A 115343-nucleotide genomic window follows, 5' to 3' on the forward strand; every position below is an offset into this window, starting at 1 on the left:
TGCCGCAGCCTTTATCAGAAAAGCCGCTGTCTTTTCCGAAAGCCCCTCTCCCGCTTGTTTGATGGGGAGCTGACGATCAGAGGATGTTTGCGGTACGTTTGATTGGCGCTTTTGCGCGGTGTAAGCTTCCCTGCTCTGCCTGATGACTCCGTTGCTTTTCGCCGTGATAATCTGCTGGGTGTGCAGACGTTCGTTTTCAGCCGGAAATTGAATGGAATGAAAACCTTCAGCCATTAAAACGGATTTCCATGTTTCCGGATAAAGACCGGGGCACCCCGGAATCCGCAGCGCCTCGTCTTCGTACAGCCACCAGCCCTCTAATAAGCCGAATGTAACATGTGTAAACGGCGTATGCCCGCCCAGTTCATTAACGAGCAGCAAACCGTCCTTTTTCAATACGGCTTTTGCCGTCCGTAAGGTTTTCCGGATATTTTTGGTGGCATGCAGCACGTTTGCGGCAATAGCGATATCGTAGGTTCGCAGATGTAATCCCTGGCCCGCCGCAGGCTGCTCCACATTAAACAGCTGATACGTCAAATACGGATTGTCCGCGCCGTATTCCTTTTCGGCATGCATTAAAAAAGCTTTTGACAAGTCGGTATAACAGTATTCCTGAATATGGTTTTGATAGGGGCGGAGCTTTTTAAACAGTGTGCTGCTCGTTCCGCCGGTGCCCGCTCCGATCTCCAGCAGACGGATGTTTGCATCAGGATTGTTTTTCATTACATTTTCCACATACATACACGCTTCATTTGCCAGCACATCGTTGTAATAATCAGCGAGAATGTTATGCTTATAGATTCCTTCAACAAGCTCCATTGAAGAATCGGGAAACATCACGTCAGTGGCTTTTATTTTGCCTGTTAAAATGTCAGGCAAAGCTTGAATGACGGTATCCGCCAGCAGAACCTGCGCTTTCATATCCGAATCTTTCAGCCATTCGTTTTTCTTCTTATGCCACTCTTCCCAAACCGCGGCCGTTTCACCGCTTTTAAAATCGCTGTCTAAAAGACGGATGCTTTCTTCCAGCCAGCGTTCATATAAAGGCAGACAGGAAGCCGCCGGCGCTTCGCCGGTCAGACCCATTGAACGCAGCGTCACCCGCAGCACTTGCAGCAAAAGCCGATTCAATTCTTTCATTTGATTGCTTATTTCTGTTCTTAAGGATAACTGTGTACGGTCTTTTAGTTTGTCTCCCTTACCCAAAACCTTATCCTCCTAAGAAAATTAAATTTGCTCCGTCATTTTGACAGGCAATCAGATAGTCACAAATTCATGAGGGTTCATTCCCTCGATCGGAATCGGCTTGGTCAGCTTCATCAGCCCCATGCGGGAGATCGGCTGCGTCAGCAGAGTTTCCAGCGCCTGCATCCCTTCCGCCCGGCTGATCAGCCCGAGACCGATTGCACTCAGTCTGTCAAACTCTTCAGAAATGTGATTGTCAGCCCGCTCCCAATAACCCCAGTTCATCACTTTGACCCGGCATGACAGCCGTCCGGAAAGCTCATGGGCAAATGCGTCTTTAAATGCGCATCCCGCCGCATAATGGCTTTGATTCGGATTCTTAATATATGAAATAACCGAAGAGAAAAAGAGAATAAAGTCCAAAGACTCTTTCGCAAATACTTCGGCAATGTTGACGGAAATATCCACTTTCGCCGCAAGGCCGGCGTGAAACTGTGATTCTTCCATATCTTTTACGCTTTCATTCGCAAATACCATCGCTGAATGAACGACGCCGCTGATGGTGCCGTATGTGTTTTTAATCTGTTCATAGGCGCGCTGAAGCGATGGAAGATCAGAAGCATCTGCGGCTATATATTCGGGAGCCGGGCCTGATGGCCGGTACCGGTCTATTTTTTGGCGTATCCGGCTGTCCAGCGGCCGCCTCCCGATCCAGACGACTCGGGCTTTATACGTCGTCACCATATAATCTGTCCAAACCTCGCCGATGCCTCCCGCACCGCCGATGATGACATATACGCCTCCATAGCGGTAAGGAACACTTTCAGACGGCCCGCTTTGGACCGGAAGCAATTGAGGCCGGTACCATTCCTGATGTCTGCGCACCCATGCTTTACCCGTACGGTCGCGGGGCAGGCTGAATATGTCTTCTGCGGGGAAATCCCCCCCGTCTTCAAGATCGGCGAGACGGATGTGCCAGCTCGGATGTTCTTTAGCGAGAGACCCGACGAAACCGTGCACACTGGAATGAGCGGGACGCACCTCATCATATTGGGTGATAGGCTGTGCTTGGTGCGTAATCACCGTCATCCCTAGCTGCTCTTTTCCATACCCGAGACCGATAAGAGCTTTGGCCGCTCTGAAAATTTGCAGCGCCCCGCTTTTTTGATCATAGCTGTCAGAATCAGCCGGCTGAGGGGCAAACCAGATCATATGCTGAATCTCACCGAGACGGCGGAGCCGATCAGATATCACTTCAACGGAAGCACTTTGGCCGATATCAAATCGCACAGCTTTAGGAAACAATCGTAAAACCGCGTCCGCCTGCCCGTCTGTACCGCCTATGATGACCGCTTTTGCTTCAGAAATGGGGAAGCGGGTTTGGTTGTCTATCGGTTCCGCGTCCCATACCTGCATCAGTTTGACGGCTCCGGTAAGGTTACCCGGCAGATCGTATTGCTTATTATCGGTTACGGCCGGCGCACTTTCGGCCATCCGGGCAGAAAATCCTTTTATCCTTACACACACATTGCCGCGTTCATCACATATATCAATGTCCATTCTTCGCACAGCCAGTGTGTCATGCGTCACAAACACGGCAGCCCACATGTTCGGACTGCACGGATGAAAAACGGTCAGTTCATGCAATTCAAAAGGCATTAACGGCTGCTCCGGATAACCCGCTTGATCTTCATTCATAACGCCGATGGCCGCCTGAAAAGCGGAATCAATCAGGCTCGGATGGAGCATAAACTGTTCGGCCTCATCAGAAACGGAAGCAGGGAGCACCAATTTAGCCAAGGCTTCTTTTTCCCCGCAATAAATATGATCAATTCCTTGATGTGAAGGTCCGTATACAATTTCCGCCTTTGCAAACGCCACGTAGCAGTCTTCTTTTGACAGCACTTTTTTGCGGCATCGCGCTTTCAGCTGTTCAATATGCAAAACCGGCGCCTCAGACAGCGGCTCAATCACAGCACTGCCTTCACAATAAATGTCTGAATCATTTTCACTGCTGTACACTTGAAATGAAACATTGCCGTTATCCTCCAAAGAAAGCCCTGTCGTCATACGCAGCGTCTCTTTTTTGTGAACGGCCTGGCGTATCCAGCTGATATACCGCAGCGAAATGCCGGTTTTAGCCGTGTATTCAGCGGCTAACGGCGCGGCAGCCAGTTCAGCCGCGGCTCTCGCCATTTCAAGATAAGCCGCCCCGGGGAGAACACGCTTGTTTCGGACGATATGATCGGCTAAGAAGAATTCATCTCCGTTCAGTATCGTACTGAATTTTTGTTCTAGCAAATCTGATGTATTGCGGTGAAGCAGCGGGTGAAGCCTGCTTTCTGTATTTACGGAAGTGACGGGATGATCGGGCTCCGGTATCCAATATCGTTCCTTTGCAAACGGATACGTCGGCAGACTCATCCTGCGCGGTTTCTCCTCCCGATACAGCCGCGTCCAGTCTATCTCAAATCCTTTTGACCACAGCTCCGCAAGTTTTTTGTAAGTGCCGCTGTCCATCCATTTTCGGATCAGCTCCTCCGTATCCTGATCATCGTTCAGGAAACCCCTGATTTCCGTTCCGCTGTCAGACCGCCCTTGAAAGCAGCCGTCAATCTGCCGTTTTTGTTCTGTAAATTCAGTTAATTTCCTGATCAGGTCTGCTTGATCGTTCACTAAAAAAACAAGCCGCTCTTCCATTGCCAGCCGTCCCGTTTGCAGCGTATACGCCAGTGACCGCAGGGAAAAAGATTCATCAGGCTGCTTATCTAAGCCGGACTGACCGAAAAGACCGGAAAGAATATTCTTATGTTTCTCATCGTTTGTAAGACATTCTGCTAAAGTCCGGACAGAAGTATGCTGTATGAGATCAGTCATGTCTATTGCCAGCCCGTATTGATCCGTCATCAGCTCAGAAAACTGTGTCAGCTGCATGACATCCAAGCCGAATTCCTTCCAATCCTGTTCATCATCTACCGAGCCGGCCGCAACATGCAGAACTTCGGCCAGAACACCTCGCAACGCATTTTCCAGCTGATTTTGCATTGTATCTATTTTGTCATGAAGCGGACCGCTTCCTTCAAGCGCTTTATCTTTGAGAAACATCAGCAGGCGGGCAGCGTATTCCTTCAGCCGCTCCGGATTTTTCGCTGACAGAGGCACGATATACGGTCTCTCTTGATCCTCCGTAATACCGGGGTTTTTAGGCCTGTACTCTTCTAAAATGAGATGAACGTTTGAACCCGTCGCCCCGAATGAACTGATGCCTGCGCGTCTCGGGCAGGCATGTTCACGGCCGTTCTCTGTATACGCCGGCTTTTTCCATGACTCGGTTTTTTGCTGCACGTAAAATGGCGAGTCCTCTAAACGGAGATACGGATTAATCGTCTCTGAGTGTAAAGAAGGGACAAGCGTTTTGTGAAACAGCTGCAAAACCGTTTTATGAAGCCCGCTGATCCCGGCAGCTGATTCCGCATGTCCGATATTCGATTTAACGGAACCGATCGCACAAAATTGCCGATCCTCCGTAAACGTGCGGTAAGCTTTAACAAGACCTTGTATTTCAATCGGATCTCCTAAAGAAGTTCCGGTTCCGTGCGCTTCCACATAAGAAATCGTCCGGGGATCGATCCCCGTCTTTTCAAGACATTCAGCTATCATATCCCCCTGCGCCACGGGGCTCGGCACGGTAATCCCGCTGACGGTCCCCACGTGATTGACGGCGCTGCCTTTTATCACCGCATAAATATGATCCTTATCTTCTTCGGCTTTGTGGAGCGGCTTCAGCAGCACGGCTCCGATGCCGTCAGCTGAGACATAGCCTGTGCCTCCTTCGCCGAACGTGCGGCACAGCCCGTCACTCGAATGCATATCCATCAAGCCGTATGTGATATATTTTGTCGGGTGCAATGATAAATTGACGCCTCCGGCAAGAGCTGCTTCACATTCACCGCGTCTCAGACTTTCCGCCGCCATATGAACGGCCGTCAAAGATGACGAACACACCGTGTCAACCGCCATGCTCGGCCCGTGAAAATTGCAAAAATATGAAACCCGGTTTGCGATCGGCGCATAGTTCAAGGGATAAGGAAAGACCAGCCCTTTAGCCGCAGCTTCAGCGCCGGCGAGAGAATAATCCATATGCATCACCCCGGCAAACACACCGACTTTCATTCTCTTATTCGGCCCTTTCGGCTGAACGATTGTTTCCGGGGTGTAGCCCGCATCCTCAATCGTTTCCCAGCATGTTTCTAAAAACAATCGTTCTTGCGGATCTTTAGCTTCTGCCTCCCGCGGAGAAATCCGGAAAAATTTCGCGTCAAAACAATCCGGATCGTCTATAAAACCGCCCCATTTGGAAATCGGCTTGCCAGACGGCGATCGCAAATGCTCATATGTCCTCGTATCCCAGCGGGAACGGGGCACTTCCGTTACGCTGTTTTCTCCATTTTTTAAATTTGTCCAAAATTCACGAAGATTTTTGGCGCCGGGGTACCGTCCCGCCATCCCGACGATCGCAATATCTCCATTCTGCGTTCCGGCTGACGCCGATTTTTTCACGCAGATTTGGGTCGTCCTCTTTTTTTCCCGGTGCAAAGGCTCAGCACTTGAATGCCCGCTTTGAGCATGGCCGAAACCGGCTCCGTAATGTTCGCACAAATATCCCGCCAATTCCGCGATTGTCGTGTATTCAAATAACAGTGTCGGCAGAAGCTGCGTTCCGATTTTTCGTTCAATTTCCTTTACCATGTCCAACAGCCCCGGAGAATCCAGCCCCATTTCATAGTAGCCGATATCCGGGTCAATCTCTTTCACAGGTTTGTTCAATCGGGCGGCAAGCAATTCTTTTAAATAAAGGATGCACTCTTCAGTAAGGCCGGCGGAAGCCTCCGTACGGCGAGGCTCAGAAGGCGCCGGTTCCGCTTGCGGAGCCGGGACGGCATTCCGCCCGTCAGGTTCTTTCTTTAGCCGTTTCTGATTGATCAGTTCCGGGTCCCTCACCAGTTTATTGGCGAAGTTTTTCAGTTCGCCGACTTTTCTGCCTTCCTCATTGAAAAACTCCATTGTCACGTAAACGAGATCTTTCTTACGGGTGACGGATTCTTTTTTTATCTTGGTGATACATGTTGTCTGCAGCAATTCGGTGCAATAAAACGATTCATAAAACAGCGGCAGAAATAATTGCCCCTCCTCCCTCGTCAAAGGAGCGAGATATACATTGGAGCCGATGCTGCTCGCATCTATCAATGCGGGATGAAACATCGCCTCTTCTGCATGTTCCAGGTGATCCTTTTGCACCGACAGATCAATATAAATCTCTTTTTCAGTTTGGTAGACGCTTCCGCAGCCTTTCATCATTCCTGAATGAACCAGTTCTTGATCCCTGCATTCCGCGTAAATGTCCTCAAGCGGTATTTCTGCCGCCGTTTGTTTTACGGCATCCATCCGGACGCTCTCTTGGAAGCCGGCGGGCTTGACGGAATGCATTTGCGCCGCGGCATATACCTTTGTCTCTGCTGCTTCGTCACCTTGTTTTTGCCCTTTCACCTCTACCTTCCACTGCTCTTCGCCGTTCTCTGTACAGTCAACGGAAAGCAGGATTGTTTCTCCCTGTTCAGGAGCTAAAGGGTGAAAAATCGATAAGTGCCTGAGTTCAAGGCCGGCATGAAAAAAACCGTTTTCTCTGAAAGTCTGATAGATCAGGTCAATATAAGCCAGACCCGGCAGCAGTTCCTTTCCATAGGCTTTATGATGTTTCAGAACGGGATGCTGATTGTTAATAAGAAGCTGCTCTTGCATATGAACTTCCTCCATATCGACGTTCAATTTTCAGCGCAATCAGTAAGTCTTCATTTGTTTCCAAAACGTATTCGGACGGGACTTATGTGTGTTTTCATGCAGGCTTTCGGCTTTGTCCGGACGAATAGGCCGGCGTTTTAATTCCTGTCTCGGCAAAGGCTTTCTAACCGGGGTATACGCCTCCTGCTCCCAGGCTTCCACTATGACATGGGCATTCGTCCCTCCGTCAGCGAAGCTGCTGACGGCGGCAATCCGCGGTGAATCCGTCCATTCACGCAGAACGTGCGAAAAATAAAACGGCGAGGCGGACAGATCGTAATGCGTCATCGGCTCTTTGCCCGAAAGGAAAGGCACACGCATTCGGCGCGAGAGCATAAGCACTGTTTTAATGAATCCGGCAATCCCTTCAGCGCATAACGGGTGTCCGATATTCGGCTTCATCGATCCCAATTCACAAGGCGCGCTGTTTTGCATACGGTAGACCGCTTCAATCGCCCTCAGTTCCAAAAGGTCGGTTACTTCAGAGCCTGAACCGTTTGCTTCAATGTAGCTGATATCCTCCGCTTTTCTGCCGCTTTTGGCAAGCGCATTGGCCATCACTTCTTTCTGCGCCTGTATATTCGGTGTGGCAGGCCCCGCGGTTCTGCCGTCATTGTTTACGGAAATGCCTTTAATGACCGCATGAATCCGGTCCCCGTCTTTTACAGCCTGGGCCGCTGTTTTTAAATACACCATTCCGACGCCTTCTCCCAATACAATGCCGCCGGTGCGGCGGTCAAAAATATGAAACGCAGGCTCTTCGCTTAACAGATTGCGAAGTTCGAACATCCGGTGGGTTTGACCGGATTCCAGCAGACTGACTCCCCCGACCACCGCTGAGTCGATTTCACCGCAAGAGAGCGCCTGTATCGCCATATTCATACCGACAAGCGCTGAAGAACAGGCCGTATCCAAAACGAGACTCGGCCCCTTCAAATCAAAGAACTGAGAAAGATTGGCCGCCAAGTAATTCGGGCCGGCGGCGACTATCGGATTTTTTGCATGCTTCAGATGGTTTTCGTCAGGCATACTGCCGCCGCGTCCTCCTAAATAGACACCGGCTGACCTGCCTTTCATTTCTTGTAACGAGTACCCGCTGTCTCTGAACAGATGAAGCGCTTCTTCTAATATAAGAAAGGACTGGATATCCATTGCCTTGATGTCTTCTTCCGGAATAAGGAAAAACTCCGGGTCAAAATGCGTTACATTTTGTAAAAGGCCCGCATAATCCGCCTTCTCCGTTTTCCAGCGCTCTTTCGGCACCCTTTGAATGGCTGACGTTCCTTCAGACAGCAGCTTCCAATAAGCTTCGATTGATTCAGCTCCCGGAAAACGGCAGGACATTCCGATCACAGCAATGTCCTGCGCCGCTCTAGCACCAGAAGGCTGAATAACAGCGGCTGCCGTTTGTTTGGGAACGTCCGGAATTTCAGGCTGAACCGGTTTTGAAACGGCAGCTTTGATTTCCGGATATGCTGTTTCAAGCCATCCGGCCAGCGCAGCAACCGTAGGGTATTCATACAGCACCGCTGGGTCAAGGTCAGCTTTGATCCTCTTTCCGATCGCTCTGGACACTTGAGCAAGCATAATGGAATCGGCTCCGTAATCTTGAAACGGTGTATCAGATTCAAATCTTGACGGCTCCAGTCTTAATTCCCGGCAGCAAATGCCCGTCAGCCACTCCTCAACGCTTTCTGTATCGGCCTGTTCCTGCTGCTTTGTTTCAGTAAGGCCGGATGAAAGCAGCAGACGGTCAGGCTCCCATTTTTCCGGGTGAATGACGGCCGGCATAATAACAGATCCGCAATCGCCTGCCATGATGGCATCAAACAGGCTCAGCCCTTCTCTGTCAGTGATGCTCTTTAAACCGCTTTTCTGATAGGCCCGGCTTTTTGATTCGCCCATACCCGTTTCTTTCCAGCTCGGCCACTGGATGCTCAGCACCGGAAAACCTTTTGCGGCCGCAAAATAATCCATATAGGCGTTAGCCATGGCATAATCGCTTTGTCCCGCTCCTAATTCCGGCATCACGCCGGACACTGAAGAAAACAGCGCAAAAAACCGGAGAGGCTCCTTGTGCAGCGCTTGATACAAAAGGTCCAGTCCGTCTGTTTTAGGTTCAAGCACGGTCATCATCTGTTCTCTCGTTTTGCGGATAAAGGCCGGATGATCGAGATCTACGGCTCCCGCTGCGTGTATCACGCCTCCAATCGGGCCCATCTTCTCTTTCACCCGGCTGACAGCCTGCTCATATTCAGGGCCGGAAGATACAGACAGCACTTCCGTTCGGACACCTTTTTGTTCGAGCTCTCTGATTCTTCTCACTTTATCGGAAAACGGGGAATTCCGTTTGATATGATCATCCCACTCCGCTTTCGGAGGCATTGTTTCTTTTCCGGTAAGCACGAGTTTCGTGACTCCGTATCGTTCGGCAAAATGCCGGGCGAATAAATATCCGAGTCCCCGGGTTCCTCCGGTGATCCAGAGCACATGGTCTTTCGGAAATGAAAATTCTTTTTCAGCTAAGCTGTTTGTTTCCTTTAACCGCGCGTGATAACGCACACCGTTTCGGTAACACACTTCGATGTCTTCAGAATCGCGAAAAAACTCCTCTGCGATCTGGTTTGCCAGCTCAGGATCTTCGGCAGTCCGTTCTGCATCCATATGCCGCGAGCGGATATCCTTATACTCACTTTGGAGCATCCGGTACAATCCGGCCTTTTTTGCACCTGAGAGATTTATCGTTTCATTTGCAAAGGGTTCAAGCCCCTTTGTCACACAAAGCAGCTGAAGCTTTCGGCCGCGGTTTCTGTTGTCAATGAGAGACTGCAGACGATGAATCCAGCCGTCATCATGATTGATTTCCGTCCCGCATCCGGTCACATCAATCAGACCGCCAAATCGGGCCGCGTCCCCGGATATTTCCGGTGATGCAGCGTCAATGATTTCAGACTCGGGGAAATAACGGGACAGCTCAACGGCTAAATTTCCTGTCTGGTGATCAGCAGCTATTCCGATGACGCCCCGCACTTCCTTAGCCGGAACACTGCTGCTTTCTGCCCAGCTTTTCTGTAAAAAGCGGATTTCACGAAATGTTTCAGAATGTGTTTCAGCATCACGAACATTGTCCGGCGCTGCATCGTCCGGCCAATACCGATCCTTTATAAATGGATAACCTGGAAGGCTGATGCGATGCGGCAGGCTGCCGTTATAAAGCTCTGACCAATCAATCTTCAGCCCTTTTACCCAAAGTTCCAGAAGCTTCGCGAATTTTTTTCTTTTCATCCATTTACGGACGGCTTCCTGCATATCTTCATCCTTAAAAACGGCTAGAATGTCTTTATACTGTTTGCTTTTTCCCCTGAAGCAGCCGTCTGTCCCGCCGTCAATAAAACGCTGCAGTTTTTCCGCTAACTGCTCTGTCGACGTCACGATAAACGCCGCACGTTCTTCCATCGCTTCTCTTCCGGTTTGAAGGGTGTAAGCCGCATCCCGGAGGCTGCGGTCTGTGACGTCATTTTTTCTGATCGCTTGAAGAAGCTGCTGCGCCCGCTGCTTCAGGCTGGCCTCCTGTTTGGCGGATAATAAAATGACTGCGGGATCTTCATCTGTGAATGGCTCATAAATCTCCCTATCAGGTTCAATATATTCTTCTATCAATATGTGGGCATTTGCCCCGCCCGCGCCAAAAGAAGAGATTCCCGCGATTCTCGGAATCTCTTTTTGCGCTCCGTTTTCCTCAATGACCGGCCGTTTCCAGTCTGCCAATTCACGCTGCACCGCAAACGGCGTCCGGTCGAATGCAATATTCGGATTCAATTTTCTGCAATGTAAAGAGGGAGCCAGCTGTCGTTTTTGAAACTGAAGCAGCAGTTTCGTTACACCGGCAATGCCTGCCGCGGCTTCCAAATGCCCGATATTGGATTTAACTGAGCTGATGGCGCAAAAGCCTTTATCTGACGTTTTCGTTTGAAATGCGCGGGTCAAACCGTCAATCTCGATCGGATCTCCGAGTTCAGTACCCGTGCCGTGGGCTTCGATACAGCTGATCATCCGCGGATGTATTCCCGATTTTTCAAGCGCGCCGGAAATCACGTCAGCCTGGGCGCTCGGACTCGGCACTGTATACCCGTTTGTTCTGCCGCCGTGATTGATATGAGTGCCGCGAATCACACCGTAAATATGATCCTTATCAGCCATCGCTTTTGACAGCGGCTTTAACAGCACGGCCCCGACACCTTCACCGGGAACAAATCCGTCCCCGCCTTCACCGAAACTTTTGCACGTTCCGTCTTTTGAAAGCATTCGATAGGCGCTGAGCTCCGCATAAGCCGAAGGATGCGTATACACATTCACACCGCCGGCAATCGCCATGTCGCATTCGCCGCGAAGGATGTTTTCACACGCTTCATGAATTGCAGTCAGCGAAGACGAGCACATCGTGTCGACCGGCATGCTCGGCCCTTTCAGATTAAGAAAATAGGAAACTCTGTTGGCCGCTGAACTGAACGACGTTTTCGGCTGCAGGGTGCCGCCGTTTTTCCAGTAAATTCCATACCCGTTTTTCGTAATGCCCGCAAAAACGCCGACCCGGCCGTTATACAAATTCTCAAGCTGTTCCTTCGTATAACCGGCATCCTCCAGCACCTGCCAGCACATTTCAATAAAGAGACGCTCCTGCGGGTCCATATTCAAAGCATCACGGGGTGAAATTTGAAAAAACAGCGGATCAAAGAAAGCGGCATCTTTCAGAAACCCGCCCCGCTTACTGTAACTTTTCCCTTCTTTCACGGCCGCTTCGGGATCAGGGTTGTAGTACTTGTCCTTTTCCCAGCGCTCTTCGGGAATTTCCGTCACACAGTCTTTTCCGGCCGCTAAGTTATCCCAGTACGCTTCAAGTGTTTCAGCTTGCGGATAACGTCCGCTGACTCCGATAATCGCAATCCCTTCTTTTGTCTGGTTCTCATTGGAAAAAGCAGGTCGTTTCTTTCGCTTGATAAACGACGGAAGCACCGGAAAATCTTCATTTGCCAAAACCTGTTCTGATATGCCTGAACGGTGGTCATCATCATTTGTCCATTTTCGGCATTCATTCGGATAATCCGTGACAAAGTGAGCTGCCAGGGAGCCCAGTGTCTTATATTCGTAAAAAACCGTTTTGGAAAGGTCACCGAAAAGCAGAGACAATTCGCGGTTCAATTTCGTCACAGTGACTGAGTCGATTCCGTAGGTTTCCAGCGGCTCTTCAGTATCTATGTTGGAAACAGCAATTTTTGCAGTCAAGGCAAACAGCGTTTTGAGCTGAAGAAGCGTTTGTTCATACAAACGTTCACTGCGGTGTTCGGCATTGGTTTTTCCGGGATCGCCCGTCTTGATGACAGGCTGCAGCTTCAACCCTGACAGGGAAGCCCATATTTTCCCTTCTTCGTCACATAAATCAATATAAAAGCTCCCCGCCTTCTCTTGTATCTCGGCCCATACCTTGTCAGGACAAGATTCATAAAACAAAAGCTCGTCCAATGAAACCGGGGCGAGCGTTTTATATTCTCTGCCGCCAAGCAGCGCGCATGCCTCTGTCACACTTTGCATCACACAGGGAGGGAGGCCGAATCGGGCGGATTCTTTTTGGTTTGTCAATGGAATTGATATGTCTGCCAGCATCCGTCCTGCTGAGGCGTAAATACGCTCAATTCCTTTCATGTGCTCACTGTATTGAACGGTATCGTTCTGAGTGATGGCTTCAATTTGCTGCTGATCCATCAGGAAGCCGCTGTTTTCCTTCAAGCGGCTGATATCCAGCATGCCGGGCGCAGCATCAACTGGCTGAATCGTCCCTTGGCTGTACACATCATGATGACTGAAATCGGCAGAAAATGGATTATAAATCTCAAACCTTTTGGCTTCGCCCTCTGCGGGTATCAGCCTGATTTCGATATGGAACGGTTCAGCCTCAGTCAGAATGGGCTTTGACCACACGATATGTGTCAGCCGGACAGCCTCAGTCTCCTTTACTGTCAAAACAGCTGCAGCTCTCGCCATTTCCAAAAGAAGTTCTCCGGGCATAAGCTTTTTACGCTGTAAAGAAACATCAGCGAGAAAAAATTCCCGGCCGCTGAAAGCTGCCGAGAATCCCTGTCCCGTTTCATCGGAAATATGCTGCTGAGCAAGCGGATGAAGGGAAGCCGCTTGGCGAAGTCCCATCCGCATATCATACTCGCGCAAAATGCCGATCGCATCCTGTTTTGTCATTTTTTTATTTTTGACGTCAGAAAAAACCCGGTGCAGAAACTCTTTCATATGGTTTCCTCCATTACGCTAATCCCTGTAAAAACCGATCGTTCTTTTTACAGCGGCTTCTATGCTTATTTCGTTTTTCTCCAATTCATCAAGCAGGCGCTCATAAGTCTCAAGCGGGGACGTATCAGTCTCATAAGTCTCTCGGTGCCTTATATGCTGCGCACTGTGCGGTATCCAGCAATGTGTTTTCGCAAAAGGATAGACGGGCAGGCTGACTTTTTTTGGCCTTTCATTCGGATATAATTTATTCCAGTCGACATGTAAACCTTGCACCCATAATTTTGCAAGCATTGTATACTTTCCTGCTTCAATCCATTGATCTACGGTCCCGCTCATTTCTGCGTTGTCCGTCATCTCTGTAAACAGCTGTTTCATCGCTTTGTTCCGGCCTGTAAAGAAATTCTGCCCCGTCTCCTTGCCGCTGAGGAAATCATTCAGCGCGTTCGTAAGATCTTCTTTTGTTTCAGCAATGACGGCAAGGCGTTCTTCCATTTCATCCCGGCCAAGCTGAAGCGTATAAGCGATACCCGCAAGAGCTCCGTCAGCTGAATGTGTCTTTTCCAAATATCTGCACAGCTGTTCCGCACGTTCCTTCAGCTGTTCCGCCGTCTTTGCCGAGAGAATGAATAAGGACGGCTGAAGTTCACCGGACGTCCATTGTTTCTCTTCAACAGGAGAAACATATTCTTCGAGCACGACATGAGCATTGACACCGCCAAATCCGAACGAGCTGACACCCGCTCTCCGCGGCAGTTCATTTCCGCTATCATCAGTCGCCGCTTTCCACGGTTGAGTGTCGCGGACGAAATAAAACGGGCTGCCGTCGAGGCTGATATACGGATTAACGGTTTCACAATGCAGACTTTTCACGAGCGTTTTGTGCTGCATCTGCAAAATAATTTTTAAAAGCCCGGCCATGCCGGCGGCAAGCTCTGTGTGGCCGATATTCGTTTTGACGGAACCGATGGCGCAATGAGGCTGATCTGGCGCCGTTACTTCGGCTTTCTGATAAAGCGCTGCAAAAGCCGCTTTGAGTCCGTTGATTTCTATCGGATCTCCAATTGCCGTTCCCGTGCCGTGGGCTTCAATATAACTCACTGTACGGGGGTCGATGTTCGCTTGCTGATACGCTTTTATCATGACTTCTGTCTGTGCTTTCGGATTCGGCGATGTAAGGGAAGCCGCCCGTCCGCCATGATTTTCCGCCGTTCCGCGAATAACGGCATAAATACGGTCGCCGTCACGTTCCGCATCGGATAATGTTTTCAAAACAATCATGCCCGCACCTTCAGCTCTGACATATCCGTCCGCTTGATCGGAAAATGTTTTGCATCGCCCGTCTTCACTGAGCATTCCCGCTTTATTAAAGCTGATATGCATATCCGGCGACACAATAGCATTGACGCCTCCTGCAATCGCGATGCCGCAGTCTCCAGCCTGAATTGCCCTGACCGCACGGTGAACAGCGACCAATGAGCTTGAACAGGCGGTTTCAATCGGTTCGCTCGGCCCATGTATATTCAGAAAATAGCTCATACGGTTCGGACCGATTGACGGAACCGTACCGGCGGCGGAAGAACCCTCAATCTCTATATGGAACTTTGAAGCTTCCTGAGCGTAACCGCTGTTTGTCGTGCCTGCAAAAATGCCTGTATTTGTTCCTGACAGGCTTTTGGCAGAGCAGCCGGCATCTTCAATCGCTTTCCATACATGCATCATTAAAAGTCTTTGCTGAGGATCCATCATTTCGGCTTCATGCGGAGAAATACCGAAAAATAAAGGGTCAAATTGAGCGGTTTCATCAATGAAGCCGCCCCACTTTACATTGCTCGCATTTTTATCTTTCTGCGGATCTCCGTAATACTGTCTCCAGTCCCAGCGCTCCGGCGGTATTTCAGAAATGCAGTCCTTTTCTCCGGCTAAATTCTCCCAAAACATTTCCGGATTTTCAGCCATTGGAAATGCACAGCTGATTCCGATTATCGCCACGGGCTCAGGTGCAGCTGCGATTTTTGTTTTAGGAAGACGGGACGGAATCAAGAATGGCTCCGTCTTCATTTTTTTACGCACAACCGGTTTCTCCGTTTCTGTTTCTGCCTGTGATCCGAATGTATCCGGATGTTCCGTCAGCAAGTATTGGGCAAAACGAAAGACTGTCGGGTATTCAAAAAATACGGCCGGTGTCAGTTCAAGCCCATACGTTTTATTTAGTTCATTTGCAAACTGCGTGAATGAAACCGAATCAAAGCCATAATCTCTCATCTCTGATTCAGCATCTATCTCGTCTTCTTTCACCTTCAGAATGCCTGATATCATATGTTTGAGTTCCGCTTGTACTTTATTCGGCATATGGACGGGCGTCTTCCTTGACACATGAATGCTACGGGACGGTTCCGGCGTTTCAGGCATCAGGTTTTTTCGAATCCGTTTTTCGTCGCCTTCTGCCACCATGACCTGGTGTTCTCCGGAGGCAAAAGCGGCGTACAGCGCTTGGATGCCTGAGGCCGATCGCATGGCTTTCATTCCGGTCTGTTCATACATCAGCCGTTCGGTCTCTTTGTCCACGCGCATACCGCCTTCTTCCCAAAGCGGCCAGTTGACGGACAGAGTCTGCCCGCTCCGCTTGTTGTCCCGCACGAGACGGTTCCGGCGGGCTGCATAAACATCCATAAATGCGTTGGCTGCCGCATAACCGGCCTGCCCCGGATTTCCCATGCCTCCCGCCAAGGAAGAAAACAGGATGAAAAAGTCCAGCCGCGCATCTTTCGCTGCTTCATCAAGATTGATAAGCCCTTTCACTTTCGGCGCCATGACGGTCTTCCGTTCGTTTTCTGTCTGGTTCAGAATGTAATTGTCAGCGATTACGCCGGCGCCGTGAATGATCCCGTCGAGTGTTCCGTGCTCCTCCTGTATGCCGCGGACGAGGGCGATGACCGCCGCCCTGTCTGTCACGTCAACCGGTTGATACAATACACGGGCACCCGACGCTTCCAAGCGCCGTAAGCGGGCGGAGCGGTCTTCATCAAGCGCTTCCGCCCTCCCCGTTAATATGAGAACGGCATTTTTGACGCGGGAGGCTATTTCTTCAGCGAAAATCAGGCCGATGCCGCCCGCTCCCCCGGTGAGGAGGTAAACCCCTTCGTCTTTCCACGGAACGGCGCCGCTTTGAGGGGCAGGCAGGTGACGCCAGTTTCTGACGAGACGTTTGCCGGCTTCATAACGGATTTCCGCTTGTTCAGGATGCGCCCGGTTTTCTTTCAGCTTGGCAAGAAGCGCCGAGGCTGACTCGCCCGGATCGGCTTGGATGACTTGGCCGTACAGCTTCGGATGTTCAAGGTGAGCCGTTTTCAGAAAAGCGGCCAGCCCCGCCAATACATTGTCTTCCCCCCTGTCGGGGACAAGAAGCTGGATCAGCGTTTTTTTCTTCTGTTTTTCTTTGATAAGACGCGTGACGATCGCTGACAGCTCCGCCGCGCAGGCGTCATAACGGTCTTCAATCGGACCTTCGCCGTCAGCCGCACATACGGCGCCGCTTATGTCCTCAGCGTTCATTCCGCCATACAGCGTCACGTATCTGAAAGACTCTTCTTGTCCGCCGCCTTCATCCGGCGGTGATTCCTGCCACTTTGGCTGAAGCAAGAGCGGTTTTTCCTCCGTTTCCTCTTCCAGAAAACGGGCGGTGAGCCCCGTCAATCGGACACATACCGCGCCGTTTTCATCACACAGCTCAATATGATAGGCGCCGTCCGCTGAGGAAAGCACCGCCCACATCGTCTCCCGGCACGCAGAAAACACCTTCATATCCTGGAGGGCAAACGGCAGAAACGGCCGTCCGGACGCGGAACCGTCTGAGAGCACGAGACCGATAGAAGCCTGAAGGGCGGCGTCCAGCATGCTCGGATGCAGGATGAACGGCTCCTTTTCCTCGCGGGCGGACGGCGGAAGAGTGAGCTTCGCGAGCACTTCTCCGCTTCCGGCATAGACGGCGTCAAGCGCCTGATGAGACGGTCCGTAGGTGATGCCGAGGCTGTCGAACGCTTCATAGCACTCAGCCTTTGACAAGTGACGGCCGCTGCAGCGCGCCTGAACCGCTTCCACATCGAGTACCGGAGCACGCTCCGTCTCTTCGAGCACGGCCTTTCCCTGGAAAAAGACAAGCGGCTCTTCTCCTTCGGCATACGCTTCAAAAGCAATGTCTCCGTTTTCTTCCGGCTGAAGCTTTACATGAAGCGTCACTCCTTCAGAAAGCGCCGTCACCGGACGGAGCCAAACGATCTGTTTGAGCCTTACACCCGTTTTCCCGCCGGGCAAGTCTTCAGCAGCCAGCGTAACGGCGGCCCGGGCCATTTCTAAAGCAGCCGCGCCCGGAAGCACCAGTTTTCCATTGACGATGTGATCGGCAAAAAACGGTTCGTGTCCTGAAAAAACAGAAGTAAAACGCTGGGCGGTAAAGGTCGATGTATTCGTATGGAGCAGCGGGTGAAGTCTGGCTGCTTTCTCACTTTTCGCTGAGCCTGTTTTGTCAAGTGACACATCAGCTTTTGTGACCCAATAGCGGTCTTTGGCAAAAGGGTAGGCCGGGAGACTGATGCGGCCCGGGTTGCGCTGATAAAGAGCTGACCAATCGACGTCAAGTCCTTTAACCCAAAGGTCAAACAGCTTTCCGTATTTCCCTTTTTTCAGCCAGGCATTTATGGTAAGCGCCATATCTTCATCAGAAGTGAGCGAAGCCGCCAATGAATGATGTTTGGCTGTCCTGCCCCGCCAGATATGAGCATGTTCGATATTATGATCGTTTGAGAAACTCATAAGCTTCATTTTCAGTTCTTCTATCGACTCGGCCGTAAATGCAAGCCGCTCAGCCATCGGTTCTCTTCCCGCCTGAAGCGTGTAAGCGATCTTGGCTAAATCCCCGTCAGAACGTTTTTTTCTTATGACATCATCCAGAAGCTGGCGGGCGCGCTCTGTCAATTGCTGCTCATTTCGCGCTGATAAAATAATAACAGCCGGTTTTTGCGGAGAAACAGACGCGTTTTCCATTGGTTTCAGGCTGTCAGACGGCACAAATTCCTGAATGATGACATGCGCGTTTGAACCTCCTGCTCCAAACGAGGAAATGCCGGCAATTCGCGGATATTCCTTCATTTCACCCGTGATATTCAAGACAGGTCGCTTCCATTCCGTTTCTTTTTGCTGTACGAAAAACGGAGTGTGCTCAAACTCAATATTCGGATTCAATTCCGCCGCATGCAATGAAGGGGCAATCCTCTTATGTTTCAATTGCAGAAGCAGTTTGGTGATCCCCGCAATCCCGGCAGCGCTTTCTAAATGTCCGATATTTGATTTAATGGAACCGATGGAACAAAACTGCCGGTCTTCTGTTGTCAGGCGAAAAGCTTTCGTTAACCCGTCGATTTCAATCGGATCACCGAGCGCAGTGCCCGTTCCGTGGGCTTCCAAGTAACTGACCGTTCTCGGGTGAATGTCTGTCCGTTTCAACGTCTCTGCGATCAGATCAAACTGCGCTTTCGGATTCGGCACCATATAAGCGTTTGTCCTGCCTGCTGCGTTCAGCATGCTTCCTTTGATAACACCGTAAATATGATCGCCGTCTTTCTCCGCTTGAGCAAGCGGCTTTAACACAATCGCCCCTACTCCTTCACCGTCAACAAAACCGTCCGCACTGTCTCCGAAAGATTTGCATTTATCACCGGGAGACAGCATTGAAAAAGCGGACAGCCGCTCATAGTGGGCCGGATCAACGATAAGATTGACTCCGCCGGCAATCGCTGTTTCACTCATTCCGCTCCGCAGGCTTTCTGCGGCGAGATGGACAGCTGTTAAAGAAGAAGAGCATGCTGTATCCACAGCCATACTCGGCCCTTGGAAATTGAACAAAAACGATACTCTGTTTGCGATAGACCAGTCGCTGGGAACTGTCGGGTAATTGCTGTTCATCACACCGACAAAGACTCCGATTTTCCGGCTGTCACAAAGCGTGGCCGGGGTGTACCCCGCATCTTCAATGCTTGAATAAGCAGTCTGCAGAAACAACCTTTCCTGCGGATCCATCCTTTCAGCTTCCGCGGGAGATATACGGAAAAACAGCGGATCAAATGTATCAATGTCATCGAGAAAACCGCCCCATTTTGAATAAATGGACCCCCATTTTCCGCGTTCCTCGTTATAAAACGTTTTCCAGTCCCAGCGATCTTTCGGCACTTCAGTAATAGAATGCCTGCCGGCTTTTACATTTTCCCACAGCTCATCAACGTGATCGGCGCCCGGATACCGGCCTGACAGACCGATGACAGCGATATCCTGGATAGAGGGATCTCCGTTCGTCCTTTCGCCTTCCTCGTTTTGAGGAATCTTGTTTTGTTTTACATTCAGGTTATCTGTGTGATCAGACAGCTGTGCCTCACGCACACCCATCGCTTTCATAAATGCTCCCCGCTGAGAAAGAAGCAGGTAATCCGCGATTTCTTCTATCGTCTGATATTCAAAAAAGAGGGTGCTGGTCATTTGGTCAAACACGTTACGAAAGGCATTTGTGAGCCTGACGACCAGAATAGAATCCAAACCGTATGCGGTTAAGGAAACCGACGGATCCATTCTCCCGCTCGGAATCTTCAGCGTTTTTCCTATTAATTCCGTCAGATATGTGATGCCCCGTTCCCTTACGTTTGGAATCGGCGCGGCGCTTTCTGCGGGAGCCTGCACCCGTCCGGCGTTTTCGGGATGAGCCCGTCCAATCCCGAATTGCCGCTCGAGCGCTTCTTTACGGGAAGACAGAAAGTAATCAGCAAGCTCATCAATGGTTTGATATTCAAAAAACAAAGTGCTGCTGACAGAACCGAAGACGTCTTTTAACGCGTTGGTCAGTCTGACGACCAGTATGGAATCCAATCCGTATGCGGTTAAAGGTTCATGGGATAAAAGACGATGCGCCGGCACTTTAAGCGCTTCACCGATTACCTTCTTCATCAGTTCAACGCTTTTTTCTCTCAGGCTGACATGCAAAGTATCATCCGAAAGACCTTCTACGTCATACGGACGGCGCTCCGGCTTCTCTTCTGACGCCTGCGTGAGGGCAAGCCTGACCGTTCCGTCACTTTCAGCCGCTATAATCTGCTGGCCTAAGTCGTGTGCGGTTTCAGCCGGAAACAGAGGATGGACGAATCCTTCAAGCGAAAGCGCTTCCGCCCAGCCGGCCGGATCAACCCCCGGACAGCCCGGAATCCGTAAATCATGATCCTCATACAGCCACCAGCCTTCAAGAAGGCCGAACGTCACATGGTTGAATATGGTGCGGCTGTTGATCTCATTTATAAACAGCTGGCCGTTTTTTTGCAGCATTGCTTTCGCATGGCGCAGCGTAGAGCGGATATTTTTTGTCGCATGAAGCACATTGGTCGCGATCACTGCGTCATACGTGCCGATGTCCGGCGCTTCTGTTGATACCGGCTGCTCAGCGTTGAATATTTTATAAGTGACATAAGGATATTCCGGACCGAATATGTCTTCTGCATGTAAGAGAAATGCTTTAGAAATATCCGTGAAACAATATTCGGCAATATGCGCTTCATACGGTTTCAATTTTCTCATGACCGCAGCGCTCGTCCCGCCCGTTCCGGCTCCGATTTCTAATATGCGGATTTTCGCCTGCGGGTCTTTTTCCAGACGTTCCCGCAAAACTGCAATCAATGTGTCAGCAAGCTTGTCATTGAAAAAATCAGAAATGATATTATTGCGGTAAATGCCTTCCACAAGACGGAAGGAGGAGTCAGGGAACATCACTTCCGTTGCCGGAAGCTTACCGGTTAAAATGTCTGGAAGCACACGCAATGTCTCTTCTGCCAATCTGACATGCGCCCTCATGTCTTTCTGGCGCAGCCAAGTCTCTTTTTTCCGCTCCCATTCCTCCCACACCTGCCCTAAATCCGTTTTTTCCGGAGCAAGCGCTAATTTATTCAGGAGGACAAAGCTCTCTTTCAGCCATCTGCTGTATTGTTCCGTTATGCCGGCAGCGGATTGAAATAACGGCAAAGCCTGATCAAGCCCGGCTCCCATCTCATAAAGGGCTGATACAAGCATTTTTTCAATAAGGGATTCCATCTCTCTCATGCAGCTCATGACACTTGAAGCTTTTAACCGTTCAGCTTCGTCATTCTGCGTGATGTTAACCGTTAATTGTCCGAGTGCGGAAGGAATCTTTTCCGGATAAACCGTTACTTGTTCTTTCAGATCGTCTTTCATAAAAACCGGATCTGTCGTTTTGATCAGCGCCAGCTGGTCATGGGGTCCGGAAAGCAGGGTTTCCAGCGTTTTCATCGCTTCGGGCGCCTCAATAGAAGCGATTCCGTCCCGCTCCATCCGTTTCCGGTATTGTTCTGAAGCGACAACGCCGACACTTCCCCAAAAGCCCCAATTGACAACTTTTACGGCATACGGCGCTTTCTGTGAGATCCGCTTAGCAAAAGCGTCTTTAAACGTGCACCCGGCGGCATAATTGCTCTGTCCCGGCGCTTTTTGAAACGACATCATCGAAGAGAAAAACAGCAAGAAATCCAGGGGCTCCCCCTCAGCTACCCGGGCAATCTGCAAGCTGACATCAGTTTTTGCAGAAAGTGACGCGCGGAACTGATCCTCTTCCATATTGGCAAAACTTCGGTCTGATAACACGATGGCGGAATGGATGATTCCGCGGACCTTTCCATTTTCCTTCACAATGGTGTCATACGCCCGTTTGAGAGAGTCAAAATCCGCAGCATCCGTGCTGAAATATTGCGGTGCGGGACCTAAAGCTGCAAGTCTTTTCAGCTTTCTTTCAATCTGTGTATCTTTTTTCCGTCTCCCGATCCAGACAATTTTCGCCTGATAGGTCTGAATCATATATTCAGTCCATACTTCTCCTATTCCGCCTGCTCCGCCGATAATCACATAAACCCCGCCGTGCCGGTATAATGAAGGCTCATCTGCATGAGGCCGGCAGACGGCCAATTGCTGGCGGTGCCACTGACCTGCACGAAAGACCCACGGATTTCCCTCGGGGTCCGACGGTAAAGAGAAGACATCGGGGAGATGCCGGTCTCCCCTTTGAGATTCCAAATCAAGAAGCCGGATGCTCCAATTGCTGTATTCTTTTGCGAGCGACCCCGCTAATCCGTGTATGCTTGCATGACTCGGATTGACCTCATCATGTTCATGAATCGGCTGTGCTTGAAACGTGCAGATTGTCAATGATAATTGTTCCGTGTCAAAATTCAGAAGCAGAAGCGCTTTTACCAGCCGGAAAAGCTGCATGACCCCGTGCTCCTGTCCCTCGGCCGTATCCGCATCATAAACGGATGGAATGGGATGATCCGGCGCCGCCCATATCATGTGTTGAAAAGAGCCTTGCGCTTTCAGTGTTTCAGCCATTTGTTCCGAGCTGTCCAAAGAAGTGATGTCCGGAAAACGGACATCGGAATACATCTCTTTCAAAGCCTGCTGAAAATCCGGCCCGGCCCCGATGACGATTATTTTTTCTTCACGCATGAAAGACATGCCGGTTTCCGGAATGGTGACGGTGTTCCAAACCGGTGTCATAAGCAATTCCGTTTCACGGCTTTTCTTCGGCGTGACGCCGGCTTTTTGGTTAAACCCGGCGCTTTCCTGCACCTCTTTTATGATAAAATCTTTCACTGCCGCCAGCAGCACGCCGCGCTCATCACAAATATGCAGATCAAATTGGTGAACAGAGGCCGCTTTTACCTCCGCATGCACAAATACGGTTTTCGCTAACGGTTCAAGCAGCTGTATTTCTCCGAAGGAAAACGGTACGATAAGCGCAGGCTCTTTTTGAAATTGCAGCACATGCGCCATTGCGGTTTGAACAGCGCCATCCATTAAGGACGGGTGTAGGATGTACTGTTTAAAATCGGCTTCCAAGTGTGACGGGAGCGTTAATTTGGCCAGTGCTTTCCTTTCTGTATAAGAGAATTCGCGGATGACCTGAAAACTGTCCTTTTGCACGATTCCCGCCTCAGAGAACGAGTGATAGATGTCTTCCGGCTCCGTTCTCTGCGCAAATGGCGCCGGGAGCTGAAAGGCCGGGGCCCCAAAAGACGCCCCTTTTTCTTTACAAATCACTTCTCCTTGCGAAAAGAGGGTGCCGTCCGCTCCTTTTTCTTTAATGACATAGCTTATACGCTCTTTTTCTGCTTCAAACTCTATCATGACGGATCTTGGGTCTGTCCCTGTCACAATCGGCTCCATGTACCACACACTTTGAAGAGAGACGGCCGGGCGTTCTCCCCACAATCCCGCGCCGTATGCCGCCATTTCCAGATGACAGACTCCGGGAAGCACATATTTTTCGTTCACTAAATGATCTTTAAAGAAATATTCATCCTTGGAAAATATCTTTTGAAACGTCCCTTTCCGGGCGGATGAAATATTCTCATCAAGCAGAGGATGCAGCACTTCACGCCTTTTGATATTTTGGGGCTTTTTTGTATACCGCTTTTTTTGATCGGTCAGCCAGGACGTTTCCTTTAAAAACGGATACGTAGGAAGCGGAACTTTCTGATACGGCGTTTCCGGCTTTTTGCAACCTTGAAGGCCTTTCACCCACAGCGCGGCAAATTTCTCAGGATCTGAAACGGATTGGCCTGAAACGTCCGGACGCCCGGGTGACGCTTTTCCGAAGTACATATACCTGCCGTCGCTTTGACCGCTTACAAATCCGTCCAATCGCCGTTTCAGCTCAGAAAGGGATGATGCAATGACAGCAAGCCGGAAGGAGAAAGGCTCTCTGCCTGACAATAAGGTGGCAGCGATATTTTCCAGACTGTATCCGCCGGCAGAAGGCAGGTTTTCCAATCGGTCAAGAAAAGAGCTTAATTTCCCGGCATATTCTTTCAGCTGCTGTTCGGAATGTGCGCTTAATACGACGGCATGCGGTTTTTGCTCAGTATTCTTGTCCGCTTGCCGTTTTGGCTGATAAGCACCTACGATCAGATGGGCATTAGAGCCTCCTGCGCCGAATGAACTGATTGCGGCGATTCTCGGTTTATCTCCTTCAGCCGGCCACGGCCGGTTGTTTCGGACGACATAAAATGGCGAATCAGAAAAAGAAATCTTGCGGTTCAGGTCCTCGGAGTGCAGACTGGCGGGAAGCGTTTCATGTTTCATGCTTAAAAGCACCTTGATTAAACCGGCGATCCCTGCAGCCGCTTCCAAATGTCCGATATTGGATTTCACCGAGCCGATTCCGCAATAGTTTTTCTCATCGGTCTGTTTATCAAATGCCATAGACAGGCCGCGTATCTCAATCGGATCGCCGAGTGCCGTGCCGGTTCCGTGAGCTTCAATGTAGCTGATATCCGCCGGACTTACCGCGGCTCTGTTTAGAGCGGATAAAATCAGGTCCCGGTGCGCTTCCGGATTCGGCACCGTATACCCGGTCGTTTTGCCGCCGTGGTTAGTGGCGGACCCCTTAATGACACCGTAGATGTGGTCTTTGTCCGCAATCGCTTTTTTCAATGGTTTTAACAAAACGGCTCCCGCGCCTTCGCCGGGCACGTAACCGTCTCCGCCTTCACCGAAACTGCGGCATTTTCCTTCAGAAGACAGAAAATGCGATTGGCTTAAAAACATGTATTTTTGCGGATGTAAGCTGAGGTTGACGCCTCCGGCCAGCGCCATTTCACAGTCGCCCGACATAATGGCCTGACAAGCCTGATGGACGGCGACAAGCGATGAAGAACACGCCGTATCAACAGCGATGCTCGGGCCATGGAGATCAAGGAAATAAGAAACCCGGTTCGGAATGCCCCAATATAAGGAGCCGGGGCCTTTGTACTGATCTTTGAGGAAACCTTCTTCGTGTGCAATTAATGAATATTCATTCCAGGTCACTCCGGCGAATACACCGATTTGATCCGTCGGCCTCGCCGCCGGGTTCCCGTAACCGGCATCCTCCATCGCTTCCCAGCAGCACGTGACATACAATTTTTGCTGGGGGTCCATTAAATCAGCTTCCCACGGGGAAACAGAAAAAAACAGCGGGTCAAATTGATCCGGATGATCAATAAAACCTCCCCATTTACTGTATGACGCGTATTCTGCCGTTTTCTCTTCCGAGTAATAAGAGCTGTCCCATCTGTCCTCTGGGATTTCGGAGACACAATCTTTATTTTCCATTAAATTGTCCCAAAAATCATGCTGGTTTTCCGCTTTCGGAAACATCCCGCTCATTCCGATAACCGCAATATCAGAGCTCCCGTCCGTTGCCGGTTCAGGCACCTTTTCAGCCGCCTGTACGGGAAGCAATTCTTCTTCCTGCGGGCTTCCCGTATCAGGCTCCGTTTCTTTGAATTCAAGAACGCTTTCGGGATTTCGTTTCTGCGCACTTAAAAACTCACTCAATTTCTCAATGTTCGGATATTCAAACAGCAGCGTTTCAGAAAGGCCGGTAAACTCTTTATGCAATATGGTCATGATTTCTTCACTGATGAGAGACGTCACGCCCAGAGTAAAAAAAGCGGTTTTATCTTCCGCTTCGGTCACCTCGGCACCCAGCTTTTCCGATATTACCGTTCTTAAAAATTCGTTAATACATTTCATGAGGATACCATCCCTTGTACAAAAGAATTTTTCTGTGCTTTAACAAGTTAATCCGCCGTCTATTGCCATTGTCTGTCCGGTCATAAAGGACGATTCAGGAGAAAGCAGGAAACGAACGAGTCCGGTCATATCGTCTGTTTCGCCTAAACGTCCCATCGGCGTCCTTCTGATAATCTGCGATTTTTGTTTTTCCGGCATATTTTTCGTCATATCGGTGTCCACAAAACCGGGCGCAAGTGAATTGACACGGATTCCTTTAGACCCAAGCTCCCTGGCCAGGCTTCGCGTCAAGCCGTCAAGAGCCGCTTTGGATGCGCTGTAGACTGAAGTGCCTTTAAATCCTCTTGAGCCGATAATGGAGCTTATGTTAACGATTGATCCGGAATTTTGTTTCAGCATGACACGGGAAACGTTTCGGGTCAGCTTGATGACTGAACCGATATTCAGGTTGAGGATGCGGTCAATGTCTTCATCATTGGTCAGGGGCAGCAGCTGATCAAGGTTCAAACCGGCGTTATTGACCAAGCCGTCTATTCTGGAAAACTTGCGGTATACTTGAAGAACAAACTGTTTCATGGCGGCATCATCCGCCGCATCCGCCGCTTCCCAATAAAAGCGGCCGCGGTACTTTTCACTCTCTCTCAATGTGTTAATAAAATCAGATTCACTGCGGCTGAAAGCGGCTACTTTGTAATCCTCATCCAAAAGCGTCTGTACAATCGCTTTTCCGAGCCCCCGGCTTCCTCCGCTGACGACCGCTACTTTTCCGTTATTCATATTTGCCTCCTGTTTTACACGTTTCTTATTTTTTTAAATCGGTCATTAGACAGTTTCCGATCTGTAACAGAGATGATCTGCGGTATCTGATATGGCTGCAGCTTCTGTTTGCAATGAGCTACGGCCCGCTTTCTGAAAGATTTGATATCTTCCTCTTTTTCAAGCACGGCCTCTGCTGCGACAATCTCGCCCGTAATCGGATTTTTTCTTCCCGTTATGAGAACATCCCGGACATTCGGTATCTCCAGAAAGACGCTTTCCACCTCTGCCGGAAACACTTTCTCTCCGCCCACATTAATGATTTCACTCTTTCTTCCAAGGATTCTTATATATTCGCCGTCTGTTTCCACCTGATCACCGGTGTCATACCAGCCGTCTTCATCGAAAGGTGACGGTGCGTTTAAATAGCCGAGCATCGCCGACTCAGAACGGACCCAAAGCGTGCCTCCGGTAATTTTGGTCTCTGTTCCGGCACCGCCCACTTTCATCCAAGTGGATTGGCTGTCTTTTGATTTCGTTGAGAATATACCCAGTTCAGTTAATCCGTATGTTTGTTTCAGCCGTACATCCGGAAACAGCCGGTGAATGCCGCGCAGCGTTGATTGGGGCATCGGTTCTGTGCCGTAAGTGATCAGCCGGAGTGAAGAGAGGTTATAGCCGGCATCCGCCTTGGACATCAGCAGCATGTTTAAAAAGGTCGGGGTTGCGGGGAGCACTTGGACAGCATGCTTGTCGACCGCCTGATAAACGGACTCCGGCGTTCTGCTGTCTGATGTGACGATGGTCCCCCCGTTAAACAGAATCGCAAACAGCGTATTAATGCCGCCGATATGATCCAATTTCAGAAAAATGAGCGTACGCAGCGGTTTTCTCTTCGCCGTTTTATATTTTTCAAGCAGCCGGCCGGCGCTTAACACGGATGCTTTGCTTTTGCCGGAGGTTCCCGATGTGAAAATAATAATGCCTGACTCCCCTCTCTCGCGCAGGTCATCAAGCAGAGGGTGGGAGGCGCTTTCAGAACCTTCACGAAGCGTCCAGCTGTCATTTTCATTTATTTCAATGATTTGATTCACTTTCGCGTCTTCAAACATATCGAGATGCTTTTCCCTTGATTCATTGCTGAGAGGGACAACGATATTTCGGTTTAACAAAAGCGCCATCAGCAAAAAAATAGCGTTCGGGGAATAATCCCCGATAAGCGCCACACATTCTCCTTCACGTATTCCGTTTTGTTCAAGTTCTTTCTGAAAAAAGCTAATTCGTGCCAGCAAATCATCATACGTAAAATTCTGCCCTTTAAAAATGAGAAACTCACTGTCTTGCGTTTCCCTAAGCTTATCAGTCACCCAGCTGATATCTCCCCCGCTTTCTGTTTTCATGATTGAGCACTGTCCATATATTTTTGATAAATATCACAAATGCTGCCGACGGTTGTAATGCTTGAAATTGTTTCTCCTTGGGAAAAAGGATCTACTCCGGTTCCCATCTCCATCTGTGCGACTAATTGAGCGATATCCAGTGATGAGAAGCCCAGATCCTCTATGACTCTCACATCATCTCCCGCTTCGACGGCCCGATATGACTGCTGTTCTTGAATGTCCTGAATGATTTGAGCGATGATCTGCTTCATTTCCTTGGTTTGTTCCATTTGCTTTCAGCTCCATTCTTCATTTTATAAACTTCTGATGACCCGCTTATAATCCGGAATATGATCTTGTGAAGAGGTCGGCACCGCCAGCAGCTTGTCCACCTTGGAAATGGCCAGCAATGTATGATTTCTTTTCATATAGACTTCAATCTGATAGCTGATTTTCGCCACTGAGATCATACCGAGGGACTCACCGTGAAAGTCGGGATCGCATTCTTCAATGTGTCCCGTCATATAAATATCAAGCTCTTCATCTGCAAAACAATTTCCGTAATAATACGTCTCTCTTTCAAGCAAAAATAAATGCCGCGCGATTGAAACCGGAAAACCCGGCTTCGACCGGCGCGTCATCCATTCAAATTCCGCCGCATCCATTATCTTGCTGAATTTCGCAAACACCATGGCATGCCCGGGCGCAGCATCCTGATCAACAGGAACCCGATATGAAACGGGGTCTGCTGTTTTGAGATTGCCCGGCTTCATACCGAAGGCGTCCGTTCTGATTTTCTTTGACCGCATCAGCGCGTAAGGCGGCTTGGCTAGCTTAGAAAGTTCCGCAATGCATTCAGCCTTAGGCGCTGAGACTTTGCGCGTCGAACCTTCTGTTTGTGTGACGTCGACGACAATTAAACTATTGGCTTTCATAGAAGGAAACCGTCCCCGGTCCCACTCGCTTTTATCAGAGCTGACCGCTCCTTTCGGCCCGAACAAATAATCAGATTCTAATATGGTTTCTCCAAACCGGGAGATATCGACTCCGACGGAAACCTCGTCCCATAATCGGTACTGATCAAGAGGCTGATCTGAAGGAACTTTGAGATGTGTCATAAAATAAGCCGGATACAAAATCAGCCCTTGGTGATCGGCCATCTGATCAGGCCGGAATCCCGTTCCGTCCGTTAAATGGTGACTGTGTGCGTTGCCGAATAACAGCAGCAGCGCGTACTCATTCAAATTCCCTAACCCGACATGGCTCATCGTTAATTCATGATTTTCAATCAGCATGGTCTGTCCTCCGCAGAAAAAATGTAATGGCTGGTCATACTCAGCCTGTAATCGATACCAGCCTTTGCGCAAGAAGGCCGGCTGTTTCTTCCATGAGCTGTTTGCCGATCAGATCGACATGCCTGTTTCTCCAATTTTCAAGCGGGGTTCCTTTCACCCACTGATTAAACGCGCCGAGCGCAGGGCCGCAATGAATTTGGTAATCTATTTTACTTTCGCTTTTTCCTTCCAGAGCGAGCCTTGTCGTATGAGAAAAATACCATTTAAATACCATCGCCATTTTGTGTTTCGGATTCTGTTCGGCTTTGGCGATCTGCTCAGGAGATTTATCACGTTTCAACTGCTCATACACTTCTTCAAAACCGCGCTGGAAATACTTTTCTTCAATTAATGTTTTCGTTTTTTCATCTATCTCATCTAAAGAATTGTATTGCCTGTACAAGTCAAAGAGTTTATTGGCTCTTGCCGGGAAAAACAGGCCTTTTTTCAGCACCTGCACCCTTGCTCCCGCTTCAAACATATCTCCCGCAGGAGCGTATGACGTATCCTGCACGTTCGCTTCCTGAAGCAGATCTTTCACTGAATCACTTGTCCCGGCTTCGACCGTGCATTGATTAATAGAACCGGTTCCGATAAATTCGGCGCCGAGCAGAAACGCGGCAGCAGCCGCTTCCGGAGTGCCGATGCCGCCCGCTGCGCCGATTCTTACTTTTTTCGCATAACCGTGCTTCTCCATCATGCGGTCTCTGAGTCTGATCATGGCAGGCATTAATGTATACGGAATCCCTTGGTCGGTATGCCCTCCTGAATCCGCTTCAACGCAAATGTCATCAGCCATCGGAATTTCTTTTGCAAGCGCCGCTTCCCCGGCTGTCAGCCGATTGTCAGACACAAGTCTTTCCAGCACATGAGCCGGAGCCGGATTCAGAAAGGCCTCAGCGACTTCAGGCCGGGATACTTTCGCGATGATTTTGTTTTGAACTGACACCGACCCGTCATGATTCCTGCTTAGTCCCCTTGCCCTGTATATAACAAGAGCGGGGGTTATGCCCATAAATGCCGATGCTTCAATAAGATGAATGCCGTTTTTCAAATATAAATCTATCATTCTGACTTCCTTGTCAGGTGACATCATATGATGAAGAAGATTCATTCCGAATGTTTCCCCTTGCCGCAGTGCAGACCGGATGGTTCCGATGGCCTGTCCGATCCGTTCGATACTCAATCCGCCCGTTCCGAAAAAGCCCAGCATTCCCGCTTTTGCCGCTTTAATGACCATCTGTTCCGAAGCAATTCCCCTGTACATGGAGCCCGTCATGTAAGCATATTGGACGTTATAATCTTTTTTAAAATCTTCGTTCCCTAATCTCATTCCCGCCGTTTTTTGCGGATCAGCTGCCGATACTTTAACATCAGCAGTATCAGACTCTTCTTTCGGCATAGGTAATGGGACGGCATCTTTTTTAATCTGACGCGTCAGTTTTGTCAGCACTTCCCCGGGCCCGACTTCTGCAATTTCATTATTTTCAAGTCCCATCAGACGGCGTATCGTGTCCGTCCACTTTACCTGATTGGTCATTTGCAAAGTCAGATTTGTTTTGATTTCATCATTCTTATAAGGTGCGGCATGAAGATTTGAGATCACCGGAAAACGAAGAGGCAAAAACGCCGTTTCTTCTAAATAATCCGCGAACTCTTTTTCAGCATCTTTCATATAGCGGGAATGGAAGGCGCCGCTCACATTTAAAGGAAGGTACATTCTCACGCCGGCTTTTTCAAAGACGGGGCCCGCTTTTTCAATGTCTTGTTTCGTTCCGGCGATCACAATTTGCGAAGGTGAATTGTGGTTAGCGATATCAATGCCGGTCAGATGATAATCGGATAAAACCTCTTTTACTTGTTCAGCGGTAAACCCCAAAACCGCCGCCATGCCTCCGGGAGCTGCCTTGCTCATGAGCTCCCCTCTTTTTTTCACAAGCTGCAAACCGGTCTCAAAATCAAAGCAGCCGGCCGCAAATAACGCATTATATTCTCCTAAACTGTGCCCTGCGGCGTAATCAGGCTCTCTGCCGGACTCTTTCATTTTCTTTAAATAACTGAGTGCACTCACCGTATATAACGCCGGCTGGGTAAATTGCGTTTTCCCCAGCTGGTGATTCGGATCCTCCAGACACAATTCTTCTATAGAGTAGCCTAATATGTCATCAGCCTGACGTGTCAGATCTTGAAATTCATCAAACAGTCCGGCTCCCATTCCTTTAAATTGAGAACCCTGCCCCGGGAACACAAACGTAAGCATCTTATCCTCATCCTTTCCGCATCGCCAATTTTGTACATCACATGTGGTTCTCCATACAAAAACGTCTCTTATATTCATATATTGACTGGTGTAAACACCGGCATAAAAATAAAAACACAAACGCGTTTGCGATTCAGCACAGGTTTAAAAATCGCAAACGCATTGTGTTTTCCTTTTCTAACATAATTTATATCAAGACATCTTGCTTGTTTACCGAATGTTTCGCATGACAAGCTGCAGTGCCAATATGCCCGAAAACAGCCATGACGGCACACTTCTCCCTTATCATGTATATGTAGATATATACACTACAATCATTTTTATAATCCCTATTTCCTCTTCAACGTGCCGAAACAGCGATTGAAATTTAATAGGTGCTTTACATCAATTTAATAAATTTAACAAATAGTTGCTATTTAAAGAGAATAATATCAATTTATAGATAATAATGTCAAGGCTTTATTTCGTTATTTTCTGACATTTATTCCACAGTTTTATGTTCGGTGGACAGTCGGCATAATTGTTTCGGGATAAATGTCAGATAATTCCCTGAACCCTATTCATGTCAAAGAAAATTCATCGCTTCTCTGTCAATTGGGTCTATACTTATTCTTCATTTTCATATATTATGTAAAAAAAAGATGAATTAGAAAAATTTTTAATCATTTTAAATACTATCCATTAAATACTTTCTTTGTATAATAATTTCTTATTATTCTAAGGAGGATCCAGTCATGAAATGGTACGCACTTTTTGTAGAGTCCGGAAAAGAAGAAACAGTTCAAAAATTTCTGCGTCTGCAGTTTGATGAGCAGGCTCTCTACTCAATCATACCCAAGAAAAAAGTCACAGAACGAAAAGCCGGAATCAAATACGAGGCACTCAAAAAGATGTTTCCGGGATATGTTCTGTTTAAAACAAAGATGACAGAGCGGACATTTCATAAAATCAAAGAACTCCCCATTTCATGCAGAATCGTGAATAACGGCGCATATTATTCCAAAGAGCGTAAAACCTATTTCACGACAATTACGGATGAAGAAATCCTCCCTATCATCAGGCTGATCGGAGAAGGAGACACTGTAGATTATTCAAAAGTCTATATTGAAAATTCAAAAGTAACCGTTGCCTCAGGGCCTCTTAAAGGAATGGAAGGCATTATTAAAAAGATCGATAAAAGAAAAAGACGCGCCAAAATCTGCCTGTCTTTTATGGGACTGGACAAAATGGTCAACGTCGGAATTGAAGTGCTCTCCAAACCCTAGCATTTCAAAAAAAGCATCAACAGCATGTGCCGTTGATGCTTTTTTTATATAAACAGACGAAAGCCCGACACCGAAATAACCCCGCTCACCACCGTCACGGTCAAACTTTTTGTTTTCAAGGCGATCACGATGGTCGGGATAAGCACGATCAAACCCGGCCAATTGATCAAAAGCGTTTGCTGTAAGAATGCAGACCGGCACATAAGAAAGCCACTTTAATACAGGCTGCGCCCATGACGTTACTGAATATTCACTTGCAGCTGAAAAATATGAGCCCCGACGATTTCAGAGCCGCTCAAAAAAACGGAATATTCGGTGCCTTCGGCGCGGTGATCTTCATCAGCTCTATTTTCATCCTGACAAACTGGTTCAAAGGAGGCCACGCAGTCATCGGTGCGTTTCTCATCTATATTTGCTATATGATCGGCTGTAAATGCCTGTTATGAAGATACGGCACCGCTGTGTATAAAAAAATGCCCGTCCAGAACAATAAGAACGATGTGTTCAGTTGTGAGCAGTTTATATGACTGAATGATCATGAGTTGTTATAATCAATGTCTAAAAACATTCCGGGAGGCGAAATAAATGGCCAGAAAATTATTCACACCATGGACCGTTAAAGATGTAACGATCAAAAACCGTATTGTTATGGCACCGATGTGCATGTATTCCTCACATGAGAAGGACGGAAAACTGCAGCCTTTTCATATGGCGCACTACATATCGCGTGCAATCGGACAGGTCGGCCTGATTATCGTGGAAGCGACAGCCGTTAATCCGCAGGGGCGCATTTCCGATCAGGATTTGGGCATTTGGAGCGATGATCATATCGAAGGTTTTGCCAAACTGACGGAACAAGTGAAAGCGCAAGGATCTAAAATCGGCATTCAGCTTGCGCACGCCGGACGTAAAGCTGAGCTTGAGGGAGACATTTACGCTCCGTCAGCCATTCCGTTCGATGAGCAGTCCAAAACACCGGCTGAAATGACGACAGAACAAATTAAAGAAACCATTCAGGAATTCAAACAGGCAGCGGCGCGCGCGAAAGAAGCCGGCTTTGATATTATTGAACTTCATGCGGCACACGGCTACTTAATGCACGAATTTTTGTCCCCTCTGTCCAATCACCGTACAGACGAATACGGAGGCTCACATGAAAATCGCTACCGCTTCTTAGGCGAGACCATTGAAGCTGTCAAGGAAGTCTGGGACGGCCCGTTATTTGTCCGTATTTCTGCATCGGATTATACAGACAAAGGGCTGGACATTGCGGATCATATCGGTTTTGCGAAGTGGATGAAAGAACAGGGAGTCGACCTCATTGATTGCAGCTCAGGCGCACTCGTTCAAGCTGATATTAATGTCTTCCCAGGCTACCAAGTGAGCTTCGCAGAGAAAATCCGTGAACAGGCCGAAATCGCAACAGGCGCCGTCGGTTTGATAACGACGGGAACAATGGCGGAAGAAATTCTGCAAAACAACCGCGCTGACCTTATTTTTGTCGCAAGAGAACTTCTGCGCGATCCGCACTTTGCAAGGAGTGCAGCGAAGCAGCTGAATACTGAAATACCGTCACCGGTTCAATACGACAGAGCATGGTGATGAAGTGACAGCCGGAGTTTTTCGATCCGGCTGTCTCTTTTTTTATTTTTTGAGAAACGATTGCCGAAGCTTCTCCGTCTTCCCTATAGAACCAATTAGAGGGGATGACTCCAATGAAAGCAGCATGGATGGAAAGGACATATCTGATTGACGGGTGTCCGTTTTATACGAAACACCGTAAAGGCGCCGGCGAAGTGACGATCGTCTTTGAAGCCGGCTACGGCACTTCTTCTGAAACATGGACATCATTACTCGCTGACATAGATGAAGAATTTGGGGTTTTCACATATGACAGAGCCGGAATCGGCAAAAGCGGACAAAGCCGAAACAAGAGAACGGCGGACCACATGGTACAGGAATTAAACGCTCTTCTTCTGAAGGCCGGCGTCAAGCCTCCTTATCTTGTCGTCTCGCATTCATACGGCGCGATTATCAGCAGACTTTGGGCGAGCCGGAACCGCCGGGATATTCTCGGGATGGTGATGCTTGATCCGGTTTCTGAGGATCAGGAGACGAAAGTGCTTCCGCTTCTTCCCGAAGAAATGAAAGCCGCCTATTTGAAACAGTTCATATTGGAAGGATCACACGCCGAATTTTTGACGAGCCTTCGTCAGATCAAGCATCAGCAGATTCATTTCGGCGATATGCCGCTGTTGATTTTATCATCGGGAGAGCGGGATGAGCGTTTAAAGCACGCTCATGAACAATGGGTGAAACTGCACAGAAGCATGCTTGATGTCTCTTATCAAAGCGGATGGATTCAGGCCAAAAACAGTTCTCATGCCATTCACCACGATGAACCGCACATCGTCCACCTTGCCATTTATGATGTTTGGTGCGCGGTGCGCCAGCAAATGAATGCTCCTGCCTATCAGGCGGTAAACTGATAAAACAAAAGCCATTGTGCAACGGCACAATGGCTTTTGTTATCGTGATCTATTTTGTCTCACGATGCAGCGTATACTTTTTCAACCGGGGTGAATACTTTTTCATTTCTAACCGGTCCGGATTCGTCCGTTTGTTCTTCGTCGTAATATAATTTCTGTCCCCTGTCTCTGTACAGGCCAATGTAACATTCACACGCATCATTTCCACCCCTTTAAATCGTAATTATTGCGTTTTATTATATCTCATCAGAAAAAAATGTCAAGCGTCCATTTTTTAAGACCGCTCCACAGTGACCTCCATGAAGTCAAATGCGATCTTACTGTTTTCAAATACCGCTTTCGCCTCATGTTCGAGACGCTCTATCGGCGATTCACCCTGATACCTTGCGCTGATATGAGTTAAGATCAGCTGTTTGGCGCCTGCTTTTTTTGCCGTTTGCGCAGCCTGTTCTGTCGTCGCATGATAATAATTATGCGCGAGCTTTGCATCTTCCTTTGCAAATGTTGCTTCATGAACAAGCACATCCGCATTGTGCGCCAGCTCCGTTACCCGCTCTGATACCCTCGTATCCCCGGAAAAAGCGACGATTCTTCCTTTTTTCGGGGGTTCCAGAAAATCCCGCCCGTTAATGATTCTGCCATCGTCAAGTGTGACCGTTTCGCCGTTTTTGATTTTCTGATAGACGGGTCCGGGCGGGATATTCATTTCTTTCAATCTGCCGGCCTGCAATGCGCCGGGAATATCCTTTTCCTGAACCCGGTAGCCGAACGCTTCCACGCCGTGAATGACGGATACTGCGGTAACAATGAATTGCTCATCTTCAAAAACCGTCCCCTCTTCGATTTCATGTACGGTAAGAGGATACGTCAGATGAGTCGCCGTCACGTTCAGGCTTGTTTCGATAAAGGCTTTAATGCCTTTTGGCCCGTAAATCGTCAGCTCTTCTTCACCGCCCTGAAATGAACGGCTCCCCAACAGACCCGGAAGCCCGTAAACATGGTCGCCGTGAAGGTGGGTGATGAAAATCTTCTCAATTTTCCTCGGTTTGATTGTTGTATGTAATATCTGATGCTGAGTGGCTTCTCCGCAATCAAACAGCCATACGGAACGCCTTTCTTCAAGAAGCTTCAGCGCGACGGACGTTACGTTTCTCGTCTTTGCCGGCATGCCGGCCCCCGTCCCTAAAAATAATAATTCCACAATGCTTCCTCCTAGATCTTTGTACTACTAAGGATACAGGATCAGGCTGAAAATGTGAATTCACCCGGGCCTTCTCCGGCCTGATTAATTTTTTTCCGCAAACCGCAAAAAACAGGCTGAAATGTTTGCTTTCAACGAATTTTAGATTTAAAATGAAGGAAATATGCGGGGTTTTAAACCATGCTTCAGATAAAGTGAGGTACTCTAAGTGAAAACAAACGACAAACCAAAAGCAGTAATTGTAATATTTGGTGCCACAGGGGATTTGGCAAAACGAAAACTTTACCCATCCATTCACCGTTTATATAAAAATGGTCAAATTGGTGAAGAGTTTGCAGTTGTAGGTGTTGGAAGAAGACCTTGGTCAAACGAGGACCTCCGGGAAACCGTTAAAACGTCTGTTTCTTCTGCCGGGCAAAAAGACATAGACGATTTCACATCTCATTTTTATTACCATCCGTTTGATGTAACGAATCCGGGTTCCTATCAGGAGCTGAATGTCCTGCTTGATCAGCTTGAACATACATATGAAATCCCGAACAACAGAATGTTTTACTTGGCGATGGCTCCTGAGTTTTTCGGCACTATCGCAAAATCACTTAAAAACGAAGGTGTCACAGCGACAAATGGCTGGTCCCGTCTCGTCATTGAAAAACCGTTCGGCCATGACCTGCCGAGTGCGAAAGAGCTTAACAAAGAAATACGCGAAGCTTTCACGGAAGATCAAATTTACCGGATCGACCATTACTTAGGCAAACAAATGGTTCAAAATATCGAAGTCATCCGGTTTGCGAATGCGCTGTTTGAGCCGCTGTGGAATAACCGCTACATCTCAAACATCCAGATTACGTCAAGTGAGGATCTCGGCGTTGAGGATCGTGCGAGATATTACGAGAAATCAGGCGCACTCCGTGACATGGTTCAAAACCATATTTTACAAATGGTCGCTCTCTTGGCGATGGAACCGCCGATTAAACTGAACACGGAAGAAATCCGCAGCGAAAAAGTGAAGGTGCTGAGAGCTCTCCGCCCTGTCGCTCCAAACGAAGTGAGTGACTTCTTCGTCCGCGGACAATACCAAGCGGGAACGATTGACGGAAACGCTGTACCGAGCTATACAGATGAACAAAATGTAGCACCGGATTCCAATACGGAAACATTCGTGTCCGGAAAGCTGTTAATCGATAACTTCCGCTGGGCCGGCGTTCCGTTTTATATCCGCACAGGGAAACGGATGAAAGAAAAATCAACGAAAATCGTCGTTCAATTTAAAGACATTCCGATGAACCTTTATTACGGCAATGAAACGAATGTAAATCCGAACCTGCTTGTCATCCATATTCAGCCGGACGAAGGCATCACACTATATCTGAACGCTAAAAAATTAGGCGGAGCCGCTCATGCTCAGCCGATTAAGCTGGATTACTGCAGCAACTGCAGTGACGAAATGAACACACCGGAAGCCTATGAAAAATTAATCCATGACTGTCTGCTCGGTGATGCGACAAACTTTGCCCATTGGGACGAAGTGGCGCTTTCATGGAATTTCGTCGATGCGATTTCCGAAACGTGGGCAGCCGACAAAACCCTTTCTCCGAATTATGAAGCCGGGTCAATGGGACCGAAAGCTTCGGACGATCTTCTTGAAAAAGACGGTCTCCACTGGTGGAATATATAAGAAAACATCAAAAACCGCGGCGCCGTTCATGACGGCCCGCGGTTTTTGATATCAGAAAAGCCCCCGCAATCAATGCGGGGGCTTCTTCATTACTTCATCCATTCAGTATGGAAAATGCCTTCTTTATCTGTGCGTTCATACGTATGCGCGCCGAAGTAATCACGCTGCGCTTGAATCAAGTTTGCAGGAAGCACTGCCGTACGGTAGCTGTCGTAATACGCAAGTGCGCTTGAGAACGAAGGTACCGGCACGCCTTGGGCTACGGCAAGTGAAATCACTTGGCGAAGGGCGCCTTGGTAGCTTTCTGCAATGTTTTTGAAATAGCTGTCTAACAGCAGGTTGTCAAGCTCCGGTTCACGGTCATATGCGTCTTTGATCTTTTGCAGGAACGCCGCGCGGATGATACAGCCGCCGCGGAAGATCATCGCGATTTCACCGTATTTCAGATCCCAGTTATACTCTTCAGACGCGGCTTTCATTTGGGCGAAGCCTTGTGCGTAAGAACAGATTTTACTCATGAAGAGCGCTTTTCTGACCGCTTCAATCAGCTCTTCTTTATTTTCAGTGACCGGCTTAACGTCTGGTCCGGACAGAAGGCTGCTTGCTTTCACACGCTCTTCTTTCATTGCGGAAATGAAACGCGCAAAAACAGATTCAGTGATAATCGGAAGCGGCACGCCTAAGTCAAGAGCGCTTTGGCTTGTCCATTTACCCGTTCCTTTTTGGCCTGCTTTATCAAGGATCACGTCAACTAGCGGTTTGCCCGTTTCTTCATCTTTTTTAGTGAAAATGTCAGCCGTGATTTCGATCAGATAGCTGTCAAGCTCTCCTTTGTTCCACTCAGCGAATACTTCGTGAAGCTCTTCGGCAGACAATCCGAGCACCTGTTTCAAAATGAAATATGACTCAGAGATCAGCTGCATGTCACCGTATTCGATACCGTTGTGCACCATTTTTACATAGTGCCCCGCTCCGTCCGGGCCGATGTATGTCGTACAAGCTTCTCCGTCCACTTTAGCAGAAATGGCTTCTAGAATCGGTTTCACGAGTTCGTGCGCTTCCTTTTGGCCGCCCGGCATAATAGAAGGCCCTTTCAGCGCTCCCTCTTCACCGCCTGATACACCCGTTCCGATAAAGTGAATGCCGCTTTCGGCAAGCTCTTTGTTCCGGCGCTGTGTATCTTTATAGTATGTATTTCCGCCGTCAATCAAAATATCGTCTTTTTCCAGATGAGGAAGAAGAGATTGAATCGTCGCATCCGTTGCAGTTCCCGCTTTAACCATTAATAAAATTTTACGGGGTGTTTCAAGAGACTGGACAAACTCCTCAATGCTGTATGTACCGACAACATTTTTGCCTTTTGCCTCTTCTAAAAACTCTTCCGTTTTGCTGCTTGATCTGTTGTATACAGACACAGAAAATCCCCGGCTTTCGATGTTAAGAGCCAGATTTTTACCCATTACCGCAAGACCGATAACTCCGATTTGTTGTTTTGACATATTCTAACGTCCCTTCTTCAAACGTTTAACCATTTTAAAATTTAAATTAAAATAAAATGATATTTATACTAAAGAAATTATCATACATAACCCCTTTTTTCAAGTTATTCACCTTTTCTTTTCATCCTGAAAAAAGTCTCTGTTAAAGCTCGTTCCCCTTGTTTTGCTTTCTTCTTTTTTTATAACGGCGCCTTTTCTGATCAGGTTTTGGCCGTACTTTTCATTCAGCTCGTTCATCATCTGAAAAATCGGCTCATCCTTTGCGTCCTCCTTGAATGAAAACAGATCAAGCTGTTTATATGCCTGCTGTTTTTCAACCAGTTCCGTTCCGGTGATGCCGAGAAGCCTTACCGGATTTTGGTTCCAGTGCTTGTCAAACAGTTCCATCGCCGCTTCCATAATGTCTTTTTTCTGATCAGCCGGATTGCTGAGGGTCATGCTTCTTGTGACCGTTTTCCAATCCGCATACCGAATCATGATGAACAGCCGGCAGGCCATGACCTCCTTACGCTGGAGCCGTTCGCTCACAGACAGCGCGAGCCGGTCAAACACGCCCGTTAATTCATCCCAGTCAGCCGAATCATGCGACAGGGTGGATGAGTTGCCGACGCTTTTAAATTCATATATCCGCTCGGGATTGACTTCTGCAGGATGGATGCCGTTCGCTTTATCCTTCAGCCTCGGGCCGTTTATGCCGAGAAGCGTTTTCAGCGCATGTTCATCTCCTTTTGCCAAATCACCGATCGTTTTGATGCCGAGCGTTTTTATTTTTTCCGCAGTTTTCGTTCCTATACCGTGCATCTCTTCAATCGGAAGAGGCCATAATACGTCCGGCAGCTCTCTTTTTCTTAAAATGGTGATGCCGAGCGGTTTTTTCATGTCAGAAGCCATTTTAGCGAGAAATTTATTCGGGGCGATGCCGATGCTTGACGGAAGCAAAAGCTCTTTTTGCAGTCTCGCCTGAATGTCTGCGGCTGTCTCATACGCCCTGTGGCTGTGCGGTGTGTCCGTAATATCCATGTATCCTTCATCAATAGAAACAGGCTCGACTAAATCCGTATACTCCCTCAGAATGCTGAACATTTCTTTTGACGAACTCCGATAGCGGTCAAAATTCGGAGGCACGACGATGAGTTCCGGACAGAGGCGTTTTGCCCGCCACACCGGCATGGTGGTCTTTACGCCCCGCGCTCTCGCTTCATAGCTGCAGGTGACGATGATTCCTTTCCGTTCCTTCACGTTTCCGGCAACGGCGATAGGTTTTCCTCTTAAAGACGGATCATACGCCATTTCTACGGAGGCATAAAAACTGTTCATATCGATATGAAATATAATTCTCCCTTTTCCGGCCACTCCCGGCGCCTCCTTTCCTTTCATAGACAACCTTATATATATGTAGTAAAATAAGAGCTGAATGGATGTGATAAAATGATTCTTGAGTCAATGAATGACTTTTTATTTTTAGTCGATTTTTTCACAATTATTCTTCCCGCTCTGACCGCGATCGGCATCGCTTTTCTTTTGCGTGAGCGCCGCGCAGGCGAGCATTGGAGAACGAAACGAATAGATGAACATCAAGCAGTCGTTCAGCTGAACCGAACAGACTTTCTTATTATTATATATCATCGCATTACAACTTGGATACGTAAAGTCATCCGCATGAATTCACCGGCGAATGATGATGAAGATGTCAGCTTCCTCCTTTTATAACGGCAAGTGAAGATAAAAAGGAGGAGACATAATTGTCTAAAACATATCAAAAATGGATTGCATTCGGATTGTTTTTTATCGTACTGTGCACAGGCCGCTCGGCTTTTGCGGCGACATCTCAGACTCAGACGGGAGGCCTCGGGAATATCGGGTTTTTCCACGATTACCTGATCGAGCCGTTTTCGGCACTTTTAAAAGGTGTGGCGGGCCTGTTCCACGGTGAGTACGGATTGTCGATTATTCTGGTGACGATTATCGTCCGGATCGTTGTTTTGCCTTTGTTTGTGAACCAATTTAAGAAACAGCGGGTGTTCCAGGAAAAAATGGCTGTGATCAAACCGCAGGTCGACAGCATTCAGGCTAAAATGAAACAAACGAAAGATGCGGAAAAACAAAAAGAACTGCAAATGGAAATGATGAAGCTTTACCGTGAGCACAATCTGAATCCGATGGCAATGGGATGTCTTCCGATGCTGGTGCAATTCCCAATTTTGATCGGTTTTTATTACGCCATCCGCTCAACCCCGGAAATCGCTTCACACTCATTTCTGTGGTTCAGCTTAGGGCATTCTGATATTCTTGTATCACTGTGCGCGGGGGCCATGTATTTCTTACAGGCTTATATTTCCCAAAAATTAAACGAGAAATATTCACCGGCTGCTCAAAATCCGGCCGCAATGCAGTCAGCAAAAATCATGGTCTTTATTTTCCCTGTCATGATGACCGTTTTTTCACTTAACGTACCGGCTGCGCTGCCGCTTTACTGGTTTACAAGCGGACTGTTTTTGACAGTGCAGAATGTACTTTTACAGCAGACGCATCATAAAAAGAAACAAGCTGCGGCTCAGGCGGAGCCCGCCAAATCATAATACTGAAACCCTGCCGGAACCTATCCGGCAGGGTTTTTTCTTGTATCTGTAAGGCTTTAAGCCAATTATTATGAAGAATGAAAAAAGCACCCAATCAACTGGGTGCTTCGTTTTTAATTGGCCGCTGTTTCGATAATGGCAACGACCATTTCCGCCGTTTTGACGAGCTCTTCAATCGGCATTTTTTCATTTTTCGTATGGATTTGTTCATAGCCTACTGACAGGTTGACTGTCGGAATGCCGTGGCCGGCAATGACGTTTGCGTCACTTCCGCCGCCGCTTGTCTGAAGTTCGCTCGGCCGGCCGATTTTTGCCGCCGCTTTTTTCGCGACTTCCACAACCTGATCGCCGTCCTGATATTTGAAACCCGGATACATGACCGCGATGTCCACTTCCGCGCGGCCTCCCATCTCAGCTGCAGCAGATTCGAAAGCTTCTTTCATTTTCTGCACTTGCGCTTCCATTTTTTCAGGCACTAATGAACGCGCTTCAGCCAGAATATCAACCTGGTCGCAGACGATATTGGTTTGCGTGCCGCCTTCGAAACGTCCGATATTAGCCGTTGTTTCTTTATCAATACGGCCGAGCGGCATTTTAGAGATTGCTTTTGATGCGATTGTAATCGCGGAGATGCCTTTTTCCGGTTCTACTCCCGCATGAGCCGTTTTCCCGAAAATGGTTGCTCTCACTTTCGCTTGTGTCGGTGCGGCTACAATAATGTTGCCGACTTTTCCGTCTGAATCAAGCGCAAAACCGTATTTCGCGGTAATGTCTGAACGATCCATTGCTTTTGCCCCGACTAATCCCGATTCTTCTCCGGCCGTGATAATGAATTCAATGGTGCCGTGCTCGATGTTTTGTTCTTTCAGCACTTTAATGGCTTCAAACATTGCGGCAAGACCCGTCTTATCATCAGCGCCAAGAATCGTCGTGCCGTCGGATTTTACATAGCCGTCTTCCACAATCGGCTTAACGCCTTTGCCCGGGACAACCGTGTCCATATGCGATGTAAAATAAATCGTATCCGCATCTTTTGTGCCCTTTAACGTACAGATTAAGTTGCCGGCTCCATGCCCGGTCACTTCTTTTGTACCATCTTCTTTTACGCTCAATCCTAAATCAGTGAATTTTTGTTTGAGCACTTTGCTGATTTCCGCTTCATGTTTTGTCTCTGAATCAATTTGAACGAGTTCAAGAAATTCTTCAAGCAGACGTTTTTCGTTTACCATTTTCAGTTCCCTCCGTTTAAAGCGGTATATTACCGTGCTTTTTTTTCGGTCTTTCCTCTTCCTTATGCGCAAGCATGTCAAATGCCTGAATCAATTTTTTCCTCGAGTCTTCCGGCCGGATGATATCATCCACCATTCCGCAGGCCGCCGCTTTATACGGACCGGCGTTTTCCTTTTCGTATATGGCTTTTTTTTCGCGCTTCGTTTTCTCCGGGTCGTCAGAAGCCTGTATGTCTCTGCTGTATAAAATCGACGCCGCGCCTTCCGCTCCCATCACGGCGATTTCCGCATTGGGCCAGGCGAATACAAGATCTGCCCCCAGCCCTTTCGAATTCATGGCCACATAGGCGCCTCCGTAAGCTTTTCTGATGATGAGCGTCACTTTCGGCACCGTCGCTTCGGCAAAAGCATACAGCAATTTTGCTCCGTGACGGATGATTCCCGCATGTTCCTGCTGAAGGCCCGGAAGAAATCCAGGAACATCAGCGATCGTCAATAGCGGAATATGAAACGCGTCGCAAAAACGGATGAATCTCGACGCTTTGTCAGCGGCATCAATCGTGAGGCTCCCCGCCAAGTGTTTCGGCTGGTTTGCGACAACACCGACTGTACGCCGTCCGAGTTTCAGAAAACCGACAGCAATGTTTTTGGAAAAATACGGATGAATGTCAAAAAACGTTCCGTCATCCGCCAGCTCTTTTATTACCTGTAACACATCGTAAGGTTTCGAACTGTCCGCGGGAACGAGGGTGTTTAATAACGGTCTGGCGTCTTCCTTTTTAACGGGTGATGCCGTCTGTCCGCCGTGCGGGAGATAAGAAAGCAGGGTTTTCACAGCGGAAAGAGCCTCTTTTTCCGTTCGTGCGGAATAGTGGGCATTTCCGCTTATCACATTATGTATTCCCGCACCGCCTAAACTTTCCGCGTCAATCTGTTCACCCGTCACCTGTTCAATGACTTTCGGGCCTGTAATAAACATGTGCGACGTATGCTTCGCCATAATCACAAAATCCGTCAATGCGGGTGAATAAACAGCACCGCCGGCACACGGCCCAAGGATGACAGAGATTTGCGGAATCACTCCCGAGTAAAGGACGTTGCGCCTAAAGATATGACCGTATCCATTTAATGATACCACACCCTCTTGAATTCTCGCACCACCTGAGTCGTTCAGCCCGATGATCGGAGTTTTATTTTTCGCCGCCAGATCCATTACCGCCGCGATTTTTTCCGCATGTGTCTCGCCGAGCGTCCCGCCGAGTACGGTAAAGTCATGGGCAAACAAATACACGGGCCGTCCGTCAATTGTGCCGTATCCGGTAACAACGCCGTCTCCCGGAGCATTTCGGGACCCGGGCATGCGGCTTTTGGCAAACGGCTGCAGCTCTGAAAAACTGTCTTCGTCCAATAAATCGTCAATTCTTTCTCTTGCCGTCAGCTTGCCTTTTTTGTGCTGTTTTTCATTTTTTTCCGCTCCGCCGCCGTTTGTTAAAAAGGAACGTCTTTCATTTAAGTGTCTGATATGATCACTCATGCTCATCTTCAGTTTCTCCTTTTTCAATTGTTTCACAAAGCTCAATCAGGACCCCATTCGCCTCTTTTGGAGAGAGAAATGCGATCTTCTTCCCGCCCGCTCCGTATTGCGGTTCATGATGGATCAAAGTCATGCGGCATGCTTCAAGCTCCTTGATCGTTTCCTTCATATCGGCGCAGCGGAATGCCAAATGATGCAGTCCTTCGCCTCTTTTCTGTAAAAAAGAGCTGACGGGAGACGCGTCCGACAGCGGCTCAATCAGCTCAAGCTTTGTGCCTCCCGCCTCTAAAAAAGCAACTCTCACATTTTGGCCGCTTACCAGCTCGTCTCCCATATACGTAAGCCCGAGCATCCGTTCGTAAAATCCTCTCGCAGCTTCAATAGAGCTGACGGCAATGCCGACATGATCAAGTTTTTTCATAGCGCGGCCACCTGCTTTCCGCCATAGGATATGGCTTGTTCATACAAGCAAAACACGTTAAAATGATAGACAGTAATCTTAAGGAGTGAAACAATGTCTCAAAAATTTATGAAAAGCGCCGTTATCGTCATTTTGGGCGTATTTATACTTTCAACCCTCCTCTCAGGCATTATGATGTATTTGCGGTAAAAAAGCAGGCGCCTCATTGCAAGGGGGTTTCCTGCTTTTTTATGAGGGCTTTCCGCTCTATTGCAATGTCCTCGAATGAGCGGTTTTCTTTTGTAATCAATACTTTCGTTCCGGGAGGGATAATCCGGAAAATACGGATGACATCCCGGTTTTTCATACGGATGCAGCCGTTTGATACAAACCCCCCGATCAGCTCTTCTCTGTTTGTTCCGTGAATGCCGTATATCCTGCCGTCGGTTCCTTTCGCGTCAAAACCGATCCAGCGGACGCCGAGCGGGTTTTCCGGCGCGCCTCCCTTTACATTTTTCTTCCGGTAATACGGATTGACGGCTTTGACCGTTACCGTAAATTCTCCTTCAGGCGTCAAATCATCCGTTTTTCCCGTCGCCACCTGATAAATGCCTTCTATTCGGTTATCCTTCACAACAGCAAGCGCATTTGTGGCTTTATTGACGATAATATAAGGGTCACCCGGCAAAGGGTTCGCGCCAAGCGGCCAAAGCGGAGACAGCAGCAGGGCGGCTGACAATAAAAAAAATCGCATGGGCTCCTCTCCTTTTTTTCATTAGAATGACCAATGAAAGGAGGACTCATGCGATTGATCCATATGTTTTTTACAGCTTGATGCCTTTGAAATAACTTTTAATCACGAGATATTGTTCCATCTCACCGAGGAGGTGGAACAAAGCCGCCCGCGCTTCAAACTCCTCGCGCGTTGCCGGGAGCGGCATTTCTTCAAATTCCGTTCTCATTTCTGCAAGTCTTTTTAAAAATTTATGAGCGGTATTGCCGGGGTGAATGGCTTCCCTTAATTCATGGATGAAATGGGCGATTATTTTGCCCTGCTCCACCGTTATTGAAATAGAGGTAATCTTCGGCAGCAGCCGTTCAATGATTTCAAATTGTTTCTGTCTCATCTTAAAATAATGATAGTAAAGATTTTCATGGCGCAAAATATGATTCTGCACGTCCCGATAGGCGAGGTTTTTCGCCTCTTGAATCATCTGATGCGTCTCCGGTATTTCCTTCCCCGACCAATCTTGCTCACCAGTTAACAAATACCGTTCGATTTCGGCGAAGATGACGGAAAAGTTGTCCTCAATTTTTTTCCGGTACGCCGCGAGTTTTCTGTCGAGGCTCGGCATATACAGATTCATTAACAGCGCGACGCCGATACCTACGGTGATCAGCTGGAACTCATTCCAGATAAACGCCATCGTAATGCCGCCGGACATATATAAATGAAGAATGATTACTGAGCTGGTGACGATCCCTTCGTTTATTTTTAAAACGACTGTAGTCGGAATGAACAGCACCAGCAATATTCCGATCGCAAACGGATAATAGCCGATCAGCCCGAAAAAGACATATGAGAAGACGATCGCCAATAAACAGGCGGCAAATCGGGCCCACGAGGCCTGAAGCGACCGCTTTTGCGTAATCTGGATGCACAATATGGTGATGATTCCTGCGGATGCGAAGTTTTGCAGATGCAACAGCTGGGCTAAATAAATGGCCAGCGCCGTTCCAAGTGCGGTCTTTAGTGTGCGGTAACCGATTTTAAACATTGCTTGCTCCATTCTGTTTGTTTCTTTCTCAAAAAAAAGAAGAAGAGCATTCTTCTTCTTTTCTTCCAGTTATATTTTATAATATTTTTTCTAAAAAGTCCTGTGCTCTTTTTGACTTCGGAGAAAGAAAAAATTCTTCCGGCTGCCCGTCTTCCACGATCGTCCCTTCATCCATAAATAATACGCGGTCTGCCACTTCTTTGGCAAATCCCATTTCGTGCGTTACGATCACCATCGTCATGCCCGTCTGCGCGAGCTCTTTCATCACCTCAAGAACTTCTTTGACCATTTCCGGGTCAAGAGCCGAGGTCGGTTCATCAAACAGCATGATGTCAGGATTCATGGCAAGCGCCCGCGCGATGGCGACCCGCTGCTTCTGTCCGCCTGACAAACGGTTCGGATAGTCGTTCCGTTTGTCAAGCAGTCCGACTTTTTCAAGGAGGGCGCACGCCTTTTCCTCCGCCTCGTTTTTAGACTCTTTCTTCACGCTGACCGGCGCGTATGTGATATTTTCAAGCACCGTTTTATGAGGAAACAAATGAAAATGCTGAAATACCATGCCGATATTTTCCCGCACTTTCAGTTTATTCGTTTTAGCTGCGGTAATTTCATTTTCTTTAATGGCAATCGTTCCGCCGCTCGGGGTTTCCAGCAGATTTAAGCAGCGCAGAAACGTTGATTTGCCGGAACCGGAAGGGCCGATGACAGCGACGACTTCCCCTTCTTCGATCTGTGTTGAAATGTTTTTCAGTACTTCATGTTTCCCGAATGATTTTGACAGGTTGTCGACCTTAATCATTGGCTTTCAGCTTCCTTTCTACGCCTTTTCCGATGAATGCTAAGATCAAAACGAGCACGTAATAGATTAAGCCCGCCACAATAAGAGGTTCTAAATAGTTGTATGTTGCGGCGCCGGACTGGTAGGCCCGTCTCATAATGTCGCCAAGACCGATAACTGTGACGATCGCCGATTCTTTCGTTAAGGTGATTAATTCGTTAATAATAGCCGGAGAAATGTTTTTAAACGCCTGCGGCAGCAGCAGATCTTTCATCATTTTTCCGTACGGCACGCCGAGAGCGACGGCAGCCTCTTTTTGTCCTTTGTCAATTGCGTTGATTCCCGCTCTGATAATTTCAGAGACGTAAGCGGCTGAATTGAGCGATAATGCGGTGACCGCCGCCCAAAATTGATCGATCTGAAAGCCCAGAAGCTGCGGCATACCGAAATAGATGATCATCAGCTGCAGCACGAGCGGCGTGCCGCGGAATATCGAAGTATAAAAATCCGCAATCCATTTCAGCGGACTGATCGTGCTGATTTTAAATAAGCTGAGCACGATGCCTAATACAAGACCGATGACCGCCGAAACGAGCACAATTTTCAATGTGACCGCAAGGCCTTCCAATATAAAAGGAATTTGGGGGATTGTCGCTGAGAAATCCAAATTCATACGTGTGATCTCCTTTGTCTTTATTCAAGATAAAAAGCTCAACGAAAAGTTGAGCTTTCTTTTATTTCTCGTTGGTGAACCATTTTTTCTTCAGTTTTTCGATTTCTCCGTTTTTCTCCATTTCTTTCAGCGCTTTGTTGAACTTCGCTGTCAGATCACTGTCTTTGCGGAACGCAATTGCGGAACCCGATTCGTCTGATTTCGCATCTGCTGACGCAAAGCCCTGCAGATCTTGATTTGAACTGAAATAGCCTTGTGCTACGATGTCTTCGATAATCGCGGCATCAAAACGCCCGGATTTGATCTCTTCGGTCAAGTCTGAGATCCGGTTGCGGTCTTCGAGCTGAAAACCGTATTTCGAAGCGAGCTTCTTGCCTTTTTCTTCTTGAATGGAGCCGAGCTGAACACCGACGGTTTTGCCTTTCAGATCATTCAGGGATTTCATGCTGCTTCCCTTTTTCGTAACGATCATATTGTTAGCAGTATAATAAATATCAGAAAAATCAACTTGCTTTTTCCGTTCCGGCGTAGGTGTCATTCCAGATAAAATCATATCTACCTGCTTGGACTTCAAGGCTGTAATCAGGCTGTTGAAGTCCATGTCCTGCACCTCAACGTCATAGCCGGTCTTTTTGCCCAGAGCTTTTGCCAGATCAACGTCAAACCCGGTGATCTGATCGCCGTCTTTATATTCAAATGGTTTATAGTCAGCCGATGTACCCATAATCAGCTTGTTCTTTCCGCCCTCTGAGCCTGAATTGCCTGATCCGCAGGCGGACAGCGCAAAGGTGATACATGCGGCAGCTAATACCAACAGCCATTTCTTCATGATTCATTTCCCCCATATCTACTGATCTCTTAAAATTGAATATTTATTCGTTAACTTGTATTTTAAACACTTTTTAATTGTGATGCAATACTATTTTTGAAAAATATATTTTCCTTTCTGTGTTTATTATAGTCATTGTTTTTCAAGTTAGTGACAGCTGAACGCCGATGTATAAATATTTATATTTATACAGATGCCATATAAAAAAACCCCGCAAGCGCTTGGCTCCGGGGTTTTTCTTTCACTTATACTTCTTCACAATATTCTTCAAATGCTTCCTGCAGTTTTGTGACGACGGCCATCGGCTCATGGCCTTCAATTTCATGGCGTTCCACCATTTTCATGATTTTCCCGTCTTTTAAAATGGCAAATGACGGAGAGGACGGCGGATAGCCTTCAAAGTATTCTCTCGCTTTGGCTGTCGCTTCTTTATCCTGTCCGGCAAATACCGTCACAAGCTGATCCGGGCGTTTATCGTAATGTACGGAATGGTACGCGGCAGGCCGTGCAATACCGCCTGCGCATCCGCACACAGAGTTGACCATGACGAGTGTCGTTCCTTTTTTCGAAAGCGCATCGTCCACTTCCTCAGCGGTTTTCAGCTCTGTATACCCGGCGGCCGTGATTTCCTGGCGGGCTTGACGCACGACATCATTCATAAATAAATTAAAATCCATATTCAACTGGGACATCTCCTTTTTGATCATCTCTTCTTATGATAGCAAGGAACCTCCCTATCGGCAAATGACACCGCTCATATCCAATTGTTTTTTGTCCCTTTTATGTTCCCGATGTAAGTTTATGACCCTTTAAAAACGGGAAACTTGTTAAGGAGATTGTCTGAAATAAAGGAGCAGTCATATGAGCCAACGGAAAGCAGTTTTAATTTATAACGGAAACGCCGGTCAAAAACAAATTGATAAAACGCTCGGCACGGTCGTCCCCATTTTGGCCCAGTCAGCTGATGAACTTTTGATTAAACCGACCAAACATCAGGATGATGCCCGTCAGTATTGTGAAAATCTCGACAGTTCAGTTGACCATTTATATATTTTAGGCGGAGACGGCACTGTGCATCAATGTATCAACAGCATCAGCAAGCTTGATCACAGACCCGCTATCGGCATTTTGCCGGGAGGAACGTGCAACGATTTCTCACGGGCGCTCGGCATCCCGCAAAACCTTCAAAAGGCCGCTGAAGCGCTCGCGGCCGGACATAAACGGATGATTGACGTCTGTAAAACGGATGACGGCTATTTTCTGAACTTCTGGGGCATCGGACTGATCACCGAAGCATCAAGCCATATTAATGAAACTGAAAAAGCATGGCTTGGTAAAATCAGCTACTTCACGAGCGCCTTGCGGACGATGACAAGCGCGAACCCGTTTCCTGTCAAATTGACGATTGACGGCGAGGTGAAAGAAGACGAAGCCGTAATGGTGCTTGTCATGAACGGGCATTATATCGGGACAAACAGAGTTCCCCTGCCTGATGCCAGCCTCCAGGACGGCTTAGCCGATGTGTTAATCTGCCGCAACACAAGCCTTGCCGCGCTGCGGGAGCTGATGACGATGGAGCAGGGTTCGTTTGATGATTTCAAAGGGGAGCTGTCCTATATTCAGGCCTCCAGGATTGAAATCGTAACCGCACGTGAGATGGGCGCGGATACAGATGGCGAGGTATACGGAACAACACCTTGTACGATCGAAGTGAAAAAACATCATCTCACTATGCTTGTTCCCGAGGATTCACAATGAAAATAAAAAAGCTCCTTTTGCCGCCCGGGCAAAAGGAGTTTTTTTAATAGACGGAAGTATGTTCATCAATGTTTTCTAAGATCTCTTTGACGCGTCCGAGGAATCGGCCGCACACGAGCCCGTCGAGCACTCTGTGATCTAAAGACAGGCAAAGATTAACCATATCACGAACGGCGATCATCCCGTTATTCATGACAACCGGACGTTTGACGATAGATTCTACCTGAAGAATCGCCGCCTGCGGATGGTTGATAATGCCCATAGATTGAACTGAGCCGAAAGATCCCGTGTTATTGACGGTAAATGTGCCGCCCTGCATATCTTCCGCGGTAAGTTTTCCGTTTCTCACTTTTTTCGCAAGATCCGTTATTTCTCTGGCTATGCCTTTAATCGTTTTTTCATCAGCATGCTTAATAACCGGAACAAACAGCGAATCTTCCGTGGCAACGGCAATGGAGATGTTGATGTCTTTCTTTTGGACGATTTTGTCCCCCGCCCACATGCTGTTCATCTGCGGGAACTCTTTGAGAGCCTGCGCCGCCGCTTTTACAAAGAAAGCGAAAAACGTTAAATTGAAGCCTTCTTTCTGTTTAAATGAGTCTTTAATGCTGTTTCTGTACGCCGTCATGTTCGTGACGTCGACTTCCATCATCGTCCAGGCATGCGGAATTTCTGTTTTGCTTTTATGCATATTGGCGGCGATGGCTTTTCTGACGCCTGTAACCGGAATTTCAATATCACCGGCTGACAGAGCGGGTTGCGGCGCTTGTTTTTGCTGTTGTTTCGGCGCTTGTTGCGTTGTTTGAACGGCAGCCGGCGCCGGTGCTTCCGACTTCTGCTTCATTCCCGAATCAATGATCTTTTGAATATCTTTTCGCGTAATTCTTCCGCCTGCACCCGTTCCTTCAACTTCTTCAAGCTGAATGCCGTGTTCTCCCGCTAATCTGAGCACGGCCGGCGAATAACGCGCTTTATTTGACTGATCTTTACCTTGACGGTTTGCACCGGTGTCTGAAGGAGTATTCTGCTCTTCTTCCCGCTTCGGCGCCTCTTCCGTTTCCGTTTCTTCTGTTTCAATTTTGCAGATGATCTCGCCGACTGCAAGAGTCTGGCCTTCTTCTCCTACAAGTTCTGTAATCGTACCGGTAAAAGAAGACGGCACCTCCGCATTCACTTTATCCGTCATGACCTCCGCGATGGGGTCATATTTATTCACTTGATCACCGGGGGATACCAGCCACTTGCTGATCGTCCCTTCCGTCACGCTCTCTCCGAGCTGAGGCATAGCCATTTGTTCAATCGCCATGTCAAAAACCTCCTTACGTCTTTAAAACTCCGCTAATTCTCTCATCGCGGCTTCTGCTTTGTCAGGATTCATCATGAAGTATTTTTCCATTGTCGGCGCATAAGGCATTGCCGGAACGTCAGGACCTGCAAGCCGCTTGATCGGCGCGTCTAAATCAAATAAGCAGTTTTCAGAAATAATGGCGGCGACCTCGCTCATAATACCGCCTTCTTTCGTATCTTCTGTGATCAGCAATACTTTTCCCGTTTTAGACGCGGCTTCAATGATGGCTTCTTTATCTAACGGATAAACCGTACGCAAATCTAATACGTGTGCGGAAATTCCATCTTTTTCAAGGCGCTCGGCAGCCTGCAGAGCAAAATGGACGCATAATCCGTACGTAATAACAGTAATGTCGCTGCCTTCGCGTTTTACATCCGCCTTTCCGATCGGAAGGACGTAATCATCCGCAGGGACTTCGCCTTTAATCAGACGGTACGCCCTCTTATGTTCGAAAAACAGCACCGGATCTTCGTCACGGACTGCAGCTTTCAACAGCCCTTTTGCGTCATAAGGAGTTGAAGGCATGACAATTTTAAGGCCCGGCTGGTTGGCAAAAATGGCCTCCACAGATTGGGAATGATACAACGCGCCGTGCACACCGCCGCCGTAAGGCGCTCTGATGACCATCGGACAGCTCCAATCATTGTTTGAACGGTAGCGTATTTTTGCCGCTTCTGAAATGATTTGGTTGACCGCAGGCAGAATGAAATCGGCAAACTGCATCTCGGCAATCGGGCGCATGCCGTACATCGCGGCGCCGATCCCTACACCGGCAATGGCTGATTCAGCAAGCGGCGTATCCATCACCCGCTCTTCTCCGAACTGTTCATAGAGACCCGCCGTTGCTTTAAACACGCCGCCTTTTCTCCCGACGTCTTCCCCGAGAACAAACACGCGCGGATCTCTTTCCATTTCTTCTTTCATTGCTGCATTAATACTGTCAATATAAGACATTACAGACATAAGTATTCCTCCCTACTTCGCATAAACGTGATCAAGCGTTGATTCAGGAGATGCGTATGGCGCTTTCTCCGCTTCGTCTGTCGCTTCGTTTACGATAGCCATGATGTCATCCAGCATGGTCTTTTCTTCTTCTTCACCTAGAAGCCCGGCTTCTTGCAAGTATGCTTTGTATAAAAGAAGCGGATCTTGTTTCTTCGCTTCTTCTACTTCTTCGCGTTCTCTGTAGCTGCTGTCGTCGTCATCACTGGAATGCGGCGTCAAACGGTAGGAAACCGTTTCTATTAATGTAGGGCCTTCGCCTTTAGACGCCCGTTCGCGCGCTTCTTTTACGGCCCGGTAAACTTCCAGCAGGTCGTTTCCGTCAACAGTGACTCCCGGCATGCCGTAGCCTGCCGCCCGGTCGGATATTTTCTCGCACGCCACCTGTTTGTCATACGGGACAGAAATGGCATACTTATTGTTTTCACACATGAAAATGACAGGCAGTTTATACACGGCGGCAAAGTTTGCCCCTTCGTGAAAATCCCCCTGGTTGGAAGATCCTTCTCCAAAGGTAACGAAAGAGACGATATCCTTTTTATCCATGCGTCCCGCAAGCGCGATTCCGACTGCGTGAGGAACCTGCGTCGTAACAGGGGATGAGCCCGTTACGATTCTGTTTTCCTTTTGCCCGAAGTGGCCCGGCATCTGCCTTCCGCCTGAGTTCGGGTCAGCTGCTTTCGCAAAACCCGACATCATCAAATCCTTTGCAGTCATACCGAATGCAAGCACAACCCCTATATCTCTGTAGTACGGAAGCACATAGTCGGTATCACGGTTTAAGGCATAGGCCGCGCCTACTTGCGCCGCTTCCTGTCCTTGACATGAAACAACGAACGGAATTTTGCCCGAGCGGTTTAAGAGCCACATTCTTTCGTCGATTTTTCTGGCTAACAGCATGGTTCTATACATTTCAACGGCTTCTTCGTCAGAGAGCCCTAATGCTTGATGGCGGTTTGTAGTCATTCAAACCCCTCCTTCTTTCCTTTTAAAAATGAATCGCGTTTCCGTCTGCGGCTAACGCAGCTTCTCCAATCGCCTCTGAAAGGGACGGATGCGGATGTATGGACTGACCGATTTCCCAAGGCGTCGCATCGAGCACCTTGGCAAGCCCCGCTTCAGAGATCATATCGGTGACGTGCGGGCCGATCATATGAACACCGAGAATGTCATCTGTATTCCGATCGGCGACGATTTTGACAAAGCCGTCGCTTTCTCCGTATACAAGAGCCTTTCCGATCGCCATGAACGGAAACTTCCCGATCTTCAGTTCATGCCCTTTTCGAAGAGCTTCCTCTTCTGTCAGACCGACGCTCGCCGCTTCCGGATTTGAATAAATACATTTCGGCACAAGAGCGGCATCAAGCGGAGCCGGATTAAGACCCGCCATATGCTCAACGGCAATGATGCCCTCACGGGAGGCCACATGCGCAAGCTGCAGCCCGCCGACAACATCACCGATCGCATAAATGTGCGATTCCTTCGTCTGCCCGGCTTCGTTCACGATGATAGAACCGTTTTCCGCTTCAATATCCGTGTTTTCAAGCCCGATCCCTTCAATGTTCGGCTGGCGGCCGATGGAAACAAGCATTTGTTCCGCGTGATACGTTTCTTTTTTTCCATTCTTTTCAGCGGCAATTGAAACGCCGTCCGCTTTTTCCAATGTATCCGGAAGCACTTTCGCACCCGTCACGATCTTAATTCCTTTTTTCGTTAACAGTTTTTCCATCTCGCTTGAAATATCACGGTCTTCCGTCGGCAAAATGCGATCCGCATATTCAATCACAGTGATATTGACGCCGAAATCGTTCAGCATGGATGCCCATTCAATTCCGATGACACCGCCGCCGACGATCATCATGGATTGGGGCAGACGTTCAAGCTCTAACGCTTCATCTGATGTCAGAATATATGTACCGTCTGCTTCTAAACCCGGCAGCATTTTCGGCCTTGAACCGGTTGCGATAATCAATTGTTTCGGTATCAGCATGTCGTTTTCTTCACCATTTGCGTATTCGACGGAAACCGTACCGGGAAGAGGTGAGAAGATGGAAGGTCCGAGCATACGTCCGTACCCGTTGAATACATCAATCTTCCCCTTTTTCATCAAGTGGGCGACACCGCCGGCCAGCCGGTCAACGATTCCCTGCTTTCGTTTTTGCACGCTGTCAAAGCGGAGGGAGACACCTTCCGTTTCAATGCCGAATGCTGCCGCTTCCTTTGCGGTTCGGTACACTTCCGCGCTTCTTAACAGCGCTTTACTCGGGATACATCCTTTATGCAGGCATGTTCCGCCGAGCTTTTCTTTTTCTACAACGGCCGTTTTTAAGCCGAGCTGGGCCGCTCTGATGGCGGCTACATAACCGCCCGTGCCGCCGCCCAGAATGACCACATCATACTCAGTCGCCATTTGTTTTCACTCCTTCGCCGATCTGATATTGCTTTGACTGCTCCTCACCGGCTAAAACCCGAAGCGCGCCTTGCGCGAGAGATTGCAGTTCATTTTCTCCAGGGTACACCAGTACATCCGAAATCCAATCTATGTACGATCTGATGGCGGATACGAAACTTTTCCCGTACGCCAATCCGCCCGTCAGGACGATAATGTCTACTTTTCCTTTTAAAACGGCGCTTGCCGCCCCGATTTCTTTTGCTACTTGATAAGCCATTGCGTCATAAATGAGCCTCGCATGCTCATCTCCGGCCTGAATGCGTTTTTCCACCTTCACCGCGTCCGTTGTCCCCAGGTAGCCGGAGAGTCCGCCCGTGCCGACAAGTTTTTTCATCATATCGGCTTTTGAATACTTGCCGGAAAAACACATTTCCACCAAATCACCCGCCGGAACAGTTCCCGCGCGCTCCGGGCTGAAGGGTCCTTCTCCGTGAAGCCCGTTGTTAACATCCGTCACCCGTCCGCAATCATGGACACCGACTGTGGTGCCGCCGCCCATATGAGTGACGATCATCTTCATCTGTTCATACCGTTTGCCGAGGGACGCCGCCGCCTGACGGGCAACAGCTTTTTGGTTCAAAGCATGGAAAATGCTTTTCCGCTTGATTTCAGGCATTCCTGATACTTTAGCGAGCGGAGTCATCTCATCCACCACGACCGGATCGACGATATACGCGGGGATATTTAATCCGTCAGCTATTTCCCTGGCAATAATTCCGCCCAGATTAGAAGCATGCTGGCCGTTGTAGCCGTTTTTCAAATCAGTGATCATGGCGTCATTCACTTCATATGTGCCGCCCTCAATCGGTCTGAGCAGGCCGCCTCTGGCACAAACGGCATCGAACTTTGAAATGTTGATGCCCTGTTCGTGCAAAGACTCAAGAATGCTTATTTTTCGAAATTCGTATTGGTCGATGATGCTGTTAAATGTTTTCAGCTCTTCTTCGGGATGCCGCAGCGTCTTTTCAAAGATACAGCGTTCATTGTGAAAGACACCGATTTTCGTTGATGTTGAGCCTGGATTCAGAATGAGAATGCGTTTTTCCTTTTCGAACATTTTCATACCTCCAGATCAAATTCCTATCGTCTGCTTAATATACTTTGGCCGTTTTGCAGAAACTGGCTTCTTGAACGGCGCATACGCTCAATCCGTTCCTCAGCCAGACGGTCAGCCGCTAAGTATGTCGGAATGCCGTCACGCGCGGAAATATCGAGCACCCGCTCAATGTTTGCATAAATGCCTTCAACCTTTTTCAAAGCCCGCTCAGCATTGTAGCCGTAAAGCTCATCGGCCACATTGATGACGCCGCCTGCATTGATGACATAATCCGGAGCGTACACGATTCCCATTTCGTGAATGGTATCGCCGTGACGTGTTTCTTTCAGCTGGTTATTGGCCGCTCCCGCAATGACTTTCGCCTTCAGCTGTTTAATCGTGTCATCATTAATGACGGCGCCGAGAGCACATGGGGCATAAATATCGCACGCCTGTGAGTAAATGTCGCCGGGATCAACTGCGCGGGCGCCGAAGTCCTCAACGGCACGTTTAACAGATTCTTTATTGATATCCGTTACGATTAAAGAAGCGCCTTCTTCGTGAAGGTGGCGGCATAGATTGTAAGCCACATTTCCCACGCCTTGCACGGCAATTGTTTTACCTTCCAGGGAATCAGTGCCAAACGCCGCTTTCGCTGCGGCTTTCATCCCTTTGTAGACGCCGTACGCCGTAACCGGGGACGGATTTCCTGATGAACCGAATGCCGGAGAAATTCCGGTTACATAGTCTGTTTCATCATGAATGATGTCCATATCTTCAACGGTGGTGCCGACGTCTTCCGCCGTAATATACCTTCCGTTTAAGCCTTGGATGTACCGGCCGAACGCGCGGAACATTTCTTCATTTTTATCTTTGCGCGGGTCTCCGATAATAACGGTTTTCCCGCCGCCTAAGTTTAAACCGGCAGCCGCATTTTTATAAGTCATGCCTTTTGCGAGTCTTAGTGCATCTTCAATCGCCGCTTCTTCACTGTCATATGTCCACATTCTTGTTCCGCCGAGTGCGGGGCCGAGCGTCGTATCATGAATCGCGATGATCGCTTTTAATCCGGATTGTTCATCTTGGCAGAATACCAATTGTTCGTAATCATAAGTCTCCATATATTTAAAAATTTCCATAGGTTCGTTCCTCCTACTGTTCTTGTGATGCGCAAATCGCAAGCGCAATTGAATACAGTTTATTTTCTGCGGTATCCGCTCTGCTCGTTAATGCGATCGGCGCTTTTGCACCGGCGATGACGGCAGCAACACTTGCTTTCGCAAAATAAATCATTGACTTATAAAGCATATTTCCGGCCTCGATTGAAGGAACCAAGAGAATATCCGCCTGGCCCGCTACGCTTCCGGAAATCCCTTTTTGCAGCGCAGCCGCTTGGGATACGGCATTATCCAAAGCAAGCGGTCCGTCCGCAATGCAGCCGGTAATCTGTCCTCTATTACACATCTGGACGATCGCAGCCGCGTTCAACGTCGCCTCCATTTTCGGATTAACCGTTTCAATAGCGGCAAGGACTGCGGCTTTCGGCATAGGATTCCCTACTGAATGTGCGACATGAACCGCATTTTGCAGAATATGCCCGAGCTCTTCAAGAGACGGGGCAATGTTCAGCGCTGAATCAGTCACATACATCAGCCGGTCATAGTCCGGCACCTCAAAAACAGCTACATGTGATAACACCCTTTTTGAACGAAGCCCTTCATGGCGGTTTAAAACCGATTTCAGAAGAGTTGAGCTCGGGAGATTCCCTTTCATTAAAACGTCCGCCTCTTGTTCACGCACTGCGCGCACTGCTTTTGCCGCAGATTCTTCGGGTGAATCGGCGTGGATGATTTCAGCATTGAACTTCGGCTCATTTGCCAGAAGCTCTTTCAGCTTTCCGCTGTCACCCGTCAGTAAAAATCGTGCCGACAAGTGTTCTGCCGCCATTTTGACGGCCTGGATCACTTCTTTATCTGCTGCGTGGGCCACTGCAATGGTTTTTGCGTTTTTTGCCGCGGCTTTTTCAACTAGGTCTCTCAGCTTCATTTTGTACCACCTTCCTTGTGCGAATCCGCTTTTAACAATGCAAGTTCCGTGCCAAATGTGCAGGAGGGTTTATTCCGGCTTTTTTCAAGAAAGCATGCAGCTGTTTGCGCTTTCTCTGCAATTTATTGCATGCCGTCATTTGCAAGGCCGTACTTGTCCATTTTGTAGTACAGATTCCGAATGCTGACACCAAGCGCTTTTGCCGTTTTGGTTCGGTTGAATTTATGCTTTTCAAGCGTTTTTTGAATGACGTGCGCTTCAAATTTTTCAACAGCCTGAGACAGCTTTTCCCCTTCCACATCCGGAAAATCACTTTGGGTGCCGTTTTTTTCATTCAGCTCTGATTCAAAAACAGGCAGGTGCTGCTGTTCGATCCGTTCCATGTGCGGCTCTAAAAATATCATTGCCCGTCCGAGAACATTTTCAAGCTCCCGGACGTTTCCCGGCCAGCTGTAGGCTGATAAAGCTCGCAGCGCGTTCGGCGTGAGCCCCTTTACATTGCGGCCGTAATCCTGATTGATTTTTTCAATGAGCCGAATGCTCAGCGCTTCAATATCTTCTTTGCGCTGCCGAAGCGGCGGGATTGAGATCGGATAGCGGTTAATCCGGTAATACAGGTCTTCACGGAACGCGCCTTCCGCCATGGCCTTTTCGATGTTGACGTTTGTCGCTGCGATAATTCTGACATTGACAGAAATCGCTTTAGCGCCGCCGACTCTGATAATTTCTTTTTCCTGCAGAACTCTGAGCAGCTTTGCCTGGGTGCTTTGGGTCAGCTCTCCGATTTCATCTAAGAAAATGCTGCCGTTATTCGCTTCCTCAAAAAGTCCTTTTTTGCCCCCGCGCCTCGCGCCCGTAAACGCGCCTTCCTCATAGCCGAAAAGCTCGGATTCTAGCAGTGATTCAGACAGGGCCGCACAATTGACCCGAATGAACTTATTGTATTTTCGGTCGCTTTCATTATGGATGGCGTGGGCAAAAAGTTCTTTTCCTGTGCCGGATTCTCCCCGCAGCAGAATCGTCGCCGGCGTTTTCGCCCCGAGCTTCGCCTGTTCAAGGGCGACCAGCATTTGTTCACTCGTGCCGATAATGTCGTCAAACGTGTATTTCGCTTCAAGCGTGCGGATAATCTGGCGCGCCCGATTCAGCTCAGCAGTCAGCGTTTTAATTTCTGACACGTCGTGGATGACGCCGACGCTGCCTTTTAAAATACCGTCCACAATAACGGGGGCAACATTTACGATAACATCCTTTTTATTGGGGCCGACCTTCATTCTCACACCCCGCACGGGCCGCCTTGTCCCCAATACTTTCAGGTGCATGCTCTCCCCTTCTGAGATATCGGTGGAAGCGGGTTTTCCGATGACTTCGCTTTCTGACAGCCCGGTCATTTTTGTATACGCTTTGTTGATTAACATTCCGATGCCGTTTTCATCAACGACAGAAATGGCCTCGTCTGACGATTGTATAATCGCTTCAAGCATGGTGCGGATTTGTTTTAAGTTCGTGACCTCTTCCGCCAGTTCAACTGCGTCGGTAATATCTTTAAACACGCATAACGCGCCGAGAAGTTTTCCGCCTTCATCAATGATCGGCAGTCTTGTCGTGACAATCTGCAGGTGCTTTCCGAGAAGCTGCTTCTGGTTATATTCCGGCTCTCTCGTTTCCAGAATCCGCGGCAGCTTTGTGTTCGGCACTACATCTTTAATTTGGCGGCCGATGACATCCTCCCGTTTTTGGCCGACCATTTTTTCTGCCATCTGATTAAATAAAATGATCGTTTCGTTGACGTCTATAAAAATCATGCCGTCGTGCGTTGAATTAAAAATCCGGTCATGCTTATACGTCTGCGACTTCAGCATTTGGATAAGCTGCTGTTTTTCCTCCATCAGCTGAAACACCATGTACGCCAATTTTCCCGGCATGACGATGGTTTGTTCTTTTTTCTCATGGAGCAGCTCATCCATGACCGCTTTATCGCCTGTTGTATGGATGATAATATCTATATCTTCAGTTATGTAGGGTTTCCAATCTGATGAGGTTGCAATTCCATATCTCCGGGCTTCTTGCAGCCCTTGCGCCTCCGGATCTTGATCAACCACCGCAATAATCCGGATCAGCTTTGTTTTCATCAAAATCTGTAGGAGCGCCGTGCCTCCTTTACCAGCACCTATAATCAGCACCTTCTGCATCCCGATACCCCTTTATATGAAAAAATTTGCACACCTGTATTTCCCGTTGCAATAATTTGCACAACCCCTATGTTACCACGTTTTGATCTCTTGACAAAATATTTTTTCGATTGGACAATAAAGGAAAACATATCGTAAAGGGGTTTTCTGAATATGAGCCGGCTTGCTGCGCTTTTGATTCTGGTCCTCCCCGGCGCTGTCGCGGCGCTCGGCATTAAGCTGATGAGAGATGCATTATTCGGGCATGCGTTTTCCCCGTTTCCGTCCCTTTTTCTTCAGGGGGCGGCCGGATTGGCGTTTTTTTTGTTCGGCCTTTATGTTCTGGCCGGGTTTATTCTGTACAGAGATCGGAAACGCAATCAAGTCAGCCCGCGGTTCAGGAAAAAAAAGCTGTAAAAAAAGCCCTTGCAAAAAAAGGGCTTTTTCAGTCGTCCGGCAGTATTGTTTTGGCAATGGATTGATCCAGTTCTTCATAGTCATCGTAAGCAATCGTTTCATATAATTCTTTTCTCGTCTGCATATCAGAAAGCCCCTCTTTTTGCGAGCCTTCTTCTTTCAGAAGGCGGAAAATACGCTCAAAAGCCTTGGCTGCCGTTCTGAGTGACGTGACCGGGTAAATGACCATCTGACAGCCCATATCGGAAAATTCATCAGCACTGTAATACGGCGTTTTTCCGAATTCAGTCATGTTTGCGAGAATCGGCACACTGATTTGTTTGGAGAACGCTCTGAATTCACTTTCGGATTGGAGCGCTTCCGGAAAAACAGCGTCAGCACCCGCTTTTATATAAGCGGACGCCCTTTTTAATGCCCCCTCCAATCCTTCCTGCTGTCTGGCGTCTGTTCTCGCAACAACAAGAAGAGTCGGCGCGGCCCGCTTGACCGCTTGGATTTTTTGCTCCATTTCTTCAATCGGCACGAGCTGCTTCCCATTCAGATGTCCGCATTTTTTCGGCAGGCGCTGATCCTCCATCTGGACGGCGGCCGCGCGCGCTTCATACATTTCTTTCGCCGTCCGGGCGGCATTCAGCACGCCTCCGAAACCCGTGTCAATATCGACAAGGACGGGCAGATCAGACGAGCGGACCAGATCTTTAACCCGTTCAGCCATTTCCGCCGACGTGATGATCCCTAAATCGGGAAGCCCTCTGCTCGCCGTGTAAGCCGCGCCTGATAAATAAAGAGCCGAAAACCCCGTTTTCTTGGCGATAAGAGCGGCCATCGCATCGTGAGCGCCGGGGATCTGCAATAGATCCGGCGCTGCCATCAGCGTACGGAACCGCTCTGCAAGCTCCTCTTGAGACGACTGCTTGCTGACGATCCACGTCATGTTTGTCACCCTCCTATTTTATACGAGAAATAAGTCCATAAATTCACTAACGCTGAGCTTCTGCATTCGGCCGCTATCTTTACAGGCCTCTTTGATTTTACGCTGCTGCTTCAATGAAAAATGAGTGCTGATGTTTGCTGAAAACTTGGCAAGAATTTTCGGAACGGCTTCTTTTCTGCGGAACCGGTGCCCGAGCGGGTATTCACATTCAATCCGTCCCGTAGCCGTGCCGTCTGTAAAATGCACCTGTACGGCATTTGATATGGATCGCTTATTCGGGTCTAAGTAATCTTTTGAGTACGCTTTGTGTTCCGTCACCTCCATTTTGCTCCGCAATGTATCAATTCGCGGGTCAGACGCCGTTTCCTCTTCATAATGATCCGCCGTGATATCCCCGAAAAGCAGCCCGATTGCCGTAATATACTGGAGGCAGTGATCCCGGTCAGCCGGATTGTGAAGCGGCCCTTTTTTATCGATAATCCGGATTGCCGACTCATGGGTCATAATCGTGATCCTGTCAATGTCTTCGATGCGGTCTTTCACCTCCGGATGAAGCCGGACCGCGCATTCCGCCGCTGTCTGGGCGTGGAATTCAGCCGGGTAGGATACTTTAAACAAAACATTCTCCATCACATAAGACCCAAGCGGGCGGGCAAGCTTCATTTCCTGCCGGTTAAACAGTACGTCTTGAAATCCCCACCCAGATGCGGTCAGAGCCGTCGGGTACCCCATTTCACCTTTGTGCGCCATAAGGGCCAAATATACGCCTCTGCTCGTCGCGTCACCGGCCGCCCATGATTTGCGTGATCCGGTGTTCGGCGCATGCCGATACGTTCTGAGGCTTGAATTATCAATCCAAGCGTGAGATACGGCGTTATTGATTTCCTCTCTTGAGCCGCCCAGCATTTGTGCGCAAACAGCCGCAGTCGCCACTTTCACAAACAGCACATGGTCAAGCCCCACTCTGTTTAAGCTGTTTTCCAAAGCGAGAATTCCTTGAATTTCGTGCGCTTTGATCATTGCGCAAAGCACATCGCGCACGGTAAGCGGTTCTTTCCCTTCTGAAATCCGCACTCTGGATAGATAATCCGCACAAGCCAATATGCCTCCGAGATTATCAGACGGATGACCCCATTCCGCAGCAAGCCACGTATCATTATAATCGAGCCACCTGTTGATACAGCCGATATTAAAAGCAGCCGTGACCGGGTCTAAAACAAAAGGCGTGCCCGGGACTCTGCTGCCGTTGGGCACGGAGGTTCCCGGGACAATCGGGCCGAGCAGCTTTGTACATTCGGGATAGCTGAGCGCCAAAATTCCGCAGCCTATCGTATCAAGAAGCACATGTCCTGCCGTAGTAAAAGCTTCTGAACTGTCAATCTCCTGATGGAGCACGTAGTCAGAAATCTCTTCGATTACAGCGTCCATTCGGCGGGGTTCTGTCATGTTTTCATCTTCCTTTCTCATCTGTTTACAGGCGCGCTCCGGTATAGCGGACACGCGGGCGGAAAAGCCGGTTTCGGCTGTGCTGTTCAATGACGTGGGCACACAATCCGACCGTCCGTGCACTGAAGAATATAGGCGTGTACAGCGATATTGGGATGCCGAGCATGTAATAGACCGGCGCTGCGTAGTAATCTAAATTCGGATAAAGGCCTTTTTTCTCCCGCATGACGGTTTCGCCGGCTTCACACATATGATAAAGACGGAAATCACCTGAAAGATCAGACAGCTTTTTTAACGCTTCTTTCATCATGAGCGCCCTCGGGTCCATTTTTTTCATGTAGACACGGTGGCCGAAGCCCATGATTTTTTCTTTGTTTGCGAGTTTTTGAGTTAATAATTGTATAAACCCGTCTGTATCCTTCGCTTCCTCAAGCATGTACATAACCGCTTCGTTCGCTCCGCCGTGAAGATTTCCCTTAAGCGAGGCGACGGCTCCGGTCAGCGCGCCGTAAATATCCGATTGCGTCGAAGCGATGACACGGGCCGTAAACGTTGAGTTCGGCAATTCATGCTCACTGTATAAAAGAAGCGACCGGTCGAAGATTTCTTCTTCCAAAGATGACGGTGTTTTTCCGGTAATCATATATAAAAAGTTTGCGCTGTATGATAAGGTTCCGACCGGCGCCAAAGGCTCCAGCCCGTTGATGACTCGATAGCTGTTGACCGTCAGATTCGGCATTTTGCCTATCAGTCCGCGTACGCGGTGCTGATTTACGGAAGATGAACGGTCATCGATGTCCTTGTCAAAGCCTCCAAGCGCGGACAAACCCGTCCTCAGTCCGTCCATCGGGTGAGTATGTTCAGGCAGCAGACGGCATATGTGCAAGATTTCCTCGGGAAGGTGCCCGCCGCGCCGAACGTCTTCTTCAAGCGCCGCCTTCTCTTTCGCATCAGGAAGTCTGTCTTCCAATAAGAGATGAACAATGTCCATATAGCCGGCCGTTTTAGAAAGCTCAATCAGATCGTGGCCTTTGATTAAAATACTGCCCTGCTGTGTATCCAGGAAAGAAATCCCCGTTTCCACCGCTATGACGCCATCTAAACCGGGAGAATAAGATTCCATGGTTTCGCTCCTTTGCGCACTTTTTATTGAAGAAGATACTTAGAAATAATCAGCCTTTGAATCTCATTGGTTCCTTCATAGATTTGCGTGACTTTCGCATCCCGAAATAAACGCTCCGCGGGATACTCTTTCATATAGCCGTAGCCGCCGTGAATCTGCACAGCCTCCACCGCCGCTTTCATCGCCGCATCGGACGCGAATTGCTTCGCCATAGATGCTTCTTTTCCGCACGGAAGCCCTCGCTGATACAGATCAGCAGCATGATAGACCAATAATTTGGCAGCTTCCGCATTCGTCGCCATGTCAGATAATTTAAATGAAACGGCCTGATTCGAAGCGATGGGTCTGCCGAACTGGCTGCGGGTTTTGGCGTACTCCACCGAGCAGCCGAGCGCCGCTTCGATAATCCCGAGCGCCTGAGCCGCTATGCCGATCCGTCCGACGTCAAGGTTTTTCATGGCGATTGAAAAGCCTTCACCCTCTTCGCCGAGCCGGTTTTCAACCGGAATTTCCGCTTGGTCAAACTGCAATTCGACAGTATTGGAACCTAACAGTCCGAGCTTTTTTTCTTTTTTTCCGACAGAAAAACCGGGTGTGTTTTTCTCAATGATAAACGCGGAAATTCCCTTTCTCCCCTTACCCGGATCGGTTATGGCGAATGTCAGATACAGATCTGCCGCTCCGCCGTTTGTAATAAAGATTTTTGAACCGTTCAGAATATATGAACCGCCTTTTCGCACGGCCGTTGTTTTCAGGCTGCCCGCATCAGATCCGGATTGAGGCTCAGTAAGCGCAAAAGCCCCAATATATTCGCCCGCTGCCAGCTTCGGAATATACGTTTGTTTTTGGGCTTCTGTCCCAAAATGCAAAATCGGGATTGTCCCTACCGATGTGTGGACGGACAAAATGACGCCGACGGCCGCGCTGACTTTTGATATTTCATGAATCGCTAAAATGTAAGATGTTGTATCAGCACCCGCCCCGCCGTAAGCTTCCGGGACGGGAATGCCCATCAATCCCGCTTCGCCCATTTTTTTAATCAGCCGCTCCGGAAATTCATCTGTTGATTCCATGAGCTCAACCACCGGCGCGATTTCCTTGCGGGCAAAATCACGCACCATTTTTCTCATCATGATGTGCTCTTCTGTAAAATGCATGGCTGCCGTCTCCCCTCATGATCTTTACGTCATCTGCCGTACTCATAAAAACCGCGCCCGCTTTTTTTGCCGAGCCAGCCGGCGCTGACATATTTTCTGAGCAGAGGGCATGGGCGGTATTTCGAATCTCCGAGCCCCGCATAGAGAACCTCCATAATGGAAAGGCACGTATCCAGCCCGATGAAGTCAGCTAATGTTAAAGGACCCATCGGATGCCGCATGCCGAGCTTCATCACCTCATCAATCGCTTCCTTTGAAGCTGCTCCTTCGTAAAGGCAATAAACGGCTTCGTTAATCATCGGCATTAATATGCGATTAGATATAAAGCCCGGGAAGTCATTGACTTCGACAGGGGTTTTATTCATCCGGACGGCAAGCTTCTTTACTGTTTCCGCCGTTTCTTCCGATGTGGCGAGTCCTCTGATGACTTCGACAAGCTCCATGACAGGAACCGGATTCATAAAATGCATGCCGATTACTTTTTCAGGCCTTTTTGTTGCCGCGGCAAGCTCCGTAATGGGAAGAGAAGACGTATTGCTTGCCAATACGGCATGAGGGGGACAGATTTTATCTAGTGTGTCAAACAATTCTGCTTTTGCTTTTTTGTTTTCTGCAATGGCTTCAATTACAAAATCAGCATCTCCCGCTTCTGTGAGCTCTGCCGGGGAAATACGGCTGAAAACGGCATCTGTCTCCTGCTGTGTCTTCCGTCCTTTTGCCTGCTCTTTCTCCAGGTTTGTCTTTATGCGGTGAAGACCTTTTGTTACCATTTCCGGCTCCCAATCGTATAACTTGACGGCAAACCCGGCTTCTGCAGCCGTCTGCGCGATGCCTGCTCCCATCTGACCGGCACCTGCGACCATGATTGTTTTCATCTTCATCCGGCGCTCCCTCCTTTGATCAGTACACCTCAAGCAGGACGGCATCTCCTTGAGCCGCTCCGCTGCATATAGCCGCTATGCCTAAACCTCCTCCGCGACGCTTTAATTCGTATATTAAACTCATGATGATTCTCGCTCCGCTTGCGCCGATCGGGTGGCCGAACGCAATCGCCCCTCCGTTTACATTCACTTTTTCCCGGCTGAACCCGGCTATTTTTTCACTCACGAGCACGACGGACGCAAATGCTTCATTTACTTCAAACAAATCAATATCGTCAACGGACAGTCCGGTTTTTGTCAAGAGCCGGCTGATGGCCTCTCCCGGCGCGCTTGCCAGCTCGGACGCTTCCAGTCCGACGGACGCAAAGCCAAGTATCGCTGCGAGCGGCCTGACATGCTGCTTCGCGGCTTTTTCCTCTGACATCAGCACAAATGCTCCGGCCCCGTCATTTACACCGGGAGCGTTTCCGGCTGTAACCGTTCCGTCGGCTGTAAAAATTGGCTTGAGCGCTGCAAGCTGCTCAAGGCTCGTATCAGGGCGCAGCCCCTCATCCGCTTCAACGGTATGCTGTTTGCCCTTTTTGCCGGTCCAGGTGACGGGGACAATTTCTTCACGCAATTTGCCCGCCTCGGCCGCCTCAGCCGCGCGTTTCTGACTCAAAAGAGCGTAATGATCCTGTTCATCCCGGGAAATGCCGTACTTTTTGGCCGCAGTGCTTCCGTGGACAGCCATATGCACCTGGTCGAACGCACAGGTCAGCCCGTCATGAACCATTAAATCCTGAAACACCCCGTCCCCCATCCTCACACCCCAGCGGCCGGCCGGAATGGCGTACGGAATATTGCTCATGCTTTCCATTCCGCCTGCAATCAGCACGTCCGCATCTTTCGCCCGGATCATTTGATCACAGATGGTAACGGCCCTGAGCCCCGATGCACAGACCTTATTAATGGTTTCAGCCGGAACGGACCACGGAAGCCCGGCATATCTTGCAGCCTGCCGTGCCGGTATCTGCCCGGCACCCGCCTGGACGACCATTCCCATCACCGCTCCTTCCGCTTCGCTTTCACTGATAGCGGCGCGCTTGATTGCTTCTTTTATGGCAATGCCGCCAAGCTCGGCTGCCTTTACCTCTTTTAATGCGCCGCCAAATTTTCCGAACGGCGTTCTTGCCGCACTGACGATAACCGTTTTTCCCACAATTTTGCCTCACTTTCAATAAGATAAAAGATAACGCTTACACAAAACGCCCTGTTACAATATATGAACCGGCTGACCGAGTTATGAGTGCACCGCCTTTTTCCCGCCCATAAAAAAAGAAGACTGTCTGAACAGTCTTCTCAGCTGCGGCATTCTTCTTTTATAGAAACAGCCAGCTTTGGATAATCGGTAAAAATTGCGTCTGCTCCCGCTTTCATCAGCTGCTTCATATCCTCGGGACGATTGACGGTGAACGGACGGAGCGCCGCTTGGTGTTTTGCAAGATGTTTGATCACTTCAGCGCTCACCGCCGGCGTACCGAGCTTCGGATGATAACCTGAAGCGGGAATGGCGGCAAGATACCGTTCAGGCCGGTACAGCACATCCATTGTCAGCACCGCCCGTTCAATTTCAGGCGCCAAGGCGTGGCAAACCGCGAGACTCTCATGATTAAATGAAGAAAAAATAACGCGCTTTTCCAGTCCGTAATATCTGACTTTTTTAATCACTTCTTCTTCCATTCCTTCGTAACGGAATACACTGTTTTTCAGCTCAATGTTTATCAGAAAATCAGCACGTTCCGCAAAACGCAGCACATCTGACAAAAGCGGAATTCTGACACCTTTAAAAGCATCTTTCCATTTTCCGGCGGCATCGGCGGTTCTGATTTTGTCATACGCCGTATCTTTCACAAATCCTTTCAAAGACGTCGTGCGGTCGAGGGTTTCATCGTGAATGACCACGATCCGGCCGTCTTTTGTCATCTGTACATCAAGTTCGATTCCGTCAGCCCCGTCCTCAATCGCTTTTTTGAATGCGGGCATCGTATTTTCAGGGCAGTCGCCCGACGCCCCCCGGTGGGCAAAAATATTCGTCATATGTGTCACCTCAGGTGTTTGTCATCGGTTTTCTCTATTATAATCGTTATGCACATAAGGAGGGTGCTATTTACACATATTTTATAATTACCGTCCGCTGTAATAGGTTTCGATTCCGTTTACAACGGCGTCCGCGGCGTGCTCTTGTCCGTTATCGCTTTTCAGCTTGTCCGCATCTTGAGGATTTGTGATAAAACCTAATTCAGCCAGCACACTCGGCATCTTTGAATATGTAATAACATAAAAAGGAGCTTCTTTTACGCCTCTGTCCCTCATCCCTAAAGACGTGACAAGCTGCTGCTGGATGTCGGAAGCAAGCCTTTCGCTGTCTGCTCCTTCATATGTCGAATTAAAATACGTTTCCGTGCCCGATGCCGTTGATACGGCTGAATTCGTATGGAGGCTGACGAATAAATCGGATTGGCTGGCGCTTGCTTTCGCCACCCGCTCGTCCAACCGTAAAAAAGTATCGTCAGTCCTTGAAGCAACAGGTTTTGCGCCTTCTGTCTCCAATTTGGCGATTACCTTGTTTGACACCGCTAAATTGATGTTTTTCTCAAGCAGTCCATTTCCGCCGGCCCCGCTGTCTTCTCCGCCATGTCCGGCATCGATATAAATGGTTTTCCCTTGCAAAGGTTCAGCTGCATAAGCAGACGGCGCAAGCAGAAGAAGAGCGGCACCGAAGGCAGCAGCGCTTTTTGTCAGTAAACCCACGTTTTTTTCCTCCCCGTTTTCACATATCTGTTTCTTTTTTCAGTTCCTCAAGCCGTAATTGTCCGTTGCTCTCTTTTTTATAGGTGATTTGCACCGCCGTATGTTCAGGCAGAGACTGACATTCAAACCGCTTAGCGAAAGGCACCTTCACCTCTTGCCTTTCTCCGTCAATTTCGACCGCGATCGTATCGTTTCCGGCCGCTTTTATAAATGTTCCTTCCTGAGTAAATGACGGCGCCGCATCAGCCTCCGCGGTATACTCGCAGCCTGATAACAGCCATGCGGTGAAGATCAGAAGTATGACAGACTTCACACAGATCACCTCACGTTTTCTCATTCGGCTTTATCTTTTAACAGAATGGCCGATTTGTAAAGGGAGCCTTCATTCCTCCAGCGCTTTTCCATATTTGGAATGAAGGCTATCTGACCTGCTGTTTACCTGAACTTAGAAAGAAAACAAGCTGATCAGTCTATGAAAAAGGTTCTGTCTGAAGGCTGAATATGCAGAATTTAACGGAAACGGACGACTTTCTGTTCATTTTGAAAAAATATCAGATCGGCAAAAAAAGAGAGCCGCGTCATGCGCTCTCCCGAATAGAAACATTCATATTTATTTTGAGCTTTTCATAAAATGAACGGGACAACTTAAAAGAGCAGCGTATTGGCGGCAATGATGAGAATAATCACTCCGCTCAGCACCGTGCTGAACTGTCCGACGTGAAAAGAACCGATGCGCAATGACGCGGCTTTTTTTCCAAGCGAGCAGCCGATCCATATGGTCAAAAAGCTTCCGACCGCCGCAGTGATGGAAATGGCAGCGGGAGAAAGCCCGATCAACCCCGCGCTTAATCCGTTGGTCAGCGCATTTGCGGATACGGCCACCCCGAGAACCATGGATTCCAATATACCGATTTCTCCCGAACCGTCGGCATCCGCTGCCTCCGGATTTTGCAGCAGACCGGCAAAACGGCCTTTTTTTTCTGACGCGCCAACACGCGCTGTTTTTCTCGGCACAGCCAGCAGAATGATGCGGATACCGATGACAGATAAAATAAACGCCGCCAGCAATACAGGAAGAAAGCCCGGTAAAACGGCTGAAATCCATTTGCCGAAATAAATTCCGATATAACTGAATACAAAACAGATAAAAGCGATCATCATATTTGACGCATGCGATATTTTGATTTTTCTGATGCCGTATGACATCCCCACTCCTAAATTATCAATGCTCGAGGACACTGCCAAACCTAAAATCAATAACCAAGCCATGTTCGTTTCTCTCCATTCTTTGATGTCTTTTCAACATGTTGTGCCGTTGAATCTACACTATCCTATTCAGCAGCACAGAAAAGGTACCTTTTCTGCAAAAATTATTGATTAATGATCATCATTCCGGCGGAAACGAGGTGACACCCTTGACAGAAAATAAAAATACGACACTGGGGCCCCTTTTAAAATCACTGCTTGATAAGCACTCGCTCTCTATGAGAAAACTCGGCGCCTTAACAAACATTGATACGGCCACCATCTCCCGGATTATAAACGGCAAGCAGAAGGCCAATTTAAAGCATCTTCAGGAATTTTCAAAACATCTCCGCACCCCGCTGGAGGAATTGCTTGAGGCGTCAGGCATAGACATCGGCCATGAAAAAGAAGCTGCGCCGCAAGACCCGATGCACGCGATTCAGGATATGCTGAATATGGCCGAGATGTTTGATCAGCCTTTTTCCCGGGAGCAAATTGAGCGCGAACTGACCAGATATGAACAATATGCCAAAACCCAGCAGGGCCATCGCCTGATTTGCGATGAGTTTCAAAAGAAAATGGACAATGAAGAAAGCGTCGGCCCTTTTATTGATCATTTGAAAAACATGCATCATCAGTATATGGATGAATCAACACCGGCTGAAGACCGCGCGATTCTCGGGAGCGCGCTGCTGTATTATATTTTAGCGACCGACGTCATTCCGGATTACATGTTTCCGATCGGCTACCTGGATGACGCCATCGCCGTTCAAATCGCTTTGAACCGGCTGAAAAAAAAGTAAAGGCGCTTAAAGAAGCGCCCTTTTTGTGTTGAAAAATATGAAACACCGCATTACGGTTTTGTCAAAACAGAGACAGCTGTCATATGATACATCAACCTAACAAAAAGGAGGGTGTCTTCTATGGACAGCAACACAGTTGTGGCAGTATGCGCTCTGTTAAGTGTTGTGATTCAGATCGGAACGATATTCGCCGCAGGAAAGTGGAAAAAAGAATAAATAAAAACAAATTGACGGTTTTTTCGCACAAGCGTATGCTTATAAATAACCTTGTAAAAGATAAGAAAGAAGATATGTATATGAAAAAAATCATTCTCCTCTTCGCCGCCGCTGTCATATTCAGCTCGATCGGCCATCAAATTTCAGGAGGATATAAAGATTCTGAAAAGGAACGGAGAAAACCGTTTCATTCGTTTAAATGGTTCAGCCGATCATAACCTCAGGAAGAAGAACAAGCAAAATAATTGCACACAATTAAAACATAAGCTAGAATACGGACGAGTTAAACTCCTAAGGAAGAAGGCGAAATGATGAAGCAAACTTATAAACCGCTGTTTGAACCTTTTACGTTCGAAAGCGGCGTCACTATACCAAACCGTATTTCAGTCGCACCGATGACACACTATTCATCAAATGATGACGGAACGATTTCCGACCGTGAATTAAACTACATTACTCCCCGTTCAAAAGAAATGGGCATGGTCATTACGGCATGTGCAAACGTAACGCCGGACGGCAAAGCGTTTCCAGGCCAGCCCGGCATCTATGATGATTCTCACATTCCCGGCTTGAAAAAACTCGCTCAGGCGATCCAGTCTCAAGGAGCGAAAGCCGTTGTGCAGATTCACCACGGAGGATTGGAATGCCCTCCTGAACTCGTGCCAAACAACGACGTCGTCAGCCCGAGCGGCTCAGAAGAAGACGGGAGACAAACGTCCCGGGCTCTCACCGAACAAGAAATTGAGCACATCGTGAAAGCATTCGGCGAAGCGACACGCAGAGCGATTGAAGCCGGCTTTGACGGTGTTGAAATTCACGGGGCAAACGGGTACCTGATTCACCAATTTTATTCACCGAAAACAAACCGGCGCACAGACCGCTGGGGCGGAAGCGATGAAAAGCGCCTTGCGTTCCCGCTTGCAGTCGTTGACGCTGTCAAACAGGCAATTGATACACACGCTGAAAATCCATTCGTTCTCGGCTACCGCCTGTCACCGGAAGAGCCGGAAACACCGGGGCTTACAATGAAAGAAACATTCATGCTCGCCGACGCGCTTGCAGAAGAGAACTTGGATTATCTGCATATTTCACTGATGGATGTCAATTCCAAAGCCCGCCGCGGGGCGGATACTTCACGGACGCGGATGGATTTATTAAACGAACGCGTCGGCCATAAAGTGCCGCTGATGGCCGTCGGTTCCATCTATACCGCGGACGAAGCGCTTGCTGTATTAGAAAGCGGAATTCCGCTGGTGGCTCTGGGACGTGTCATTTTGATTAACCCCGAATGGGCGGTGCTGGTCAAAGAAGGCCGCGAACAGGAAATCGAAAAAGCCATTCAAGCATCTGAAATTGAGAAATACCGACTTCCTGAACCGTTATGGGAAATGATTCAGAATACAGGCGGCTGGGTGCCGTTTGAAAAGTAGACTAAAAAACTGCCGGATGTCCGGCAGTTTTTTTGATTCACAAGTTTTTACCGCTTTGTTTACTCCTATTTCTAACACACAGCGTACATATAGTAAATAGATTAATAGAAAGGAGACCGTATATGATGGCTGGTTTTCCTATTACGATTAACAGTCTTTCCGGAAACGGGGTTGTCAATGTCGGCGGTGCGTTTTCGATAAGTCCTTTAACCGTATCAAAAACCGTCTACGGCTCAGGTGGGGGAAATACGGGGATGGTCCTGCAAATGAATCAATCCAGCACATCTCAATCTTCAAGCTCACAATACTCTGATCAAAATGTAACGAAAACATTATGACATCCGTATTTCCCTCCCTTTCCGGCTGGCAGCAGCCGGATTCTTTTTGCCGTTTTGTTTAATCTTATTCCATATCACAGCGTACATATAGTTAGTAGACTGTGAGAGAAAGGAGAAAAAATAGAATGAGCGGTTGCCCGATTACGATAAACAACGTATCAGGAAACGGAGTTGTCAATGTTGGCGGCGCCATATCCATCAGTCCGCTGACTGCATCAAAAACCGTTTTCGGTGCCGGAGGGGGAAATATCGGCATTGTCATTCAAAACAATGCTGTAAGCCAGTCCAAAATGTTTGAACATCAATTTTCAGATCAGAATATTGTAAAGTCAATTTAAGGGCTGCCAAGCAGCCCTTTCAGCATAAATAAAGCAGGCACACTGATTTCCCGAAAACTTGATTTTAAACATCAGCGATCACCTTTCCATGTTTTGAATGATTTCAGTTAAAGATGAATAGAATGCAGATTGAAAGCATGAGTACTGAATCTCATTAAGGAAAGAAGGAATCGTGATGAAAAAACTTTGCCGGGAAGTTTGGATTGAAGTTGACCTTGATGCGATAAAAAAGAACGTACGGGCGATCCGCCGCCATATTCCGAATACGTCTAAAATTATGGCCGTCGTAAAAGCGAACGCTTATGGCCACGGCTCTGTTGAAGTAGCGCGGCAGGCACTGGAAAGCGGAGCGAGCGAGCTCGCTGTCGCCAGCGTCGAAGAGGGAATTGTGTTACGGAGAGCGGGAATTACGGCACCTATTCTTGTGCTCGGCTTCACAGCTCTCAGCTGTGTGAAAAAATCTGCCGTTTGGAACATAACATTATCAGCGTTTCAAGTCAGCTGGATCAAAAAAGCGAATCGGATATTGGAAAAAGAAGCAGATTCGAAACGGCTGTCCATTCATATCAATGTGGATACGGGAATGGGCCGGCTGGGTGTGCGTACGGAAGAAGATCTTTTAGCAGTGGTGAAAGCGCTCAAGTCGAGTACATATCTGTCATGGGATGGCATCTTTACACATTTTTCAACAGCGGATGAACCGGACACTGAGCTGACGATGCTGCAGCACGAAAAGTTTATCAGCTTTCTCCGCTTTTTAAAAAATCAAGACATTACGCTGCCTACCGTGCATATGTGCAATACAGCCGCCGCTATCGCATTCCCGGAATTCAGCGCCGACATGATCCGTTTAGGCATTGGGTTATATGGTTTATATCCGTCCGCCTCGATAAAGGAACTGAACCTCGTGGATCTCACACCCGCACTAAGTTTAAAGGCGCGTATCGCTTATGTGAAAGCCATGGTGACAGATCCCCGGACCGTCAGTTATGGCGCCACATATATCGCCGAACCGGGTGAAATCATCGCGACGATTCCGATCGGCTATGGTGACGGTTACTCCCGCGCCCTGTCCAACCGCGGGTTTATTCTTCACCGCGGTAGACGGGTGCCGGTGGCGGGGAGAGTGACAATGGATATGATCATGGTCAGTTTAGGTGAGAATGAGGGCAAACAAGGAGAAGAAGTCGTCATCTACGGTAAACAACAAGGGGCCGAGATTTCCGTTGATGAAATTGCCGAAATGCTCGGTACGATCAGCTACGAAGTCTTATCTGTGTTAAGCCGCCGTGTCCCCCGCTTTTATTTCAGAGACGGCAAAATCATTAAAATATCAGCTCCGGTATTATACGTGTAGACGGCATAGATCCCGCATTTATGTATAGAACAAGTACCGGCATGAATGATTTCCATTGTTTTCGTCAGCAAAATTTCAAAACGCCTTCTCTTCCGCGTTCATGCACGGAATAGAAGGCGCGAAAAAGACATCTAGCCAAAAGCTTGCGTTACGAAGCTTTATGCTCCAATCTCAGCTTGTCAGCAACCATCGCGATGAATTCCGAGTTGGTTGGCTTTGCTTTTGTCATGCTTACCGTATATCCGAACAGTGAAGAAATGGAATCAATATTTCCCCTGCTCCATGCGACTTCAATGGCGTGGCGGATGGCCCGTTCTACACGGCTTGCAGTCGTGTTGAATTTTTTGGCGATGTCGGGATAAAGGACTTTTGTGATGCTGCCGAGGAGTTCAATATCGTTATACACCATGGAAATGGCTTCACGCAAATAAAGATAGCCTTTGATATGGGCAGGCACACCGATCTCATGGATAATGCTTGTAATGCTGGCATCGAGATTTTTCCGCTTCGGCTCAGGCTGGCTGCGGATAATGCTGCTTTGCGCAGACGGCGCACGGTGTGTGACACTGCTGATATTTCCGCTTACCTGGCGAATATGGCCGACAAGGTTTTCCATATCAAACGGCTTCAGGATGAAATAGGACGCGCCTAAATCGACGGCTTTTTTCGTAACGTCTTCCTGACCGAATGCCGTCAGCATGATGACGTTCGGCTGCTTCTCGAGCTCTGATTCCCGCAGACGCTCCAAAACCGCAAGTCCGTCCAGATGCGGCATGATAATGTCTAAAACGAGCACATCTGGATTCTTATCTTTAAACAAAGAAAGACATTCCTGTCCGTTATAAGCAACGCCGATCACTTCCATATCATCCTGTCCCTCTATATATTCACTCAACAGGCTTACAAGCTCTCGATTATCATCAGCAACACAAACTTTAATTTTCTCCACGTTTCTTCCTCCCCCAATGTATTAACAGGACGCAACCCATTTGACTGCTACATGTTACATTCGACAAAACCACTACTTCCCCTTTTAAAAAATCCATATTTACCAATAATAGTGGTATATCTTTGTTTTTCTAGCATTTTCTAGGTTTTTCGACTAAAAATTAAGTTTGACAAATCAGGAAACGTGAATTTGTCGAAAAATCTTCATGTCTTATTTTACATGAATCCAGGAAAGAAGTGAAGAACGCATCACATAAAAAAACTGCCGGATCATCCGGCAGTCAGCTTGCTTTGTCTTTCCCGTAAACATCAACACCCGCTTCAGACAGCATCCATTCGATATGAACGCCGTAGCCGCTTGTCGGATCATTGACAAATACGTGGGTTACGGCTCCGACGACCTTTCCGTTCTGGATGATCGGGCTTCCGCTCATCCCCTGAACGATTCCGCCGGTTCTTTTCAGCAGTTTCGGATCTGTCACTTTCAACACCATTCCCTTTGTCGCCGGGAATTTTTGCGGCGTGGTGCTGACGATTTCAATATCAAATTTCTCTACTTTATCGTTTTCGATAACCGTCAGCATTTGCGCAGGTCCTTTTTTTACTTCATTTGACAAAGCAATCGGAAGCGCTTTGTCGGAAATGTTGTTTTTAATCGGCTGATGCAGTGTCCCGAAGATGCCGAACGGGCTGTTGCGGTTAATATCGCCGATCGTTTTCCGTTCTGACGAAAACCTTGCCAGTTTTTCGCCGGGATTGCCGCCTTTTCCTTTTTCAATTGATGTTACAGTTGAACGGACGATTTCTCCGTCTTCTACGACAATCGGTTTTTTTGTATCCATATCAGAGATGACGTGGCCCAATGCGCCGTATTTTTTTGTTTTCGGTTCAAAAAATGTCATGGTGCCGATGCCGGCTGCCGAATCGCGGATATAAAGGCCGATTCGATATTTCCCCTCGGCTTCGTCCTTTGTCGGAATCAGCTTTGTTTTGATTTTTTGCTTATCGCGTTTCACCAATAAATCCAAAGATTCACCGGTTTTGCCCGCTTTTTGAATAAACGGGGCGATGTCGCTCATTTTTTCAATTTTATGTCCGTTCATTTTAATAATGATGTCGCCAGATTCAATTCCCGCTTGTTCTCCCGGAGACTTTTTCCCATCCTTTGTCATCACTTGGTGAAAACCGACCACCAAAACACCGACTGAATGCAGTTTTACACCGATGGACTGTCCGCCCGGAATGACCTTCAATTCTGGAAGGACACGCACTTTTGTTTTTTTAATGGGAAATCCGGCAAGATCATATACTACTTCTGACCGGCCTTGTGTTTGCCCTGTTATGTTTGCATGGCCGTGCTCTTCTTTCAGCGTAAAGGCTTCTGATAATTCGCCCTTTTCAGCGCTTATTGATGCATTAACCGGAACGGCCTGTGTCTGGTTTTCAAAGACGCTCATTTCTGATGGTATCAGTAAATATTCTTTAAATGGCTTAAAAAAGCCTACACTTAGTAAAGAAACAAGGAGAATTACACCTATTGCTTTCCTCATGTTATCGTGCATTCATTCCTTCACTCTCCTCGCTCCTATCCCACACCACTTTCTTTTTCTGCTACATCTATACTTTTGCCTTCCTGCGCTTGATTTATAACCGGCATACGAAGAAAAACATTGGATACACTGTTAGAGAAATGGAACAAAAAAATAAGCTGCCTGTATCAGCAGCTTATCCTGTCGTTTTTACCTGTCCGGCCTGTTTTAAAAGCTCTTGTGCATGCCGTTTTGTCAGATCGGTCACTTCGACGCCCGCAATCATGCGGCCGATTTCCGCTACCTTGTCCTGTTTAGAAAGCGGCGTGACATGCGTTGTCGTCCGGCCGTCTTTGAATTCTTTTGCGATCAGAAGGTGCGTATCCGCCATAGCGGCAACCTGCGGCAGGTGTGTAATGCAGAGCACCTGTGAACCGGTCGATACTTTATGGATTTTTTCCGCGATGGCTTGGGCAACCCGCCCGCTTACACCGGTGTCCACTTCGTCAAAGATGATGGAGGTGACATCCTGCTGGGAAGAAAAAATACTTTTCATCGCCAGCATCACCCTTGAAAGCTCGCCTCCGGAAGCGACCTTTGACAGCGGTTTTAAAGGCTCACCGGTGTTTGTTGAAATTAAAAACTTCACAAGGTCAATCCCCTTTTGGGTAAGCTGCACGGGCTGCCCGTCAACAACCGGTGCTTCACTGGCTGACGGATCGGTTTTCACGAGAAATTCCGTATCAAACGTTGATTTGCCCATATACAGACTTTTTAATTCCTGATGAATCGCTTCCGCCAGTTTCTTAGCCCATGCTTTTCTGATTTTTGATAAATTCGCGGCTTCTACGGCCACATCTTTGCCGACCGACTCCAGTTCCTTCTTCAGCGCTTCAAGGTGGCTGTCGCGGTTCTCGATTTGATCGATTTCCTCTTCTATTTTGGAGCCGTATTCCAAAATGTCTTCTACCGTCGCTCCGTATTTGCGCTTCAGCTGTTTGATCTCATTTAAACGGGTTTCAATAAAATTCAGCCGTTCCGGGTCATATTCCAGATCATCTAACAGATTGCGCATCTGAAAGGTTGCATCCTCCAACAGATAATAGGAACTTGACACACTTTCTGACAGTTTTTGCAGCGGTTCATTGATATCCGAAATATCTTCAAGCTGGGCAGAGGCCATTCCGACCCAGTCAAGCCCCCCCTGTTCGCTGCGGAGCGCATTATAGGCGTTTTGCAATGATTCATAAATTTTTTCAAAGTTGGATATCTGCTTCCGCTCTTCCTGAAGAAGCTCGTCTTCATTCAATTCAAGCTTCGCCGACTCGATTTCTTCAAGCTGAAATTGAATCAGGTCTAGCCGATGCGCCATTTCCTGCTCGCTTTCTGACAGCTTCTTCACTTTTTTGAGCAGCTTCATATAACGCTCATAGCCTTCATGGTAAGCCTGAAGCGCGGATTCGGCCTCAGCGCCCGCAAACCTGTCCAACAGCTCTAAGTGTTTATCGTCCTCCATTAACAGCTGGTTATCATGCTGTCCGTGAATATCTAATAAAAGTCTGCCGATTTCCCTCAAAGCCGCAATCGTCACTAATTTTCCGTTGACACGGCAGACGCTTTTTCCTCCGGCATTAATGTCCCTTCTCATGACAATCATGTCGTCAGATGCGTCTATTCCCTGCTCACGGCATACTTCAAAAACGGGATGACCGCTGTCCAATAGAAACAGTCCTTCAAGCTCGGCCTTTGTTTCACCGTAACGGACAAATTCAGACGAGCCGCGGCCGCCGACTAATAGGGAAACGGCGTCTATAATAATTGACTTGCCGGCCCCTGTTTCTCCCGTCAGGACGGTGAGCCCCCGCTCAAACGAAATCGTCAGTTCCTCTATAATGGCAAAGTTTTTTATTGATAGTTCAGCTAACAAACAGCATTCCACCTTTTATCTGATAATTACGCTACAGCAGCTCCAAAAGACGGCTTTGAACGCCCTCCGTATCTTCAGGCGTCCTGCAGATGATTAAGATCGTGTCATCTCCGCAAATCGTGCCCATGATTTCTTCCCATTCGAGATTATCCATCAGAGCGCCGATTGCCTGAGCATTCCCCGGCATCGTTTTTAATACGATCATATGGCTTGCTGAGTCAATTTTTACGAACGCATCCATTAATGAACGCTTCAGTTTTGACAGCGGATTGAACCGCTGATCCGCCGGCAGGCTGTATTTGTAGGAGCCGTTGTTTGTCGGCACCTTTACGAGATGCAGCTCTTTAATGTCTCTGGAGACAGTCGCCTGAGTTACCTTATATCCTTCTTCTCTCAGCATGTCAACTAAGTCATCCTGCGTTTCAATCTCATGGCTTGTAATAAGCTCTCTGATTTTTATATGCCTTTGGCCTTTTGTCATGTAAGCACCTCTGTTTTCAAGCTGTTCTTGTCATTATGTTAACCGCTTCTTGATAAAAAGTACATGATGGCAGAAAAAAGGAATAATAGCCCCCTATTATTCCGGTACATCTGTCTTTTTGGCTTTTAATGTCTCATGTGCTTCGCGGACGGTACGGAGAATGTCTTCTTCCGGCAGTTCAGCGCCGTTTCCGTCTTCTCCGCCCCATTCCAAATGAAGCAGAAACTCAATATTGCCGTCTCCCCCTGTAATCGGTGAGAAGGACAGTCCTTTCACTGTATATCCTTCAGAAGCGGCAAATTGATTCATGCGGCGGAGAACGTCAGTATGAACGCCGGGATCTCTGACAATGCCTTTTTTTCCGACGGATTCCCGTCCGGCTTCAAATTGCGGCTTTACCAGTGCGATACAATCGCTCCCCGGTACAAGCAGCGTTTTTAAAACCGGGAGAATGAGGCGGAGTGAGATGAAAGAAACATCGATTGTCGCAAATTCCGGCAAACCCTCTGTGAAATCGGAAGGCTCGGAATAGCGGAAATTCGTCCGTTCCATGACGACGACCCTCTCGTCCTGTCTGAGCTTCCAGGCAAGCTGATTATAGCCGACATCCACTGCGTAGGACCGCTCGGCTCCGTTTTGGAGGGCGCAATCCGTGAATCCCCCTGTAGACGAGCCGATGTCAATCATCGTTTTGCCTTTTACCGAGACGGGAAACACTTCCAGGGCTTTTTCAAGCTTTAATCCGCCTCTGCTGACGTATTTAAGAGGGTTTCCTTTTACCGTTAACGGAAGATCCCGGGCGATTTTTTCACCCGGTTTGTCCAATCGGTTTTCATTTGAGTATACGATGCCCGCCATAATGGCGCGTTTCGCTTTTTCCCGCGTTTCCGCAAGGCCTTTTTCTACGAGAAGTACATCTAATCGTTCTTTTTTTGCTGTCATGATCCAATTCCTTTATGTGTCTTCGGCGGCATCAGCAGTTTGATCCGGTTCATAACCTCAGCCTTCGTGAGACCGATTTCTTCAAGCAGGGCGGTTACGCTGCCGTGTTCAATAAACCGGTCTGGGATGCCCATTCTGTCAATCGGTGTATGATACATGCCGAGGTCATGAGCGTATTCAAGAATCGTGCTGCCGAATCCGCCTTCAAGCACGGCTTCTTCTATCGTTAAAATCGGCAGACCTTCATTAAGAATGGCCTTCATCATTTGTTTATCAATCGGTTTTATAAACCGCGCATTCACGACACGCACGGACAGGCCTTCTTTTTGCAGTTCTTCAGCCGCTTCCAGCGCCATTTCAATGGTCGTACCGAATGTTAAAATGACCGCGTCTTTTCCGGGACGGAGCACTTCCCATGTTCCGATCGGAATGGTTTTCAGCTCTTTATCCATCTTTACGCCGAGCCCGTTTCCGCGCGGGAAGCGCATCGCGATCGGACCCTCCTCATAATTAAGGGCTGTATTGACCATATGGCGGCCTTCATTTTCATCCTTCGGCATCATTAAAACGAGGTTTGGTATATGCCGCAAAAAGGCGATGTCAAAGACGCCTTGATGCGTCTCCCCGTCGGCGCCGACCAAACCGGCGCGGTCAATGCCGATAAATACATTCGCGTTTTGGCGGCAGATGTCATGGACGACCTGATCGTACGCCCGCTGCAAAAAGGTCGAATAAATCGCAAGAAACGGCTTCATGCCTTGGAGCGCCATTCCAGCCGCCATCGTCGCCGCATGCTGTTCTGCGATTCCGACATCAAACATGCGTTCAGGGAATTCTTTCGCAAACCCTTCCAGTTTGGAGCCGACCGGCATGGCCGGTGTAATGGCGACAATTCTGTCATCCTCGCGCGCCAGCTCCTGCACGGTGCCGCTGACAAGTCCGCTCCATGAAGGCGCCGCGGCTTTCGGCTTGACGAAATCACCCGTATTGATTTTATAAGGACCCGTTCCGTGCCATGTGCCGATTGTGTCGGTCTCAGCCGGTTTATAGCCTTTGCCCTTTTTCGTAATGACATGTAAAAGGACAGGGCCTTTCGTTTTTTTGGCGTATTGCAGGTTTTCAAACAGTTCGTGGTAGGAATGACCGTCAACCGGGCCTAAATACGTAAAGCCCAGCTCTTCAAAAAACATGCCTGACACAAGCATATATTTCAAACTGTCTTTTATCCGTTCAGCTGTGGCGGCCAATTTTCCGCCGACGGCCGGGATGCGCTTAAATAAATATTCAAGCTCGTCTTTTACCCATTGATATTTGCCGGCCGTGCGAAGCCGTCCCAGCATAGAATGAATCGCCCCGACATTCGGCGCAATGCTCATCTCATTATCATTCAGGATGACGATCATGTCTTTCTTCTCATCACCGATATGGTTCAGCGCTTCAAGCGCCATTCCTCCGGTTAAAGCGCCGTCTCCGATAATCGGGATGATATATTCTTTCGATCCTTTAATATCACGGGCGGCAGCCATTCCCATCGCGCCTGAGAGCGAGGTTGAGCTGTGGCCTGTTTCCCATACGTCATGTTCGCTTTCGCTGCGTTTCGGGAAACCGCAAAGCCCTTTATATTGGCGCAAGGTTTCAAACTCCTTGCCGCGCCCGGTTAACAGTTTATGAACATAGGACTGATGTCCGACATCCCATAAAAATTTATCTTTCGGACTGTCAAATTCTTTGTGAAGCGCAATTGTCAGCTCGACAACCCCGAGGTTCGGTCCGATATGGCCGCCAGAGGCAGACAGCGATGTGATGAGGAAATTGCGGATCTCCTCACTCAGCTCTTCCAGCTGTTCAATTGACATCTTTTTAAGAAATGACGGGTCCTGTATTGATAAAAGATCCAAAGCGGATCAACTCACTTTCAGCATGAATTTCTGCAAATTAAACAGTGTCTTTTTGAAAAAAGAAAAAGACTCCCTTTGTATTTTCATCGAAACTGCTTACATTTTACCATAGGAGCGGCAGCCCCTTCAAATCAGGACCGTTTTTAATGATCTCTCGCCGCGATTAAATCACAGAGGTCATGCAGCAATTCTTTCTGAAGAGAAAGGCCGCTGATGATCTGTTTCGCCTCGCTGATATGATACGCAAGCTTTTCTTTCGCGCCTTCAAGCGTTAAAAGCGACGGATACGTTGATTTTTCATTCGACGTATCTGAGCCGACCGGTTTGCCGATCCTCTCCTCATGCCCTTCAATATCAAGGATGTCGTCTCTGATTTGAAATCCGATGCCGATATGGCTGCTGAACAAACGGAGCTTTTCGACTTCATCCTCCGGCGCATCTGCCAAAATGGCGCCCGCCGTCACGGAAAAACCGAGGAGCTTGGCCGTTTTCCGCTCGTGGATGGATTCCAGCTCCTCAAGCGTTATCCGCTTTTGCTCCGCTTCCATGTCGGCAGCCTGTCCGCCGACCATCCCTTCCGTTCCCGCCGCGCTGATCAGCTCATCGACGAGACGGAGCCGTTTTTCTGCTGAAACCGCCTCAGACACATGAGATGTGATCAATTTAAAGCTTTCTGTCAGAAGCCCGTCTCCGGCCAATACGGCTGCCGCTTCTCCGAAGACTTTATGGTTTGTGGGCTTTCCCCGGCGCAGATCATCATCGTCCATGCAAGGCAGATCATCATGGATTAAAGAATACGTATGAATCATTTCGACAGCGCATCCGACCGGAATCCCGTCTTTTTCATCTTTTCCGTAAGCATTCAGAACGGCTAAGACGACGAGAGGGCGCAGCCTCTTTCCGCCCGCTTCCAAAGAATACAGCATAGATTTTTTGAGGGTTTCCGGCATCGCAAGCCGTTCTGTATACAAAGAAAGCTGCTGTTCAATCAGTTGTTTGCGCGATGCTAAAAATGCGTCCAGTTTATTTGTCACCTTCGTCTTCCTCCTGAACGCTGAAAGGTGCAAGTTCGCCGTTATCTTTTAAAATAAAGTCCATTTGCTTTTCGACATGCTGCAGCTTTTCATGGCACATTTTTGAAAGGGCCATCCCTTCCTGAAAATAATTAATCGCCTGCTCCAGCGGCACATCTCCTTCTTCAAGCTTTGCCACAATGCCTTCAAGGCCTTTCATCGCCTCTTCAAATGTCAGCTCTTCACTTTTTTTGGTTTCTGTCATTATCGTTCGCCTCTCTTTTGCAATACTTCACACGTCAGAACGCCGTCTGTCATCTTTACTTCAAGCGTATCATTTTGTTCCACTTGATCAACGCTTTTGATCAGCTCTTTGTCTTTATAGGCCAGGCTGTATCCTCTCTCCATCACCTGAAGGGGACTTAATGCATTCAGTTTACCAAGAACCGTCTGAAACTGCGAATGAAGCTGCTTCAGCTGGACATTCATGCTTCGGGCGAGCTGATTTGAGCGCTCCTCGTACCGTTTTTTCGCCTGTTTCAGCTGGGTTTCAGGGTGGAGCGCCGTTAATCTGTACGTATTCCGCTCCAGCTGCCTTTGTTTCCTGTCCGTAAGCCCTGTGAGCTGTGATTGGAACTGCTGATACAAAAGGTCAAACTGCTGTTCTTTTTGGGTATACAATCGTTTCGGAAAACGGAACGCGTAGGATGACTGGAGCGATTGAACCCGTTCTTTTTTCTTGCTGATATGCTGCTGCATCGCTCTTGTCAGGCGGACTTCCGCCGTTTTTGTCCGTTCCATTAAGTCCGTCGTGTGGGGAACGGCAATTTCTGCCGCTCCTGTCGGGGTTGCCGCCCGGATATCCGCGACGAAATCACTGATTGTAAAATCTGTTTCATGTCCGACCGCTGATATAATCGGAATGGCGGAAGCAAAAATCGCCCGGGCCACGATTTCTTCGTTAAATGCCCACAATTCTTCGATCGAGCCCCCTCCCCTTCCGACGATCAGGACGTCACACATTTTTTGTGCATTGGCTTCTTCAATGCGCTTCACAATCGATCTGCTGGCATTTTCACCTTGAACGAGCGCGGGAAGCACAATGACTTTCACAAGGGGGTATCTTCTTTTGAGTGTGGTAATGACGTCTCTGACGGCTGCTCCCGTCGGTGACGTGACGACCCCGATCGTGGCCGGAAAAGCGGGGATGGCCTGCTTATGCCGGTCATCAAACAACCCTTCGCCGGCAAGTTTTTTCTTTAATTCTTCATAGGCTAAGTAGAGCGCCCCCACACCGTCCGGCTGCATTTCTTTCGCGTACAGCTGATAGCTTCCGCTCGGTTCATAGACGGAGATGCCGCCTCTTACGATGACCTTCATTCCGTCTTCTGGCTTAAACGCAAGCCTCGAACTTTGCCTCTGAAACATGACGGCCTGCATGCGGGCATACTCATCTTTTAATGTAAAATAGATGTGGCCTCTCGTATGAATTTTAACATTGGAGAGCTCACCCTTAATCCAAATGTCTTCAAGATGAGGGTCCACATCGAATTTTCTTTTAATGTATTTGGTCAGCGCGGAAACCGTGACATATGCCGCTTCACTCACATCCTGCACTCCTTTCATAAAGGCTTTTTGCCCTAAACTAAGAAAACCCGCTCTGGCTGAAAGGAGCCTTAAGAAGCGGGTATCGTGCTCATTGTCACACTTTTTGTGACTGTCTCCGGTTATCTATGATAACGTACGTCTGGCAGATTTAACAGTATTATGCGCAAGCATTGTGATGGTCATCGGACCTACTCCGCCCGGCACCGGCGTAATGAAAGATGCTTTTTCTTTCGCTTCATCAAACTGAACGTCTCCGCAGAGTTTTCCGCTTTCGAGACGGTTGACGCCGACATCAATGACAATGGCGCCCTCTTTGATTTGATCAGCTTTGATGAAGTTCGCTTTACCGACCGCTACCACAAGAATATCTGCTTTTTTCGTATGCTCAGACATATTTTTCGTGCGGGAATGGCAATATGTGACGGTCGCGTTTTCGTTCAGCAGCAGCTGGCCGACCGGTTTACCGACAATATTGCTTCGTCCGACTACAACAACTTCTTTGCCGGAAAGATCTACGTTCGTCTTTTTCAATAACTCGACAATTCCGTGCGGCGTGCATGGAAGAAATGTATCTTCGCCAAGCAGCATTTTCCCGACGTTGAGAGGGTGGAAACCGTCAACATCCTTATCAGGGGAGATCCGCTCGATTACGGCTTTTTCAGAAATATGATCCGGGAGCGGCAGCTGGACGAGAATGCCGTGGAATTCCGGATTTTGATTATACTGATCAATCACTGTTAAAAGCTCCGCCTCGGTTAAGCTTGAGTCAAAGCGGTCAAGCTTAAATTTCATTCCCATTGTTTCAGCGGCTTTTTTCTTGCCTGTCACATATGAAACAGAAGCGGGATCGTCTCCGATTAAAATGACCGCCAATCCAGGCACTACGCCTTGTGCTTTCAGCTCTTCTACTTCTTTTGCCAATTGTTCGCGTTTTTCTTTAGCCGTTTCTTTTCCGTCGATGATTGTTGCAGTCATTTTCTTTCCTCCTATGATTCGATATCAGTTTTAATGTTAGAAAGAACCCCGTTTACGAATTTTGCAGCTTTATCGTCGCCGAACCGTTTTGCCAGCTCGATTGCTTCGTTTAATGACACGTTAGCAGGAATGTCGTCAGAATAAACCATTTCATACACCGCCAGACGCAGGATCGCGCGGTCTACGTTTGCAATCCGGTCAAGCTTCCAATTGACGAGATGGCCGGAAATCATTTCATCAAGCTGAACCTGATGTTCGATCACTCCGTACACCAGCTGTTCAAAGAAGGCATCTGTTTTTTCACCATCAAGCGCGTGCTCAATGGCATCGTTCGGTGCAATATCGCTGACATCAATCTGAAAAAGTGCCTGCAAAGCTTTTTCTCTAGCTGTTCTTCTTTTCATTTTCTTTCTCCTTCAGATCCGCTTTATCCGCTTGTCGTTAAGCTTAAAGAGATCATAACATATTTTTTTCTCAATCGCATGTCGAAATTTAGGTTTTTTCACCCTAATGCCGAATATTTTCACAAACCGTATTAATTTCATTCGGATTTCACAGCATGAAGAAACTCGGCTGCCGTTTGTAAGCCGGCTTTCTTCATGCCTGAAATGACGGGAAACGTATAAAAAACCAAAGGGCTGCCCATCCCCTTGGTTTTTATACGCTCATTACATTTCTTCGTCGATTTCGACTTCTTGGGCTTTCGTGTCAAATTGAATGCCGACGATATGAATATTGATTTCATTAATGGTCAGAGACGTCATGTTTAATAAGGTTTGGCGGATATTCTCCTGAACGCTTGCCGCCACTTTCGGGATCGAGATCCCGAATTGAACGACGCAATAGACGTCGATGGTAATCCCGTCATCGGCTAAATCGACCTTTACGCCTTTGCCGTGATTGATTTTGCCGAAGCGTTCTACGACGCCCGTGGCGAAATTGCCGCGCATTTCAGCAACTCCTTCAACTTCGGAAGCGGCGATGCCGGCAATGACTTCAATGACCTCAGGAGCAATTTCAACCTTGCCTAAATGAGCCTCATCATGATCCATTTTAAGCACACTGTTGTCTTCCATTCAATTCACCTCCCGCAAAAATTATGAGCCCATTACATCATATGTTTCTAAAAACTTTGTATTAAACTCTCCGCTGACAAATGTTTCGTGTTCAAGCAGTTTCAAATGGAACGGAATCGTCGTTTCAATACCTTCAATCACGAATTCGCTCAGCGCGCGTTTCATCCGTGCGACTGCCTCATCACGCGTTGTTCCGTATGTGATGACTTTAGCAATCATACTGTCATAGTACGGCGGGATCGAATAGCCGGGATATGCGGCTGAATCCACGCGTACGCCAAGTCCGCCCGGCGGCAGGTACATGTTAATTTTACCGGGTGAAGGCATGAAGTTTTTCGCAGGGTTTTCAGCGTTGATGCGGCATTCAATCGCCCAGCCGTTAAATTCAACATCTTCCTGTCTGAGCGAAAGCTCCTGTCCGGATGCCACTTTGATCTGTTCTTTGATCAGATCCGTTCCCGTCACCATTTCTGTGACAGGGTGCTCTACTTGAATACGCGTGTTCATCTCCATGAAGTAGTAGCGCTGTTCTCTGTAGTCATAGATGAATTCTACTGTGCCGGCTCCCGTGTAACCGACGGCCTTCGCTGCTTTTACCGCTGCTTCACCCATCTGCTCCCTGATTTCAGAATCAAGCGCAGGTGACGGTGACTCTTCAAGAAGTTTTTGCAGACGTCTTTGGATAGAACAGTCACGCTCTCCGAGATGGATCGTGTTTCCGTAATTATCCGCAAGCACCTGAATTTCAACATGGCGGAAATCTTCTATGTACTTCTCGATGTACACACCCGGATTTCCGAATGCCGTAGCGGCTTCCTGCTGGGTAATTTCAATGCCTTTGATCAGTTCTTCTTCTGTGCGTGCGACCCGGATGCCTTTTCCGCCTCCGCCCGCAGTGGCTTTTATAATGACAGGATACCCAATTTCACCTGCAAGCGAAACCGCTTCTTCCGTATTTTTTATGATTCCTTTTGAACCGGGCACAATCGGCACGCCCGCCAGCTGCATCGTGTCGCGCGCGATATCTTTTGTTCCCATTTTTGAAATGGCGTCAGCCGTAGGGCCGACAAACGTTACGTTTAATTCTTCGCACAGCTCGGCAAAATCGGCGTTTTCAGCTAAAAACCCGTATCCCGGATGAATCGCATCCGTGCCGGTCAGCTTTGCGACGCTGACGATGTTCGTTACATTTAAATAGCTTTCTTTTGATGTTTTCGGCCCGATACAAAAAGCCTCATCGGCCATTTGGACATGCAGGGCGTCTTTATCTGCCTCAGAATAAACGGCTACAGTTTCAATGCCCAGCTCTTTGCAGGCCCGGATGATTCTGACGGCGATTTCTCCTCGGTTGGCGATCAATAGCTTTTTAATCATAATAGCAGGTCTCCTTACTCAGCTTTTACAAGAAATAGAGGTTGTCCGTATTCGACCAGCTGGCCGTTTTCAACTAACACTTCAACGATTTCTCCTTTTACTTCGGCTTCAATCTCGTTAAAGAGTTTCATTGCTTCTACGATACAAACAACTGTATTTTCGCTCACTTTTGAACCTTGGTTTACGTAAGGGCCGGCTTCCGGCGATGAAGAAGCATAAAACGTTCCGACCATCGGAGACGTAATTTTGTGCAGGTTTTCGTCTTGTTTCGGCGCTTCCTGAGCAGGAGCGGCTTCACGCGCTTCCGGTTTTGCAGCCTGCGGAGCAGGTGCGTAAGCGGCGGGAACGGCTTGGGCTTGTCCCGTTACATTCACTGCCGGCGCTTCATTTTTTTTCAGTTTGAGGCTTACGCCTTCAATTTCGTAAACAAATTCGTCGATGGAAGATTCATCGATTCTTTTTATCAGTTCATGAATTTCGTTGATTTTTAACATCAGTTTCCACTCCTATGTATAAAAAATAGAAATTTATGGGTTGCTACTAAAAGTACATACTATGTTTATCTTACAGGAGCGCTTGTGTAAATTCAACACTGATCTAAAATGACATCAGAAAAGCCCGCAGCGGGTGCGGGCGGTTCAGGTCTCTTACTTTGTCGGTTCAAACGTGACGGCGACGTCTTTCATCGTCTTGATATCTTTTTCCACCAGGTCAATGATAGCGGAAGCTTTTGCGTTTGAATGTTTGTCAGACATGACGGTAATGTTGATTTTGTCTCCTTCAGCATCCACGAGCGCATCTTTGTAGCCTTGTGTTTTAATCAGCGTTTCCAGCTGTTTTTCCGTCCCTTCAGCATTGCTCAGCGCCGTCATTTTATCGTAGGCTTCGCTTTTTTCCTTTGCGGTCGCATCATCGCTTGAAACAATGCTGTTTAACTGTTCCCTTTCTTTGCTTCTCGCGTCTTCAAGTTCCATGCGGTATGCGGTAAATAAGTTTTCATCAGCTGTTTCTGTGGCGACCGATCCGTCTTTGTCCGATGCTTCGGCTGATGTTTCTTTATCCTCTTTTGTGCCTTTAGAATCTTTCGTTCCTTTTGTGCCGTCTTCTTTTTCCGTGCCGCTTCCGCTCTTATCTTTCGTTTCAGGAGCCGGCGTTTTTTCAGTGGCGACTTCTCCGCTGCTTTTTTCGCTTTTCATCTGCACGGCATTTTTGCTTTCCGGCGACATAATATAATAAACACTTAATACCACGACGAGACTGAGCATTGTTAAAAGCCAAACCGTTTGTTTTTTCAGCATGATTTATGAATCCTCCTTGATTTTTTTAGGGGCAACCGCTACACGATAGCTCGGAACATCGAGCACCCTTGTGACGGCATCAATGATGGTTTTTTTTATTTGAACGTTGTCCACTCCCTGAGCGACAACGAGTACACCGCGGATATCGGGCTTTTTCGTCTGGACGACGACCGGGGTTTCCTGGTCCCCGTTTCGAATCATGACAATTTGTTCTTCAGAGGTTTGATCGGTTACGCTTCTTTTGCCGCCTTCTTTATCGGTTTCTTCAGTGGTGGTGTCTTTTTTCGTTTTATTTTTCTCAAACACTTTCAGAGATGTTGCGTCTACGTTTACGACAATTGAGACATCCTCCACGCCGATAATCGTTTCAAGGATTTCTTTCAGCTGGTTTTCATAGTCTCTTTCGTAATCATCGATTGTGGTTTTTGCGCTGCCGTCTTTCGATGCCTTAAAAACGGGTGCGCTTTTTTGCCCGCTTTTGTCTTCCGTTCGGCCGGACATGACGGTCTGCGCCGTTTGGTCCTTCCCGGTTTTCTCCGGTGAAGAGAACAGCTGGCTGACCAGCATAAAAGATACCCCGAGCACAAACACGAACAGAAAGTAATGATATTTTGTCAGTTTTGGTTTTTCTCCGTCTTTCGCCTGTCCGATCATCAGCTGTTTTTTGAGTATGGTCCATAGTCCGTTTTTATTCATGGCCGTTTTTCTCCCCGCCTTCCATATAAACCGTAATTTTCTCACTGCCGATTTCCCATATATCCGCAAGTTTTTCTTTGATGTCTGCGGCCTCTTTTTTGTCGGCTGCGCCTTCCGGTTCGTATTTGCGGTCTGTGCGGATGTCGATCGGTGCGACGGTTTGCACGGTTTTTTCAGAAGATGGGGCCATATACACGCTGATCATTTTTACATCTTCTTCTGAACGAACCTGTTCTTCCGCTGTAAGGCGGATGTCGTCTATTTTGTATTCGTCATGACTGAACATCTCCTCCGCTTTCTTTTTTAGTTGGACAGCCATTTCTTCTAAAACATATGCGCGGTTTGATGCTTGTATTTCTTTTTTTTCTGATTTAATTTGATTTTTTATATCAGCGGATTGAGATTGCTCTTGTTTTGTCAAATAATCGAAGATGATTTCCGGGTCTGTTTTGAAAAGTTTGAATATCGGGTTGAGCATGACAATGATTAACAGCAGGCTGACAACCATCTTGGCGTATTTTTGCATACTGGAGCTGGGCAGCAGCATGTCGATGACGATGGCGAATAAGATAAATAAAATAATGCTTGTCAGCCATTCTGTTAAAAAGCTCATATCCAATGGGCCTCCTTTATTTCATCATCATGGTGAGGTTGCCTGCTGTAATAATGACTGTGATGCTGAGGAAAAACATGAGAGAGACGATGGCGAGCGCCGCGAAAATATACAGTACGCTTCTGCTGATGACGCCGAGGCACGTAATGACGGGCCCGCCTCCGAGCGGCTGCAGAATAGCGGCCGCGAGCTTATAAATAAAAGCGAGCGAGAGCACTTTGATCGCCGGAAACGCGGAGATGCAGATCAAAATTCCGACTCCGAGGATTCCCACGGTGTTTTTTAATAGGAGCGAAGCGCTGATGACCGTATCCGTCGCATCCGTAAACATCCGGCCGAGCACGGGAATAAAATTGCCTGTTATAAATTTTGCAGTCCTGAGCGTAATCCCGTCCGTCACGGCGGCCGAAGCCCCCTGTACGGAGATGACGCCGAGAAACACGGTGAGAAATACGGCAAGCGCGCCGATCGCGATATTTCTGAGCAGATTGGCAAGCTGCGTGACTTTATATTGATCCGTCATCGTGCTGACGATGCTTAAAATCGCTGACAGGAAGATAAGCGGCATGACGATGTTTTGAATGAGAAGGCCGCTCGTATTCATCAGAAATAAAATAACGGGGTGAAAAAAAGCTGCGGAGACGGCTCCCCCGGAAGACGCCAAAAGCGCGAGTAAAAGCGGGATGAGCGCGAGAATGAAGCTTGTCATCGTCTGGATCGCTTCACTGGCATAATTGACGGCAACATGAAAGCTGTTTAAAGCGAGAATAATCAGCACCATGTAGACGATTGCATAAGCCACTTTGCTGACGGTGCTCTGCTGGAACGCATTTTGCAGGAGCTGCAGAATGACACAAAAAATGGTGAGAAGAATCAAAGTTCCCAGAAGCTTTCCGTTTGCGAGCACTTCATGAAACAAGTATGAAAATAAAGCCTTCAGCCATGCCTCCGGCGAGAACGTTTTTTCTCCGTTAATAAAGTCGATGATGCTTCCCTTTTGGCTTTCAGGCAGAAGACCGCCGTATTCTGTCATGATGTCGTCCCAAAACTTTCCGATGCCTTCTGTTTTCAGCGCTTCGGCCTGCTTTTTCGCCACTTCATCAGCGGATTCTTGGTGAACTGCGGTTTCCTGCGACGCACCGTCTGTTCCGGCAGCTTGTACACATTCAGTCTGAAAAAATAAGAGGATGAACAAAAAAGCTCCCGCCCACCGAAAGCGCTTCATTTTTTGTGCCCCCCTTTCCATTTTATTTATGATCAAGAAGGAATAAGTCCGAGAATCGTTTCAATAATGACGGTGAGTATCGGCACGGCCATTACCAGTATCAAAATTTTTCCGGCCAGCTCTATTTTCGAAGCAATCGCTCCCTGGCCCGCATCCTTTGTAAGCTGCGCTCCGAATTCAGCAATGTAGGCGATGCCGATAATTTTTAAAATGGTTTCCACATAGACCATATTGACATTTGCATTGACGGCTATTTTTTCTATCATTCTGATAATGTCGTAAATCTGGTCGATGAGATAAAGAAAGATCACGCAGCCGCTGAAGACGACAATCATAAACGCGAAAGTCGGTTTCTGTTCTTTTACGATCAGGGAGAGAAATGTGGCGATCAGGCCTAAACCTACAATTTGAACAATCTCAATCTGTAAGCCCCCCTATCCTTGGAATAGAAACACAGCTTTGATCTTTTTGAACAGGTCATCGACAATCGTCGCCACCATAAATAAAATATAGATAAAGCCAAGCAGCGTCACCCACTGGGCGTATTCTTTTTTTCCCATTTGGTCAAGTATGGTGTGCAGAAACGCAACCACGATACCGACTCCGGCGATTTGAAAAATGACATTTACGTCGACTCCCATTTTATGTTTGCTCCCCTCATGTTTACATCAATAGAAGAATGAGTAACAGTCCGGCTAAAAATCCTAAGCTTTTCACCATTTTTTCATTTTTCGCCTGCGCCCGTCCGGCATCCGCTTCCGCCGCTTCCAAATGTGTAAGCGCAAGCTTGATATGTTTCTGCTGAGAAACACGGTCATGGAGCCCGAGCGTCTCTCCGAATTGCTTCAGCACATCATATTCGCTTTTTTTCATCGCCATGGAAGACCAATTATGTTTCAAGCTCTGTTCCCAAGCCGTTTTGGCGGAATCGCTTCCCTGCTCAAGCCTTGTGCTGAAAGCTTGAAACAATAATGATACAGGTTTGGAAAGCTGTGCGGCAATTTGTCCCGAGGCGGTATGCAGCGGTGTATGCCCGAACATGATTTCCGCTTCTAGCGATTGGAGCGCCGCACGCAGCTGGCGGATCTGCCTCGGCCTTTCAATATACATTTTGGCGATCTCAAATCCGGTCCAAGTCGTCGCTGTCAGAATAAACACGGCACCCAAAAGCTTCAGCATGTCATCACGCTTTCAGCATGCGGAACAGGTTCCCCGTCCTTTCCGTACATCCTGCTGATCGTTCCCGGACCGCGGCGCCTTGACAGTTCAACATACCGGTCAAACACGTTTTCCTCCCAAAGCATTTTCAGCGACGGCCTCTTGACCAAGTCTTTCATATTCCACCCGTGCGCAGATACGATAACGGATACGCCCGCATGGAGCGCCTCCAGCAGCGCTTGTGAGTCTTCCATTCTCCCGATTTCATCCACAATTATGACATCAGGACTCATCGAGCGAATCATCATCATCAGCCCTTCCGCCTTCGGACAGGCATCAAGGACATCGATTCTGCGGCCGAAACTGTGCTGGGGAATGCCCCGCAGGCAGCCGGCAATTTCCGAACGTTCATCTACGATACCTGTTTTTTTTGCAGGAATGCGTTTTGATCCGGTGCTGGAAAGCCGGGCCAAATCACGAAGCAAGGTCGTTTTCCCCGTTTGCGGAGGACCGATGATCAGCGTGTTCAGCCAGTTTTCTTTCCATAAGAAAGGAATGAGCGGTTCTGCGATCCCCAGCTTCTCCCGGGCGATTCGGATATTAAAAGAAGTAATATCCCGGAGTCCTTTGACGGCTCCGTTTTCGACGATGACTCTTCCGGCCAGCCCCACACGGTGGCCTCCTCTGATTGTGATGTATCCTTTTTTCAGCTCTTCTTCCAGCGTGTACATACTGTAATTGCTGAGCCGGCTGAGGATCAGCTGTGCGTCGCCGGCCGTACAGACATATGACAAATACAAAGGTTGTCCTTTTTGGATCAGTTCAACCGGCCTGTCGACGCGGATTCTGATTTCTTCTGTATCCCGCCTCGCTTCTTCGGGCACGGCGGAGATGGCATCTCTCAATAATGCAGGGAGAACCTCTGTAATCTCATTCAATAGAGTCTCCTCCTTTTTTACCGATTGGCTTCTTTAAAATGTATGATCCGGGACAGACTTTATGACACCCCGGCCCTCTATTTATGCACACCGGCCAAAATCAGCACTACTCCCGCAAAAATCAATATTAACTTTGCATATGAGAGCTGTCCGGCAATCTGATAAATGCCGATCGTCATTGTGATGATAAAGATCAGCGGGCCGACGATTGCCAAAATACTATTCACCACAACCGCTTTTCTGATGTCGTTTGTCAAAAGCATGATAATAGCGGCCGATAATTCAATGAGCGAGGACAAAACTCGTAAACCGGCCATCGTTAAAACAGTAGAATTGATTGAACCAAACAAAAATTTCATTGCAATCCCCCAACTTCAAGCATTTTGTTACACTATATGCTCTAGCTGACGGAAGTAGTCTCACTATTTTCATATAAAAGAAAGATTTGATGCAGAACGCAAAAAAAGCCTGCCCCGTAAAAGGAGCAGACTCCGAATTTCTTTAACTACGCTCTTGACACGTAAGAACCGTCTGATGTATTTACAACAAGCGTATCGCCTTCGTTCACGAAGAACGGTACGTTTACGACAAGACCTGTTTCCGTTTTGGCAGGTTTTGTGCCGCCTGACGCCGTGTCGCCTTTAATTCCCGGCTCTGTTTCAACAACTTTCAGTTCAACTGTGTTCGGCAGTTCAATACCGAGCGTTTCAGACTGATACATCATGATGTGCACAGACATATTTTCCAGAAGATATTTTAATTCTTCTTCGATTTGGTTTTCATTCAATTCAAGCTGTTCATATGAGCTTGTATCCATGAACACGTGCTGATCGCCGTTGGCATAAAGATACTGCATCGTTTTTGTTTCGATTTGCGCTTTCGCGACTTTTTCACCTGCACGGAATGTTTTCTCCTGAATAGCGCCCGTGCGCAGGTTACGCAATTTAGAACGGACAAATGCCGCTCCTTTTCCCGGCTTTACGTGCTGGAAGTCAACGACGCGCCAAATGCCGCCGTCTACTTCAATCGTTAGTCCTGTACGAAAATCGTTAACTGAAATCATGTTTGATGTCCTCCTATATTCCGATCACAAAATAATTAATTCTTTAGGGGAATGCGTAATTGTCCGGTTGCCGTCCTCAGTGATGATGATATCATCTTCGATTCTTGCGCCCCCAACATCCGGTATGTATATGCCCGGCTCAACCGTTACCGCCATGCCCGGCTCAAGAACGGCCGATGACCTGAAAGACAGCCCCGGTGATTCATGGACTTCCATTCCGAACCCGTGTCCTGTCGAATGGCCGAAATACTGTCCGTAGCCTTTTGCGGTGATGTGATCCCTCGTCAGGGCGTCCGCTTCTTTTCCCGTCATGCCGGGTTTAATATGCAGGACACCAAGCGCTTGGGCATCGTATACGACCTGATAAATCTCTTTCAGTTTATCACTTGGCTCTCCGACCGCGACGGTGCGTGTGATATCAGAACAATAGCCTTTATAATAAGCGCCGAAATCGAGCGTGACCAAGTCTCCCTTTTCAATCAATTTGCCGCTTGCCACTCCGTGGGGAAGGCTGGATCTGACTCCCGAGGCGACGATCATATCAAAGGAAGAGCCGTCTGCTCCTTGGCGTCTCATATAAAATTCGAGCTCGTTTGCAACTGAAATCTCTGAGATGCCCGGTTTGATAAACGTCAGAATATGTTCAAACGCATCATCCGCAATCTTCGCAGCTTCCTCTAATATCTTAATCTCTTCACTTGACTTAATCAAGCGCAACTTTTCAACGGAATCCGCGACGGGAACCATCTCCGCTTCCTGCAGCACCGCTTGGTAGGATGCATATGTTCCGTACGTCATGCTGTTTTGCTCGAAGCCGAGTTTTTTAATGCCGTACTCAAGAATCGTATCCGCAGCCGTTTGGATTAAGCTTCCGCCGTGCTCGATAATGTCAAAACCCTTCACTTGCGTCTTCGCCTGCTCGGTGTAACGGAAATCCGTGATAAATGCCGCACGTTCTTTCGATATGACCGCAAGGCCTGACGAACCCGTAAATCCCGTCATATACTGCAGATTGGCGGAGCTTGTCACCAACATTCCGTCTATATCCAGCTGACCGAAAAGATTTCGCAATTTCTCAAGTTTCATTCCCTTTCTCCTCCTCGCCGATTCTTGACTGCCGCCTGACAACGCGGGAGCATCCCCGCCCGGTTTTCAGCATAAAAAATGTTCACTTCTCGTGAACATTTTACCATACCGGACAGGGATTATACACTTATTCACTTGTTGCCGAGCGCCCTTGCAAGCTTGTCTGACGTAAGTTCATTGTAGTTGAAGGAAATTGAGTAGCCGACAAACAAACCGTACAGAATGTAAAGGCAAAGCGTCGTCACGATTGTATCTGATTTCAATTCAGTGATGGATTTCACATCTTCGAAAATCGGATTGAATAAGAAAAAAACCGCACACCATAAAATGACGCCGTACACCATCCCCGGCCACATGGTTTTAAAACGCTTCAGGCAGACGAAATAAATAAACGCCCCGGCAATTGAAATGAATCCGATGACAACGATGCTGACCATCGTGCCGAGCCATTGTTTTTTCCATTCTCCGATCATAAACGGCTGAAGAATCATGTTGGGGCTGATCTCTGAAAAATGAAAGACATACCCGAGATAGCCGATCAAACTCCAAAATACACCGCCGGCAAATCCGATACCGCAAATTCTGCCGGTAAATGAAACAGGCTGCTGATCATCATCCCGCTTCTTTTTTTCTTCCTGTTCTGAATGTTTTTCGCTTGTCATCATGGCACCTCCAGTCATAGACTGCCCCAAAATTGAAAAGTCATAAAAAGCTGCGCCATATTTTCATTCAATGAGTAAAATCTAAAGAAACGGGGTATACTGCATGTAGAAAAAGCATTGATTTCCCAACTGTCTAACTAGAGGTTTACCGCGGTTTCCTGTACAATAGAGTGAAAGGAAATGGTTAGTAAATCCTAAGAAAACAGGCAGGTTGATAAACAATGTCCAAACAAAAAACGCCCCCTGCATACGGCGGGCAGGCTGTTGTTGAAGGGGTCATGTTCGGCGGCAGAAAAAATTATGTTACCGCCATCCGCAGGAATGACGGAAGCATTGATTTTTTCAAGCTTCCGAGAGTGCCGAACGCCAAGCTTTCGGCTTTAAAAAAGATTCCTTTTTTGCGGGGAATCGTCGCCATCATTGAGGCGAGCGCCAACGGCACAAAGCATTTAAACTTTTCCAGCGAACGTTACGGGCTTGATCCTCAAGATGACGCCAAGCTGGAGCAGGAAGATAAGAAGGGTTCGGGCTTATCGATGTTTTTCAGCCTGGCGGTGATCGGCGTTCTGTCGTTTTTGTTCAGCAAATTCGTTTTTACGCTCGTCCCGGTCTTCTTAGCGGAGCTTGTAAGGCCCGTATTTTCCTCAGACGCCGCGCAGATCGGAATCGAAAGTCTGTTTAAGCTTATTCTGCTTCTCGGCTACATTTATTTTTTATCAATGACGCCGTTAATTAAAAGAGTGTTTCAATATCATGGAGCCGAACATAAGGTCATAAACTGTTATGAACAGAATTTGCCAATTACAATAGAAAATGTTCAGAAACAGTCACGGCTTCATTACCGTTGCGGTTCAAGCTTTATTTTATTTACGATCATTGTCGGCATGTTCTTCTATTTACTCGTTCCGACAGATCCGCTTTGGGTGCGGATTTTAGACAGGATTGCGCTTATACCGGTCGTTCTCGGCATCTCCTTTGAAGTGCTCCAGCTGACGAACAGAGTGCGGAATATCCCCGTTTTGAAAGTGCTCGGTTATCCCGGCCTGTGGCTGCAGCTTTTAACGACAAAGGAACCGGCGGATGACCAGGTCGAGGTTGCCATAGAAAGCTTTAACGAGCTTCTCAGACTGGAAGACATTTCAGAACAGAGCGAAAAGCCGTCTCACAACGTAATTTGAACCGTTACCGTTATTATTTTGGAGGTGGGCAGTTATGAATCATCGTGTACAACCTTTTTTTGCTGTATTGATAGCGCTTGGCGCATTCGGTTTCATTTATGCGGCGGTAACCAACCCCGGGCAGATGATTTCAAGAGCGATCACCGTTATTATCGCAGGCATCATTATTTATTTTATCGTGAGGACGGTCCTGAACCGCCGCACCGGCCGTGACGGAACCGCTTTCAGAAAAGCGGCCAGACAATCGCGGCTCCGAATGAAGGAACAAAAAGCGAAGCACCGCGCCGGACACAGAGGCCGGGTCAGCCATTTGCGGAGCGTGCCGAGCAGCAGCAGACCGAAGCCGATGATTCTTAAGAAAAAAAGCCAGACCCAGCTTACCGTCATAGAAGGCAAAAAGAATAAAAAGAAAAACAGAGCGCTTTTTTAATAGCTCCATTGCTTCAAAAATTGCTCTGTTCTGCTTTTTCCTAGCTCAATGAGAGCTAGTTTTTTTTGCGGTGTGAGATGAAACTCCGTCGCCATCACATGTTCCACCGGAATAAAAATAATATTCTGTTCGTACTTTGTCGCGATATGCCTGGCATCATGAGCGTCTTTCATCGTTTCAAACAAAGCCCCGAACAGCTCAAAAGCGTTGCGGATTGTTTTTTTCGGGCGCTCTTTTTCGTTGGGCGAAAGTGAAATTCCGATGACCGGCCGTTTGCGTTCTTTTGAATACAGCCAAATCGGGAAATTGCTTAACACGCCGCCGTCAACGACCGTCGAGGTGCCTTTTTCGGTTTTCAGTTTTATCGGTTCAAAAAAATAAGGAATGCTGCAGCTCATTCTGACGGCTCTGGCAACCGGGAACATTTCCGGATTTAATCCGTAGCGGGGAAGATCGTCAGGAAGCACGATCATCGTTCCGTTCGTCAGATCTGAAGCGATGAGACGGAGCGAGCCTTTTTTCAAATCACCGAACGCGATGATGCCCTTCGCTTTTAATTTATCCGCAATCCATTTTTCCAGCATATCGCCTCTGTATAGTCCGAGGCGCCAATATATCGACACCCACTGCAGGATTTTCAGCGGGAGGAATGAGTATCTCTGATCAAGCAATTGCCTTCCGTCCACCTCATCTATGATGGAATGAACCTCTCTGCTCGTATAGCCCGCAGCGATAAATGCGGCAATAATTGCGCCGGCGCTTGTTCCGGCGAGCCTTTCAAAGCGAAAGCCCTTTTCTTCCAGCGCTTCATAAGCGCCGGCAAGCGCCACCCCTTTTATCCCCCCGCCCGAAAATACGCCGTCAATCTGCATAGCGCGCCCTCTCCCTTCCATCTCAAGGTGTATTATTATTTTAAGAAACGGCTGGGCGAAATAGACCAAAGAATGAAGACATTAAAAAAAGGGCGCCCCATTTCGGGCTGCCCTTTATTCACCGGGATTTTCGGTTTTTTTCTGTACGGATTTCAATTCTTTTTTCCGGCTTTCGTCATCTTCGAAATACTGAACGAGGTCGCCGATGCGGTCAATGCTGTTCCAGCTCAGATGATGTTCGATTCCTTCAACATCATTGTAAATCTTCTCTTCATCAACACCAATGATTCTTAAAAACTGCTCAAGCAATTCGTGTCTGTATACGAGCCGTTTGCCGATCTTTTTGCCTTTTGACGTCAATACGAGCCCGCGATATTTTTCATAAATCAAATACTCGTCTTTATCTAGTTTTTGAACCATTTTCGTTACAGAGGAGGGGTGGACTGCCAAAGCTTCCGCGATATCAGAAACCCGTGCATATCCTTTTTCTTCTATCAGCATATAAATCTGTTCAATATAATCTTCCATACTTGGTGTTGTCATAAGTAACCCTCCCAAAAAGCACCTTAACTTTATAAACCATTACAAGTTTACACTAACGGTCATGAAAAAACAAGGATGCTTCCGGTCTGTCAAGCCTTATCAGCGCTTATAATTCCATTCATCAGACGCGTATTTCGTCTCAGCCAGCTCATTGACAAATGCAAGCTCTTCAGACGTGAGTGTGTAAGGCTCAAGATGAATGTTCAGCCCTTCCTCAAAACCGGCTTTAAAAGCGATTCTGGCCTCATCCATCGTTACCCGTTTCGGCGCTAAGGCGTTGATGGCTACCGCTTTGTTTTTGAAATTCCGCTGCATGCGCTCACGGACTCTGTCGCTCGGATATAAAAACAGATCAAACAGCTTATCCTCATCAATGTCAAGCAGGATGGAACCGTGCTGAAGAATGACGCCTTTTTGGCGTGTCTGTGCGCTTCCGGCAACTTTCCGTCCTTCGACGACCAGTTCATACCACGAAGGCGCATCAAAGCAGACGGACGAGCGCGGATTTTTCAAGCTTTCTTTTTCTTTCTCCGTTCGCGGAATCGCAAAGCAGGCATCAAGTCCAAGGTTTCTGAATCCCTGCAGAATACCTTCTGAAATCACCCGGTACGCCTCTGTCACCGTGGCCGGCATTTCCGGGTGATCCTCTGAAACGATTACGCTGTATGTCAATTCTTTATCATGCAGAACACCCCGTCCGCCTGTCGGTCTTCTGACAAACCCGAGGCCGTGTTTATGTACTGCGTCAAAGTTAATTTCCTTCTTAATATTTTGAAAATACCCGACAGACAAAGTTGCCGGATTCCAGCCGTAAAAACGGATCACCGGAGGAATTTTTTTTTGGCTGTGCCAATATAAAAGCGCTTCATCCAGCGCCATGTTAAATGCCGGGCTTTCATTCCCTGAGTCAATAAACCGCCATGTTTCTTTTTCCATACACTGAACCCTTCTTTATCGTTTTAATAAAATCAGTTTAACAAACTGCCTTGAAAATGAAAAATATTTCGTTTCATTAAGGATGACAATCGCTTCATGCTTTACTATAATAGTATTTGTCCCAAAACGTCCGGTAAGCCTTGTTTTCAGGAAGCAGGGTTTTATTTTATAAGCTAAAGGAGTAGAATCGCATTGTCTAATATGATTGCTTTAATTATTGTTGCGGCGTTTATCGTTTATATGATCGTGTCGTATTTTTACCAGCAGCGTTTAATGAAAACACTTACGGAAGAGGAATTCCGCGCGGGCTACAGAAAAGCGCAGCTGATTGACGTCCGTGAACCGAATGAATTTGAAGGCGGCCATATTCTCGGCGCGCGCAACATTCCGCTGTCACAGCTGAAACAGCGCAAAAGTGAAATCCGTCCTGATAAACCCGTTTATCTGTACTGCCAAAACAATGTCCGCAGCGGACGCGCGGCACAGACGCTCCGCAAACACGGCTGTAAAGATATTTACAACCTGAAAGGCGGATTTAAAAAATGGGGCGGAAAAATTAAAGCAAAAAACTAATCATAAAAAAGAGCTTCCGTATAAAACGGACAGCTCTTTTTTTTACACCGTGTCAGCGGATGCCGTCAAGTGTACGTTCGTATTTTAAAACGGGCTTTCTTGCCGCCTTGGTTTCATCCATTCTTTTGACAACTGTTGTATGCGGCGCTTCCTGAACGATTTCAGGCGATTCCTCCGCTTCCCGCGCAATTTGAATCATGGCATCTATAAACGCATCTAGCGTTTCCTTTGATTCCGTTTCCGTCGGTTCGATCATGATGCTTTCTTCAACATTGAGAGGAAAATACACAGTCGGCGGATGATAGCCGAAATCCAAAAGCCGTTTGGCAATATCAAGCGTTCGTACGCCGAGCTTTTTCTGCCTTCTTCCCGATAACACAAATTCATGCTTGCAATGACGGTCATACGGGAGATCATAATAAGGCGCGAGTCTTCTCATCATATAATTTGCATTTAAAACCGCGTTTTCGGTCACAGCTTTTAAGCCGTCAGGCCCCATGGACCGGATATACGTGTAGGCTCTGACATTAATGCCGAAGTTGCCGTAATAAGGTTTTACACGCCCGATCGACTGCGGCCGGTCATAGTCAAAAGTCAAACGCCCCTCTTTTTTCGTGAGAACGGGTTTCGGCAGATACGGAATGAATTCTTTTTTCACGCCGACCGGACCTGAGCCCGGTCCTCCCCCGCCGTGCGGCCCGGTAAATGTTTTATGCAGATTAAGGTGAACGACGTCAAATCCCATATCTCCCGGTCTTGCTTTACTTAAAACGGCATTTAAATTCGCTCCGTCATAATAAAGCTTTCCGCCGGCCTGATGGACGATTTCAGCCATTTCCGTAATGTTTTCCTCAAATAACCCGAGGGTGTTCGGATTCGTCAGCATCAGCGCCGCTGTTTCTTCGTTTACCGCTCTTTTCAAATCTTCAATGTCAACCAGCCCGTGCTCATTTGACTTAACGGTAATCGTTTCAAAACCGGCGACCGTGGCGGATGCCGGATTCGTACCGTGGGCTGAATCAGGGACAATCACCTTCGTCCGTCCGAAGTCTCCCCGCGCTTCGTGATAGGCGCGGATCATCATCAGGCCGGTCCATTCGCCGTGAGCGCCCGCCGCAGGCTGCAGCGTCACCTCGTCCATGCCCGTAATCTCCTCCAAGTGTCCGCTTAAATCGTATAAAAGCTCAAGCGCCCCCTGAACCGTGTCCTCGTCCTGAAGCGGATGAATAGCGGAAAAACCTGCGATCCGGGCAATTTTTTCATTTAATTTCGGATTGTATTTCATCGTACAGGAGCCGAGCGGATAAAAGCCTGAATCAACTCCGTGGTTCCTCTTAGAAAGAGCGGTATAATGCCGCATAATATCGAGCTCTGATACTTCCGGCAGCTTTGCGTCTTCATCGCGGATATAGTCACCGGGAAGAAGGCTTTCAAGCTCTGTTTCCGGCACATCAAGCTCCGGAAGGCTGTAACCGATACGCCCTTCGCGGGACATTTCAAAAATAAGCGCCTGATCTTGATTATTCATGTTGATCCCCCAATCCCGCAATAAGCGAATCGATCTCTTCTTTTGTTCTCAGCTCTGTGACGGCAATGAGCATATGCTGATTCAGTTCCGGATACGCAAGGCCTAAGTCATATCCGCCGATTATGCCGTCTTGCAGGAGCCGCCGGTTTGCTTCCTTGACGGGAAGATTCAGCCTGACGGCAAATTCATTAAATATCGGGCCGTCAAATGCTACGTGCAAGCCGGCTTTTTCCGCTTGGCGTCTCGCGTAATCAGCTTTCAATATATTTTGGCGGGCCATGTCTTTGACGCCGTTTTTTCCGAGCGCCGTCATCGCGACTGAAGCCGCTAAAGCATTCAGCGCCTGATTTGAACAAATGTTAGACGTGGCTTTGTCTCTTCTGATATGCTGCTCGCGCGCCTGAAGAGTGAGAACAAAACCTCTTCGCCCGTTTTCATCTTCCGTTTGGCCGACAAGCCGGCCCGGCACCTTTCTCATCAGTTTTTTCGTTACTGCAAAATAGCCGCAGTGCGGGCCGCCGAACGCCGCAGGTATGCCGAAAGGCTGCGCGTCCCCGACAACGATATCAGCTCCGTATGCCCCGGGCGGTGTCAAAATACCGAGCGCGAGCGGGTTTGAAGAAACAATCAGCTGGCTGTTTCCTTTATGTGCGAGCGGCTCAATGTCCTTTAACGGCTCGATTTGTCCGAAGAAGTTCGGATACTGGACGATCACGGCGGCCGTTTCATCACAAACGGCATGTTCCAATGCTTCAAGATCTGTGACGCCGTTTTTCGCGGGCACCTCTACAACCTCAATATATTGGCCCTTTGCGTATGTTTTCAAAACATCCCGCGATTCCGGATGAACGGCTGCGGAAATGACGATTTTTTTCTTTTTCGTATGTCCCGATGCAAGCATCGCCGCTTCCGCCAGCGCCGTTCCCCCGTCGTACATTGAGGAGTTTGCGATATCCATTCCCGTTAATTCACAGATCATCGTTTGAAATTCAAAAATCGCCTGCAGCTCTCCTTGTGAGATTTCAGGCTGGTAAGGCGTATATGCCGTGTAAAACTCTGATCGGGATATCACATGATCGACGATAACCGGCTGGTAGTGATCGTACACTCCTGCGCCCAGAAAAGATGCATATGTAACAGCGTCTTTATTTTTCGCCGCAAGCTTCGTCAGCTCTCTCGTCAGCTCTGTTTCTGATTTTGCTTTTTTAATTTGGTAGTCTTTTTGAAACCTCACATCTTCCGGAATATCGGCAAACAGTTCATCAATTGTTTCTGCGCCGATGGCTTTCAGCATTTCTTTTTTATCCTGTTCTGTCGCGGGCAAATATCGATGCTTCATATGACTCTCCTTTTTCAGCTCTGTTTTGGACGTTTATAAAACGGTGTGCGGACAATCTTCGCTTTTACCGTTTTTTTACGGATTTCCACTTCTACTTCCGTTCCGACTTCACTGAATTCCGTTTTGATTAAGGCAAGGCCGATATTTTTCTTTAAAGTCGGAGATTGCGTGCCTGTCGTGACTTCACCGATCGGAACACCGTCTTTTTTCACGGCGTATCCGTGTCTCGGAATCCCTTTTTCAATCATCTCAAGTCCGACCAGCTTTCGCGGGGCTCCTTTTTCTTTCTGTTCGCGCAATACAGACTTCCCGAAAAAATCGGAATCTTTCTTGTGTTTCACGGCAAATCCGATTCCGGCTTCAATCGGTGTAATATCTTTCGTCAATTCCTGACCGTATAAAGCAAGCTTCGCTTCAAATCTCAGCGTATCACGGGCGCCGAGGCCGCACGGAACGAGGCCTTCATGCTCTCCCGCTGCAAGTATCTCCTTAAATAGATGAACCGCATCTTCATTGCGGCAATATAACTCAAATCCGTCTTCACCGGTATAGCCTGTTCTTGAAAGCAGGACTTGTCGTCCGGCAACGTCCGTCTCGTCAATAAATGTAAACGGCTTTAAGGAGGACAAATCACATTCAGTCAGCTTCGTAAGAACCGACTGAGCATTCGGCCCCTGAACGGCAAGCAGTGAAATCCCGTCAGACTGATTCGTCAGCGTGACATCGCCTTCCGCATGTTCCGTCAGCCAAGCGATGTCTTTTTCAATATTAGACGCGTTAATCACGAGCAGATAGCAGCTCTCGCTTTTCTGATAGATCAGCAAGTCATCGACCGTACCGCCGTCAGGATAACACATGGCGGTATAAAGCGCGTTTCCCGGCTTTAAATCGGCAACGTCATTTGTCATCATTTTTTGCAGAAAAGACAGGGCGTCTTTACCGGATACTTCGACTTCCCCCATATGAGACACATCAAACAGGCCCGCTTTTGTGCGGACGGCTTCATGCTCCTCTTTAATAGAAGAAAATTGAACCGGCAGCTCCCATCCTCCAAAATCAATCGTTTTTCCGCCGTATTCTTTATACACGTCATAAAGCGGTGTTCGTTTCAGCATCATCTTCCCCCTTCAGTCATTGGCGCATTGTAAAAACATATAAAAAAGGACAGAGAAACACCTCATGAAAATGAAGGTTTCTCTGTCCCGGCACCTGAAAGTTTACTTTATGAACATATCATAAAGACGTCCCCTTTGGTGGCCTGCTTCTTCTAAGTGCAGACACTCTCCAGAGTTGCGTCGAGCAAGAGTTCTTTTGCCTGAGAGATTCACTCCGCAGTTTGCTCCTTCGGCGCCCGGACGCCCATCTTTCGTCCGAGTCTCTCCCCTTGCTGTCATTCGCTCATATTTACCAATTTTATGGACATACTAAAGCAATATCTTTTAGTGAAATCATTACTTATATCCTACCACCCTCATTTACGTCCAGCAACAAAAATTATGATAAATCAGTTTTTTAAAAGAAAGGCGGTTTTGTTACATATGACAGCAGAGATCATATTTGATGCAAACTGGCCGGGAGAGTTTTCTGAGCGGCTGAAAACGGACGGTCCCTGGTCAAATTGGGAGATGTACAAACTGTCGGCTGAAGTCCAGCAGACCCTTGCCATTCCTGAATTTGAAGGGTTGAGGGCTCCTTTATACCTGCCCGATTTCACTCCGCTTCCACATCAGCTTGAGGTCGCGCAGAAAGTCGTTGAAAAAATGAACGGCAAGGCGATTTTGGCTGATGAAGTGGGGCTCGGAAAAACGGTGGAAGCGGGCCTGATTTTAAAAGAATATATGATTCGCGGGCTGGCCAAAAAAATCCTGATTCTTGTGCCGGCATCACTCGTTTCCCAGTGGGTGAAAGAGCTTCAGGAGAAGTTTTTAATACCCGCTGTTGAACAGAAGAAAAGCTATGTGTGGGAACAGTGCGATATCGTCGTTTCTTCTATTGATACGGCCAAACGCTCGCCACACAAAGACATTGTGCTTTCTATTCCGTATGATCTCGTCATTATTGACGAGGCGCACAAGCTCAAAAACAGCAAAACGAAAAATTATGAATTTGCGAGAAGTCTTGTGAAGAAATACTGCCTGCTTCTGACGGCGACGCCGATTCAAAACCGGATCGAAGAAATCTTCAATTTAGTGTCACTGTTAAAGCCCGGCCATTTAGGAAACGAAAGCGGATTTCAAGAAACCTTCAATCAGAAGGACGGGATTGACGCTCATGAGCATTTGAAAGAGCTCGTCAATAAAGTGATGATCCGCAACACGCGGAGCGACACCGGCCTTACATGGACGAAGCGCCACGTGGAAACAGTGCCGATCACCTTTTCACCGACGGAACAGGCGCTTTACGATGACATCGCCGCACTGAAAAACGGCACGGAAAAGCCCGCAAGCGCATTTTCCATTATGACGCTGCAAAGAGAATGCTGTTCAAGCAGGGAAGCCGTGTATATGACGCTCAAAAAAATGCTTGACCAAAAAGACAAACAAGCGCCCGCATTCGATGATCAGACGATCGCTAATTTAATGGACCGCATCAATCAAGTCACGCAAAACTCAAAAGCGATTCAAGTTGTTGACTTGATCCAAAAGATTAATGATAAAGTCATTATTTTTACTGAATACAGGGCGACACAGATTTACCTGCAATGGTTCCTTCAGCAGAACGGCATAAGCTCCGTTCCGTTCAGAGGCGGATTTAAACGCGGAAAAAAAGACTGGATGAAGGATCTCTTCCGCGGCAAAGTGCAGGTGCTGATCGCTACAGAAGCCGGAGGCGAAGGGATCAACCTGCAATTCTGCAACCATATTATCAATTATGACCTCCCGTGGAACCCGATGCGGCTTGAACAAAGAATCGGAAGGATTCACAGACTCGGTCAGGAAAGAGATGTCCATATCTACAATATGGCGACAAAACATACGGTGGAAGAGCATATCTTAAAACTTCTGTATGACAAAATTCATTTATTTGAAAATGTCGTCGGAGAATTAGATGACATCTTAACAAAAATCAAAGTGAGCAATTTTGAAGACCATTTGCATGATATTTTATGCCATTCGCTGACAGAGGAAGAAATGAGAATCAAAATGGACAATCTCACCTCTTTTCTGTCGTACGGTACGGAAAAGCCCGCCAGAAAAAAAGGATCTTAATCTAAAAGGAGGAAGCGCGACATGAGACAGCAGGAGGTTCACGAATTTTTACTGCGCTTTTTTGAAGCGAACCACTGTCCGATTACAGAACAAGGGCCGGGTTTTATGACGGTTCAGTTGACGGTCGAGATGGACAAACAAATTATGAACCGCCCGTTTTATTGGCATTGGCGTGAAAAAACGGGCGGCGAACCGAACCCGATGAAGATTACGTTCATCACTGATAAAGAAACGGCTCCGGAGGATATGGACGGCGAATTTATTTACTTTGGAGCCCCGCGCCTCTTTCAAATCTTTCAAGCAGTTAAACAAAATGGGAGATTTACAAGAATATATGAGAAAATTGTATCAGCCGGAGCCAGAGTGCCGCTTCAGCCCTGGCTTGGATTAAATGTAGTGATTTCATACCAATCCGACATGAAAAAAGACAGACTTTTGTCTTTAGGCCTGCATCTTGTTTCTGGAACAATTATAGAGGGGTTTCAGCAGAAACTTGCACCGCTTCCGCTGACCTCGCAAATATCAGACTATTGCTTTACCATATCGCCGATGATTAAGCCGGAAAGCGGAATTAAAAGAATGGAGCATTACTTAAAAGACGCTGCCGCCAAAGAGCCGTCAGACTGGGCTGACAGCGCGATCGCCAGATGGAAAAAGGACCTCAGGCTGCTCGATCAGTTTTATGAGCAGACAGAGGAAAAACCTGAGGAATACCATTTGGAAAAACAAGCGCTGAAAGCCTTATATCAGCCGAACATTCACATTCAGATTGAAAACGGCGGTTTATTTTTCCTGCAAAGTAATTTTTCTGGATAAGCGTTATCCATTCGACACCTTTCCCGTTTTTTCTGGAAAATCTATATTATAATAAAAGTATATAGAAAAAATTTCTGGCGTTTCGCATGCGATGAATCACTTCCAGACATGTAAAGATAAGGTCATGGGCGGATTGGCTGAAATACATAAACAAGTATTTTAGGAGGAGAAAATGCATGAAAAATGCAAAAATGGAATTTTCGCAATTAGATAAGGAATGGGTTGAGCTGATATTAGAAGCCCAAAAAGCAAATATCAGCCTAGAAGAAATACGCAAATACCTGCTTTCGCATAAAAAGTCTTCTCAACATATCCAGGCAGCCAGAAGTCATACCGTAAATCCTTTCTGAATGTGCTATAATATCACAAGGAAGGTGATGACATTGATTGGCCAGCGTATTAAACAATACCGAAAAGAAAAAGGCTACTCACTATCAGAACTAGCTGAAAAAGCTGGGGTAGCGAAGTCTTATTTAAGCTCAATAGAACGAAATTTACAGACGAACCCCTCCATTCAATTTCTCGAAAAAGTCTCCGCTGTTCTGGACGTCTCGGTTCATACTTTACTTGATGAAAAACATGAAACCGAATACGATGGTCAATTAGATAGTGAATGGGAGAAATTAGTTCGCGATGCGATGACATCCGGGGTATCAAAAAAACAATTTCGTGAATTTTTAGATTATCAAAAATGGAGAAAAGCGCAAAAAGAGGAGTAGTGCCGCCATATGTGCACAACTCCTCTTTTAACTGTCCGACTTTCGGATTAGTTTTTATCCTCACTGTGAGCCTTTTCATTTTCCTTGACGTAACCGTCTTTATCCGTATGATCTTTCGTAATGGTCAAGCCGTTCCATTGCGTTGCTTCAAAAGAGAATTGAAGAGAAATCGCATTGCCTTGGAACTTGTTTTGCACACTTAATCCGTCCGCAGTTTTTGCGGTGTCATTTTTAAATTGGATTTCCATTCTCACCTGGTCATAATCAGCAGGCGTTTTCGGAACTCCGTCGTACTCAGGAGCTGTTTTGCCGTTAATGGTTGCTACATTGACTTTTCCGCTCTCACTCAGGAATTTCGGATCAATGTGCTTGCTGATCGCTTCGGCAGCTGCTTTATCCTGTTTTGTTGACATTAAGTATAAGTCTTTCAGGCTGGCCGCCTTCAAAATGATATTTTTAGGATAGCCGTTGCCCCCTTCTTTACCGACTGTCAGAACCGTAATTTCAAACTGACTGAGGAAATCCTCCGCAGATTCATTTCCTTTCTTTGCTCCTTTAAAGTCAGTAAAATTCAAAGCCATCAGCACTTCTTTAATAGCAAGTGAACCATTGTTTCTGAATTCAAAATCTTTCGTCAATTTATCGCCTGGTTTTAAGTTTGACAAATTGACATTGGCTGATTGTTCTTTAGCCGATAAATCAAGTGTTCCTGACGCAAATGTAGCGTCTGTCGACTTCACATCATTAAATGCGGCCCATGTGCCTCCTCCTACTAATGCTAAACCGAGTGCGGCTGAGGCAACGCCCAAGCTTAATTTCTTTTTCATACCCATGTTTGTACTCTCCCCTTACTTTTTATTTTTGTTATCAAATCCTGTCGCCAGGTTGCAACCGTATTCATGTGGAGATGGTTCCCTTTTTCGCATGTTCTTCCAGCGCTTTCGTTTTCCGCTCAATATCGCGGAGGGCGCTGACAATGACTGTTATTGAGTAAATCAAAAGCATGACGCCGGGAACGATTAACAGAATCGCCGTTCCGATCGGCTGGCTGGCCAAATGTATGACATATCCGGCATACGGAAGCTGATATCCTGTATACTGGGCCGCCACTTTTTCAGCTTGAACGGGTGCGGCATCCGGGGCGGCATTATGGTCCCCTTTTGTCTCAAACAGCAGGTTCCCGTCCTTTTTTGTGATCCCGATTATTCTGTGTGTGACGGCTGTTCCGTCATCTTGGGTAAAGGTGATCACATCCCCTTTTTCTAAGTCATTCACGTCAGAAATTTTCTTTACCGCTATGAGCGAACCCGTCTTAAATTCCGGGTCCATTGAACCCGACAGCACGGATTTCAGCGTATAGCCGAAGATGGCCGGCTCACCCCCGGAAGCCCGGGTCGAAATCACCGTTAACGTCAGCACAATAATCAAGCTGAAGATGACGGCATACAAAATATTACTGATCAGTTTCAGCGTTTTTTTCATGTTCTTCCCCGCTTTCTTTTACCGGCTCAGCCGGCTCCTTCTCTGTTTTCTTTAGATCGGAAACTGTCGCCTGTTCCCGGCATTTGACGAGTTTCATCGGTTTTGACCACTCAAATTTTTCTTCGTCCGCCGGATACCCTTCAGGCTTGTAAACCTTGAATGCGTATATGCCCGGCTTCAAAGACCGCTTTGACTCAATTTTATAAATCGTTTTGCTTTTTTTATCAGTAATAAGCCCTTTATCCACAACATTGCCGTTTCGTAAAGGCTGCTGCTGAGAAGCGATTTTATGGAGCTCCCATTTCCAGTCAGAAACAGTCCGCTCTTTTCCCTTATTCTCCAGCTCGGCATAGAGCTGAAGCGGCGCACACACGGTGCCTGACGTATGAGTTTGATTTGTTATATGTAAATCACTTTGATCCCAGCGTTCGTCATAACGGCAATCGTCATCCGTATATTGAAAATCTCCGCACGTTTGAACCTGGAGACTGAAGCTTTTCACATCATTGAAGGAGGAACTTGTATCACCTGTGAACTGAGCACATATCGTCACGGACAGGCAAAAAATGAACGAAAGCCGTAACAATAGCATCATCCGCCATCTCACCTTGCCCTTTTTTTCCATTCGCAACAATCGGAACATGCCTTACCCCCTGTAAAACTGTTAATAAATATGACAACCGTTCTCTTTAAAGAACTTTATGAACAAAGTATAATCAAGGATTATCGTCTTGAAAAATGTCAAAATCGGTCAAATTGTTCGTTTTTGAGAATGGTATCTTTTAAAAACAGCGTTTTGCTTCAAATTACACACCTTTTTGGAATTTTTTCTAATAAAACGTGAGAAAATAACGAGGTGCCTAGAACAAAATGGAAAGTATATACAGCGAAAGGACGAAGAATGATGATCAAACAAAGTCTGATTTGCCTTTCTCTTCTTGTTTTCGGGGTTTCAGGAACAGCTCAGGCGGAAACGGTGCCTTATTATGCTGTTCACCATAAATCAAAATGGGAAAAGTTAGCAGAAAAGGAAGCTAAAAAAAGATATCCGCTCGCCCAAACGTTATTTATTCAAAAGGTGTGGGATCGGAAAAGAACGGACGAAGCAGTCAAGCAATACCACTTGACATTGCGGGATGGCGCAAAAGAATTTGGTGTGTTTGTTACGATTTCTTTTAATCCCTACAGCCAAAAGGTAAATAAAATTGCCGTCATTGAGGAATACCAATAAGGCCCTCCTGTATCAGGAGGACCTTTCGTGTGATTCACTTTATTTTTTCCGCTGCATCCACAGCTTAAAACTATACGGCAATATTCCGAACCAGTGCTGAGAAGCCGGCACTTTCTTTTCTTTCCGCACTTCTTTTCGCTCTCTCCGTTCCTGTTTCGGCGTATCGAAATATTTAACGAATTGCTCAGTCATATATTTTACATAATCATTTGTTTTCACGGCTCTCACCTCATAGTGCTGTCTTTACTATGAAGTGTTGTCCCGCCGCCTCTTTTTTATACTTCCGTCCATTGAATCAGCTGTTTCTTCTTCTGATCGAACAAAAGGTGAGCCTCCCGTCTCGTACCTGTCGTGGTTTCCGCCTGAATTGTAACCTGAACCGTTTCCCGGCGATCACTCCCCGTGATGTGAAAAGAAACGGTGCCATACGGAAAACGCTGTGTACCAGTTTGGACCTTTTGTCCCTGTGTCATATGGCGGCTTGACAGCAGCGCGCCGTTTTGGAGCAGGTTCTCTCCGATCCAGTACTCCCCGGCCTCTTTTGCAAATGTTTTTCGGGTGATGAAATCAGAGGAAGTATAGCTGATGACAAGTAAAACTGCGGCAGAAACAAACAGAACCGCGGGATATATAAAACCGTCAGATTTGTACATTTAATCACCTTTAAAAGAGCTGTAAACCGGAATGACCGCCTGATTCTTTTGACCTGTAACGCTTGAGATCTCTAATAAGAGCAGGCCGTTTTTCACATCAGCCGTTAATGATGCCGCGTTTTGCAGGATCGGCACGTGGCCTTTTCCGTTTACTCTTTTCCTTATCATCTTATGATAAATTTCAAAACGCACTTCTTCGCCTCCGGTTTTCCGGCATGCTAACGCCCGTCCGCCGTCCGCCGGCTTCACAGCCTCAGCCTGTTTACATTCGTTCATGATCTGCTGAACGGCAATTTGATGCTCCCGGCTGTCTAATCCGCCGTTATCGGTCCGGTTTGATAAAAACAGATGTAAAATCGGGCCTAAGGTGCCTGATAGGAAAAGACAGACTGCCAAGGAGAACAAAACATTAAGAAGCGTAAAGCCAGTCTGTTTTGAGAATGCTGAGGCACATTTCTTTTTCGCTGCGGTCAGCCGTACACACTTTGTAATACTCACCATCCTCCTTCCACTTCACACCGGGAGACGGCGGCTTTTTTCCGGTCATCATATAAGTGCTGATATGTTTCTGAAGAAGCCGGTACGCTTCCTGGCGATCTTCTATTTTCAGACCATCTGTCAGCATGCCCGTCCAGACCGGAATGATAGACGCCATAAGGAACAGCCAAATGGCCATTGCTGATAGTGTTTCAATAGTAGAGAACCCCTTATTTCCGTTTAGCATGGACATTTCCGCTCCCTAAGTAAACTGTGATCTCATAGGTGAACCCGGCGCTCTTCAATTGGATCTTTCCTCCCGAATTCGGATGGCCTTTTTCGTTAAATTCAAGGCTCTCCGGTAAAGTCACAAGTGTAATGTGAAGCGAATCAAAGGAACGCTCGACAATCCTTCCGCCTGACTGCAGTTTGTATTTATGCTCTTTTGGAAGAAAAGTGATTTTTGTTCTTTTATGTTCTGCGATAGCCGTTTCCTGAGCAAGCTGAATATCTTTTTGGAGCTGTTCTGTTTTTTGCCGCACGGCAAGGTGGGTGCAGGCCGGCGGAACCGTCGTGAACAAAACCGTCAGCAGGACGGACGCCAGACTTAACACAATCAGGCTTTCAAGAAGGGTAAACCCATTTTCTGTCCGCCTGTTATTGTTCAACTGTAACTTCTCCGCCACTAATTAAGATCTGTTTACCATTCGGGCAGACTGTATTCTTTTTGATATACCCCTCTGATTGTAAATCGTTCATATCCGGCATTTTACCTTCATGGTCGATTTCGTACGCCGTCACTTGGGCTTTCACCATATTCTGCAGTCCTTCACAGCCTTTATGCTGAATGCTTTGATTATGTTTTGTAACGTTAGGAATGGTGATTAAAAGCAGAATGGAAACGATAAATAAAACAATCAGCATTTCAATTAAAGTAAATCCATCTTGATTTTTCAGACGAAG

Annotated in this window: 104 protein-coding genes, 2 pseudogenes and 1 riboswitch (2 of these 107 running past the window's edge); of the genes and pseudogenes, 24 read left to right on the forward strand and 82 right to left on the reverse strand. The window is 47.7% G+C overall.

Going from position 1 to position 115343, the window contains the following annotated elements:
- The 9 genes in view from NYE68_RS12910 to fabD are tightly spaced (at most 51 nt apart) and all read right to left on the reverse strand, a layout consistent with a single transcriptional unit that may run on beyond the window.
- On the reverse strand, nucleotides 1–1206 hold the start of the coding sequence (locus NYE68_RS12910) for an SDR family NAD(P)-dependent oxidoreductase (RefSeq protein WP_342493919.1). Its footprint begins 14409 nt before the window's first position; only the first 1206 of its 15615 coding nucleotides appear in the window; its start codon is at nucleotides 1204–1206; its stop codon lies beyond the left edge, outside the window.
- A gap of 51 nt (nucleotides 1207–1257) precedes the next feature.
- A complete protein-coding gene (locus tag NYE68_RS12915) occupies nucleotides 1258–6984 on the reverse strand; it encodes a type I polyketide synthase (protein ID WP_324636736.1) in 5727 nt (1908 codons plus the stop codon).
- A gap of 39 nt (nucleotides 6985–7023) precedes the next feature.
- Complete coding sequence (locus tag NYE68_RS12920; RefSeq protein WP_324636735.1) at nucleotides 7024–13320, reverse strand: type I polyketide synthase; 6297 nt, start codon at nucleotides 13318–13320, stop codon at nucleotides 7024–7026.
- An 18-nt stretch (nucleotides 13321–13338) separates the two neighbouring features.
- Nucleotides 13339–25932 carry a type I polyketide synthase gene (locus tag NYE68_RS12925; RefSeq protein ID WP_324636734.1) on the reverse strand — a complete coding sequence of 4198 codons (12594 nt, stop codon included), beginning with the start codon at nucleotides 25930–25932 and terminating at the stop codon, nucleotides 13339–13341.
- A 39-nt stretch (nucleotides 25933–25971) separates the two neighbouring features.
- Complete coding sequence (locus NYE68_RS12930; protein ID WP_007408405.1) at nucleotides 25972–26709, reverse strand: SDR family oxidoreductase; 738 nt, start codon at nucleotides 26707–26709, stop codon at nucleotides 25972–25974.
- 14 nt (nucleotides 26710–26723) lie between these two features.
- Nucleotides 26724–28088, reverse strand: a complete 1365-nt coding sequence (locus tag NYE68_RS12935; RefSeq protein WP_324636733.1) for a long-chain fatty acid--CoA ligase — start codon at nucleotides 28086–28088, stop codon at nucleotides 26724–26726.
- Nucleotides 28085–28357: an acyl carrier protein gene (locus NYE68_RS12940; protein WP_229041278.1), complete on the reverse strand. Its 273-nt coding sequence runs from the start codon at nucleotides 28355–28357 to the stop codon at nucleotides 28085–28087. The genes NYE68_RS12935 and NYE68_RS12940 overlap by 4 nt, the downstream gene beginning before the upstream one ends.
- 24 nt (nucleotides 28358–28381) lie before the next feature.
- Entirely contained in the window at nucleotides 28382–29362 is a 981-nt protein-coding gene (locus NYE68_RS12945) for an LnmK family bifunctional acyltransferase/decarboxylase (protein ID WP_015240163.1), read from the reverse strand.
- A gap of 40 nt (nucleotides 29363–29402) precedes the next feature.
- The gene (fabD, locus tag NYE68_RS12950; protein WP_229041277.1) at nucleotides 29403–31661 is read right to left on the reverse strand and encodes an ACP S-malonyltransferase; all 2259 of its coding nucleotides are present in this window, start codon (nucleotides 31659–31661) and stop codon (nucleotides 29403–29405) included.
- Nucleotides 31662–32395: 734 nt separating this feature from the next.
- Here fabD and loaP point away from each other — a divergent pair.
- Entirely contained in the window at nucleotides 32396–32926 is a 531-nt protein-coding gene (gene loaP / locus NYE68_RS12955) for an antiterminator LoaP (protein ID WP_022552995.1), read from the forward strand.
- Nucleotides 32927–32970: 44 nt separating this feature from the next.
- On the opposite strand, the pseudogene NYE68_RS12960 reads toward loaP, so the two are convergent.
- Nucleotides 32971–33154: pseudogene (locus NYE68_RS12960) on the reverse strand (AzlD domain-containing protein); the annotation flags it as partial.
- Between the two features lie 5 nt (nucleotides 33155–33159).
- On the opposite strand from NYE68_RS12960, the pseudogene NYE68_RS12965 reads away from it, so the two are divergent.
- From NYE68_RS12965 to NYE68_RS12975, 3 genes and pseudogenes are all read left to right on the forward strand, one after another.
- Nucleotides 33160–33372, forward strand: a pseudogene (locus tag NYE68_RS12965) (hypothetical protein); the annotation flags it as partial.
- Nucleotides 33373–33511: 139 nt separating this feature from the next.
- The gene (gene namA, locus NYE68_RS12970; protein ID WP_003153250.1) at nucleotides 33512–34528 is read left to right on the forward strand and encodes an NADPH dehydrogenase NamA; all 1017 of its coding nucleotides are present in this window, start codon (nucleotides 33512–33514) and stop codon (nucleotides 34526–34528) included.
- A 113-nt stretch (nucleotides 34529–34641) separates the two neighbouring features.
- Entirely contained in the window at nucleotides 34642–35415 is a 774-nt protein-coding gene (locus NYE68_RS12975) for an alpha/beta hydrolase (RefSeq protein ID WP_012117933.1), read from the forward strand.
- 49 nt (nucleotides 35416–35464) lie between these two features.
- On the opposite strand, the gene rpmG is transcribed toward NYE68_RS12975, so the two are convergent.
- Nucleotides 35465–35614, reverse strand: a complete 150-nt coding sequence (gene rpmG, locus NYE68_RS12980) for a 50S ribosomal protein L33 (protein ID WP_003153246.1) — start codon at nucleotides 35612–35614, stop codon at nucleotides 35465–35467.
- A gap of 75 nt (nucleotides 35615–35689) precedes the next feature.
- A complete protein-coding gene (rnz, locus tag NYE68_RS12985; protein WP_015417779.1) occupies nucleotides 35690–36616 on the reverse strand; it encodes a ribonuclease Z in 927 nt (308 codons plus the stop codon).
- A 208-nt stretch (nucleotides 36617–36824) separates the two neighbouring features.
- On the opposite strand from rnz, the gene zwf reads away from it, so the two are divergent.
- The gene (gene zwf / locus NYE68_RS12990; RefSeq protein WP_012117935.1) at nucleotides 36825–38294 is read left to right on the forward strand and encodes a glucose-6-phosphate dehydrogenase; all 1470 of its coding nucleotides are present in this window, start codon (nucleotides 36825–36827) and stop codon (nucleotides 38292–38294) included.
- Between the two features lie 89 nt (nucleotides 38295–38383).
- On the opposite strand, the gene gndA is transcribed toward zwf, so the two are convergent.
- A complete protein-coding gene (gene gndA / locus NYE68_RS12995) occupies nucleotides 38384–39793 on the reverse strand; it encodes an NADP-dependent phosphogluconate dehydrogenase (protein ID WP_007408395.1) in 1410 nt (469 codons plus the stop codon).
- A 108-nt stretch (nucleotides 39794–39901) separates the two neighbouring features.
- On the reverse strand, nucleotides 39902–41146 hold the full coding sequence (locus NYE68_RS13000) for a DNA polymerase IV (RefSeq protein WP_039254561.1): 1245 nt from the start codon (nucleotides 41144–41146) through the stop codon (nucleotides 39902–39904).
- A gap of 75 nt (nucleotides 41147–41221) precedes the next feature.
- On the opposite strand from NYE68_RS13000, the gene NYE68_RS13005 reads away from it, so the two are divergent.
- Together NYE68_RS13005 and NYE68_RS13010 are read left to right on the forward strand one after the other, a co-directional pair.
- Entirely contained in the window at nucleotides 41222–41503 is a 282-nt protein-coding gene (locus tag NYE68_RS13005; protein ID WP_003153239.1) for a hypothetical protein, read from the forward strand.
- Between the two features lie 32 nt (nucleotides 41504–41535).
- Nucleotides 41536–42372, forward strand: a complete 837-nt coding sequence (locus NYE68_RS13010) for a membrane protein insertase YidC (protein WP_007408393.1) — start codon at nucleotides 41536–41538, stop codon at nucleotides 42370–42372.
- 113 nt (nucleotides 42373–42485) lie between these two features.
- Here NYE68_RS13010 and NYE68_RS13015 read toward each other — a convergent pair whose 3' ends face one another.
- Genes NYE68_RS13015 through mce form a run of 3 tightly spaced genes read right to left on the reverse strand, consistent with a single transcriptional unit; the run spans nucleotide 42486 to nucleotide 45556 of the window.
- Nucleotides 42486–43601, reverse strand: coding sequence for a M20/M25/M40 family metallo-hydrolase (locus NYE68_RS13015; RefSeq protein WP_039254556.1), 1116 nt, complete (start codon nucleotides 43599–43601; stop codon nucleotides 42486–42488).
- A 16-nt stretch (nucleotides 43602–43617) separates the two neighbouring features.
- Nucleotides 43618–45135, reverse strand: a complete 1518-nt coding sequence (locus NYE68_RS13020) for an acyl-CoA carboxylase subunit beta (protein ID WP_324636960.1) — start codon at nucleotides 45133–45135, stop codon at nucleotides 43618–43620.
- Nucleotides 45128–45556 (reverse strand): methylmalonyl-CoA epimerase, encoded by a 429-nt coding sequence (mce, locus tag NYE68_RS13025; RefSeq protein ID WP_039254550.1) that lies wholly within the window; start codon nucleotides 45554–45556, stop codon nucleotides 45128–45130. Before mce ends, NYE68_RS13020 begins: the two co-directional genes overlap by 8 nt.
- Nucleotides 45557–45649: 93 nt before the next feature.
- Here mce and prli42 point away from each other — a divergent pair, with 93 nt between their 5' ends.
- A complete protein-coding gene (gene prli42 / locus NYE68_RS13030) occupies nucleotides 45650–45745 on the forward strand; it encodes a stressosome-associated protein Prli42 (RefSeq protein ID WP_007408390.1) in 96 nt (31 codons plus the stop codon).
- Nucleotides 45746–45758: 13 nt separating this feature from the next.
- Here prli42 and NYE68_RS13035 read toward each other — a convergent pair whose 3' ends face one another.
- The 6 genes from NYE68_RS13035 to brxB all read right to left on the reverse strand — a co-directional run bounded on the left by NYE68_RS13035 (nucleotide 45759) and on the right by brxB (nucleotide 50276).
- Nucleotides 45759–46289: a L,D-transpeptidase gene (locus tag NYE68_RS13035; RefSeq protein ID WP_014418329.1), complete on the reverse strand. Its 531-nt coding sequence runs from the start codon at nucleotides 46287–46289 to the stop codon at nucleotides 45759–45761.
- Nucleotides 46290–46359: 70 nt separating this feature from the next.
- A complete protein-coding gene (locus NYE68_RS13040) occupies nucleotides 46360–47313 on the reverse strand; it encodes an aromatic acid exporter family protein (protein ID WP_007408388.1) in 954 nt (317 codons plus the stop codon).
- Between the two features lie 76 nt (nucleotides 47314–47389).
- Nucleotides 47390–48112 carry an amino acid ABC transporter ATP-binding protein gene (locus NYE68_RS13045; protein WP_012117941.1) on the reverse strand — a complete coding sequence of 241 codons (723 nt, stop codon included), beginning with the start codon at nucleotides 48110–48112 and terminating at the stop codon, nucleotides 47390–47392.
- The gene (locus NYE68_RS13050) at nucleotides 48105–48764 is read right to left on the reverse strand and encodes an amino acid ABC transporter permease (RefSeq protein ID WP_003153227.1); all 660 of its coding nucleotides are present in this window, start codon (nucleotides 48762–48764) and stop codon (nucleotides 48105–48107) included. The genes NYE68_RS13045 and NYE68_RS13050 overlap by 8 nt, the downstream gene beginning before the upstream one ends.
- 61 nt (nucleotides 48765–48825) lie before the next feature.
- Nucleotides 48826–49593 (reverse strand): transporter substrate-binding domain-containing protein, encoded by a 768-nt coding sequence (locus NYE68_RS13055; protein ID WP_007408386.1) that lies wholly within the window; start codon nucleotides 49591–49593, stop codon nucleotides 48826–48828.
- 245 nt (nucleotides 49594–49838) lie between these two features.
- A complete protein-coding gene (gene brxB, locus NYE68_RS13060) occupies nucleotides 49839–50276 on the reverse strand; it encodes a bacilliredoxin BrxB (protein ID WP_015417784.1) in 438 nt (145 codons plus the stop codon).
- A 178-nt stretch (nucleotides 50277–50454) separates the two neighbouring features.
- On the opposite strand from brxB, the gene NYE68_RS13065 reads away from it, so the two are divergent.
- On the forward strand, nucleotides 50455–51351 hold the full coding sequence (locus tag NYE68_RS13065; RefSeq protein ID WP_324636731.1) for a YegS/Rv2252/BmrU family lipid kinase: 897 nt from the start codon (nucleotides 50455–50457) through the stop codon (nucleotides 51349–51351).
- Between the two features lie 43 nt (nucleotides 51352–51394).
- Here NYE68_RS13065 and NYE68_RS13070 read toward each other — a convergent pair whose 3' ends face one another.
- From NYE68_RS13070 to NYE68_RS13105, 8 genes are all read right to left on the reverse strand, one after another.
- On the reverse strand, nucleotides 51395–52657 hold the full coding sequence (locus NYE68_RS13070; protein ID WP_229045260.1) for a dihydrolipoamide acetyltransferase family protein: 1263 nt from the start codon (nucleotides 52655–52657) through the stop codon (nucleotides 51395–51397).
- A 21-nt stretch (nucleotides 52658–52678) separates the two neighbouring features.
- Nucleotides 52679–53662 (reverse strand): 3-methyl-2-oxobutanoate dehydrogenase subunit beta, encoded by a 984-nt coding sequence (gene bfmBAB, locus NYE68_RS13075; RefSeq protein WP_003153216.1) that lies wholly within the window; start codon nucleotides 53660–53662, stop codon nucleotides 52679–52681.
- A 12-nt stretch (nucleotides 53663–53674) separates the two neighbouring features.
- Nucleotides 53675–54667, reverse strand: a complete 993-nt coding sequence (locus NYE68_RS13080) for a thiamine pyrophosphate-dependent dehydrogenase E1 component subunit alpha (protein ID WP_014418336.1) — start codon at nucleotides 54665–54667, stop codon at nucleotides 53675–53677.
- A gap of 22 nt (nucleotides 54668–54689) precedes the next feature.
- A complete protein-coding gene (gene lpdA / locus NYE68_RS13085; RefSeq protein ID WP_014418337.1) occupies nucleotides 54690–56111 on the reverse strand; it encodes a dihydrolipoyl dehydrogenase in 1422 nt (473 codons plus the stop codon).
- Nucleotides 56101–57216 (reverse strand): butyrate kinase, encoded by a 1116-nt coding sequence (gene buk / locus NYE68_RS13090; RefSeq protein WP_094032254.1) that lies wholly within the window; start codon nucleotides 57214–57216, stop codon nucleotides 56101–56103. The genes lpdA and buk overlap by 11 nt, the downstream gene beginning before the upstream one ends.
- A 17-nt stretch (nucleotides 57217–57233) precedes the next feature.
- Nucleotides 57234–58328 (reverse strand): branched-chain amino acid dehydrogenase, encoded by a 1095-nt coding sequence (gene bcd / locus NYE68_RS13095; protein ID WP_003153209.1) that lies wholly within the window; start codon nucleotides 58326–58328, stop codon nucleotides 57234–57236.
- Nucleotides 58329–58341: 13 nt separating this feature from the next.
- Nucleotides 58342–59235: a phosphate butyryltransferase gene (gene yqiS / locus NYE68_RS13100; RefSeq protein WP_039063302.1), complete on the reverse strand. Its 894-nt coding sequence runs from the start codon at nucleotides 59233–59235 to the stop codon at nucleotides 58342–58344.
- Nucleotides 59236–59357: 122 nt separating this feature from the next.
- Entirely contained in the window at nucleotides 59358–61427 is a 2070-nt protein-coding gene (locus NYE68_RS13105; protein ID WP_007408379.1) for a sigma-54-dependent Fis family transcriptional regulator, read from the reverse strand.
- 153 nt (nucleotides 61428–61580) lie between these two features.
- Between NYE68_RS13105 and NYE68_RS13110 the strand changes: the two genes are divergently transcribed.
- Entirely contained in the window at nucleotides 61581–61823 is a 243-nt protein-coding gene (locus tag NYE68_RS13110; RefSeq protein WP_324636730.1) for a DUF2627 domain-containing protein, read from the forward strand.
- A 28-nt stretch (nucleotides 61824–61851) separates the two neighbouring features.
- On the opposite strand, the gene prpB is transcribed toward NYE68_RS13110, so the two are convergent.
- From prpB to ytaF, 10 genes are all read right to left on the reverse strand, one after another.
- Nucleotides 61852–62757, reverse strand: coding sequence for a methylisocitrate lyase (gene prpB, locus NYE68_RS13115; RefSeq protein WP_324636728.1), 906 nt, complete (start codon nucleotides 62755–62757; stop codon nucleotides 61852–61854).
- A gap of 18 nt (nucleotides 62758–62775) precedes the next feature.
- Nucleotides 62776–64203, reverse strand: a complete 1428-nt coding sequence (locus NYE68_RS13120; RefSeq protein ID WP_324636726.1) for a bifunctional 2-methylcitrate dehydratase/aconitate hydratase — start codon at nucleotides 64201–64203, stop codon at nucleotides 62776–62778.
- Between the two features lie 25 nt (nucleotides 64204–64228).
- The gene (mmgD, locus tag NYE68_RS13125) at nucleotides 64229–65326 is read right to left on the reverse strand and encodes a citrate synthase (protein WP_015417792.1); all 1098 of its coding nucleotides are present in this window, start codon (nucleotides 65324–65326) and stop codon (nucleotides 64229–64231) included.
- A gap of 23 nt (nucleotides 65327–65349) precedes the next feature.
- A complete protein-coding gene (locus tag NYE68_RS13130) occupies nucleotides 65350–66483 on the reverse strand; it encodes an acyl-CoA dehydrogenase (RefSeq protein ID WP_039254531.1) in 1134 nt (377 codons plus the stop codon).
- A 29-nt stretch (nucleotides 66484–66512) separates the two neighbouring features.
- Nucleotides 66513–67364: a 3-hydroxybutyryl-CoA dehydrogenase gene (locus tag NYE68_RS13135; protein WP_061890714.1), complete on the reverse strand. Its 852-nt coding sequence runs from the start codon at nucleotides 67362–67364 to the stop codon at nucleotides 66513–66515.
- A 19-nt stretch (nucleotides 67365–67383) separates the two neighbouring features.
- A complete protein-coding gene (locus NYE68_RS13140) occupies nucleotides 67384–68565 on the reverse strand; it encodes an acetyl-CoA C-acetyltransferase (protein WP_015417795.1) in 1182 nt (393 codons plus the stop codon).
- Nucleotides 68566–68705: 140 nt separating this feature from the next.
- Complete coding sequence (locus NYE68_RS13145) at nucleotides 68706–69443, reverse strand: glycerophosphodiester phosphodiesterase (protein ID WP_015240188.1); 738 nt, start codon at nucleotides 69441–69443, stop codon at nucleotides 68706–68708.
- An 87-nt stretch (nucleotides 69444–69530) separates the two neighbouring features.
- Nucleotides 69531–70157 (reverse strand): N-acetylmuramoyl-L-alanine amidase, encoded by a 627-nt coding sequence (locus NYE68_RS13150; protein WP_007612483.1) that lies wholly within the window; start codon nucleotides 70155–70157, stop codon nucleotides 69531–69533.
- Between the two features lie 19 nt (nucleotides 70158–70176).
- Complete coding sequence (locus NYE68_RS13155; protein ID WP_014721488.1) at nucleotides 70177–70494, reverse strand: hypothetical protein; 318 nt, start codon at nucleotides 70492–70494, stop codon at nucleotides 70177–70179.
- A 308-nt stretch (nucleotides 70495–70802) separates the two neighbouring features.
- Complete coding sequence (gene ytaF, locus NYE68_RS13160; protein ID WP_040237929.1) at nucleotides 70803–71426, reverse strand: sporulation membrane protein YtaF; 624 nt, start codon at nucleotides 71424–71426, stop codon at nucleotides 70803–70805.
- 146 nt (nucleotides 71427–71572) lie between these two features.
- Between ytaF and NYE68_RS13165 the strand changes: the two genes are divergently transcribed.
- The 6 genes from NYE68_RS13165 (at nucleotide 71573) to alr (ending at nucleotide 75884) form a co-directional block, all read left to right on the forward strand.
- Complete coding sequence (locus NYE68_RS13165; RefSeq protein ID WP_007408365.1) at nucleotides 71573–72205, forward strand: helix-turn-helix domain-containing protein; 633 nt, start codon at nucleotides 71573–71575, stop codon at nucleotides 72203–72205.
- A gap of 296 nt (nucleotides 72206–72501) precedes the next feature.
- A complete protein-coding gene (locus tag NYE68_RS13170) occupies nucleotides 72502–72639 on the forward strand; it encodes a hypothetical protein (protein WP_168768911.1) in 138 nt (45 codons plus the stop codon).
- 93 nt (nucleotides 72640–72732) lie between these two features.
- Nucleotides 72733–73851: an NADH-dependent flavin oxidoreductase gene (locus NYE68_RS13175; RefSeq protein WP_031378952.1), complete on the forward strand. Its 1119-nt coding sequence runs from the start codon at nucleotides 72733–72735 to the stop codon at nucleotides 73849–73851.
- A 125-nt stretch (nucleotides 73852–73976) separates the two neighbouring features.
- On the forward strand, nucleotides 73977–74189 hold the full coding sequence (locus NYE68_RS13180) for a spore germination protein (protein ID WP_007408362.1): 213 nt from the start codon (nucleotides 73977–73979) through the stop codon (nucleotides 74187–74189).
- 125 nt (nucleotides 74190–74314) lie between these two features.
- Nucleotides 74315–74527 (forward strand): spore germination protein, encoded by a 213-nt coding sequence (locus tag NYE68_RS13185; protein WP_003153181.1) that lies wholly within the window; start codon nucleotides 74315–74317, stop codon nucleotides 74525–74527.
- A gap of 175 nt (nucleotides 74528–74702) precedes the next feature.
- Nucleotides 74703–75884 (forward strand): alanine racemase, encoded by a 1182-nt coding sequence (alr, locus tag NYE68_RS13190; protein ID WP_012117960.1) that lies wholly within the window; start codon nucleotides 74703–74705, stop codon nucleotides 75882–75884.
- Between the two features lie 148 nt (nucleotides 75885–76032).
- Here alr and spo0A read toward each other — a convergent pair whose 3' ends face one another.
- The 26 genes from spo0A to NYE68_RS13320 form a co-directional block, all read right to left on the reverse strand.
- A complete protein-coding gene (spo0A, locus tag NYE68_RS13195) occupies nucleotides 76033–76833 on the reverse strand; it encodes a sporulation transcription factor Spo0A (protein ID WP_324636725.1) in 801 nt (266 codons plus the stop codon).
- Between the two features lie 280 nt (nucleotides 76834–77113).
- Complete coding sequence (gene spoIVB, locus NYE68_RS13200) at nucleotides 77114–78394, reverse strand: SpoIVB peptidase (RefSeq protein WP_007408360.1); 1281 nt, start codon at nucleotides 78392–78394, stop codon at nucleotides 77114–77116.
- Between the two features lie 163 nt (nucleotides 78395–78557).
- The gene (gene recN / locus NYE68_RS13205) at nucleotides 78558–80288 is read right to left on the reverse strand and encodes a DNA repair protein RecN (RefSeq protein ID WP_015417799.1); all 1731 of its coding nucleotides are present in this window, start codon (nucleotides 80286–80288) and stop codon (nucleotides 78558–78560) included.
- A gap of 31 nt (nucleotides 80289–80319) precedes the next feature.
- Nucleotides 80320–80769, reverse strand: coding sequence for a transcriptional regulator ArgR (argR, locus tag NYE68_RS13210; protein WP_003153173.1), 450 nt, complete (start codon nucleotides 80767–80769; stop codon nucleotides 80320–80322).
- Nucleotides 80770–80865: 96 nt separating this feature from the next.
- Entirely contained in the window at nucleotides 80866–81711 is an 846-nt protein-coding gene (locus tag NYE68_RS13215) for a TlyA family RNA methyltransferase (protein WP_007612503.1), read from the reverse strand.
- The gene (dxs, locus tag NYE68_RS13220; RefSeq protein WP_012117963.1) at nucleotides 81708–83609 is read right to left on the reverse strand and encodes a 1-deoxy-D-xylulose-5-phosphate synthase; all 1902 of its coding nucleotides are present in this window, start codon (nucleotides 83607–83609) and stop codon (nucleotides 81708–81710) included. Before dxs ends, NYE68_RS13215 begins: the two co-directional genes overlap by 4 nt.
- Before the next feature lie 143 nt (nucleotides 83610–83752).
- Complete coding sequence (locus tag NYE68_RS13225) at nucleotides 83753–84643, reverse strand: polyprenyl synthetase family protein (RefSeq protein ID WP_007408353.1); 891 nt, start codon at nucleotides 84641–84643, stop codon at nucleotides 83753–83755.
- Nucleotides 84633–84887, reverse strand: coding sequence for an exodeoxyribonuclease VII small subunit (locus NYE68_RS13230; protein ID WP_007408352.1), 255 nt, complete (start codon nucleotides 84885–84887; stop codon nucleotides 84633–84635). Before NYE68_RS13230 ends, NYE68_RS13225 begins: the two co-directional genes overlap by 11 nt.
- Nucleotides 84887–86230: an exodeoxyribonuclease VII large subunit gene (gene xseA, locus NYE68_RS13235; protein ID WP_324636723.1), complete on the reverse strand. Its 1344-nt coding sequence runs from the start codon at nucleotides 86228–86230 to the stop codon at nucleotides 84887–84889. Before xseA ends, NYE68_RS13230 begins: the two co-directional genes overlap by 1 nt.
- 123 nt (nucleotides 86231–86353) lie before the next feature.
- Nucleotides 86354–87205: a bifunctional methylenetetrahydrofolate dehydrogenase/methenyltetrahydrofolate cyclohydrolase FolD gene (gene folD, locus NYE68_RS13240; protein ID WP_007408350.1), complete on the reverse strand. Its 852-nt coding sequence runs from the start codon at nucleotides 87203–87205 to the stop codon at nucleotides 86354–86356.
- Between the two features lie 11 nt (nucleotides 87206–87216).
- A complete protein-coding gene (nusB, locus tag NYE68_RS13245; protein ID WP_007408349.1) occupies nucleotides 87217–87609 on the reverse strand; it encodes a transcription antitermination factor NusB in 393 nt (130 codons plus the stop codon).
- Nucleotides 87610–87873: 264 nt separating this feature from the next.
- On the reverse strand, nucleotides 87874–88281 hold the full coding sequence (locus tag NYE68_RS13250) for an Asp23/Gls24 family envelope stress response protein (protein WP_003153156.1): 408 nt from the start codon (nucleotides 88279–88281) through the stop codon (nucleotides 87874–87876).
- A 21-nt stretch (nucleotides 88282–88302) separates the two neighbouring features.
- Entirely contained in the window at nucleotides 88303–89655 is a 1353-nt protein-coding gene (gene accC / locus NYE68_RS13255; RefSeq protein ID WP_007408348.1) for an acetyl-CoA carboxylase biotin carboxylase subunit, read from the reverse strand.
- A gap of 14 nt (nucleotides 89656–89669) precedes the next feature.
- A complete protein-coding gene (gene accB / locus NYE68_RS13260) occupies nucleotides 89670–90149 on the reverse strand; it encodes an acetyl-CoA carboxylase biotin carboxyl carrier protein (RefSeq protein ID WP_007612510.1) in 480 nt (159 codons plus the stop codon).
- Nucleotides 90150–90302: 153 nt separating this feature from the next.
- On the reverse strand, nucleotides 90303–90953 hold the full coding sequence (locus NYE68_RS13265; protein WP_342493920.1) for a SpoIIIAH-like family protein: 651 nt from the start codon (nucleotides 90951–90953) through the stop codon (nucleotides 90303–90305).
- A 3-nt stretch (nucleotides 90954–90956) separates the two neighbouring features.
- Entirely contained in the window at nucleotides 90957–91649 is a 693-nt protein-coding gene (gene spoIIIAG / locus NYE68_RS13270) for a stage III sporulation protein AG (protein ID WP_014418358.1), read from the reverse strand.
- The gene (gene spoIIIAF, locus NYE68_RS13275; protein WP_324636722.1) at nucleotides 91642–92262 is read right to left on the reverse strand and encodes a stage III sporulation protein AF; all 621 of its coding nucleotides are present in this window, start codon (nucleotides 92260–92262) and stop codon (nucleotides 91642–91644) included. Before spoIIIAF ends, spoIIIAG begins: the two co-directional genes overlap by 8 nt.
- A 16-nt stretch (nucleotides 92263–92278) precedes the next feature.
- Nucleotides 92279–93487: a stage III sporulation protein AE gene (gene spoIIIAE, locus NYE68_RS13280; protein WP_003153145.1), complete on the reverse strand. Its 1209-nt coding sequence runs from the start codon at nucleotides 93485–93487 to the stop codon at nucleotides 92279–92281.
- 32 nt (nucleotides 93488–93519) lie between these two features.
- The gene (gene spoIIIAD, locus NYE68_RS13285) at nucleotides 93520–93909 is read right to left on the reverse strand and encodes a stage III sporulation protein AD (RefSeq protein WP_071392571.1); all 390 of its coding nucleotides are present in this window, start codon (nucleotides 93907–93909) and stop codon (nucleotides 93520–93522) included.
- A gap of 12 nt (nucleotides 93910–93921) precedes the next feature.
- Nucleotides 93922–94128, reverse strand: a complete 207-nt coding sequence (gene spoIIIAC / locus NYE68_RS13290; protein WP_003153142.1) for a stage III sporulation protein AC — start codon at nucleotides 94126–94128, stop codon at nucleotides 93922–93924.
- Nucleotides 94129–94150: 22 nt separating this feature from the next.
- Nucleotides 94151–94666 carry a stage III sporulation protein SpoIIIAB gene (gene spoIIIAB, locus NYE68_RS13295; protein ID WP_015417803.1) on the reverse strand — a complete coding sequence of 172 codons (516 nt, stop codon included), beginning with the start codon at nucleotides 94664–94666 and terminating at the stop codon, nucleotides 94151–94153.
- The gene (gene spoIIIAA, locus NYE68_RS13300) at nucleotides 94660–95583 is read right to left on the reverse strand and encodes a stage III sporulation protein AA (RefSeq protein ID WP_324636721.1); all 924 of its coding nucleotides are present in this window, start codon (nucleotides 95581–95583) and stop codon (nucleotides 94660–94662) included. The genes spoIIIAB and spoIIIAA overlap by 7 nt, the downstream gene beginning before the upstream one ends.
- Nucleotides 95584–95660: 77 nt before the next feature.
- Entirely contained in the window at nucleotides 95661–95942 is a 282-nt protein-coding gene (locus tag NYE68_RS13305) for a YqhV family protein (RefSeq protein WP_003153124.1), read from the reverse strand.
- 146 nt (nucleotides 95943–96088) lie between these two features.
- On the reverse strand, nucleotides 96089–96646 hold the full coding sequence (efp, locus tag NYE68_RS13310; RefSeq protein ID WP_003153123.1) for an elongation factor P: 558 nt from the start codon (nucleotides 96644–96646) through the stop codon (nucleotides 96089–96091).
- 24 nt (nucleotides 96647–96670) lie between these two features.
- Nucleotides 96671–97732 (reverse strand): Xaa-Pro peptidase family protein, encoded by a 1062-nt coding sequence (locus tag NYE68_RS13315; RefSeq protein ID WP_007612522.1) that lies wholly within the window; start codon nucleotides 97730–97732, stop codon nucleotides 96671–96673.
- 131 nt (nucleotides 97733–97863) lie between these two features.
- Nucleotides 97864–98394 carry a YqhR family membrane protein gene (locus tag NYE68_RS13320; protein WP_014418362.1) on the reverse strand — a complete coding sequence of 177 codons (531 nt, stop codon included), beginning with the start codon at nucleotides 98392–98394 and terminating at the stop codon, nucleotides 97864–97866.
- 221 nt (nucleotides 98395–98615) lie between these two features.
- Between NYE68_RS13320 and NYE68_RS13325 the strand changes: the two genes are divergently transcribed.
- Both NYE68_RS13325 and NYE68_RS13330 read left to right on the forward strand, forming a co-directional pair.
- Nucleotides 98616–99572, forward strand: a complete 957-nt coding sequence (locus tag NYE68_RS13325; RefSeq protein ID WP_254003284.1) for a DUF1385 domain-containing protein — start codon at nucleotides 98616–98618, stop codon at nucleotides 99570–99572.
- A gap of 34 nt (nucleotides 99573–99606) precedes the next feature.
- Complete coding sequence (locus tag NYE68_RS13330; protein ID WP_007408340.1) at nucleotides 99607–100002, forward strand: SA1362 family protein; 396 nt, start codon at nucleotides 99607–99609, stop codon at nucleotides 100000–100002.
- On the opposite strand, the gene NYE68_RS13335 is transcribed toward NYE68_RS13330, so the two are convergent.
- The 3 genes from NYE68_RS13335 to NYE68_RS13345 form a co-directional block, all read right to left on the reverse strand.
- Entirely contained in the window at nucleotides 99999–100874 is an 876-nt protein-coding gene (locus tag NYE68_RS13335) for a patatin-like phospholipase family protein (RefSeq protein ID WP_022552971.1), read from the reverse strand. The two genes, NYE68_RS13330 and NYE68_RS13335, sit on opposite strands and share 4 nt — an antisense overlap.
- Nucleotides 100875–100988: 114 nt before the next feature.
- Nucleotides 100989–101417, reverse strand: coding sequence for a transcriptional regulator MntR (mntR, locus tag NYE68_RS13340; protein WP_007408338.1), 429 nt, complete (start codon nucleotides 101415–101417; stop codon nucleotides 100989–100991).
- A gap of 99 nt (nucleotides 101418–101516) precedes the next feature.
- Nucleotides 101517–102353, reverse strand: a complete 837-nt coding sequence (locus NYE68_RS13345; RefSeq protein WP_003153114.1) for a biotin/lipoate A/B protein ligase family protein — start codon at nucleotides 102351–102353, stop codon at nucleotides 101517–101519.
- Between the two features lie 192 nt (nucleotides 102354–102545).
- On the opposite strand from NYE68_RS13345, the gene NYE68_RS13350 reads away from it, so the two are divergent.
- Nucleotides 102546–102926 (forward strand): rhodanese-like domain-containing protein, encoded by a 381-nt coding sequence (locus tag NYE68_RS13350; RefSeq protein WP_007408335.1) that lies wholly within the window; start codon nucleotides 102546–102548, stop codon nucleotides 102924–102926.
- 52 nt (nucleotides 102927–102978) lie between these two features.
- On the opposite strand, the gene gcvPB is transcribed toward NYE68_RS13350, so the two are convergent.
- From gcvPB to gcvT, 3 genes are read right to left on the reverse strand one after another with little or no spacing between them, the layout of a single operon-like run.
- Nucleotides 102979–104454, reverse strand: a complete 1476-nt coding sequence (gcvPB, locus tag NYE68_RS13355; RefSeq protein ID WP_015417807.1) for an aminomethyl-transferring glycine dehydrogenase subunit GcvPB — start codon at nucleotides 104452–104454, stop codon at nucleotides 102979–102981.
- Entirely contained in the window at nucleotides 104447–105793 is a 1347-nt protein-coding gene (gcvPA, locus tag NYE68_RS13360) for an aminomethyl-transferring glycine dehydrogenase subunit GcvPA (protein WP_015417808.1), read from the reverse strand. Before gcvPA ends, gcvPB begins: the two co-directional genes overlap by 8 nt.
- A 14-nt stretch (nucleotides 105794–105807) precedes the next feature.
- A complete protein-coding gene (gene gcvT, locus NYE68_RS13365) occupies nucleotides 105808–106908 on the reverse strand; it encodes a glycine cleavage system aminomethyltransferase GcvT (RefSeq protein WP_031378949.1) in 1101 nt (366 codons plus the stop codon).
- A 178-nt stretch (nucleotides 106909–107086) separates the two neighbouring features.
- Nucleotides 107087–107187, reverse strand: a riboswitch (glycine riboswitch).
- 144 nt (nucleotides 107188–107331) lie between these two features.
- On the opposite strand from gcvT, the gene NYE68_RS13370 reads away from it, so the two are divergent.
- From NYE68_RS13370 to sinR, 4 genes are all read left to right on the forward strand, one after another.
- Nucleotides 107332–109002, forward strand: coding sequence for an SNF2-related protein (locus NYE68_RS13370; RefSeq protein ID WP_031378948.1), 1671 nt, complete (start codon nucleotides 107332–107334; stop codon nucleotides 109000–109002).
- Nucleotides 109003–109023: 21 nt separating this feature from the next.
- The gene (locus tag NYE68_RS13375; protein ID WP_156240427.1) at nucleotides 109024–109818 is read left to right on the forward strand and encodes a YqhG family protein; all 795 of its coding nucleotides are present in this window, start codon (nucleotides 109024–109026) and stop codon (nucleotides 109816–109818) included.
- 176 nt (nucleotides 109819–109994) lie between these two features.
- Entirely contained in the window at nucleotides 109995–110168 is a 174-nt protein-coding gene (locus NYE68_RS13380; RefSeq protein WP_003153105.1) for an anti-repressor SinI family protein, read from the forward strand.
- Nucleotides 110169–110201: 33 nt separating this feature from the next.
- Nucleotides 110202–110537: a transcriptional regulator SinR gene (gene sinR, locus NYE68_RS13385; RefSeq protein ID WP_003153104.1), complete on the forward strand. Its 336-nt coding sequence runs from the start codon at nucleotides 110202–110204 to the stop codon at nucleotides 110535–110537.
- A gap of 47 nt (nucleotides 110538–110584) precedes the next feature.
- On the opposite strand, the gene NYE68_RS13390 is transcribed toward sinR, so the two are convergent.
- From NYE68_RS13390 to tapA, 3 genes are all read right to left on the reverse strand, one after another.
- Nucleotides 110585–111370, reverse strand: a complete 786-nt coding sequence (locus NYE68_RS13390; protein WP_007408329.1) for a TasA family protein — start codon at nucleotides 111368–111370, stop codon at nucleotides 110585–110587.
- Between the two features lie 64 nt (nucleotides 111371–111434).
- On the reverse strand, nucleotides 111435–112019 hold the full coding sequence (locus NYE68_RS13395; RefSeq protein ID WP_015240205.1) for a signal peptidase I: 585 nt from the start codon (nucleotides 112017–112019) through the stop codon (nucleotides 111435–111437).
- On the reverse strand, nucleotides 111991–112662 hold the full coding sequence (gene tapA / locus NYE68_RS13400; protein WP_324636720.1) for an amyloid fiber anchoring/assembly protein TapA: 672 nt from the start codon (nucleotides 112660–112662) through the stop codon (nucleotides 111991–111993). The genes NYE68_RS13395 and tapA overlap by 29 nt, the downstream gene beginning before the upstream one ends.
- Nucleotides 112663–112920: 258 nt before the next feature.
- Between tapA and NYE68_RS13405 the strand changes: the two genes are divergently transcribed.
- Nucleotides 112921–113250, forward strand: a complete 330-nt coding sequence (locus NYE68_RS13405; RefSeq protein WP_012117979.1) for a DUF3889 domain-containing protein — start codon at nucleotides 112921–112923, stop codon at nucleotides 113248–113250.
- A gap of 39 nt (nucleotides 113251–113289) precedes the next feature.
- Here NYE68_RS13405 and NYE68_RS13410 read toward each other — a convergent pair whose 3' ends face one another.
- The 6 genes in view from NYE68_RS13410 to comGC are tightly spaced (at most 56 nt apart) and all read right to left on the reverse strand, a layout consistent with a single transcriptional unit that may run on beyond the window.
- The gene (locus NYE68_RS13410; protein WP_003153093.1) at nucleotides 113290–113469 is read right to left on the reverse strand and encodes a YqzE family protein; all 180 of its coding nucleotides are present in this window, start codon (nucleotides 113467–113469) and stop codon (nucleotides 113290–113292) included.
- Nucleotides 113470–113525: 56 nt separating this feature from the next.
- Complete coding sequence (gene comGG / locus NYE68_RS13415) at nucleotides 113526–113903, reverse strand: competence type IV pilus minor pilin ComGG (protein WP_015417814.1); 378 nt, start codon at nucleotides 113901–113903, stop codon at nucleotides 113526–113528.
- Nucleotides 113904–114299 (reverse strand): competence type IV pilus minor pilin ComGF, encoded by a 396-nt coding sequence (comGF, locus tag NYE68_RS13420; protein WP_324636718.1) that lies wholly within the window; start codon nucleotides 114297–114299, stop codon nucleotides 113904–113906.
- A gap of 13 nt (nucleotides 114300–114312) precedes the next feature.
- On the reverse strand, nucleotides 114313–114627 hold the full coding sequence (comGE, locus tag NYE68_RS13425; protein WP_324636717.1) for a competence type IV pilus minor pilin ComGE: 315 nt from the start codon (nucleotides 114625–114627) through the stop codon (nucleotides 114313–114315).
- Nucleotides 114611–115048, reverse strand: a complete 438-nt coding sequence (gene comGD, locus NYE68_RS13430; RefSeq protein WP_015417817.1) for a competence type IV pilus minor pilin ComGD — start codon at nucleotides 115046–115048, stop codon at nucleotides 114611–114613. The genes comGE and comGD overlap by 17 nt, the downstream gene beginning before the upstream one ends.
- A protein-coding gene (gene comGC, locus NYE68_RS13435; RefSeq protein WP_015417818.1) for a competence type IV pilus major pilin ComGC crosses the window boundary here: on the reverse strand, nucleotides 115038–115343 show its 3' portion. The gene runs 3 nt beyond the window's last position; 306 of the gene's 309 nt are visible here — the last part of the coding sequence; its start codon lies off the right edge, out of view — the gene reads right to left on this strand; its stop codon occupies nucleotides 115038–115040. Before comGC ends, comGD begins: the two co-directional genes overlap by 11 nt.

Source organism: Bacillus sp. FSL R5-0447 (assembly GCF_038606125.1).
Lineage (GTDB): Bacteria > Bacillota > Bacilli > Bacillales > Bacillaceae > Bacillus > Bacillus velezensis.

Bases quoted from the DNA above. Each gene is read 5' to 3' on its own strand.
- NYE68_RS12915 (WP_324636736.1), bottom strand. From the start codon at position 6,984: ATGCAAGAGCAGCTTCTTATTAACAATCAGCATCCCGTTCTGAAACAT.
- NYE68_RS12920 (WP_324636735.1), bottom strand. From the start codon at position 13,320: ATGAAAGAGTTTCTGCACCGGGTTTTTTCTGACGTCAAAAATAAAAAA.
- NYE68_RS12925 (WP_324636734.1), bottom strand. From the start codon at position 25,932: ATGAAATGTATTAACGAATTTTTAAGAACGGTAATATCGGAAAAGCTG.
- NYE68_RS12930 (WP_007408405.1), bottom strand. From the start codon at position 26,709: ATGAATAACGGAAAAGTAGCGGTCGTCAGCGGAGGAAGCCGGGGGCTC.
- NYE68_RS12935 (WP_324636733.1), bottom strand. From the start codon at position 28,088: ATGAAAACAGAAAGCGGGGGAGATATCAGCTGGGTGACTGATAAGCTT.
- NYE68_RS12940 (WP_229041278.1), bottom strand. From the start codon at position 28,357: ATGGAACAAACCAAGGAAATGAAGCAGATCATCGCTCAAATCATTCAG.
- NYE68_RS12945 (WP_015240163.1), bottom strand. From the start codon at position 29,362: ATGCTGATTGAAAATCATGAATTAACGATGAGCCATGTCGGGTTAGGG.
- fabD (WP_229041277.1), bottom strand. From the start codon at position 31,661: ATGCTTACGTTTGTGTTCCCGGGGCAGGGTTCTCAATTTAAAGGAATG.
- loaP (WP_022552995.1), top strand. From the start codon at position 32,396: ATGAAATGGTACGCACTTTTTGTAGAGTCCGGAAAAGAAGAAACAGTT.
- namA (WP_003153250.1), top strand. From the start codon at position 33,512: ATGGCCAGAAAATTATTCACACCATGGACCGTTAAAGATGTAACGATC.
- NYE68_RS12975 (WP_012117933.1), top strand. From the start codon at position 34,642: ATGAAAGCAGCATGGATGGAAAGGACATATCTGATTGACGGGTGTCCG.
- rpmG (WP_003153246.1), bottom strand. From the start codon at position 35,614: ATGCGTGTGAATGTTACATTGGCCTGTACAGAGACAGGGGACAGAAAT.
- gndA (WP_007408395.1), bottom strand. From the start codon at position 39,793: ATGTCAAAACAACAAATCGGAGTTATCGGTCTTGCGGTAATGGGTAAA.
- NYE68_RS13005 (WP_003153239.1), top strand. From the start codon at position 41,222: ATGATTCTTGAGTCAATGAATGACTTTTTATTTTTAGTCGATTTTTTC.
- NYE68_RS13015 (WP_039254556.1), bottom strand. From the start codon at position 43,601: ATGGTAAACGAAAAACGTCTGCTTGAAGAATTTCTTGAACTCGTTCAA.
- NYE68_RS13020 (WP_324636960.1), bottom strand. From the start codon at position 45,135: ATGAGTGATCATATCAGACACTTAAATGAAAGACGTTCCTTTTTAACA.
- mce (WP_039254550.1), bottom strand. From the start codon at position 45,556: ATGAAAAAACTTGATCATGTCGGCATTGCCGTCAGCTCTATTGAAGCT.
- prli42 (WP_007408390.1), top strand. From the start codon at position 45,650: ATGTCTCAAAAATTTATGAAAAGCGCCGTTATCGTCATTTTGGGCGTA.
- NYE68_RS13035 (WP_014418329.1), bottom strand. From the start codon at position 46,289: ATGCGATTTTTTTTATTGTCAGCCGCCCTGCTGCTGTCTCCGCTTTGG.
- NYE68_RS13040 (WP_007408388.1), bottom strand. From the start codon at position 47,313: ATGTTTAAAATCGGTTACCGCACACTAAAGACCGCACTTGGAACGGCG.
- NYE68_RS13045 (WP_012117941.1), bottom strand. From the start codon at position 48,112: ATGATTAAGGTCGACAACCTGTCAAAATCATTCGGGAAACATGAAGTA.
- NYE68_RS13050 (WP_003153227.1), bottom strand. From the start codon at position 48,764: ATGAATTTGGATTTCTCAGCGACAATCCCCCAAATTCCTTTTATATTG.
- NYE68_RS13055 (WP_007408386.1), bottom strand. From the start codon at position 49,593: ATGAAGAAATGGCTGTTGGTATTAGCTGCCGCATGTATCACCTTTGCG.
- NYE68_RS13065 (WP_324636731.1), top strand. From the start codon at position 50,455: ATGAGCCAACGGAAAGCAGTTTTAATTTATAACGGAAACGCCGGTCAA.
- NYE68_RS13070 (WP_229045260.1), bottom strand. From the start codon at position 52,657: ATGGCGATTGAACAAATGGCTATGCCTCAGCTCGGAGAGAGCGTGACG.
- bfmBAB (WP_003153216.1), bottom strand. From the start codon at position 53,662: ATGTCTGTAATGTCTTATATTGACAGTATTAATGCAGCAATGAAAGAA.
- NYE68_RS13080 (WP_014418336.1), bottom strand. From the start codon at position 54,667: ATGACTACAAACCGCCATCAAGCATTAGGGCTCTCTGACGAAGAAGCC.
- lpdA (WP_014418337.1), bottom strand. From the start codon at position 56,111: ATGGCGACTGAGTATGATGTGGTCATTCTGGGCGGCGGCACGGGCGGT.
- buk (WP_094032254.1), bottom strand. From the start codon at position 57,216: ATGAAAATGTTCGAAAAGGAAAAACGCATTCTCATTCTGAATCCAGGC.
- bcd (WP_003153209.1), bottom strand. From the start codon at position 58,328: ATGGAAATTTTTAAATATATGGAGACTTATGATTACGAACAATTGGTA.
- yqiS (WP_039063302.1), bottom strand. From the start codon at position 59,235: ATGAAGCTGAGAGACCTAGTTGAAAAAGCCGCGGCAAAAAACGCAAAA.
- NYE68_RS13105 (WP_007408379.1), bottom strand. From the start codon at position 61,427: ATGCAGAAGGTGCTGATTATAGGTGCTGGTAAAGGAGGCACGGCGCTC.
- NYE68_RS13110 (WP_324636730.1), top strand. From the start codon at position 61,581: ATGAGCCGGCTTGCTGCGCTTTTGATTCTGGTCCTCCCCGGCGCTGTC.
- prpB (WP_324636728.1), bottom strand. From the start codon at position 62,757: ATGACGTGGATCGTCAGCAAGCAGTCGTCTCAAGAGGAGCTTGCAGAG.
- NYE68_RS13120 (WP_324636726.1), bottom strand. From the start codon at position 64,203: ATGACAGAACCCCGCCGAATGGACGCTGTAATCGAAGAGATTTCTGAC.
- mmgD (WP_015417792.1), bottom strand. From the start codon at position 65,326: ATGGAATCTTATTCTCCCGGTTTAGATGGCGTCATAGCGGTGGAAACG.
- NYE68_RS13130 (WP_039254531.1), bottom strand. From the start codon at position 66,483: ATGCATTTTACAGAAGAGCACATCATGATGAGAAAAATGGTGCGTGAT.
- NYE68_RS13135 (WP_061890714.1), bottom strand. From the start codon at position 67,364: ATGAAGATGAAAACAATCATGGTCGCAGGTGCCGGTCAGATGGGAGCA.
- NYE68_RS13145 (WP_015240188.1), bottom strand. From the start codon at position 69,443: ATGACGAATATTTTTGCCCACCGGGGGGCGTCGGGCGACTGCCCTGAA.
- NYE68_RS13155 (WP_014721488.1), bottom strand. From the start codon at position 70,494: ATGAGAAAACGTGAGGTGATCTGTGTGAAGTCTGTCATACTTCTGATC.
- ytaF (WP_040237929.1), bottom strand. From the start codon at position 71,426: ATGGCTTGGTTATTGATTTTAGGTTTGGCAGTGTCCTCGAGCATTGAT.
- NYE68_RS13170 (WP_168768911.1), top strand. From the start codon at position 72,502: ATGAAAAAAATCATTCTCCTCTTCGCCGCCGCTGTCATATTCAGCTCG.
- NYE68_RS13175 (WP_031378952.1), top strand. From the start codon at position 72,733: ATGAAGCAAACTTATAAACCGCTGTTTGAACCTTTTACGTTCGAAAGC.
- NYE68_RS13180 (WP_007408362.1), top strand. From the start codon at position 73,977: ATGGCTGGTTTTCCTATTACGATTAACAGTCTTTCCGGAAACGGGGTT.
- NYE68_RS13185 (WP_003153181.1), top strand. From the start codon at position 74,315: ATGAGCGGTTGCCCGATTACGATAAACAACGTATCAGGAAACGGAGTT.
- alr (WP_012117960.1), top strand. From the start codon at position 74,703: ATGAAAAAACTTTGCCGGGAAGTTTGGATTGAAGTTGACCTTGATGCG.
- spoIVB (WP_007408360.1), bottom strand. From the start codon at position 78,394: ATGCACGATAACATGAGGAAAGCAATAGGTGTAATTCTCCTTGTTTCT.
- argR (WP_003153173.1), bottom strand. From the start codon at position 80,769: ATGACAAAAGGCCAAAGGCATATAAAAATCAGAGAGCTTATTACAAGC.
- NYE68_RS13215 (WP_007612503.1), bottom strand. From the start codon at position 81,711: ATGACAGCAAAAAAAGAACGATTAGATGTACTTCTCGTAGAAAAAGGC.
- NYE68_RS13230 (WP_007408352.1), bottom strand. From the start codon at position 84,887: ATGACAGAAACCAAAAAAAGTGAAGAGCTGACATTTGAAGAGGCGATG.
- folD (WP_007408350.1), bottom strand. From the start codon at position 87,205: ATGACTGCAACAATCATCGACGGAAAAGAAACGGCTAAAGAAAAACGC.
- nusB (WP_007408349.1), bottom strand. From the start codon at position 87,609: ATGAAAAGAAGAACAGCTAGAGAAAAAGCTTTGCAGGCACTTTTTCAG.
- NYE68_RS13250 (WP_003153156.1), bottom strand. From the start codon at position 88,281: ATGGAAGACAACAGTGTGCTTAAAATGGATCATGATGAGGCTCATTTA.
- accC (WP_007408348.1), bottom strand. From the start codon at position 89,655: ATGATTAAAAAGCTATTGATCGCCAACCGAGGAGAAATCGCCGTCAGA.
- accB (WP_007612510.1), bottom strand. From the start codon at position 90,149: ATGTTAAAAATCAACGAAATTCATGAACTGATAAAAAGAATCGATGAA.
- NYE68_RS13265 (WP_342493920.1), bottom strand. From the start codon at position 90,953: ATGCTGAAAAAACAAACGGTTTGGCTTTTAACAATGCTCAGTCTCGTC.
- spoIIIAG (WP_014418358.1), bottom strand. From the start codon at position 91,649: ATGAATAAAAACGGACTATGGACCATACTCAAAAAACAGCTGATGATC.
- spoIIIAF (WP_324636722.1), bottom strand. From the start codon at position 92,262: ATGAGCTTTTTAACAGAATGGCTGACAAGCATTATTTTATTTATCTTA.
- spoIIIAE (WP_003153145.1), bottom strand. From the start codon at position 93,487: ATGAAGCGCTTTCGGTGGGCGGGAGCTTTTTTGTTCATCCTCTTATTT.
- spoIIIAC (WP_003153142.1), bottom strand. From the start codon at position 94,128: ATGGGAGTCGACGTAAATGTCATTTTTCAAATCGCCGGAGTCGGTATC.
- spoIIIAB (WP_015417803.1), bottom strand. From the start codon at position 94,666: ATGCTGAAGCTTTTGGGTGCCGTGTTTATTCTGACAGCGACGACTTGG.
- NYE68_RS13305 (WP_003153124.1), bottom strand. From the start codon at position 95,942: ATGAAATTTTTGTTTGGTTCAATCAATTCTACTGTTTTAACGATGGCC.
- efp (WP_003153123.1), bottom strand. From the start codon at position 96,646: ATGATTTCAGTTAACGATTTTCGTACAGGACTAACGATTGAAGTAGAC.
- NYE68_RS13315 (WP_007612522.1), bottom strand. From the start codon at position 97,732: ATGAAACTTGAGAAATTGCGAAATCTTTTCGGTCAGCTGGATATAGAC.
- NYE68_RS13320 (WP_014418362.1), bottom strand. From the start codon at position 98,394: ATGACAAGCGAAAAACATTCAGAACAGGAAGAAAAAAAGAAGCGGGAT.
- NYE68_RS13325 (WP_254003284.1), top strand. From the start codon at position 98,616: ATGTCCAAACAAAAAACGCCCCCTGCATACGGCGGGCAGGCTGTTGTT.
- NYE68_RS13330 (WP_007408340.1), top strand. From the start codon at position 99,607: ATGAATCATCGTGTACAACCTTTTTTTGCTGTATTGATAGCGCTTGGC.
- NYE68_RS13335 (WP_022552971.1), bottom strand. From the start codon at position 100,874: ATGCAGATTGACGGCGTATTTTCGGGCGGGGGGATAAAAGGGGTGGCG.
- mntR (WP_007408338.1), bottom strand. From the start codon at position 101,417: ATGACAACACCAAGTATGGAAGATTATATTGAACAGATTTATATGCTG.
- NYE68_RS13345 (WP_003153114.1), bottom strand. From the start codon at position 102,353: ATGGAAAAAGAAACATGGCGGTTTATTGACTCAGGGAATGAAAGCCCG.
- gcvPB (WP_015417807.1), bottom strand. From the start codon at position 104,454: ATGAATAATCAAGATCAGGCGCTTATTTTTGAAATGTCCCGCGAAGGG.
- gcvPA (WP_015417808.1), bottom strand. From the start codon at position 105,793: ATGAAGCATCGATATTTGCCCGCGACAGAACAGGATAAAAAAGAAATG.
- gcvT (WP_031378949.1), bottom strand. From the start codon at position 106,908: ATGCTGAAACGAACACCGCTTTATGACGTGTATAAAGAATACGGCGGA.
- NYE68_RS13370 (WP_031378948.1), top strand. From the start codon at position 107,332: ATGACAGCAGAGATCATATTTGATGCAAACTGGCCGGGAGAGTTTTCT.
- NYE68_RS13375 (WP_156240427.1), top strand. From the start codon at position 109,024: ATGAGACAGCAGGAGGTTCACGAATTTTTACTGCGCTTTTTTGAAGCG.
- NYE68_RS13380 (WP_003153105.1), top strand. From the start codon at position 109,995: ATGAAAAATGCAAAAATGGAATTTTCGCAATTAGATAAGGAATGGGTT.
- NYE68_RS13390 (WP_007408329.1), bottom strand. From the start codon at position 111,370: ATGGGTATGAAAAAGAAATTAAGCTTGGGCGTTGCCTCAGCCGCACTC.
- NYE68_RS13395 (WP_015240205.1), bottom strand. From the start codon at position 112,019: ATGAAAAAAACGCTGAAACTGATCAGTAATATTTTGTATGCCGTCATC.
- tapA (WP_324636720.1), bottom strand. From the start codon at position 112,662: ATGTTCCGATTGTTGCGAATGGAAAAAAAGGGCAAGGTGAGATGGCGG.
- NYE68_RS13405 (WP_012117979.1), top strand. From the start codon at position 112,921: ATGATGATCAAACAAAGTCTGATTTGCCTTTCTCTTCTTGTTTTCGGG.
- comGG (WP_015417814.1), bottom strand. From the start codon at position 113,903: ATGTACAAATCTGACGGTTTTATATATCCCGCGGTTCTGTTTGTTTCT.
- comGE (WP_324636717.1), bottom strand. From the start codon at position 114,627: ATGCTAAACGGAAATAAGGGGTTCTCTACTATTGAAACACTATCAGCA.